Source organism: Janthinobacterium sp. Ant5-2-1, from assembly GCF_001445815.1.
Taxonomy (GTDB): Bacteria; Pseudomonadota; Gammaproteobacteria; order Burkholderiales; family Burkholderiaceae_D; genus Janthinobacterium; species Janthinobacterium lividum_E.
This window is the reverse complement of sequence record NZ_LNCE01000013.1, coordinates 1-96614: the sequence shown is the minus strand read 5'-3', so window position 1 is coordinate 96614 and position 96614 is coordinate 1. Positions and strand designations below refer to the sequence as shown.

Below are 96614 nucleotides of genomic sequence, written 5' to 3'. Positions count from 1 at the left end.
ACAATCAGGCAAGCCAGGCCGCCCAGCACGGACAGCAGGACGGCCAGCAACAGGATGCGGCGGTCGGGAAAGCGGTGGATGACGCTGGAAATCACCAGTCCCGCCAGCACTTCCACGAGGGTCAGGCCACCGAGCAGCAAGCCGCTGTCGGCCGCGCTCCAGCCCAGCTCCGTGTAAAACGGCGGCAGCCAGGCCAGCACCAGCGTATAGGCGCCCGTGCCGATGCCGAAAAACACCATCAGCAGCCAGGCGCGGCCACTGCCCACGGGCAGGCTGGCGCCCGCGCCGCCGGCCACGTCCACGCGCGCGGCCGATGCGCGCCGCCACAGCAGCGCGGCGGCCACGGCCGGCAACGCCCACAGGGCCAGCAGCGCCTGCCAGCCCAGCGATTGGGCCAAGGGTGAGGCGGACGCGGCGGCAATGGCGGCGCCGCCCATGATGCCCGTCGTGTAAAAGCCCATCAACTGGCCTGCCCGCTCGGGGAAATGGCGCTTGATGAAGGCGGGCAGCAGCGTCTGCACCAGCGCGATGCCCAGGCCGCCCAGAGCCGCCGTGGCGATCAGGCCGCCGCTGCCATGCAAAGGCCAGCGCAGCGCGCAGGCGGCAGCGATGATGGCGATGCCCAGCGAGATGCCGCGCGCCACGCCCAGGCGGCGCTGCAGCTGCGCACCCGCCAGTGCGCACACGCCCATGGCGAACACGGGCACGGTGGTCAGCAAGCCCGCATCGGCATTGCTGAGGCCCGTGCCGGCCTGAATGCTGTCAAGCAAGGGGCCGATGGCGGCCAGGATAGGCCGCAGGTTCAGCCCCAGCAGAATGATGGCGGCCACCAGCAGGGCCGAAGACGTTGAAGAAGGGGATACGGCAGGTCGGGCGGAAGGCATGGGATAGTCCTTGCCTCGCTGGGAGGCACATGGTTTAATGCGTCATCAAATATGACTCGATGAAAAGTATCTTAACATAAAGATAGAAATCTATCTTGAGGTCAAGATAAATGGATAGCCCATGACAACTACCCCGCAAGAACACACGCGCGCGCAATTTGCCGCCGCACAATGGCAACGCGAGCTGCCGCAGATGGATACGCGCGCCATGCAGCTGGTGGGCCAGCTGGGCACGGTGGCGCAACTGATGGCGCGCGACTGGCTCAATCCGCTGTTCGCCGAACACGGCTTGCAGCCGGGCGAATTCGACGTGCTGGCGACATTGCGCCGCTCGGGCGCGCCCTACAGCCTGACGCCGACGGCCCTGTACGAAGCGGCCATGCTGTCCTCGGGCGGCATGACCAACCGCATCGACCGGCTGGAAGCGGCCGGCCTGATCGAACGCCAGAAGCACCCGACGGACCGGCGCGGCGTGCTGGTGGCGCTGACACAAAAGGGATTGGAACTGATAGAAAAACTGGTGCTGCTGCACGTGGAGAACGAGCGCGCCATGCTGTCGGCGCTCGGCGCCGACGAGCAGCGCCAGCTCGACCAGTTGCTGGCCAAGCTGCTGCACGGCATGGCGCAGGCAAAGAAAGCCTAGGCGAGCAGACTCGCCAGTTCGCGCAGCGCCGCATTGCCGCGCCGGGCCAGGCGCTGCAGTTCGGCAGGGTCGCGGCTGTCGTAGATGGCCTGGACATGGCCCACGCTGGCCGCGCGCAAGTCGATATCGCTGTCGCGGTCCGGAAGCTGGGCGTCGGCCACGTGGCCCTCGACCAGGGTCAGATAGTAATGACGGGGCTTGCCGCGCAAGTTGGCGGCGAACTGCAGCACCAGGCCATTGTCGAACAGCAAGGCGCCGCTGCGGCCACCCTGCTCGAGCAGTACGCGACACGCCGGCAAGGGCTGCCGCGCCGCGCGCAGGAAACCGGCCAGGTGCACCTGATAGCCGAGTTCCAGGCCATTCGCGCCCAGCTGGCCGCGCTGCAGATACACCTTGAACGACGCGGGCACGGGACGGCCGGCGCGGCGGAACAGGCGCGCATCTTCATACAGGCACAGCTGGTTGCCGTCGCTGATGGCGTCGAAGCCGCGCGCCGCCAGCTCCTGCGCCTCGAAGGTGCTCAAGCCGACGGCTTGCGGGTCGCGCAGCCAGCCGTGATCGAGCCAGGATTGCAACAGAACGTGAATATCGGGGATGGGCATGGCAAGCGGATCGGCAGTGGCAAAGGCGCCTATTGTATGCCAGCCTATAATAGCCGGGCCACACCCTCACTCAACGAACTGACCACGCCATGGCCCCACACGACGCGCTTTCCGAATTCGACCTGATCAAACAATATTTCGTGCGCCAGCGCCCCGGCCGCGCCACCCTGGGCATCGGCGACGATTGTGCGCTGATTACGCCCGGCGCCGGCAAGCAGATCGCCATCTCGTCGGACATGCTGGTCGAGGACCGGCATTTCTTTGCCGGCGCCGACGCCCGCATGCTCGGTCACAAAAGCCTGGCCGTGAATTTGTCCGACCTGGCCGCCATGGGTGCGCGTCCCTTGGCCTTTACGTTGGCCCTGGCCCTGCCGCAAGCGGAGCGCGCCTGGCTGGCCGGCTTTGCCGACGGCCTGTTTGCGCTGGCCGATGCCTTCGGCTGCGAATTGATCGGCGGCGACACCACCAAGGGCCCTTTGAATATCTGCATCACCGTGTTCGGCGAACTGGCGCCGGGCCAGGCCCTGCGCCGCGGCGCGGCCGTGGCGGGCGATGATATCTGGGTCAGCGGCACCTTGGGCGACGCTCGCCTGGCGCTGGCCGGCTATCGGATGGAGCAGGAATTGTCGCCAGAAGACCTGCTGACGGCCGCCGCGCGCATGCACACGCCGACGCCGCGCGTGGCGCTCGGCTGCGCGCTGGCCGAAGCGGGCCTGGCGCATGCTGCCATCGACATCTCGGACGGCCTGGTGGGAGATTTGGGCCACATCTTGAAAGCGTCGCAGGTGGGGGCCACCCTCGACGTCGACGCCTTGCCGGCCGGCCCCGTGCTGGCGCAGCAGGAAACAGGCCTGCGCCGCCGCTACACGGCCGCCGGCGGCGACGATTATGAATTGTGCTTCACGGCGCCGGCATCGTCGCGCGATGCCATCGCCGCCCTGGCGGCAAGCTGCGGCACACAAGTCACGCGCGTGGGCAGCATCGAGGCCAAAGCAGGCTTGCGGCTGGTGGATGCAAAAGGATTGCCGCTCGATCTGCAGCTGTCTTCCTTCGACCATTTCAGCGCATAAGGACGGCTAGCGCACCGCCGCCACCCGCGCCAGCCCCGGCTGGTTCACCATCCAGTAGTGTTGAAAAGCCAGGCGGATGTTGTCGCGCAGCTGGGTGTCGTCCCACGGTTTCGTATAGAAACGGTAGATGGCGCCCCGGTTGATCGAGTCGAGCACGGCTTCCAGGCCCGTGTAGCCGGACAGGATGATGCGGATGGTTTCCGGGTACAGTTCTTTGACTTTACTGAGGAATTCCGTGCCGCTCATGCTCGGCATGCGCTGGTCGCAGACGATCACGTGCACTCTGTGCAGCGCCAGCATTTCAAAGCCTTCGGCCGGCGTGCTGGCCGTAAGAATTTGATAGCCCTCGGGACGGAACAGGCGGTGCAATGACGACAGCACGTTGACGTCGTCGTCGACGATGAGCAGCGTCTGCGCCGGCTGGGCGGCCGGGTCGTGGCCGGGCGGCAGGCCGGCGCCGGCGACGATCATCTGCCCCAGTTCCAGCGCCGGCAGGGCGCGGCTGAAATAAAAGCCCTGGATTTCATCGCAGCGGTTGCGCCGCAGGTATTCGAGCTGCGGGCGCGACTCCACGCCCTCGGCAACGACGCTCAGTTTCAGGCTGTGCGCCATGCTGACGATGGCCAGCGCGATGGCCGCGTCGTTCGGGTTGCTGGTGATGTTGCGCACGAAGGCGATGTCGATTTTCAGCTTGTCGATGGGGAAGCGCTGCAGATACGCGAGGCTCGAATAGCCGGTGCCGAAATCGTCGATGGCCACCTTCACGCCGATTTTCTTCAATTTTCCCAGCACGACGATGGTGCGCTCGGCGTTCGACATCAGCGCCGTTTCCGTCAGCTCCAGTTCCAGCAATTCCGGCGCCACGCCATGCAGCGCCAGCGCGCGCGTCACTTCGCCTTCCAGGTCGCCTTCGGCAAACTGGCGGCTCGATACATTGACGGCCACGTGCACGGGTCCCACTTCGCTGTCGCGCCACTCGGCGATCTGGCGGCAGGCGGCCTGGATCACCCAGGCGCCCACGCGCACGATCAGGCCCGTGTCTTCCAGCACGGGCACGAATTCGGCCGGCGCCACCAGGCCGTAGCCGGGACGGCGCCAGCGCAGCAGCGCTTCCACGCCGCTGATGCGGCCCGTGCGCAAATCCACCTTGGGCTGGTAGTACAGGATGAATTGATCGTGTTCGAGCGCATGGCGCAGCGCCAGTTCCAGGTCCAGGCGCGCCAGCACCTGCACGTTCATGCCGGCCGTGAAAAAGCGGTAGCCGTCGCGGCCCGCCTGCTTGGCCCCGCCCATGGCCGTATTCGCGTATTTGATCAAGGTTTCCGGGTCGGTGGCGTCGTCCGGATACATGGCGATGCCGATGCTGGCCGTCAGAGTGGCCGCGTGGCCGCGCAAGTCGAATGGCGCGCGCAGCGCTTCGCGCACCTGGTTGGCCACGGCCACGGCTTCCTGCTGGTTGCGGCTCATGGTCAGTATCAGCGCGAATTCGTCGTTGCCCAGGCGCCCCACCGTGTCGCGCAGGCGCACGCATTCGACCAGGCGGTTGCTGAACTGGCGCAGCAATTCGTCGCCCAGCGCCGCGCCCAGGGTGTCGTTGATGCTTTTAAAACGGTCGAGCGCGATGAACAGCACCACGATGCGCCAGCTTTTCTCTTGCGCCAGTTCGACGGCCTGGGCCAGCGTCTGGTAGAACAGGCTGCGGTTCGGCAGCCCCGTCAAGCCATCGTAATGGGCCAGGTGCTTCAGGCGCTCCTGCGCCTGGCGCCGCTCGCTGATGTCGCGCGCCACGGCGATCAGCAGCAGGCCGCCCGCGCCAGGGGTACCAGGATAGCCGCCCGCCACGGGCGCCTGCGCATACCAGTGCCAACCCAGCTCCACGGGGATCAGGCTCAGGTCACGCCGCACCAGTTCGCACTCCGTCACTTCCGTGGCCAGGTGGGCCGGGCCGCCCGGCAGCGCGGCCAGCGGCGGGGCCGGCGGCGATGGCAGCAAGGTGCCGGGCGCCAGGGCCAGCAGTTCGGTGCGCGCATAGCCAAGCAAACGGCAAGCGCCGTCGTTGACGTCGACCAGGGTCATGCCCAGCACGTCGACGAGGAAGATGGCGTCCGTGGTGGCGTCCATGGCGCCGCGAAAGCGCTGCAGTTCGGCCGTGCGCTGGCCCACCGTGCGTTCGAGCAGGGTGTTGTAATGGCGCGCGGCGCGGTGCAGCAGCCGCACTTCGAGCATGTTGCGGATGCGCGTGAGCACCTCGAGCGCGTCGAAGGGCTTGCTGATGAAGTCGCGCGCGCCCGCTTCCAGCGCCGCCAGCTTGGCGTCCGGGTCGGCCGCGATCACCAGCACGGGCAGATAGCCTTCCAGCTCCAGCGGACGCAGGGCATCCATCACCTCGTAGCCGCTCATGCCGGGCATCACCAGGTCGAGGATGATCAGGTCGAACTGGTGGTGCTGGTGCAGGCCGGCCACGGCGCGCGCATCAAGGGTGCTGGTGATGGCCGTGTAGCCGCCGCTTTGCAGCAAATGCTCGAGCAGGCGCAGATTGACTTCCTGGTCGTCGACGATGAGAATTTTCGCCGCATAGATATCGGCCTGGCTGATCATGGCGCGCCTGTTCCCTTCTGCCGGCGCTGCTGCGCCACATAGGCCAGGGTGCTGTTGATCGCCTCGGTAAATTCATCGAGGTTGATCGGCTTGGTCAGATAGCGGTAAAAGCCCAGCGCCAGGCTGCGCTCGACATCGCCCGGCATGGCGTTGGCCGTCAGGGCGATGACGGGGATGTGCGCCGTGCGCGGATCGGCGCGCAGCAGTTTCAGCGCATCCGTGCCATTCACGTTCGGCAGATTGATGTCCATCAGGATCAGTTGCGGCAGGTGTGTGCGCGCCATTTCCACGCCAAGGCGGCCATCCGTGGCCGTCAGCAGCTGCAATTGGGGGCAGTAGCGCACGATTTCCTCGACCAGGGTCAGGTTGGCGGGATTGTCTTCCACGTACAGCAAGGTCACGGGGGCGCTGTGATCGAGCAGCGCCCCGGCCAGGTCAGGCCGCGGCAAGGCGGGTGCCGCTGGAATGGGCAAGGCATCGACCACGCGCAGCTCGATCCAGAAGGTGCTGCCCTCGCCGGGCGCGCTGGTCACGCCGATGCTGCCATCCATCAGTTCCACCAGGCGCTTGGTGACCACCAGGCCGATGCCGCTGCCTTCCTCCGTGCCGCCCTCCTGCCCCAGCCGGTTGAAAGGTTGGAACAGCAGCGCCACCTGTTCGCCGTCGAGACCCACGCCCGTGTCGCGCACGCTGATGCGTACCCGCCCTCCCGCCTGCGGCGCGCAATCGATGGCCACCTGCCCCCGCTCGCGGTTGTACTTGAGCGCATTCGACAGCAGGTTCAACAGAATTTGCTTGAGGCGCGTGCGGTCGGCCAGCACGTTCAGCGGGCAGGCGTCGGGAAAGGTCATGCCGATGCCGCGCTGGCTGGCCAGCGGCGCGATCATGTCGCGGCATTCCTGCAAGATGGCGTCCAGGCCCACGGGTTCGAGCGACAGGCTGACCGTGCCCGATTCCACCTTCGCCAGGTCGAGGATTTCATTGATGAGTGTCAGCAGGTGGCGCCCCGATTTCAGGATATGCCCGGCGAATTCCTTCTTTTGCTCCAGGGTCGACGGCAGTCGGTCGGAACTGAGGATTTGCGCGAAGCCCAGGATGGCGTTCAACGGCGTGCGCAATTCATGGCTCATCGACGACAAAAACGCCGACTTGGCGTAGTTGGCGCTGCGCGCCTCTTCCATCGCCATGGCCAGTTCGCCATTCGTCATTTCCAGCTGCATCGTGCGTTCGTGCACGCGCACTTCCAGTTCCTGGTTCAGGCGCATGACTTCCTGCTGCGCCTCGGTGCGCTGCTCGCCCTCGCGCGCCAGCTCGCCGTTCGAGCGCTCCAGCGCCTGCGTGCGCAGCTCGATCTCGGCCAGCATCTTGTTGAAGGAATCGACCAGCTGCGCCACTTCGTCGACGCTGAGCTTGCGCGCGCGGCGCGAGTAATCGCCCGTCTCGATCACTTCGCGGGCCACGTCGGCGATATCGAGGATGGGCTGGGTGATGACGAAATCGAGGCGGCGCAGCAGCAGCAAGGCCACCAGCAGCGCCAGCACCGTCACGCCCAGCGCGATGGCCAGGTAATCGGCCGTGCGGCCTGCCAGCTCGTAATCGGCGCGCAGATACACGGTGCCCAGCAATTCGCCATTGTCGACGATGGGCTTGAACAATTCGACGGATTTGCCCGCGATGCTGACGCCTTCTTTGCCCGCCTTCGCCGGCAGCTCGCCCACGTGCTGATGCGCGCGGTAGCTGGCAAACAGGCTGCCGTCGGCCTTGTACAGGGCGCCGGCCGTCACGCGCGGACGAATGCGCATCAAATTGAGGTTTTCCAGCGCCAGGCGCTCGTCGTCGAAGGCCAGCGCGGCCGAACTCATGTGCCCAAGCAGCTCGGCCTGGGTACTGATGTCGGCCACCAGGTTGCGGTGGTAGGCGCGCAAGTCGTAGACGACGATGGTGCCCAGGGAAATGACGAGCGCCACCAGGGTGGTCAGCAAGACCACCGACATCAGCTTGTGGCGGATGGAACGCAGTCGTATCATCTAGGCGCCCCCCGTCTGCACGCGGTAGGCGGCCAGCAGCATGCGCGCGCTGATGCGGATATGCGCCTGCGCCACGGGTTTCAAGGCCACGTCGAAGCGGACCTTGTCTTCGGCCATCACAAAATTGATCATGCTGCCCATCGCGTAGACCTCATCCGAATCGGATACCGTCAGCAACGCCAGGCCACGGCTGGCGGCCAGCATTTCCTGCAGCGCCGTTTTCTCCAGCGCCCCCAGGTACAGCACGTGCAGCCCGGCCAGCGCTTCGCCGCGGCGCACTTTTTTCACTTGCACGACGCGGCCGTTGACGCTATGCCCGGCCACGCTCTGCTCGAGCTGCTCGGCCAGCGCATCGGCGCCCGCCACGCCGATCACCAGCGGCGATTCGGGCCGGGCAAAGCTGCCGTCGGGCCATTCGACATAGCCGGCAAACTTGTACAGATACCCGGCCTTGACCTGGCGTTCCAGTTCCCCCGGCACCTGCGATCGCGCATCGGCGCACAGCACGCCAAAAAGCAGCAATAGCCAGCCCCAGCGCAGGGAGCGGCAAGCGGCGCCGCGCGCGGGGCGGCGCAAGGGGCCAGGATGACGCCACCAGGTCCAGTTCAGAATTGCCATGACAACCGAGTAAAGATAATGCATACGAAGGCGCGGCACCATGCCGCTTGCCTGTTCGAGCGATGCGCACCCGGGTAGCGCAGCGACAGAGCGCCTGCCAGCCCGAAGTGGTAGCAAATGTATAAAAGAGTGTACGCATTTTCGCTGGTACCGGGGAAAGTTTCTTTTACCGTGGCCCATGCTACAGTCTCGCCACCATTTTCAACGCATGCAGGAGTCATCATGAGCAAGGAACTCGTCCCTCTCTCCACCGCCGTCGGCCTGGCCTTGCAGGCGAAAGGCCTGCTGCTGGCCACGGCCGAATCGTGCACGGGCGGCGGCGTGGCGCAGGCCGTCACCGATATCCCGGGCTCGAGCGCCTGGTTCGAGCGGGGCTTCGTCACCTATTCCAACGGGGCCAAGAGCAGCATGCTGGGCGTGCCCGCCGAACTGATCGCCGCACACGGCGCCGTCAGCGAGGAAGTGGCCGCCGCCATGGCGCAAGGCACCCTGGCCCACAGCGACGCCCAGGTGGCGATCTCGACCACGGGCATCGCCGGCCCCACGGGCGGCGTACCGGGCAAGCCCGTCGGCACCGTCTGCTTCGGCTGGGCCATGGACGGACGCGTGCAGACACAGCGGCTGGTATTTTCGGGCGACCGCCAGGCCGTGCGCGAGCAGGCCGTGGCGCACGCGCTGCGCGAACTGCTGCGCTTTATTCAGTAGCGTCGGCGATGCAGGCGCGGTCGCGGCCCGCCTGCTTGGCCGCGTACAGCGCGCTGTCGGCGCGCATCAGCAATTCGTGGCGGCCGGCGCCGTGGCGCGGATATTCGGCGATGCCGGCCGAAAAGGTGCAGCCCGTCAAGCTGTGCGGCGCCTGCTGGATCAGCAGCTGGCGGTAGCGCGCGGCGATATCGTCGATCTTGTGCGCGGCGATGAGGCTGTCGGCTTCGCGCAACAGCAGACAGAATTCCTCGCCGCCATAACGGCACACCATATCGGTGCCGCGCAGCTGGCCTTCCACCAGGCGCGCGAACTGGATCAGCACTTCATCGCCAAAGTTATGCCCGTAGGTATCGTTGACGCGCTTGAAAAAATCCAGGTCGATGATGGCGATGGCCACGGGCGCATCCGCATCGGCCTCGTGCAGGATGGCGTTGAGGCAGGTTTCAAAGTGGCGGCGGTTGTACAGGCCCGTCAGGTGGTCGCGCATGGCCTGCTCCTTCAGGCTATCCTGCAGGGAATTGACGTGCAGGATCTGGTGCGCCAGTTCGCGGTTCAGGTGCTCGAGCTTGACGTTTTCCGATTCGCGCGCGGCCTGCAGTTCCAGCGCCTTGTCGCGCTCGGCTTTCAGGCTGTGCATTTCCTTTTCCAGGTTGCGCATCAGGCTGCGCGAGGCACGCGCCGACTTGCTGCTGGCCTCGTACGCGGCCTGGTATTGCTGCAAATAGCCATACGCGGCCTGCCATTCGCCCAGCTGGGCATTGATGTCGGCCAGCCCCCGCAGGATCTGCTGCTGGTGAAATGGATTGCGCGTCCAGCTCAGCAGGCTGTGCGCCTGCGTCAGAGACGCCAGCGCCTGCGCCGTCTGGCCCGCGTGCAAGTCCAGCTTGCCGCGCACCAGCCACGCATGCATCTGCTCTTCCAGGTCCTGGCCCCGGCGCGCGTACTCTTCCGCCCGCAACAGCAATTGCAAGGCACTGTCGGGCTGGCGCAGCAGGATGGCCGCATGGGCGGCGATGCAGAACAGAAAGGCGCGCACGGCCAGGTCTTCTTCCGGCCACTCGTAAAACGGTTCCACCAGCGCCAGCGCCTCGGCCGGCTTGCCCGTGGCCAGCAGGCACATGGCCAGGTTGGCCGAGACGATGGTTTGCTGGTATTTGAGCTTTTGCGTGCCGATGATCTCGAGCGCCTCGACCAGCAGGGGGATGGCGTCTTCATCGTTGCCCAGGTCGTGCTGCGACGACGCCAGGTTCGACAGGCTGTTGACGCGGTGCGCGGGACTGCCAAAACGCTCGGCGATGTCGAGCGCCAGCAGGAAATTGCGCGGACCGTCCTGCGTATCGCCACGGTTCAAGGCGTCGACGCCCAGGCGCGCGTACAGCATGAACTTGTGCAGGGAATCAGGTATCTGCGCGGCCTGGCTGCGCGCTTTCAGGAAATGCTGCTCGGCATCGGCAAAATCGCCGCGCCGGCTCGCATACGCGCCCTGCAGGGCCGCCACTTCCATGCCCCCTTCCAGGTCGCCGCTGTGCTGGAAATACGCGCCCAGCCGCTCGCATGACGGTTCGGCCTCGCCCGCGTAATACGCAAGCCAGCAATGATTGAGTTCCGCATACGCGCCGCCGCGTGCATACTGTTGTCGTTGCGCCGCCACCAGCGCCATCTGCGCCAGCCGGCGCGCCTGGCGGCGGTTGCCGACCAGGCAAGACAGGGCTTGCTGATTCAGACGGTCAATGTCGGCTTTATCGAGACTGGAGATCGGCACTGCGTCCTCGTTCACACTCTGGGGGTGCATTTTTCACACAAAACTTGCTCTGCATCAATGGTATCCTGATTAACATCATAACCAGATTCGCTGTTCCGCATGGCATATTTGCAAAGGATTGTGGTAAAAATGCCAGTCGCCGCTGTCACGGATCCTGGATTGTCACTGACGCAACAACTTGGAGTAGTCGCAATGCAAAACACGGTACATTTCATCCTGCAGGGCAAGGGCGGCATCGGCAAGACCCTCGTCTCGACCCTGCTGGCACAGTGGATAGGCGGCAAGGACGACACGCCTTTGCGCTGCTATGACACCGACCAGGAAAACGCGACTTTTTCGCGCTACAAGGCGATGAACGTCAAGCACGTGCCCGTGATGACGGATGCGCGCAACATCGACCCGAAACGCTTCGACGCGCTGATGATCGACATCCTCGACACGGACGGCAACTGCGTGGTCGACAATGGCGCCAACACCTTTTCGCCGCTGATGGGCTACCTGCTGGAAAACGACTGTTTTTCGCTGCTGGAAGAATCGGGCCGCAAGGTGTACATCCACACCATCGTCGGCGGCGGCGATACCTTGCATGACACGGCCACGGGTTTTGTTGCCACGGCCCAATCGACGAAAGTGCCGCTGGTGCTGTGGCAAAACGAACACTTCGGCCTGCTGCAATCGGCGTCCGGCAAGCAATTCGTCGAATCGCAGTCGTACAGCGACAACCGCGCCCGCGTCAAAGGCAGCATCACCTTGAGCCAGCGCAATCCCGACACCTTTGGCGCGGACGTCAAGAAAATGAACACGGCCCGCCTGACGATGCAGGAAGTGCTGCAGAACGACAAGTTCAACATCATGGAAAAGCAGCGCATCAAGGTCGTCTACCGCGACATCTTCGAACAGCTCGACAAGGTGCAATGGTAGATGGACCGGCACAAACTGCGCAGCCACGTGTTCGACAAGACGGGCATCAAGGTCGACGTCGACGACCCGATATTCGCCCTCGTGGCGCTGAACGAAGCCGTGCTGGCGGAAACCGTCGAGCGCCAGCTGGCCCTGCTCGATTCTGCCACGCAGGCGCTGGCGGCCCAGGCGCGCGCGGCGGGCGGCTTGCCTGCGGCCGTGCCCCAGCCTGCGCCGGAAGCGCCCTTGTCCGCCGCTTGGTTTTCTCCGCGCGAATGGCGCTTGCTGGGCGCGGCGGCCATCGTCTCCATCGCCTGCGCGCTGCTGGTACTGGGTGGCGCGGCCCTGCTGTATAAACTGTAGCACCGACCGTAGTACCGACCTTAGTAACGTCCCGTTGCGCCAGCCACGAGCGAGCCGCAGCGTTTTTCCACCCATCCCTGGAAGCATGCATGAAACCGATCAAACTGCTGGCCATTCCCGCCCTGTTGCTGTCGCTGTACGGCGCCCCGCTCACCCTCGCCCACGCCGCCGATGCGGCCGTCACGACGGGCGCCACGGCCGTGCCAAACATTGCCTACGAAAAATACACCTTGCCGAACGGCCTTGACGTCATTCTCGTGGAAGACCATAAATTGCCCGTCACGGCCGTCAACATCTGGTACCACGTGGGGCCGGCCAATGAAGCGCCGGGACTGACGGGCTTTGCGCATTTGTTCGAGCACATGATGTTTGCCGCCACCAAGCATGTGCCGCGCGGCATGGCCGACCAGTTGCTCGAAGGCGCGGGCGCCACCGATTCCAACGGCAGCACGGATTTCGATCGCACCAATTATTTCGACACGGTACCGTCGAACCAGCTGGAACTGGCCTTGTGGACGCATTCCGACCGCATGGGCTATCTGCTGGACGTGCTCGACCAGACGGCGCTGACGAACCAGCAGGACGTCGTGCGCAACGAGCGCCGCCAGAGCGTGGAAAATGCGCCCTACGGCATCGTGCAGGAAGCGCTGTACCACCAGTTGTTTCCCAAGACCCACCCGTATTACGCCAGCGTCATCGGTTCGCACGCGGATATCCAGAACTCGAAACTGGCCGACATCAAGGAATTCTTCAGCAAATACTATGGCCCCAACAACGCCAGCCTCGTGATCGCCGGCGACATCGACAAGGCGAAGACCAAGGAACTGGTCAACAAATACTTCGGCAGCTTCAAGAGCGGCCCGGCCGTGCCGAAACCCGATGTCGTGACGCCGCCCATCACGCAGGAACGCCGCATCGTGGTGCAGGACCGGGTGGAATTGCCACGCGTCTTCATGGCCTGGCTGACGCCATCCGCCTACACCAAGGATGACGCGGAACTGTCGATGGCCGCGCACATCCTGGCCGGCGGCAAGTCCAGCCGTTTATACAAGTCCCTCGTGTACGACAAGCAGATCGCCCAGGACGTGGGCGCCAGCCAGGGCTCGAACGCCCTCACCTCCATCTTCACCATCGACGCGACGGCGCGCCCGGGCCGCAAGCCCGAGGAAATCGAGCAAGCCTTGCAGGCGGAACTGGAGCAATTGCGCGCCCAGGGCCCAACCGAGAAAGAACTGGAGCGCGCGCGCAACAGCATCGAGACGAGCATGCTGAGCCAGGTGGAAAAAATGGGCGGCCACGGCGTGGCCAACTTGCTCAACGAATACAACCAGTACGTGGGCGATCCCGGTTACCTGGCCAAGGATATCGAGCGCTACCGCCAGGTGACGGCGGCCGGCGTGCAGCGCGCCGTCGACCAGTACCTGAAAGACCAGTCGCGCGTGGTCGTCTACGGCGTGCCCGGCACGCCGGACCTGGGCGCGGAAGTGCCGACGCCGGCGCCTGGCAAGGTCAAGCCTGCGCCTGGCACGGCCATCAATGCGGACGAGCCATGGCGCAATGCCGTGCCGAAGGCCGGCCCCGCGCCGAAGATTGTTTTACCGCAAGGAAAATCGTTCACCCTGGCGAACGGTTTGACCGTGATCCACCACTACAACGGGGCCGTGCCGCTCGTGTCCAGCCAGCTTGTGGTGAAAAGCGGCTCGGGCGCCAATCCGCTGGCGCAGCCGGGCTTGTCGAGCTTTACAGCGCAATTACTGCAGGAAGGCACGGTCACGCGCAGCGCGCCGCAGATTGCCGACGACGTGGCGCAGCTGGGCGCCCTGCTCAATACCGGCTCCGGCGTGGACGCGTCGTTCGCCCAGCTGACGTCGCTCAAAGCCACCTTCCCGCAAGCGCTCGACGTGCTGGCCGACGTGGTGCTGCACCCGCAATTCCCGCAGGAAGAAGTCGAGCGCCAGCGCGCCAGCCGCATCGGACAGCTGGCGCAGCAGCGCGAAAACGCGGGCGCGGTGGCGGCCCGCGTGGAAGCGGCGGCCCTGTATGGCCCGCAGCATCCGTATGGCTATATCCAGCTGGGCACGGAAGCGGCGCTGAAAGCGGCCAGCCGCGCCGACCTGCAAGGTTTCTGGCAGCAGCATTACCTGCCCAACAATGCGGCCCTGATCGTTTCGGGCGATATCGGCGAAGCGGAATTGAAGGCGCTGGCCGAAGCGAAGTTCGGCAGCTGGAAGCCAGGCTCGGTGGCACCGGCCGTGGCCGCCGCACCGCAGACGACAAAGGCCAAGCTGATTTTGGTCGACAAGCCGGGCGCGCCGCAAACGGCCGTGCGCCTGTCAACCATCGCCGTGCCGCGCGCCACGCCCGATTACGCGCCGCTGCAAGTGATGAACGCGGCGCTGGGCGGCTTGTTTACCAGCCGCCTGAACACCAACTTGCGTGAAGAAAAGGGCTACACGTATGGCGTGCGCTCGCAATTCCAGTACCGCAACCAGCCCGGGCCATTCTCGATTGCCGCCAGCGTGCGCACCGATGTAACGGGCCCGGCCGTATCGGAAACCGTCAGGGAAATCCGCGCCATGATCGCCAAGCCCTTGAGCAACAAGGAATTGGCGAATGCGCGCAACTCGCAAGTGCTGTCCTTGCCGGGCCAGTTCGACACGAATGCCAGTATCAGCGCCAGCATGGCCAACACGTACATCTACGGCCTGGGCCTCGACTACTACACGACCTTGCCGCAGCGCTTTGCCAGCGTGACGGACAAGCAGGTGCAGCAGGTGGCGAAAAAATACCTGCAGCCGGAAAAGCTGATCGTCATCGGCGTGGGCGACAAGGCGAAGATCGCCCCGCAATTGTCGAAGTTGAAATTGGCGCCCGTGGAATTGCGCGACGCCGAAGGTAACGTCAAGTAATCAGGATTAGCGGCGCTTGAACAGCGCCGCTTTATCCACCAGCGCCGCGATCGCCACGCCCGCCGTGTAGACGATCAAGTCGACCCAGCCGAAGGCGGAGCCCATCACCAGGTGCCCCAGCGGATGCGCGCGCAACTCGACGATCCACGGCGCCTGGTACAGCTGGCCGAATTCCACGGCAAAGCAGATCAGCAAGGCCGTCAGCGCCAGCTGCCACGTGCGCATGCGCGTGGCAACGATGCCTAGCGCAAAGACGATCATCATGGCCCACAGGGCGTCGCCCGGATACTTGCCGAGCGCGGCAGGGACGAATTGGGGAAAGGCGCGCGAGGCCAGGCCCAGCGCGATGACAGCCACGGTTGCGCCCACCTGCAGCAGGCGGCGGCGTTCAGGTTTTACCAGGAACATATTTCCATTCAAAGGCACAATACGGGCCGAACCATTGCGGCCCGTCCGATATTGTACTGCGCGGCCGTGTCCGGATGCAGGCTATCGCATCACCCCAGCTCGACGTGCTGCGCCAGGAAGTCGAGAAAGACGCGCACGCGCAGCGGCACATGCCCGCCTTGCCCCACGAACACGGCATGCACTTCCTCGCTGTCGCCCGGGTTGCACTCTTCCAGCACAGCCTGCAGCCGGCCGGCCGCGAGATCGGCGCGCACCTGAAAGGCGGCCAGACGCGCCAGTCCCAGTCCCGCCAGCGCCAGTTGCCGCAAGGCTTCGCCATCGCTTGCTTGCGCATTGCCCGCGACGGGCACGACGATGTCGCCCTCGGGCAGGCGCAGCGGCCAACCCGAGCGGGCGCGCGCGTAATTGGCGTCGAGCAGATTGTGCGATGCCAGGTCGGCGGGCGTCAACGGCGTGCCGCGCCGCGCCAGGTAGGCTGGCGATGCCACGATAACCATGCGCGTCTGGCCCAGCTTGCGCGCCAGCAGGTTGGAACTTTTCAATGGCCCCGCCCGCACGGCCACGTCCGTGCGCTGCTCGAGGATATCGACCACGGCATCCGTGAGCACGATGTCGAGTGTCACCTCGGGATAGCGTTCGAGAAACAACGGCGCCAGCGGCAACAAGAAATGCTGGCCGAAGGGCACGTTCGCATTGACCTTGATTCTGCCGCGCGGCACATCCTGCACGCCGGCGCAGCGCTCGGCCTCATCCAGCGCCGCCAGCACCTGCTGTCCCCGTTCATACAGGCCGCAGCCTTCGGCAGTCAGCTGCAGTTGGCGCGTGGAGCGATTCAGCAGGCGCGCGCCCAGGCGCTCTTCCAGCCGCGAGACAAGCTTGCTGACGGCCGACGGCGTCATGCCGCAAGCGCGCGCGGCGGCGGAAAAGCCACCGAGCTCGACCACGCGCACAAACACTTCCAGCTCGCCGGAGCGGTTCACTTCCAGTCTGGCCATTGTGAATTCAACTCATAAATGTTCTTCGATGAGATAGTCTAGTACATAAATGGCTTTGCTTTCATCATGCGCACATTCCCCTTGATGAAGCGAGCCGCCATGCAACCATTGTCCCTTCTCCCCGCCGTCCTGTTGAGCCTGGCACTGAGCACCAGCCCTGTCCAGGCAGCCGGCGCCGATACCACCTGGCTGGCCAGCTGGACGGCCAGCCCGCAAGCCGTGTGGAACAGCGATTTCCTGTTCCCCAGCAATGTGCCCGCCGTGCTGCACGGGCAAACCGTGCGCCAGGTGGCGCGCCTCAGCGTGGGCGGCCCGCGCGTGCGCATCGTGTTGTCGAATGCGTACGGCAAGGTGCCGCTGCGCATCGGTGCGGCCACCGTGGCCCTGGCCGCTTCCGCTTCCGCCATCAAACCGGGCAGCCTGCGCACGCTCACGTTTGCCGGCCAGCCGGCGGCCAGCGTGGCGCCGGGCGCGCCGCTCGTCAGCGACCCCGTCGCGCTGTCCGTGCCGGACCTGGCCCGGCTGACGGTGAGCCTCCACCTGCCGCAAGCCAGTCCCGTGTCGACGTTTCACTGGGATGGGCGCGAGACGGCGTGGATCGCCCCGCAGGACCAGACACGGGCAACACGTATCGACGACGCGCACACGACCACCGCGCGCGTCTTGCTCAGTGCGATTCAGGTGGAGGCGCCGCCGGGGGCGCAAGCCGTGGCCATCCTCGGCGATTCAATTACCGATGGCGCCACTGCCAGCCTGGGGATGGATGCGCGCTGGCCCGATTTCCTGGCCCGGCGTCTGGCGCCGCATGGCGTGGCCGTGATCAATGCGGGCATTTCCGGTGCACGATTGTTGTCCGATGGCATGGGAGACAATGCCCTGGCCCGCTTCGAGCGCGACGTGCTGGCGCAACCTGGCGTGCGCACGGTGATCGTCTTGCTGGGAATTAATGACATCAGCTGGCCCGGTACGGCGTTTGCGCCACGGCAAAAACGGCCAACCCTGGAGGAATTAACAAGCGGCTACGCCCAACTGGTCGCCCAGGCCCGCAGCCGCGGCGTGCGCGTGCTCGCTGCCACCTTGACGCCGTTCGAAGGCGCCCTGCCCGGCACGCCCTTGAGCAACTATTATCAGCCGGAAAAAGATACGTTGCGCCAGCAATTGAATGCGTGGATACGCGCCAGCGGCCTTTTTGATGCCGTACTCGACTTCGATGCAGTGGCCCGAGACCCGGCGCACCCGCTGCGCCTGCTGCCCGCCTACGACTCGGGCGACCACCTGCACCCGGGCGACGCGGGCAACCGGGCGCTGGCGGAAGGGATAGACCTGTCCCTACTGTTTACAAATCAATCGCCCAAGCCCGCGTACAAGGCCGTACTCAAATAGCGCTCGCCGAACGACGGAATGATGGTGACGATGGTCTTGCCCGCGTTTTCCGGGCGGCGCGCCACTTGCAGGGCGGCCCACAGGGCCGCGCCCGACGAGATGCCGACCAGCAAGCCTTCATCGCTGGCGGCCAGGCGCGCTGTGGCGAAGGCGTCGTCGTTCTTGACGCAAATGATTTCGTCATAGATGGTCGTGTTGAGGATCTGCGGCACGAAACCGGCGCCGATACCCTGGATCGGGTGCGGCCCTTTCGTGCCTTTCGACAGCATCGGCGACGCTTCCGGTTCCACGGCAATCACCTGCAAGCCGGGCTTGCGTTCCTTCAGCACTTCGCCGATGCCGGTAATCGTGCCGCCCGTGCCCACGCCAGCGATGACGATGTCCACTTGCCCATCCGTGTCGCGCCAGATTTCCTCGGCCGTCGTGGCGCGGTGGATGGCGGGATTGGCGGGATTGTTGAATTGCTGCAGCATCAGGTAGCGCGGGTCGGCCGCCACCAGTTCCTCGGCCTTGCGGATGGCGCCCAGCATGCCTTCACTGCCGGGCGTGAGCACCAGCTCGGCGCCGTAGGCGCGCAGCAGGATGCGGCGCTCGCGGCTCATGGTATCGGGCATGACGAGGGTGCAACGGTAGCCGCGCGCGGCGCACACCATGGCCAGCGCGATGCCCGTGTTGCCGCTCGTGGGCTCGACGATGACGGTATCGGGATGGATCTTGCCAGCGGCTTCGGCGGCAACGATCATGGCCAGGCCGATGCGGTCCTTGACACTGTGCGCGGGATTGTAGAATTCGAGTTTGGCCAGGATGGTGGCCACACTGCCGGCGGCGATGCGGTTGATGCGCACCAGGGGGGTGTTGCCGATCAGTTCAGTGACGTCGTTGGCGATGTTCATGGGAGTCTCCACAGCAATTTCAGGAGAACCCAGTCTACCGCGTTTCAGAGCGTAAATGGCGGCGGCGCGGGCATGCGCCGCCGCCAAACTGAACAATTACTTAACGTCCAGCAGTTCCACGTCGAAGATCAGTGCCGAGTTCGGTGGAATGTCGCCATTGCCGGCGCCGCGCGGGCCATAAGCCAGTTCGCCTGGAATGATCAGGGTGCGCTTGCCGCCCACTTTCATGCCGGCCACGCCCTGGTCCCAGCCCTTGATGACCATGCCCTTGCCGAGCGGGAAGTCAAACGGGCCACGACCGACAGAGCTGTCGAACTTCTTGCCGCGCGAATCTTTTGCCAGCGGACGGTACAGCCAGCCCGTGTAGTGCACGGTGACGTTATTGCCGGCGGACGCTTCCTTGCCCGTGCCGACCTTGTTGTCGATGATGATCAATTTATCGGCGACAGGGCCGGGGCTCAGCGAGACGGCGGAGGCGGGAACAGGCGCTGGCGCCTGTGCCTGCGCCAGCGACGCGGCGACGGAGCAGATCAGGGCAAACAAAACGGAGCTACGCGTCATGATGTATTCTTTCAGTGAGTTTCGGTAAGATCCCTGCCAGTACAAGTGGGCAGGGAACGCCAATAATAGCAAACCGCCGCAACGATAGGAAAAACTTGTCGCCCGATACACAATGCCCTCGCCTGTTTTACGCGCTGTGGCCCGATGCGGCCACGCGCGCGGCCCTGGCCGCCTGGCAGGCGCGCTTGCAAGGCAAACCCGTGCGCCCGGACAAGCTGCACCTGACCCTGGCCTTCCTGGGCCAGCGCCCGGCCAGCGAGCTGCCAGCCCTGCTCGACATCCTGGCGCAATTGCCGGCGCATCCCATGCCCTTGCTGTTCGATCACGCCAGCCACTTTGCGAAGCTGATGCTGGCCTGGGCCGCCCTGGCGCAACCGTCGCCAGCCCTGCTGGATTTGCGCGCGGCCTGCATGCATAAGCTGGCGGAACAGGGACTGGCGCCCCGCTTCGAGCACGACCGTTTTACGCCGCATATCACCCTGGCGCGCCAGGCGCCGCCGCCGGCCATCGGGGACTTCGCGCCCATCGCCTGGCAGGCGGACGAGCTGGTGCTGGTGGAGTCGCTCAAGAGCAGCGGCGACTACCGCATCCTGGCCAGCAGGAAATTAAGCTAGGCGGCGTCCGGCATCGACACGGCTACCTCGGCCAATTTGTCCTGGCGCAAGCTTTTCAGCGCATGGGCTGCCGCCACCATGCCGAAGCTGGCCGTCACCACCACGCTGGAACCAAAACCGGCGCAGTTCAGGCCCGTGACGCCGGCGGGCGCGCTGCCATCGATGGCGCACGCTTCCGCGCTCTCGGGCGTGCTCAACGGCTCCATGGAAAACACGGCGTCGACATTGAATTTGTTTTTCACGCCACGGGGGAAACCATATTCGGTACGCAACAGTTTTCGCACCCGCTTGAGCAGCGGTTCCTGTTCCGTCTTCGACAGGTCGCGCACGGCGATCAAGGTCGGATCCGTCTGCCCGCCCGCGCTACCGATGGTCAGCATGGGAATATTTCGCGCACGGCAATACGCGATCACGGCCGCTTTCGCCTTGGCATTGTCGATGGCGTCGACGAGGTAGTCGAAATCGCGCCCGCCCAGCAACTGCTCCAGATTCTCCGGGGTAATAAAATCCTCGATCTGCGTGACCTGGCAAAACGGATTGATCAGCTCGATGCGTTCGGCCAGGGCCGTGATCTTGGCTTGGCCGATGGTGTCGCTCATGGCCTGGATCTGGCGGTTGATGTTCGATTCGGCAACGTTATCGAGGTCGATCAGGGTCAGGCGACCGATGGCGCTACGCGCCAGCGCTTCGACGATCCAGGAACCGACGCCGCCCACGCCGATCACACACACATGGGCGGCACGGAAGCGGGCCAAAGCCGGCGCACCGTACAGGCGGGCAATGCCGCCGAAACGCCGCTCAAAATCGATCTCGGTCAAGTCCATGGAAATTAGTTCATTGGTGGAGGTATGCATGACGCCATTTTAACGGACACTGCGCTGACGGATATTCTAAAATAGCTGAATTGACACAGCGACAAGCAGCGTTTGTCGCCATGCCCCCACACCGCCCATCACGAGAACTCGCCATGACCGCTCCCCTGTTCGACTCCGTTCCCGGCTTTGACCAGCCCATCGCCGTGCTCAAGCATTGCCACGACAAGATCCGCAAGCAGCTGACGACCCTGCAAAACCTGCTGGGCCACCTGGCGCAGCACGGCAACACGGCGGACGCGCAGCAAGCGGCCAAGGCGGTATTGCAATATTTCAATAAAGCCGCCCATCTGCACCATGACGATGAAGAGCAGGACTTGATGCCGATGCTGCAAGCGACGGCCACGGGCGACGATGCGGCATTGCTGGCGACGCTGGTGCCGGAAATCCTGGCCGACCACCAGCGCATGGACCAGGCCTGGCTGGCCCTGCGCCCGGAACTGGACGCCATCGCGGCCGGCACGGGCACGCAGCTGTCCACCGATGGCGTGCACGACTATGTCGCCGCCTACCAGGCCCACATGAGCAAAGAAGAGGGCCAGCTGGCGCCCATGGCCAAGCGCCTGTTCAGCGCACAGCAGATGGAGCAGCTGGGTACGGCCATGCAGCGCCGCCGCGGCATCGCGCCAGAGGCTCCCCAGGTGCCTGACCCGGCCGCCGTGCTGGCCGCCATGCGCACCGATTACGTGCAATCGAGCCTGAGCGAGACGGACGTGCTGACCGATCCCATCGCCCAGTTCCAGAAGTGGTTTGCCGAAGCCGTCAAAGCCCAGGTGATGGAGCCGAACGCCATGAGCCTGGCAACCGTCAGTCCCGACGGCAAACCCAGCTCGCGCATCGTGCTGATCAAGCAGTTCGACGAGCGGGGCTTTACCTGGTACACGAATTACCACAGCGACAAGGGCCAGCAGCTGGAACACAATCCCCACGCCGCCCTGCTGTTCTTCTGGGGCGAGCTGGAGCGGCAAGTGCGCATCGAGGGCACGGTGGTAAAAACCACGGCTGCCGAAAGCGACGAGTATTTCAATGTACGCCCCGTGCAAAGCCGCTTGTCGGCGATTGCCTCGCAGCAAAGCGCCCCCATCGCCGACCGTACCGCGCTGGAAAGCAATTACGCGGCCGTGGCCGCCGCCGTCGGCGACGCGCAGCCGCCCCGTCCGGCCCACTGGGGCGGCTACCGCTTGCAGCCGGAGCGCATCGAATTCTGGCAGGGACGCCGTTCGCGCTTTCACGACCGCATCGTGTTTACGCGCGGTGCTGACGGGCAATGGAGCATGCAACGCTTGCAACCGTAGGCAGGATAGCCAAGGCGGCGCAAAGCAAGCTGGTCAATATCGGTGTAGGCTATGAGGGTAGAAGTTACTAAATAACATTGTTTCTCAATTTGCGGCCCCGGCTGGGGCTGCTTCATTGGAGGCCATTTTGTTTGTACAAAACCAACTCAAGTCCTGGATCGCCAGCATCCGCAGCAAGACCGCCTTGCCGCTACGCATAGAATTGTGGAACGGCCAGCACGTCGACCTGTCCAGCGAAACGCCCAGAGTCACCATCCGCCTGCCGACCGTCGCCTCGGCCCGCTATCTGCTGAACCCCTCACTGGCCAATTTGGGCTCGGCTTATGTGGAAGGCAATATCGAGGTCAAGGGCACGGCGATGGACATGATTTCCATCTGCAATGCCCTGGCGCGCAATACCTTGAAGCCGGAAGGCAAGCTGGCCCGCATCGTGCGCAGCTTTACGCACGACAAGAGCAAGGATGCCGAAGCCATCCGCTACCACTACGACGTGTCGAACGCGTTCTATGAACAGTTTCTCGACCCCGCGCTCGTGTATTCCTGCGCTTATTTCGAACAGGGCGACGAAACCCTGGCGCAGGCGCAAGTCAAGAAGATCGACCATATCCTGAAGAAAATCCAGCTCCAGCCGGGCCAGACCCTGCTCGACATCGGCTGCGGCTGGGGTGCGCTCGTCATGCGTGCCGCCCAGCAATATGGCGCCCGCTGCGTGGGCGTGACCCTGTCGGAAAACCAGTACGCGCTGGCGCGCGAGCGCGTGGCGGCGGCCGGCCTGGCGCACCTGATCGACATCCGCCTGCAAGACTACCGCGACGTGACGGGCCAGTTCGACCGCATCACCAGCGTGGGCATGTTCGAGCACGTGGGCCTGAAACACTTGCCCGACTACTTTTCCATCATCAACAAGCTGCTGGCGCCGGACGGCATGGCGATGAACCACGGCATCACCTCGACCGACCCGGACAATGGCGAGACGCCATACGGCGGCGGCGAATTCATCGAAAAATATGTGTTTCCGCACGGCGAGCTGGCGCACATCGGCAATGTCCTGAAAACCATGCAGCAGGGGGGACTGGAAGTGTTGGACGTGGAAAACCTGCGGCGCCACTATGCGCGCACCTGCGCCCTGTGGACGGAAAATTTCGAAGCCCATGCCGAGCAGATCCGTCCGCTGGCGGGCGAACGGCGCTTCCGTATCTGGCACGTCTACCTGGCTGGCTGCGCCTATGCCTTCGAGCAAGATTTGATCAGCCTGTACCAGATCGTCTGCGTGAAGGCGGGCCGGCGTTCTTCCGCCCTGCCCTGGTCGCGCAACTATATGTATACGCAGGATGCCAGGCCGGCGCCCGTGCTGGCGAGCTGAAAGCCGCGCGCGGGGCGCTTACTTCAGGCGCCCCGCGTACATGGCGCGGAATTTCTCCACCTTGGGCGCGACGACCAGCGCGCAATACCCCTGCAAGGGATGCTGCTCGACATAATTCTGGTGGTAATCCTCGGCCGGATAAAAGGCCGATGCCGGCGCCAGCTGCGTGACGATGGGCGCATCCCACACGCCGGCCATCTCGGCGAGCACCTTGCGCGCCACCTTTTCCTGCCCGGCCGACTGGTAATGGATGACGGAGCGAAATTGCGTGCCGACATCGTTGCCCTGCCGGTTCACGGTGGTGGGATCGTGCAGGGTAAAAAAGATTTCCAGCAAGTCGTGGTAAGCGATGACGGCCGGATCGAATTCCAGGCGCACCACTTCCGCGTGGCCCGTCTCGCCCGTGCATACCTGTTCATACGTGGGGTTGGGCACGCTGCCGCCCGTGTAGCCGGCCTCGACACGCGTCACGCCGCGCACTTCCCCGTATACGGCGACCAGGCACCAGAAACAGCCACCGCCGAATACCGCCACTTCCGTCTGTTGATGCATGATGTCCTCCTGCAACGCCTCTGCGACGTATCATTTCATTACTGTAACGCAAAGCGCCATGGCCTGCAGTGCCGCTTGAAACGGCGCGTGGTGCACCGCACATAAGGGGTATGCCGGCCACGATTGCGCTGGCGCGGCCGATTTTTGGCATAATGTCAGCAAATAGACAGGTCACCCATGAACACACGCTCTCCCCGCGCGCCAGCGCAAGAATTCGATACGGCACATTTCCGTCAGGCACTGTCACAGTTTGCCACCGGCGTGACGGTCATTACGACGCGCCTGGCCGACGGCAGTTTCCGCGGCTTGACGGCCAGTTCCTTCAATTCCGTCTCGCTGTCGCCGCCCCTGGTGCTGTGGAGCCTCGGTTCCGTGGCGAACAGCATGCCCATCTTCAGCGGCAATTCGCATTACGTCATCAACGTGCTGGGCGCCGAGCAGGCGGAACTGGCTACGCGCTTTTCACGCCGCACGCCGAACCCGTTCGACGACGTCGAATACGAACTGTCGCGCACGGGCCAGCCCATCCTGAAAGGCGCGTCGGCCTGGTTCGAATGCCACAACCGCAGCCGCTATCCAGAAGGCGACCACGTCATTTTCGTGGGCGAAGTGGAACAATGCGCGTTTGCCGCGCAGCCGCCCTTGATCTTCCACAATGGAAAGTTCAATACACCGCCAGCCTGAGCGGGACAAAAAAAATCCGCCGAGGCGGATTTTTTGTTTTACAGCGTAAATTTGTATCCAATGCTGACACTCACGGCAATCGGGTCGAGCTTGATGTCCTGCGTCTGCCCCGTCGAGAATTTCGCCTTGGTTTTCAGGAAGGTCTTGACCACGGCCACGTCGGCAAACCAGCGCTCGTTGAACGCCAGGCTGCTGCCGACCACCAGGCTGCCCGCCAGCTTGTTGTCCAGGCGGTAAGTGACAGGCGATCCACCCGGATCCAGCAAGGCCGTCATCTGGCCCGAGCCTTTTTCCTTCTGGAAATAGGCATACGTCAAGCCCGCGCCAACATAAGGGCGGATCATCGCATTGGGCTGGAAGAAACGGTACTGGATGAAGGCCGTCGGCGGCAAGGCTTCCGCCGTCCCCAGCTTGCCCGTGCCCTTGATGGCACCAGCGCCGATCAAGTCATGCTTGTACGGCACGCCGAGGATCATTTCAGCGGAAATATTGTCCGTGATCATGTAGGCAAAGGTCAGGATGGGCTTGGTATCGGCCTTGACGTCCGCTTTCGTACCCGGCAGTGCTGGCGCGGAAATGTCGCCACTGTCGACGTGCGGCGTGATCTTGTTGAGGCCAGCCTTGGCCATCCAGGTGCCTGCGCTTTGCGCCGAAGCGCCCGTCGCCATGGCCATCGCGGCGGCGGCGGCCAGCACGCGTACAGCGGTATTCAAACGATTTTTCATCTTGTCTCCTGATCATTATGTGCGGATAGCCAGGCTATCCAGTCGTGTCGCTGCCAGCGCCAGCCACGCCCCGGGGACGCAGCTGGCGCGGCGATTCCTTACAGCCAGCCCCGCACGACCATGTCCTTGGCCACATAACGGGCCAGCAAAAGGTTGTTGAACGGCGTAGGATGCACATCGTCGGCATACGAGTAGTGGCTGACGTCGCCCGCTTTCAGATTCGAGCCATTGCAGACCAGCGAGCTGCCCAGAATATTGCCTGGCGCGCTCAAGTCGCACGCCGTCTCGCTGACGTTGGTCAAGCCATACGGGCCAGGGTTGGTACCCTGGTCATGGCTGACGGCAAACACGTCGACCAGCAAGACTTTCGCGTTGGCGCTCAGGCCGCCGCTCAGTTCGCCATTGAAGGCGCTGACCATGGCGTTGATGAGCGCCTTGGTATTGGCATCCTTGCTCAGGCCCGATGGAGTACCGGCCACGTCAGGCAGATTGTTGACGATGACATAGTTGGCGCCCTTGGCAATGATCTGGTCCTTGACCAGCGCCACCAGTTCGGTACCCGCCTGTTTCATGGCGGCAACCAGCGTCGGACCCTGGGCTGCAGCGTAGTCGGCACCGGCCTTGGCACCGGCAGCGTTGCCCGTCACCGTCGCATCGGCTTGCGCCTTGGCGGCCAAAGCAGGGGCCAGGGTTGGGGCATTGGTATTGCCGGCAATCACGGCAGCTTGCACGGCGGCACCGACAATGGCCGCCGACGTGGCGCCCGGCACCGCGCTGGCCGTCTTGATGGCAGCGCCGATGGCTGCCGCTGCCGTGGCAGGGTTGGTGGCGCCGGCGGCCAGAGCCATGGCCAGGTTGGTGGCGAAAGCCTGGGCGCCAGCGGCCGCGCCAGCAGCCTGGCCAGCGGCAGTCGCGCCCGCTTGCAAGGCGCCCAGCTGATACAGCACGTCATTGCCGCCAGCCATCACGAAAACGGCTTCCGTGCCGCTGAACTTGCCGCCGGAAACAGCCAGGTGGTTCGCAATCTGCGTCACCACGGGCACGGTCAGGGCGCCCAGCGCACTGCCCGTCGCCTTGTTGTTCGGGCCAACCGGATTGGTCACGCGCGAGCCGCCCATGGCGTAGCCGTAGCAGCCGGCATGCTTGACGCGCGGCACGAAAAGGCCTTGCGCCGCATTTCCCTCCAGGCCAGTCTCGGCGGCGCATGGCGCGGCCAGGCCGAATTGTGCGGCCAGGTGCTCGGTCCAGTTCTTGCCCGTCAGTTCAGGATTGATCTTGGTATTGTCGCCATTGATGGTGAACTTGCCGCCACCTTTCGCCTTCACCGTGCCGACGGCATACGAACCGACATCGGACAGGCTGTCGCCGAACGACACCTGCGCCGTGTATTTGACTTTCAAGGTTTGATCACCGCCACTGGCGCCGCCGCAGCCTGCCAGGACAGCCGCAGCCAGCACGGCCAGCGCGAATTTTGTTTGATGCATTTTGTCTCCTCGGTCTTTTTTCTGGTTTCTAAACGAACGGGCGTGCTATTCGCTACCCAACTAATATGCCATCGTTCCTCAGGCTTGTATAGAAAATATGTTTTAAAAATCAACGAAATAACAACACCGCCGGCGCCCTGTCATGGCCGGCCGATCTGCTGAATTATGGAGGATTTACTATGTTTCGTGGCAAGCATCGCTATTGCGCTGCATCAAGAAAAAGCCCCTTGCGGGGCTTTTTTCAGACGGACAGGAATTGCTGCAAGATACCACTTGAGCCGAACGCGGCACGCCGCAAACGGTCGTTGACGCCCAGCCACGCGGGGCCAGTCGGTGGGGCTTCGACGAGTATCAGCTCGGCGCCGACCTGGTCCATCGTGCGCAGCGAGGCATACAGCGCATGTGCGTAATTTTCCGGGTTCGCTGCCAGGCGCACGCTGGCGCTGGCCGGCGGCAGATCCGAGTAGTGGATCAGGGCCACGCGGCGCCCGTCATTAAGCAAACGGTTCAGGGTGGCGCTCACGTCGTCGCTGTGCTGCATCGCAACAGGCGTATGTGGCGCGTAATGCGATTCCAGGGTGCCCGAGGCACGCGGCGCGGCTGCATCGGCAACCGCCGGTGCGCGGCCAATGACGGCGGCGATCTGCTCGCTGCTGATATGACCAGGACGCAACAACACAGGACCGTGTGTGGCCAGGCGCGACAGGTCGACGATGGTCGACTCGATGCCCACGTCGCTCTGCCCGCCATCGAGCACCAGGCCCAGCAGGCCGCTGTCGAGTTCGGCCGCGAATTCATCGCACACGTGCTGCGCCGTGGTGGGGCTGACATTGCCGAATTTGTTTGCCGACGGCGCCGCCAGGCCGCCCTTGCCGCCCTTGAACGTGCGTAGCAAGGCGATAGCCACCGGGTGCGACGGGCAGCGCAGGCCCACCGTATCCTGGCCGCCGGAAACGGCGTCGGGGATATGTGCGGCGCGCTTGACGATCAGGGTCAGCGGACCGGGCCAGAAGGCGGCCACCAGTTGTTCGGCCTCGACAGGAATATCGTCGGACCAATGCGCCAAGTCGGCGCCGGGCGCCACGTGCACGATCACGGGGTGGTCCGAGGGACGGCCCTTGGCCTCGTAGATGCGCGCCACGGCGGCCGGGTTTTCCGCATCGGCGCCCAGGCCGTACACGGTTTCCGTCGGGAAAGCGACGAGGCCGCCCGCTTCCAGCACGGCGGCGGCCGCCGCCAGGTCGTGTGCGGACACGCTCACGGCGCGATTCCCAGGATCAGGCAAGCGTCGCGCAGGCGCTGCTGCGCCTGCGGCAACGTGGCGGCGATGAAGGTCAGGTGGCCCATCTTGCGGCCACGGCGCGGGTCGTCCTTGCCGTATAGATGCAGGCAAGCGCCCGGCAGCGCCAGCACCTGGTCCCATGCCGGTTCAGTGACTACATCGCTGTCGTCGGCAAACCAGGCGTCGCCGAGGATATTGAGCATCACGGCCGGCGAATGCTGGCGCACGTCGCCAAGCGGCAAGCGCGCCATGGCCCGCACCTGCTGCGCGAACTGGCTGGTGACGCAAGCATCCATCGTGTAGTGGCCGCTGTTGTGCGGGCGCGGCGCCATTTCATTGACCACCAGGCTGCCATCTTCCAGCACGAAAAATTCGATGCACAGCACGCCGACATAGCCGAGTTCGGCGACCATGGCTTGCGCCGCCCGCTGCGCCCTGGCGGCGCAATCGTCGGACACGTTCGGGCCCGGCACGGTGGTGGTAAACAAGACGCCGTCGCGGTGCACGTTCTCGGCGATCGGATACACGACCGATTCGCCGTCCACGCCGCGCGCCGTCAGCACCGACACTTCATACGCCAGCGGCAGCATCTTTTCCAGCAGACAAGTTACTTCGCCCATTTCCGCAAACGCGGCGCGCACATCGTCGCGCGTGCGCACGCGGAACTGGCCCTTGCCGTCATAGCCCATGCGCACGGTTTTCAAGATACCCGGCAGCAAGTCGTCGCCGATGGTGTCGATATCGTCTTGCGTGGCGATCACCATGTGCGGCGCCGGCAGCACACCCGACTTGGCCGCACAGTCGACAAAGAAACGCTTTTCCGCGATGCGGTCCTGCGCCACCGACACGCCATGGGCGTTCGGCGCCACGAACACGCACTCGGCCAGGCGCGACAGGCTGTCGGCCGGCACGTTTTCAAATTCCGTGGTGACGGCCAGGCATTGCGCGGCCAGGGCGTCGAGACCGGCTGCATCGCTGTAGCCGGCATTGATGAGGCGCTGCGCCACCTGTCCCGCAGGGCAAGCATCGGACGGTTCCAGTACGGCCACCTGATAGCCCATGCTCTGGGCCGCCTGGGCAAACATGCGGCCGAGCTGGCCGCCGCCCATCACGCCCAGCCACGCCGGTGGATTGGCGGCAGGCAGCAATGGGGAAGTCGATTTACTATTCATTATTTTTCAAACACATTATTCAGGCAAGACCATGGCCTTGGCGGCGGCCGTTTGCGTGGCGCGGAACGCTTCCAGGCGCTCGGCCAGGGCGTCGTCGTTGGCGGCCAGCATCGCCACCGCTGTCAGCGCAGCATTCGCCGCGCCCGCTTCGCCGATAGCGAAAGTGGCTACCGGCACGCCCTTGGGCATTTGCAGGATGGACAGCATGGAATCTTCGCCGCGCAAGTATTTCGATGGCACGGGCACGCCCAGCACGGGCACGATGGTCATCGCCGCCACCATGCCAGGCAGGTGGGCCGCGCCGCCGGCGCCGGCGATGATGGCGCGCAAGCCGCGCGCGCGCGCGCTTTTCGCGTACGCATACATCTCGTCGGGCATGCGGTGCGCGGAAATGACTTGCGCCTCGTACGGCACGCCAAACTGTTTCAGCATGGCGACCGCGTTCTGCATCACGTCCCAGTCCGAGGACGAACCCATGATGACGCCGACCAGCGGCTTGTTTTGCTCAGTCATCTCAGGCCTTCAGCTTCTCGCCCGTCAGGCGTTCGATGGCTTCGAAGTATTTAGCCTGGGTTTTTTCAATGACGTCGGCCGGCAACGCTGGCGCCGGTGCGGTCTTACCCCAGGTCAGTGTTTCCAGGTAGTCGCGCACGAATTGCTTGTCGAACGACGGTGGCGAAATGCCAGGCTGGTAGGAATCGGCGGGCCAGAAGCGCGACGAATCGGCCGTCAGCACTTCATCCATCAGGTGCATGATGCCATTGTCGTCCAGGCCGAATTCGAACTTGGTGTCGGCAATGATGATGCCGCGCGTGGCCGCATATTCGGCGGCTGTCTTGTAGAGTTGAATGGCGACGTCGCGCATCTTGGCGGCCAGTTCCGCGCCGATGCGCTCTTCCATTTCGGCAAAACTGATGTTTTCGTCGTGTTCGCCCAGTTCGGCCTTGGCCGCCGGGGTGAAGATCGGTTCCGGCAGTTTTTCCGCCTGTTGCAGGCCGGCCGGCAGCGCGATGCCGCAGATGCTGCCCGTATCCTGGTAATCTTTCCAGCCCGAACCGATGATGTAGCCGCGCACGACTGCCTCGACCATGATCGGTTTCAAGCGCTTGGCCACGACGGCGCGGCCTTGCACCTGCTCCACTTCATCAGCTGCCACCACGGATTCCGGCGCCACGCCGGTCAGGTGGTTCGGCACGATATGGCCCAGTTTCTCGAACCAGAAGTCGCTCATCTGGTTGAGGACCTTGCCCTTGCCGGGGATAGGCTCGTTCATGACGACATCGAAGGCCGACAGGCGGTCCGTGGTGACGATCAGGATCTTGTCGTCGCCAACGGCGTAATTGTCGCGGACCTTGCCGTGGCCCAGCAATGGCAGGGAGTGGATGGAAGTCTGATAGAGGCTGTTCATAGCGGGGGAATAGTTGGATGAAACGAAACCGGCAGGCAGGGGGGGCCTGCCGGTCGAGAAAATCGGGCACGGAGGATTGCCTCCGGCCCGTTCCAGACAGAATTTTACTTCACAATTTGCGACAGCTCGCCGGCCTTGTAGCGCTCGGCCATTTTTTCCAGTGGCATGGCCTTGATTTTCGACGCCTGGCCTTCGCAGCCGAATGCCTGCATGCGGGCGCGCACGATTTGCTCCGCAGCAAGGCGGGCTGGCTTCAGGTAGTCGCGCGGGTCGAATTTCGACGGGTTTTCAAACAGGTATTTGCGGATCGCGGCCGTCATCGCCAGGCGGATGTCGGTGTCGATGTTGATCTTGCGCACGCCGTGACGGATGCCTTCCTGGATTTCCTCGACTGGCACGCCGTAGGTTTCCTTCATGTCGCCGCCGAATTCGCGGATGATGGCCAGCAATTCCTGCGGCACCGACGAGGAACCGTGCATCACCAGGTGGGTGTTCGGGATGCGCGCATGGATTTCCTTGATGCGGTCGATGGCCAGGATATCGCCCGTCGGCTTGCGCGTGAATTTGTAGGCGCCGTGCGAGGTGCCGATGGCGATCGCCAGGGCATCGCACTGGGTGCGCTGCACGAAGTCGGCCGCTTGCGCCACGTCCGTCAGCAGTTGCTCGCGGGTCATGGTGCCGTCGGCGCCGTGGCCGTCTTCCTTGTCGCCCTTCATGGTTTCCAGCGAACCGAGCACGCCCAGTTCCGCTTCCACCGTCACGCCGATGGCGTGCGAGAATTTCACCACTTCACGCGACACTTCCACGTTGTATTCGTAGGAGGCAACCGACTTGCCGTCCGCTTCCAGCGAACCGTCCATCATCACGGAAGTGAACCCCGAGCGGATGGCGGCCATGCAGACAGCCGGCGACTGGCCGTGATCCTGGTGCATGACGACAGGGATGTGCGGATACGCTTCGACGGCGGCGTCGATCAGGTGGCGCAGGAACGCTTCACCGGCGTACTTGCGCGCGCCAGCGGACGCTTGCATGATCACCGGCGAGTTCAGCGCATCGGCGGCAGCCATGATGGCTTGCACTTGCTCCAGGTTGTTGACGTTGAAAGCAGGAATGCCATAACCGTTTTCGGCGGCATGGTCCAGCAGTTGACGCATGGATACGAGAGACATGGTAATACTCCAGATAACAATAGAAACCGTTGCGGCGCTTCGCGGTCAATGACCGCGGCGGCGCCTGAATTCTTGGACCTTAGTCGAATTCGCCGACCTTCACAATCTTTAAGGCATTCGTGCCGCCCACCTGGCCCATCGGCTCGCCCCAGGTGACAACGATCATGTCGCCCTTGCGGACGATGCCCTGCGCCACCAGCAGCTCTTCCGCCTGCTTCAGCACTTGCGCGCTGGGGGCGTTCTGCATCAGATGATACGCCCGAACATTGCGGTACAGCGCGGCTTTGCGCAAAGTCGTGACACTGGGCGTCAGTGCATAGATCGGCGTGTCGATGCTGTGGCGGCTCATCCACAAGGCGGTGGAACCAGATTCCGTCAGCGCCACGATGGCTTTGACGCGCAAATGGTGGGCCGTAAACAGGGCGCCATACGCGATCGACTGGTCGATGCGGGTAAAGGTGACGTTAAGGAAATCGGCGTCGAGCTTGTTGTATTCGGACTGTTCCGCTTCCACGCAGATGGCCGCCATCATTTCCACCGTCTCGATCGGGTACTTGCCCGAGGCCGTCTCGGCCGACGTCATGACGGCGTCCGTGCCGTCGAGCACTGCATTGGCCACGTCGGACACTTCCGCGCGGGTCGGCACGGCGTTGACGATCATCGATTCCATCATCTGCGTGGCAGTAATGGCTAATTTGTTCGACGCGCGCGCCATCTTGATCATGCGCTTTTGCAAGGCCGGCACGGCCGCGTTACCCACTTCCACAGCCAGGTCGCCACGGGCCACCATGATGCCGTCGGAAGCATCGAGGATTTCTTGCAGCGCAGGGATCGCTTCCGCGCGCTCGATCTTGGCGATCATCATCGGCTTGTGATGGTAGGGCTCGCCGGCGATATTGGCCAGCTGGCGCGCCATTTCCATGTCGGTCGCGCATTTTGGGAAGGAAATGGCCAGATAGTCGGCCTGGAAACTCATGGCCGTCTTGATATCTTCCATATCCTTGGCCGTCAGCGCGGGCGCGGACAGGCCGCCACCTTGGCGGTTGATGCCCTTGTTGTTCGACAACTCGCCGCCGATCTTGACGGTGGTGTGGATTTCGCTGCCGTGTATGCGCTCGACGATCAGCACGATCAGGCCGTCATTGAGCAGCAGTACGTCGCCTTTGTGCAAGTCGCGCGGCAAGGCTTTATAGTCGAGGCCGACTCTTTCCTGGTTGCCCAGTTCGCCGTTTTCGCCCCACTTGGCGTCGAGGATGAAGCGCTCGCCCGCTTCAAGTTGGATGCGCGTGTTTTCAAACTTGCCGACACGAATCTTCGGCCCTTGCATATCGGCCATGATGGCCACTTCGCGGCCGCACTCGGCCGCCGCCAGGCGCACCAGCGCCGCACGGTCGATATGGTCTTGCGCCTTGCCGTGGGAAAAATTCAAGCGCACCACGTCGACGCCCGCACGTATCATTTTGACCAGGATATCGAAGTCAGTGGAAGCGGGACCGATTGTTGCTACGATTTTTGTACCGCGTGGCATAGGAGTCCTTGTGCGCGAGCGAAGGTGAGCAAGACCTGGCGGCTGAGCCGCCCGGCAAGGTAAAAGCGCAGCGGTCAGGCTGCGCTTGGTACTGAACTGCTAACGGCAGCGCCTCAAGCGGCGCGTTGCATCAGGATCTCAACTGCTGGGAGCGTCTTGCCTTCCAGGAATTCCAGGAAAGCGCCGCCACCGGTCGAGATATAGCTGATTTTATCGGTAATGTCGTATTTGGCAATCGCCGCCAGGGTGTCACCACCGCCGGCAATAGAGAATGCTTTCGAATCGGCAATGGCCAGGGCCAGGGTCTTGGTGCCGTTGCCGAACTGGTCGAATTCGAACACGCCCACGGGGCCGTTCCACACGATGGTGCCGGCGGCAGCGATCTGCTGCGCCAGCAGGGCAGCCGTTTTCGGGCCGATATCGAGGATCATGTCGTCGTCAGCCACGTCGGCCACATCCTTGACGGTAGCCACGGCCGTAGGCGAAAACTCCTTGGCGCACACGACGTCGACGGGAATCGGCACTTGCGCGCCCCGCTTGGCCATGATCTCGATGATGGCTTTCGCCTCTTCAACGAGTTCCGCTTCCACCAGCGACTTGCCGACATTCAAGCCGACGGCTTTCATGAAGGTGTTGGCGATGCCGCCGCCAACGATCAGGTTATCGACCTTGTCGGAAAGGGCTTTCAAAATGGTCAGCTTGCTCGACACTTTCGAACCGGCAACGATAGCCAGCAATGGGCGGGCTGGGGCGTGCAGCGCTTTCCCCAGCGCATCGAGTTCGGCGGCCAGCAGCGGGCCGGCGCAGGCGACGGGGGCGAACTTGGCGATGCCGTGCGTGGACGCTTCGGCGCGGTGGGCCGTGCCGAACGCGTCATTGACGTAGATGTCGCACAATTTGGCCATTTTTTGCGCCAGCTCATCGCTGTTTTTCTTTTCGCCCTTGTTGACGCGCACGTTTTCCAGCAAGACCACTTGGCCGGCGGCCAGGTTTTCCAGGCCGGCGCCATCGATCCAGTTTTGTTTCAATGCAACTTCCTGGCCCAGCAGTTCGGACAGGCGGGCGGCCACGGGCGTCAGGCTGTCGGCTGGCTTGAACTCGCCTTCCGTCGGACGGCCCAGGTGCGACGTCACCATGACGGCAGCGCCAGCGTCGAGGGCGGCGCGGATGGCCGGCACCGAGGCGCGGATGCGCGTATCTTCGGTGATCTTGCCACTGTCATCTTGCGGAACGTTCAGGTCGGCGCGGATAAACACGCGCTTGCCTTGCAGTGCATTTTGGGCGATCAAATCTTGCAGACGGATGAAGTTGAGAACAGCTGACATGGCGATCCAGATGACGAGTGGAAGGAAGTGCGCTATTTTACCGCAATGACCAGACCAAATCCCCGATTTGTCCTGCTTTACTGAAAAACATGCAACAGTCGCAAGCCCGTGAAAACCAGCATGCCGAAGACGATGGTTTGCAGCATATTGCGGCGGATCACGAAAAAGAGCGTGGCGGCAATACCCGACAAGAGTTTCAAATTGGATAAGTCAAAGTGCACTTGCGGCCCCTCCATCAGCATGTCGGGCGCGATGATGGCGGCCAGCGCGCAGGCCGGCGCATAGCGCAGCATCTCGCCCACGCGGCGCGGAATGGTGATGTGATGGCCGATCAGCCAGAAGGTGCTGCGCGTGGCAGCCGTTGCCACCACCAGCACGGCGATGGCGATCCACACGTCTGCCCTGCCCAAGTCGATGCCGTCAAACATGGCGTTTTGTCCATTTTTCTGTCAATTCTTCCACGGCCATGGCGCTGACCATGCCCACCACGACGGCCACCAGCAAGCCCAGCTTGTACGGCAGGCTGAAGGCCAGCACGGCCACCGCGCCCGCCACCAGCACGCCGCACAGGGCGGCGCGGCTGAGGATCAGCGGCACCGTCACGCACAGGATCGCCAGGGTCCCGGCAAAACCCAGCCCCCACTCGGCCGGCACGACGGCGCCCAGCACGATGCCGATGAAGGAACCGATTTGCCAGGCCAGCCAGTTGGGGTAAATCAAGCCTTTCAGGAAAGGCAACTTGGCCGGGTCCGGCGTTTCATGGGGGTAGCGTTGCAGGAACAGGCCCACCGTGATGTCGCCGGCAACATAGCCGAGCGCAAAGCGCTGGCGCCATGGCAGATGGGCGAAATGGGGAGCCAGCAGCACAGAAAAGATAACAAAACGCAAATTGACGACGAGGGCCGTGGCAAAGATCACCCACACGGGCGCCTGCGCCGCCAGCAGGGGCAAGGACGCGAGCTGGGCCGAGCCGGCAAAGACAAACAGGGTCATGGCCCCCGCCTGCGCGACCGTCAGGCCGCTTTTCACCATGGCCACGCCCACCACCATGCCCCAGGCGGCGATGCCCAGCAAGGTGGGTGCACCCAGGTTCAGGCCGGCGCGCCAGGCATCTTTCAGCAGGGCGTCGTCCTTGGCGGCCGGGACGGCGTTCACGCGGCGCTCCGGCTCAGGGAGTGTGGTAACTGCACAACAATGGTGCGCGGAGAAAAGCTCCGCAACGGTGATACCGGCAAGGCAAATCCAGTCAGGGTGGCGCTGCAGCTGCCATATTTCCGCAAAAATCCGCGCCGCAGCCGAAGATGATCGAGCCGCCATTTTAGCCATGATTTTTGCTGTCTGCCTGAATCCGTTAAAATCGTGCTTTTGGCAGCAGCCGACTTCCTTCCATACAGCCTCACGGAGCATGACAAGATGACAAAAACCACCCAGCCAGCGGTCGAACTCGACAGTAAAGACTTGCCAGCCCACTGCCCTAACCCGGCCATGCCGCTGTGGTCGTCGCATCCGCGTGTGTTCCTGGAATTCAACAAGGATGGTATCGCCAAGTGCCCTTACTGCGGCACGGCCTACACCCTGAAGGAAGGCGCCAGCGCCGGCCATCATTAAACTGCCCAGCGGCGCGCCCCCAGCGCGCCGTTTTTATTTGCATCAAGTTATACCGATCAGCCCGGAGTCGTCATGAAACGTCTGAAAGAACTCAATGGCAGCGCCGCCGAAGTCGAAGCGGCGTTCTACGATGCCTTGCACCGCGCCGATCTCGAAGCGCTGATGGCGCTATGGGCCGACGATGAAGAGATCGTCTGCATCCACCCGGGCGGCGCGCGCCTGATCGGCCATGCCGCCATCCGCGCCTCGTGGGAAACCATCCTGGCGGGCGGCGGCCTGCACATCGTGCCGGCGCAGCTGCATGAAACGCATAATCTGATGAGTTCAGTGCACACGGTGATCGAAGGCGTGACCCAGGAAGAAGGCGGTCCGGCGCACCTGCTGGCAACAAACGTATATGTGAAAACCCCGCGCGGCTGGCGCATCGTGCTGCACCACGCTTCCATCGCCCCCGGTGGCGCACCGGCCGACGCCGCGGGGACGCAGATCCTGCACTGATGGCTTTGTCTCTTTCCTACACCGCACCGCTGTGGCTGCCTGGCGGCCACGCGCAGACGATTTATCCGGCCGTATGCCTCGCCAAGCCGGCCGTGGCTTTCCGCCGCGAACGCTGGCAAGCGCCCGATGGCGATTTCGTCGACGTCGACCTGGTCGACGGCCAGCCGGGCCAGCCCTTCGTGGTCCTGTTCCACGGCCTGGAAGGCTCGTCAAACAGCCATTACGCGCGCGCCCTGATGGCCGAGGTGGCCGCGCGCGGCTGGTCGGGCGCCGTGCCGCATTTTCGCGGCTGCTCGGGCGAAGCAAACCTGGCGCCCCGCTTTTACCATTCGGGCGATGCGCAGGAAGTGGACTGGATCGTGCAGCGCCTGCGCCCGCGCGCCACGGGAAAATTCTACGCGGCCGGCGTTTCGCTGGGCGGCAACGCCCTGCTGTGCTGGCTGGGCCAGTCGCAGCACCAGGCCGATTTCATCGATGCGGCAGCGGCCGTGTCCGCCCCGCTGGACCTGGCGCAGGGAGGCAAGGCCCTGTCTTCGGGCGCCAACCGGCTCTACACGCGCATGTTCCTGAACACCTTGAAACCGAAATGCCTGGCCAAGCTGGAACAGTTTCCCGGCCTGTTTGCGCGCGACGCCATGCTGGCCGCGCGCGATTTGCACGCCTTCGACAACGTCGTCACGGCGCCCCTGCACGGCTACCGCGACGCCGACGATTACTGGCACCGCGCCAGCGCCAAGCACGTCTTGCATGACATCACCGTGCCGACCCTGGTATTGAATGCGCAAAACGATCCTTTCCTGCCCGGGCGTTTTTTGCCGCGCAGCGCCGCGCCGAACGTCACGCTCGAGTATCCGCGCCACGGCGGCCACGTCGGCTTTGCGGCCGGCAAGCTGCCGGGAAGCACACGCTGGCTGCCGCAACGGCTGCTCTCCTTTTTTGAAAACGGCAACATGGCGCCGTCCGCACCGCAAAGCTGGCACGCTGGCGGTGCACGCACTCACATGGAAAACGCTACACATGGATGAACTCGTCAAACAGGCCCTGGCCAAATGGCCGAACGTGCCCCACTGCTACGGCTGGCTGGGCCTGGACGCGCGCGGCCACTGGCGCATGCGCGACCAGCAGGCGCAACAGCAACAACTGCCCGGCGACAAGATCGTCCATGCGGCCCTGTTGAATTTCATCAACCGCAATTACGCCCAGGACGAACGCGGCTGCTGGTTTTTCCAGAACGGCCCGCAGCGCGTGTATGTGAACCTGGAAGCGACGCCGTATATCGCCCGCAGCGATCCGCAGCACGGTTTTGTCTTGCAGACGGGTGCGCCGCTGGAACAGATCGAGCAAGTGTATTGGTGCGATGACGGCATGCTGATCTTGCGCCACGGCGATATCGTGGCACAGGTTGATGACCGCGACATTTCGCAAGTGCTGGACACGCTGCACTTCGATGGACAGGTGGCCAGCGACGACGACTTGCTGACCTGGCTGCAAGAACGCCGGGGCAAGCTGACTTTATTGCATGAAGGCAAGGAAATTGCCGTGCAGCCGCTGCGCTACGATGACGTGCCGCAAACCTTCGGCTTCCAGCAGGTGCCGCAAGCCGATCAGGACTAGCTCTTCTGGTCCTTGATCTGTTCGCGGCGCTTTTCCTGCAGTTCACGTTCGCGCGCATCGATCACGGCCTGGTCATAAAAGGTCGCGTCCGTCGATTTGCGGGCGATCGTCAGCTGGTCCAGCGCGGCCATGGTGGCACCCTGCAGCACGTAAGATTCGGCCAGCGCCATGTGCTGCAAGGTCATCTTGCCCTGGTCCGCATAGGCTTTCGCCAGTAAATCGTACAGTTCCGGCTCTTCCTTGTAGAGCTGCACCTGCTCGCGCAAATACACAGTTGATTGCTCCAGCTTGCCGGCCGCCATCAGCGCTTCCGCATACTGGTGGGCAATGCCGCGCGAGAGGGGAAATTGCTGGCGCGCAGCATCGGCCGCTTTCAGAGCCTGTTGCGCCACTTCCTTCTTTTGCGCCGGCATCAGCAGCACTTCCAGCCCCATCGCCGTCAGCAAGGAATTGGGCGCCTGCGTGCCGCCCGAGGTAAACACATTCGGCCCGGCCGGCTGGTGCAGGGCCGCATTGGCCGCATCGAGTTCCTTTTGCGCCTCCACCGGCTTGCCCTGCTTGACGGCGACGAAGGACAAGCCGTAATGGGCGGCTGTCACCTGGAAGCGGCTTTGCTGTTCCAGCTGCGTCTTGAAGACGGCCTTGGCGTTCAACAGGCCTTGCACGCTTTCATCTTGCAGCACGCGCGCGCGCGCCCGGGCCAGGTGGAAACTCAGACTGTCCGCCCGCTGCTTGTACGGCTGCTCGCGGATGCGTGCCTGGATGTCGGCGATGCGTTCCGTCGTCAGCGGGTGGGTCTGCAGATAGGCGGGCATCAAGTCGCTGTACGAACGGCTGGCCGCCTGCATGCGGCCGAAGAAGGCCACCATGCCGGTGGTGTCGAAACCGGCCTCGCCCATGATCTGGAAACCGATGCGGTCCGCCTCGCGTTCGGCGTCGCGGCCGAAATTGAGCTGGCGCTGGATGGCCAGACCCTGACCGGCGGCAAACACGCCCATGGCCACGTCGCCGCCCGCGCGCGACGCGAGCGCCGCCAGCAGCATGGCCGCCAGCGGCATCAGGGCGTCCTGGCGCTGCTGGCCCAGCATGCGCGCGATATGGCGCTGCGCCACATGGCCGATCTCGTGCGACAGCACGGACGCCAGTTCCGCCTCCGTTTGCGCCGCCAGCACCAGGGCCGAGTGCACGCCGATGAAGCCGCCGGGCAAGGCAAACGCGTTCAACTGGGGATCGCGCACGGCAAAGAAAAAATAGTCGTAATTCGTTTCGCCGCGCACGCTGGGGCGCGCCGCCACGAGCGCGTTGCCGAAGGTATTCAGGTACTCGAGCAGGGGCGCGTCGTCGAGGTAGTCGCGGTCGCCGCGGATGCCGCGCATGATTTCCTCGCCGATCTTGCGCTCCATCGCCGGCGACAGGTCTTCGCGCGACGTGTCGCCCAGGTTCGGCAGGTTCGGCGCCGGCGGCACGGGTAGCTGCGTCCAGCTGCCGGCCGGCTTGGCCGGCGCACTGGCAGCCGGCGCCGCTGGCGCGGACGTATAGGTTTGCGCCAGCGCACAGGACGCCGTCAGCCACAAGGCAGCCAGCACCGACGCGCGACGCGCGCCGTGCAACCATGCCGCGCCGGCGTTTTCAGGGAGGGTCGGAAGGGATGTTTTTGAATTCACGGGTGCTATCATACCTTGTTCGCGGCACCCATTCCCACGCGCCATGCCAGTGGCATGACGTCGTGGCCAGGCGTACCGCGCCCCCTTTTTCTCACCTATTTTGACGCCATGACAACAGCAGACAAGCAAGCCCCCGCCGGAGAACTGACCCATTTCGACGCCACGGGCCAGGCCCATATGGTCGACGTGGGCAGCAAGGAAGACACGCGCCGCAGCGCCGTGGCCGCCGGCACCATCCGCATGCAACCGGCCACCCTGGCATTGATCATTTCCGGCAATGCAAAAAAGGGCGACGTGCTGGGCATTGCCCGCATCGCCGCCATCATGGGCGCCAAGCGCACGAGCGACCTGATTCCCCTGTGCCACCCGCTGGCCCTCACGCGCGTCACCGTCGATTTTGAAGTGGATGAAGCGGCCAACAGCGTGCACTGCCGCGCCCAGGTCGACACGACGGGCAAGACGGGCGTGGAAATGGAAGCGCTCACGTCCGTGCAGATCGGCTTGTTGACGATCTACGACATGTGCAAGGCCGTCGACCGGGGCATGGTCATGACGAATGTGCGCGTGCTGGAAAAGCATGGCGGCAAGTCGGGCGACTGGCACGCGGAAGTGTAACTATGCCGCCTGGCGCGCCAGTTGGCCCCGGTCGCGGCGCAAGTCGCGCAGCAGCCACACGCCACTGGCCAGGCACAGCGCGATGATGGCCATGGACAGGGGCAAGTGGAATTGCTCCAGCCCTGCCAGCGCAAATCCGGCATGGATCAGGCAAGTGCCCACGCCCAGCGCGGCGCAGATGCCCGCATACAGGGGCGCCCGCGGAGTGGCCAGCAGCACGTGCCGGTAACCGGCCAGCACCAGGGCAATGGCCGCCAGGTTAAACACGAGAAAACCCTGTACGCCGCCCGGCACATGAAACATTTCCCACTCTTTCCAGTAGGCAGCGTCGATTTGATGCAAGATCAGGAACAACATGGTCCAGAAGTAGCTGCGCGGCATAAGATTTACATTCGTCAATATTGATCCTATTGTAAAGCCTGCACCGAGCACCCGCATGTGCCCATGGCACTTTCGATGCAAAAATGAATTTCATTGATATAAATGCTTTTTCATCAAGAAATCATGCATACTGCGAGTCGTCCATATCCACATGAGCATCGCATGACAAGCAACAAGCCCGCCGCGGAAACCAAGCTCCAGGACTTCGACTTCGAGGCCATGAATCTGCAGGTGGGGGGACGCATCCAGTTCATCACGCACCGCACCATCAAACCCATCCAGCATTTCTCGACCGTCATCGGCTATGTGAAAGACGAGTACCTGATCGTCAAGATTCCCATGGAAAACGGCGCGTCCATCGTGCTCAACGAAGGCGACAAGCTGACCATCCGCGTGTTTTCCGGCGTCACCGTCTGTTCCTTTTCCTGCAGCGTGCTGCGCATCTTCGGCCGCCCGCTCAACTATGTCCACCTGAGCTTTCCCGACGCCATCCAGGGCACCAGCCTGCGCACGGCCATGCGCGTGAAAGTGGAAATTCCGGCACAGCTGAGCTACCGCGACGTGGCGGCCGTGCCCGTGTTCATCGTCAATCTCAGCGTCACGGGCGCGCTGATCGAGGCGCCCAGCATGCTCACGCCCGATGACGAAGGCGTGGCACTGAGCTTTACCCTGCTGGTGCAGCCGAACAAGCACCAGATGCGCGTCAACACGCGCGCCCGCATCCAGAACGTCAGCGTGGGCAAGCCGTCGAACGGCCACGCCGCCGGGGTGGCCGAAATCTATACGTACGGCGTGCAATTCATCGACCTGGAACCGACCCACTACACCTTGCTGCAAAACCTCACCTACGAAGCGCTGATCGCGGACCGGCAAAAAATCGTCTAGACCCAGCTGGCAAGCACCACTTACAGCGTCGATGTCACGACGGGAATATTGTTTTTGGTAATCGCTTCCTTCGCTGCCGGATTCGTCACGGTGGTGCTATTGAACCAGGTCAGGCTGCTGGTACCCGGCTTCATGGTCATCGTCACTGTTTGTCCACCGATACCCGTGCCCAGGTCGGCCGCCAGGGTCAGCACGATATCGCCCTTGCTCACTGTGGCGCTGGCCACTTCGCGCGTGGCACTGAACACGGGGATGGCGCTGGGCACACTCTCGGTGGGCGTGCTGCAGGCGGCCGCCTCGCCGCCATTTTCCTGCACACACAGGGCCACGGCCGTTTTCAAGGGTGCGGCCGCCGCCAGCACATTGCTGACCTTGGCCCGCATCGTATAGTCGCCATACTGGGGAATGGCCACGGCCGCCAGGATGCCGGCGATGGCCACCACGATCATCAGTTCTATCAAGGTAAATCCGCTTTGCGCGCGCATCGTATTCTCCCATTGTGCATTGCTCGTGCCGTGCATGGTGCAAGCGCCATGCCAGCGGCGCGCGCGGGCGGCGGCGGTACGCATGGCAAGAAAAACGACACATTTGGGCGGGTTCGGACCAGCGCCGTCCGCCCAGGGCGGGAATCGGCCTGTCTTGCGGACAAAAAAAAGGAGCCGAAGCTCCTTTTTTGTACTGCGGTGACCAGGCTGGAATTACAGCATGGCTTTCAGCAGACGCGCCATTTCCGACGGGTTTTTGGTCACGGTGATGCCGCAAGCTTCCATGATTTCCAGCTTGGCTTGTGCCGTATCGGCACCGCCCGAGATCAGCGCGCCGGCGTGGCCCATGCGCTTGCCTGGAGGAGCCGTCACGCCAGCGATGAAGCCAACGACCGGTTTTTTCATGTTGTCTTTGATCCAATAAGCCGCGTTGGCTTCGTCCGGACCACCGATTTCGCCGATCATGATGACCGCGTCGGTATCTGGATCATCATTGAACATCTTCATGATGTCGATGTGCTTCAGACCGTTGATCGGGTCGCCGCCGATGCCGACTGCCGACGATTGGCCCAGGCCCAGTGCGGTCAATTGACCCACAGCTTCATAGGTCAGGGTGCCCGAACGGGACACCACGCCGATACGGCCCTTCTTGTGGATGTGACCTGGCATGATGCCGATCTTGATTTCGTCTGGCGTGATCAGGCCTGGGCAGTTAGGGCCCAGCAGCAAGGTTTTGCTGTTGGCTTTGGCCATGCGGTCTTTCAGGGCCATCATGTCACGGACAGGAATGCCTTCGGTGATGCAAATGGCCAGATCCATTTCAGCTTCGACAGCTTCCCAGATCGCCGCTGCCGCGCCTGCTGGCGGCACGTAGATCACGGAAACGTTGGCGCCGGTTTCTTTTTTCGCTTCGGTAACGTTAGCGAAAATAGGAATGCCTTCGAAATCTTCGCCGGCTTTCTTCGGGTTCACGCCTGCCACGAAGGCAGCTTTGCCGTTCGCGTAGTCGCGGCAACCGCGGGTGTGGAACTGGCCGGTCTTGCCGGTGATCCCTTGGGTAACGACTTTGGTATCTTTATTGATCAGAATGGACATGTTGATTCCTTAATTAAGCTTGACCGGCAGCAGCGGCAACGACGCTCTTGGCTGCATCTTCCATGGTGTCGGCTGCGATGATAGGCAGACCGGAATCGGCCAGCATCTTTTTGCCCAGGTCTTCGTTGGTGCCCTTCATGCGCACGACCAGTGGCACGTTCAGCGAGACGGCTTTCACTGCGGCGATGACGCCTTCAGCGATCACGTCGCAACGCATGATGCCGCCGAAAATGTTCACCAGGATAGCTTTCAGGCCTGGGTTTTTCAGCATGATCTTGAACGCTTCGGTGACTTTTTCTGCCGTGGCGCCGCCGCCGACGTCCAGGAAGTTGGCTGGCTCGCCGCCGAACAGCTTGATGGTGTCCATGGTGGCCATGGCCAGGCCGGCGCCGTTCACCAGGCAACCGATGTTGCCGTCGAGCGAGATGTAGGCCAGGTCGAATTTCGACGCTTCGATTTCAGCTGGATCTTCTTCGTCCAGATCGCGCAGGGCGACGATTTCCGGGTGACGGAACAGGGCGTTCGGGTCAAAGTTGAACTTGGCGTCCAGGGCGATGACTTTGCCGCTGCCGGTAACGATCAGCGGGTTGATCTCGGCCAGCGAGCAGTCGGTTTCCCAGTACGCTTTGTACAAGCCTTGCAGGTTGACGCGTGCGTCGGCGATGGAACCGGCAGGCACGCCGATTTTGGCGGCGATGTCGTCTGCCTGGGCATCGGTCAGGCCTACGCCCGGATCGATGGTCACGTGGTGGATCTTCTCCGGGTGGCTCTCGGCCACTTCTTCGATGTCCATGCCGCCTTCGGACGACGCCATCAGGACGATTTTCTGGGTAACGCGGTCGGTGACCAGCGAAACGTACAGTTCTTGTTTGATGTCGGCGCCTTCTTCCACCAGCAGGCGGTTGACTTTCTGGCCTTCGGCGCTGGTCTGATGCGTGATCAGCTGCATGCCCATGATCTGGTCAGCGTATTCCTTGACCTGTTCCATCGATTTTGCCACTTTCACGCCGCCGCCCTTGCCGCGGCCACCTGCGTGGATCTGCGCCTTGACAACCCACACCGGGCCGCCCAGGGTTTCCGCAGCCTTGACGGCTTCTTCGACGGACATGCACGGAATACCGCGTGGTACCGTCACTCCGAATTGCCGGAGGATTTCTTTGGCTTGATACTCATGGATTTTCATGCTGGCTTCCCTTCTGATACTGATGTGTAAAAATACGGTTAGTGGTGCAAAAAAAACAGGTAAGCGCCGGGGTCACGCTTTGGCTACCCAGCGCGGGTAATACTGTGCAACCGCCCCGCCATCGGTGCGCAGGGCGTGGCATTTGTCGAGTTGAAACGGCTTTTCATGCGGCAAATCAGCATTCTCACCGTCGCGGGTCGACCAGACATCGCCGGCAAATGCCTGAACCGTCGCAGTCGGCAAGACTTGCGCCAGTTCGGTCAAATGGGTACAGCCGGCGATTCCCGCCAGGCGCTGTTTCAAGTCGCGGCGGAAATTCTTCAATAAATTCAGACCGATCAAGGCCCGGTAAGCGGGGCCGATGGTATCGCAAAAACCGGGATAGGGCACGGCATCGGAGGCAGCTTCGGCCTCGACAATGGTCAGTTCGCGATCGACGGTAATGCGCAAGTGGAGGTCATGCAGAGGGGCGCCGGCGGGACGGAGGCCGGAGGCCAGGGTCGCGTCATAGCTTTTGATGTCGGTGATATGGGCGTCAATATCCCACAGGCCGTCGTCGCGCACATACGCTTGGACGTCGATAACGCGGGAGTGCCGTAGGGCGCGCCGGGATACGGGAATTGACAGGGGCATAAGACCGATGCCGCTTGCGCGGCCATAATTAGTAAGCAGCCATGTGCATAAAGCACGCCGTTCGCAGCTTCTACGAACAGCAACCGCACCTGCGGCGCCGCAAAAACCCTAAAAGTGTAGCACACAGGGCGCTAGTTGCGCCGCAACATAATTTTTTATTGGTCTGGCCGCCCGCCGCAAATTATTAATGAAAATCGCAAAATGAATGACAAACATTCACAAAATGAATAACCCGGGTACGGGTATGCGGGCACCGGCAAGCTGGCCGGCGCCGCGTCTCAGTCTGTCACTCCCAGTACGCGCAAAATGGGCAAGCTACGCGCAGAGAAATACTGCGCGTGCGCCAGCAGTTCGGCCAGGTTTTCCTCTTCCGTCAACAAGGGCTGCCCGTCCTTCGTCAGCAGCTGCTTCAGGCGCAGCAACACCGGCCATGTCGCGGCCACCCATTCTTGCGGCGTTGAACAACCTTGCAGTTTTGCCCACAGGAACAGCTGTTGTAAATGCGGTACAGCCACGCCGCTGCCCGTCAGGGGAATGGCGAGGATGTTCAAATCGGTTCTTGCCAGTGCCTGTTCCAGCAGGTGCGCATTCAGGCGCGCCGTCTGCGGCCGCGCCACGGCAATGTCGGCCTCGTTCTGCACAGCCAGCACGCTGCCCTTGCTGACCAGCACCAGCATGATCTGCAGCAAGGCAGCCAGGCTGGCTTCGCTGCCCGCCAGTTGCTGCTCCAGCTCGCCTATCGTGTACACGCGATGGTCGGCCATGGCATCGAGCACGGGCGCATACACGCGCTCATCCATATCGGCGTCGCCCAGCACGCCATGCACGCTCAACACCACTTCGTCGCGCGGCACGGCCAGCATCACGCGCACGGCCCGCAAGGCGCTGGCCTGGGCGAACGGCGTCAGCCTGCGCGCGCCCTTGACCCAGTAGTCTTTGCGGAACTGCTCGTTGACGAGGAAGGCGCGCGTCGTCTCGCGGAAGACGGGATCGGGTATCTCGGCCAGGAATTGCTGGTGCTCGGCCGTCAGGTTCAGCATGTCGACCAGAGCGGTATAGGTGGCGGACGCGGCAAACTCGAGCTTGGCTTCGCCCAGCATGGCCGCGACGCTGGAAAAGGCCATCGGCTGCCAGTCGGCATTGAAATACTCATGGGCAAGATAATGTCCATCCATCGCCTTGAGCTTGTCGATGCGGTCGGCCAGGAGCGGGTTGGCCTCCAGGAAGCGCGGTTGCGCGGCGATCATCCTGTCGACGAAATCGATGGCGCCAGCGACTCTGGCCAGCACGCCCTGGCCCGCGGCGCTCATGACACGGCTATGTTCGGCCATCAGGTCGCGCATCGGCATCATGGCGGCCCAGCCTGGCTGCGTGTTGTAACTGATGAAGACAACACCGCCCACTTTCAGCTTGCGCCGCAGGAAGTCGACGATGAGCGCGCGATTGTCCGCCGAGACCCAGCTCCAGATCCCGTGCAGGCAGATAAAGTCGAAATCGGGCAAGTCGTCGCGACAGCAAAACTGCGCGAACGATTCGTCCGTGAACTGCGCGCCGGCGCCGGCCGCGCTGGCCAGCTCCTGCGCAAAGGCGGCCTGGGATGGATTGAAATCATTGCCATGCCAGCGTGTGGAGGACGCCGCCGCATGGATGTTGGCGCTGATGCCCTGGCCAAAGCCCAGCTCGCAAGCCGTGCCGCTGTCCGGCAAGGCAAGCCCGGCAGCCAGCAGGGGCAGCCGCAGGCGCAGAGGATTCAGTTCTTCGTAATAACCATAGGTATAGGCGATTTCGGCCACATAGCCGGCATTCCAGTTGCTCATCTTGCATCCTGTCACGGTCAGTGTTGCTGCGCATCGCACAGCGTTCGAGCGCCAGCATACCCGATCGCGCGGCATCGCCATACGGGAAACAGACGGCGTTTGAAAGCGCAGTTCATGGCGGCACGGCCGTGGCGGCCGGCGTGCCCTGGCCAGCCTTATTCCTCGTCGGGATCCAGCCCCTTCAAGGCCGCTTGCACGGCGCGCTGGGAAAAACCGCGCTGCATCAAGAAACGCATCTGCTTGTTGCGCTGCTCCGCATCCTGCGCTACTTCACCAAATTTGCGGCGCCACACTTCGCAGGCGCGTGCAACTTCGCCTTCGGCCAGGCCCGCCTTGAGTTCCTGCAGCGCCTCGCCACCAATGCCATGACTTTGCAACTCCGCCATGATGCGGCTATTGCCGAAGCGGGCCGAGCGGCGGTGGATCAGCGACTCGGAAAAGCGCTCCTGCGACAGCCAGTTGGCTTGCTCCAGGCTGTCGAGCAAGGCTTCCACGTCATCGCCCTCTTGCGCATGGCGCTGCAGCTTGCGCCGCAATTCCATGCGGCTGTGTTCACGCATCGACAAAAAGCGTAGCGCCCTGCCCTTCAAGCTTAGTTGTACTGCGGCCATACACCCACCTTGTCTTTCATTCCACGATCACGTCACCCAAACACAATCGCCGCCCGGCGCAACAGCGCGGGACGGCGATTATGGTCCTACCTTGCGGCAAGCCATGCGTAGGTCGGATTAGGCCCCTTGGGCCGTAATCCGACAACATTATTGGCGTCTGTGGTGTTGTCGGATTACGCGCGGCTTTGCCGCGCTAATCCGACCTACTCTGGCTTGGCTTCCGCAGCCTTGGCAGCCTTGTCGGCGGCTTTGTCCGCTTTTTCCGGTTTTTCAGCAGCCAGCGGCGGCAGTTCGCGTACGCCCAGCGAAGCGCGGACCTTGTTTTCGATTTCGCGGGCCAGCGCCGGACGCTCTTGCAGGAAGGCGCGGGCGTTGTCCTTGCCCTGGCCGATGCGTTCGCCGTTGTAGCTGTACCACGAACCGGATTTTTCCACGATCTTGGCATCCGAGCCCAGGTCCAGGATTTCGCCTTCGCGCGAAGTGCCTGCGCCGTACAGGATGTCGAAGTGCGCTTCCTTGAACGGTGGCGCGATCTTGTTCTTGACGACCTTGACCTTGGTTTCGTTGCCGATCACTTCATCACCGGACTTGATCGAGCCGGTGCGGCGGATGTCCAGGCGCACGGAAGCGTAGAATTTCAGCGCATTGCCGCCGGTGGTCGTTTCCGGGCTGCCGAACATCACGCCGATCTTCATGCGGATCTGGTTGATGAAGATGACCAGAGTATTGGTGCGGTTGATGGAACCGGTCAGCTTGCGCAGGGCTTGCGACATCAGGCGCGCTTGCAAGCCTGGCAGGGAATCGCCCATGTCGCCTTCGATCTCGGCGCGTGGCGTCAGCGCGGCCACGGAGTCGATGACGACGAGGTCGACGCTGCCCGAACGCACGAGGGCGTCGCAGATTTCCAGCGCCTGCTCGCCCGTATCCGGTTGCGAGATCAGCAATTCATGCAGGTTCACGCCCAGCTTTTGCGCGTAACCGACATCCAGCGCGTGCTCGGCGTCGATAAAGGCGCACGTGCCGCCCAGTTTTTGCATTTCGGCGATGGTTTGCAGGGTCAGCGTGGTTTTACCCGACGATTCCGGACCGTAGATTTCCACCACGCGGCCGCGCGGCAAGCCGCCCACGCCCAGCGCGATATCGAGGCCGAGCGAACCGGTCGACACGACTTGCACTTCTTCGATCGGTGCGCTGGCATCCATGCGCATGACCGAACCTTTGCCAAACTGCTTCTCGATCTGCGCCAGTGCGGCGGCGAGCGCCTTGGCTTTTTCCGATGCGGGTACTACAGCTTTTTTATCGTCCATATGTTCTTTCAGCCGTTCTACAGTTGCGGATTCACGTGACGCATCTACGTGAACCGTGCAGCCTGCGATAGCGCCAGTGGGTTAAATTCTTTACACAGACAGTACTGTATAAAAAAACAGTGATCAATGCAAGCGGAACGTGGATTTGTTTTGAAACAGATCAATACAAGCCTGGATTTTCACAAAAATTCGCCACCTTGCGGAAAATGAAACACAATACAAGCTTCTACCGCCGCAAAGCATAGGAAGTGCACCATGCGTATTTTACTTGCCGAAGATGACAGCGTGCTGGCCGATGGCCTGACCCGCTCGCTGCGCCAGTCCGGTTATGCGATCGACTACGTCAAGACGGGCCAGGAAGCCGATACGGCCCTGTCCACCCAGGAATTCGACTTGCTGATCCTCGACCTGGGCCTGCCGAAAATGTCCGGCCTGGAAGTGCTGCGCCGCCTGCGCGCGCGCGCCTCGCTGCTGCCGGTACTGATCCTGACGGCCGCCGATTCCATCGAACAACGCGTCAATGGCCTCGACCTCGGTGCCGATGATTATATGGCCAAGCCGTTCGCCTTGTCGGAACTGGAGGCAAGAGTGCGCGCCCTGACGCGCCGCGGCGCCGGCGGCGGCGCCACCATCATCAAGCACGGCCCCCTCAGCTATGATCAGGTGGGACGCAGCGCCTACATCAACGACCAGATGCTCGACCTGTCGGCGCGCGAACTGGGCTTGCTGGAAATCCTGCTGGGCCGCACCGGCCGCCTCGTCTCGAAAGAGCAGCTGGTCGACCACCTGTGCGAATGGGGTGAGGAAGTGTCGAACAACGCCATCGAAGTGTATGTCCACCGCCTGCGCAAGAAGATCGAGGTGGGCGGCGTGCGCATCGCCACCGTGCGCGGCCTCGGCTATTGCCTGGAAAAATATTCGGAAGCGGCGCGCCTGAACGCCGAAGCGGGCGAGTCGGCAAGCCCGGCCAGCGGACCCGCGAGCAAGTGAAGGCACGCGAGGCGCCAGCGGACGAACCGGACGACGACGACTGGTTCGAGCCGCCCACCACCGAGCAGGATGACACCATCGAGCATTCGCTGTTCGGCGAAATCCTCGACTGGATGCTGGCGCCCCTGCTGCTGCTGTGGCCGATGAGCATCGCCATCACCTATCTGGTGGCCAAGGGCATCGCCAATCAGCCGTTCGACCATGCGCTGGAAGACAGCGTGACGGTGCTCACGCAGCAGGTCAAGCAGGCCGACGGGGCCATGCTGCGCCGCGCGCCGGACAGGAACCAAAAGAGCAGCAATAATAATGGCCGCGACTTGCTGCGCGGCGACGATGTCGACACCCTGTATTACCTGGTAGTGGGACCGCGCGGCGAATACTTGGCCGGCGACCGCGATTTGCCGCCACCGCAAGACCCCGACAAATACCGCAGCGGCATGGTGCTGTTTCGCAACGACACCATCCACGGCACGCCCGTGCGCGTGGCGTTCAGCTATCTCGATATTGCTTCCGGCAACGACGAGGAACAAAGCCGGGCGCTGGTGCAAGTGGCGGAAACCTTGGAAAAACGCGCCCAACTGGCCAATGAAATCATCAAGGGCGTGATTTTGCCGCAGTTCATCATCCTGCCTGTGATCCTGGCCCTGGTCTGGTTTGCCCTGGCGCGCGGCCTGTCGCCGCTGGCGCAATTGCAGGAACGCATACGCGCCCGGCCGCCCGACGATTTATCGCCCATCGAATCGGGCCAGGTACCCGAGGAAATCACGCCGCTGGTCGGTTCGCTCAACGAGATGCTGGCGCGGCTGTCGCTGTCGATCGACATGCAGAAACGCTTCATCGCCGATGCCGCGCACCAGATGAAGACGCCGCTGGCCGGCATGCGCATGCAATCGGAGCTGGCCTTGCGCCAGACCGACCACGACGAGATCCACCGCTCGCTGCTGCAGCTGGCGAAAAGTTCGGAAGCGGCCACGCGCCTGGTCAACCAGCTGCTGGCCCTGGCGCGCGCGGAAAACCAGCCGCAGGCGGGCACGGCGTTCGAGCCGATCGAGCTGAGCGAACTGGCGCGCGGCGTGGTGCAGGACTGGGTGCAAGCGTCGTTTGCCCAGCATATCGACCTGGGCTTCGAGCAGCCCGCGTATTCGATCATGATTTCCGGCAATGCCATGATGCTGCGCGAGCTGCTGAGCAACCTGATCGACAACGCCCTGCGCTACACGCCGTCGGGCGGCAGCGTCACGGTGCGCGTGCGCAGCACCCTGGAGCTGGCCATCCTGGAAGTGGAAGATACGGGCCCCGGCATTGCGCCGGCCGAGCGGGCGCACGTGTTCGAACGCTTTTACCGCATTCTCGGCAGCAATGTCGACGGTAGCGGCCTGGGCCTGGCCATCGTGCGCGAAATTGCCCAGCAGCATGGCGCCGAAGTCGATATTTTCAACAATCCGCGCGCGCAGTCGCCAAAGCTGCCGGGCACCCTGCTGCGCCTGAGCATCGCCCTGCTGTTGCCGGACGCGCCAGAAGAGGATGACATCACGTATGGATAAGCCGAGCCCACCCCTTGCCCCGGCGCGGCCGTCGCACGCGCCCAGCCCCGAATTGCAGGCGCGCCGCGACATCCACTGGCGCAAGACGCGGCGCCTGACGGCCATCTTGCTGCTGGTCTGGCTGCTGACGGGCTTCCTGACCGTGTTCTATGCGCGCGAGCTGTTGCACCTGAATCTGTTCGGCTGGCCCCTGCCCTTCTATATGGCGGCCCAGGGCGCCTCGCTCGTGTACCTGGCCATCATCGCCTTCTATGCCTGGCGCATGCGCCGCCTGGACCGGGCTTTTCATGCCGAGGAACAAGCATGAGCGGCCACCCTACCTTCTTTGCCCGGCTGAGCCGCTACTACCTGCTGTTTACGGCCGGTTTCGCCGCCTTCCTGCTGGCCTTGTCCGTGCTGGAACAGGAAGGCATGCCGCGCGCGTGGATCGGCTACCTGTTCATGCTCGTCACCATTACCCTGTACGCCACCATCGGCGTCATCAGCCGCACGTCGAACGTCACCGAATACTATGTGGCGGGGCGCAGGGTGCCGGCCATGTTCAACGGCATGGCCACGGCCGCCGACTGGATTTCGGCAGCCAGCTTCATCAGCCTGGCCGGCGGCCTGTACCTGAACGGTTTCGACGGCCTGGCCTTCATCATGGGCTGGACGGGCGGCTATTGCCTGGTGGCGCTATTGATCGCCCCCTACCTGCGCAAGTTCAGCCAGTACACGATTCCCGATTTCCTCGCCGCCCGCTACGGCAGCGGCACCGACAAACGGGGCGCCAGCGTGCGCGTGGTGGCCGTGGCCGCCACCATCATCGTGTCGTTTACCTATGTGGTGGCGCAGATCTACGCCGTCGGCCTGATCGCCTCGCGCTTCACGGGCGTGGATTTTTCCGTCGGCATCTTCCTGGGCCTGGCCAGCATCCTCGTCTGCTCCTTCCTGGGCGGCATGCGCGCCATCACCTGGACGCAGGTGGCGCAATACATCATCATCCTCGTCGCCTTTTTGATTCCCGCCATGTGGCTGTCGGTCAAGCATGCGGACAATCCCGTGCCGCAGATCGCCTACGGCAAGGTACTGACGCAGCTGAGCGCGCGCGAACACGTGCTGGAAACGGACCCGAAAGAAAACGAAGTGCGCACCATCTTCCGCCAGCGCGCGCAAAGCTACCAGGCGCGCATCGACGGCTTGCCCGGCTCCTGGGAGCAAGGCCGCCTGGCGGCCCAGCGCCAGCTCGACAGTTTGCGCCAACGCAATACCTCGCTGTTCGACATCCGCAACGCGGAGCGCTACCTGATCGCGTATCCGAAAAGTCCGGACGAAGCACGCGTGCTGTGGCAAGCGGCGCAGGCGCAGAACCAGAAACGCGCCGAGCCGATCATTCCGCACGCGCAGCCGTTTCCCGCCGCCGACCGCGAGCAATCCGACATCAAGCGCAACAATTTCCTGGCCCTCGTGTTTTGCATGATGCTGGGCACGGCCGCGCTGCCGCACATCCTCATGCGATCGTACACCACGCCTTCCGTGCACGACACGCGCGTGTCCGTCTTCTGGACCCTGTTCTTCATCCTGTTGATCTATCTCACGATTCCCGCGCTGGCCGTGCTGGTCAAGTACGATATCTACTCGGCGCTCGTGGGCACCCAATACGCGAATCTGCCCACCTGGGTGTCGTACTGGGCCAATGTGGACAAGCTCAGTCCCCTGATCAGCATCGTCGACGTCAACCGCGACGGCATCGTGCAACTGGCGGAAATTTCCATCGACGCCGACGTGCTCGTTCTGGCCACGCCCGAGATCGCCGGCCTGCCCTACGTGATTTCCGGCCTGGTGGCGGCCGGCGGCCTGGCCGCCGCCCTGTCGACAGCCGATGGCTTGCTGCTGGCCATCTCGAACGCCCTGTCGCACGACATCTATTACAAGGTGGTCGATCCCAGCGCCTCGACGCAAAAGCGCGTGACGATTTCAAAATTGCTGCTGCTGGCCGTGGCTTTCATCGCCGCCTATGCGGCCTCGCAAAAGCCGGCCGATATTTTGTCGCTGGTGGGCGTGGCCTTTTCCCTGGCCGCCTCGACCCTGTTCCCGCCGCTGGTGCTGGGCGTGTTCTGGCAACGCGCCAACTACCAGGGCGCGCTGGCCGGCATGCTGACGGGCTTTGGCGTGTGCCTGTACTACATGCTGCATACAAGCACCATGCTGGGTGGCAATGCCAGCGGCCAATGGTTTCATATTGCACCGATTTCCGCCGGCATCTTCGGCGTGCCGGCCGGCCTGGCCGCCGCTATTCTGGTCAGCTGGCTGACGCCGGCGCCGGGACGCCGCAGCATGGGGCTCGTCGAACATATCCGGGCGCCGGAGTGAGCGTCCATCTCAATTTTCTTCCAGGTTACAACACACCATGCCCAAGGCTTTCTTGCGTCTGCTACCTATCCTGGCCGCCTGCGCCAGCCTGTTTGCCATCCCCATACAGGCGCACACCGCCGTCGCGCCGCCACCGCTGTCGGCCTTCTTCGCCAATCCCGAATTCAGCGGCCCCCAGCTGTCGCCCGATGCGCGTCACCTGGCCGTGAAAGTGAGCGGCGCGAACAATCGCGAACGGCTGGCCATCGTCAACCTGCTCGATAACAGCATCAAGGTCGTGGCGCAATTCAGCGATGTCGACGTGGGCGACGTCGAATGGGTCAACAACGAACGCCTGATCCTGAACACGCGCGACCGCCAGACGGCGCCCGGCGACATGCGTTTCGGGCCGGGCCTGTTTGCCGTCGACCGCGACGGCGGCAATTTTCGCCAGCTGGCCGCCCGCAGCGCCATGCCCGATGCCTCCACCTCGATCTATAAACTGCTGCCCTGGCATACCTACCTGACGGGCCAGCGCGGTGCGCAGGATTCCCAAGCTGTGTATGTGCGCAGCACCGTGTACGCCTCGACGGGCGAAGTCGACTACGAGGGCTTGCGGCAGCTCGATACGCTCACGGGCCGCAGCACGACCGTCAAGCCGCCGGGCAAGGTGCGCCGCTGGCTGCTCGACCAGCATGGCGAACCGCGCCTGGCCGTGACGCGGGAACGCAATATCGAAAGCATCATGTACCGGGAGCCGGACGGCGGCGCCTGGCGTACGCTGGCGCAATTCGACGCCTACCTCGGCGGCCCCGACGCCTTCACCCCGCTCTCCTTCGGTCCGGACGGCACCCTGTACGTGAGCGCCCGCATGGGCAGCGATACGCTGTCCGTGCATGCCTACGACCTGGCCAGCAGTCGCATCACAGCCACGCCCCTCATCTCGCTCGACGGCTATGACTTCAGCGGCAATCTGATCGCCGGGCAAGGCAAACTGCTGGGCGTGCGCCACCTGAGCGATGCGCGCGCCACGCGCTGGTTCGATCCCGCCATGACGGCGACCCAGGCGCGCATCGACGCCCTGTTGCCAGCGACCATCAACCTGGTCTCGCTGGCGGCCCGCCCTACCACACCCTTCATGCTGGTGACTTCGTATTCCGACCGGCAGCCGGGCAAGTTCTCGCTGTTCAACAGCGACACGGGCAAGCTGAGCATCATCGGCGAGGCGCAGCCGCTCATCCAGCCGGCGCAGATGAGCGAGCAGCAGCTGGTGCGCTACAAGGCGCGCGATGGCCTGTCCATTCCCGCCTGGCTCACCGTGCCCGCCACGAGTTCCGGCAAGCAGCTGCCGCTGGTCGTGCTCGTGCATGGCGGCCCGTATGTGCGCGGCAGCTCCTGGCAATGGAATGCCGAAGTGCAATTTCTTGCCTCGCGTGGCTATGCCGTATTGCAGCCGGAATTTCGCGGCAGCACAGGCTTTGGCGCCAAGCATTTTCGCGCCGGCTGGAAGCAATGGGGCTTGAAGATGCAGGACGATCTTGCCGATGGCGCGCGCTGGGCCATCGGCGAAGGCATCGCCGATCCGCGCCGCATCTGCATCGCCGGCGCCAGCTATGGCGGCTATGCAGCCCTGATGGGCCTGGTCAACGATCCCGACCTGTTCCGCTGCGCCGTCGACTGGGTGGGCGTGACCGACATCAATCTGATGTATAGCGGCCACTGGAGCTTCAAGTCCGACCTCGGCGACGACTGGAAACAGTACGGCATGCCCGAACTGATTGGCGATCGGACGGCCGACGCGGCCCAGTTCCAGGCCACCTCGCCCATCGCCCAGGCGGCGCGCATCACCCAGCCCCTGCTGCTGGCGTACGGCGCCGCCGACCAGCGGGTGCCGCTGTACCACGGCAAGCAGTTTTACGCGGCCGTCAAGCAACACAACCGCGATGTCGAATGGGTGGTCTACGACGAGGAAGGCCATGGCTGGACATTGCCGAAGAACCGCATCGACTTCTGGGGCCGCGTGGAAAAATTCCTCGACAGAACTATCGGAAAAGGCAGCGCCCCGGCAAAAAAGGAGTAGGCTGGAGGGCCGTTCCACTTACGAGGAAATCCCATGCCGTCTGGAAAAATTCTTGTTGCCCAGGGAGGCGGCCCCACCGCCGTCATCAACCAGTCGCTGGTGGGCGTGGTGCTCGAATCGCGGCGCTTTCAACATGTCACGCGCGTGTATGGCGCGCTGCATGGCGTGCGCGGCATCGTCAATGAAGAATTCGTTGATCTGACGCAGGAAACCAGCCATAACCTGGAACTGGTGGCCGCCACGCCATCGTCGGCCCTCGGCTCCACGCGCGACAAGCCCGACATCGCCTACTGCCAGCAAATCTTCGAAGTGCTGCGCGCGCACGAGATCGAACATTTCTTTTACATCGGCGGCAACGACTCGTCCGACACGGTGCGCATCGTCAGCGAGGAAGCGCACAAGGCCGGCTATCCGCTGCGCTGCATCCATATCCCGAAAACCATCGACAACGACCTGGTCGGCAGCGACCACACGCCCGGCTTTCCGTCGGCCGCGCGCTTCGTCGCGCAAGCGTTCGCCGGCGCCAACCTCGACAACGCCGCCTTACCCGGCGTCTATGTGGGCGTCGTGATGGGCCGCCACGCGGGTTTCTTGACGGCCGCCTCGGCGCTGGGCAAGAAGTTCCCCGACGATGGCCCGCACCTGATCTACCTGCCCGAGCGCGTCTTCGTGCTGGAGAAATTCCTTGCCGACGTGAAAGCGACCTATGAAAAATACGGCCGCTGCGTGATCGCCGTCTCGGAAGGCATCCACGATGCCTCGGGCGAGCCGATCGCCAGCCTGCTGGCGAAAGAAGTCGAACGCGATGCGCACGGCAACGTGCAATTGTCGGGCACGGGCGCGCTGGCCGACCTGCTGTGCGACGAAATCAAGGCCAAGCTCGGCATCAAGCGCGTGCGCGGCGACACCTTCGGCTATCTGCAGCGCTCCTTCATCGGCTGCGTCTCCGACGTGGACCAGCGCGAAGCCCGCGAAGTGGGCGAAAAAGCCGTGCAATTCGCCATGTGGGGCGACCGCGACGGCTCAGTCGCCATCAAGCGCACGGGCTTTTATTCCGTCGATTATGAATTGCTGCCGCTCACCGAGGTCGCGGGCAAGACGCGCACCATGGAAGACGAGTTCATCAGCACCAGCGGCACGGACGTCACCGATGCTTTCAGGCTGTATCTGCGCCCGCTGCTGGGTTCAAGCATGCCGGACGCCTTCCGCCTGCGCGCCGCGAAAGTGGCGAAGGTCTTGAAACCTTAACTGTTTTCCGCCAGCAATAGCGGCCGCAATTTGACGGCCGCCTCCTTGAGCTGCGGCACGTGCTGCATCAGCTGCTCCACGGATTTGCGCGCCACGGGCGCGTGGCAGGCGACGGCCGCCACGATGCGCCCGTCGGCCGCGCAGATGGGCACGGCCACGGCCACCATGCCGTGCACGAATTCCTCGTCGTCGATGCCGATGCCCAGGCGGGCGATACGCACGATCTCGCGCTCCAGCAGCACGGGATCCGTGATGCTTTTCGGTGTGCGCGCCTGCAGGGTCAGCATGGCCAGCAGCTCGCGCCGCTCCAGCAAACTCATGTGCGCAAGAAACAGTTTTCCGCTGGCCGTGCAATGCATGGGCGCGCGGGTACCCAGCACCAGGTGCAGGCGCAGCGGTTCCTGCGTTTCCACCCTGTCCACGTAGACGATGGCATTGCCCTCAGGAATGGCTAGATTGCACGTCTCGCCCGTGACGGCCACCAGGCTGCCCAGGATGCTGCGGCTCACGCGAATCAGGGCATTGTTGCGCAGGGTCGCCAGCGCCAGGTTGGTCGAGGCGGCACCGGGCACATAGCCGCGCCCCACGGGCGTGCGCAGCACATAGCCATGCTGCTCCAGGGTATCGAGCAAGCGCATCATGCTGGCCTTGGGCACCTGCATGCGCGCGGCCAGCTGCGACAGGGTCAGGGGCTGGCTGGCGCTGGCCAGGTGCTCGATCAAACGCAGCACGCGCAAGCCCCGCGCCTCGTCGCCATGGCTTGCGGTCGTGCCGGTCTCCACTTGACCACCTTCTTCGGCCTCGCCCGGCCGTTTTTGAAACGCATCATGCATGTTCTGTTTCACCTCTCGCGTATGCGGCTGTTTCCGCTTGTCCCGGTGCTGCACGTCTTTTATAAATGGAACCAGACGTTCCAAAAATAACCAATAAAGACCAGTGTATCGCAAAAAACGCCCGCCGAGGCGGCGCGATACCGCAACGCAGGAGACAAGAGCAATGTTGCAAACACACTACGATTACATCGTTGTCGGCGCCGGTTCCGCCGGCTGCGTGCTGGCCAACCGCCTGTCGCACGACAGCGCCAACCAGGTGCTGCTGCTGGAAGCGGGCGGCAAGGACAACAATCCCTGGATACACGTGCCGGTCGGCTATTTCAAGACCATGCACGACCCCAAGCTGGACTGGTGCTACCGCACGGAAGCGGACGCCGGCATTGCCGGGCGCCAGTTGCAATGGCCGCGTGGCAAGGTGCTGGGCGGCTCCAGCTCGCTCAACGGCTTGCTGTACGTGCGGGGCCAGAAGGAAGACTACGACCGCTGGGCCGAGCTGGGCAATGCCGGCTGGAGCTACGCCGAAGTACTGCCCTACTTCAAGAAATCGGAAGACCAGGAACGCGGCGCCAGCGATTACCACGGCGTGGGCGGCCCCTTGAAAGTGTCGGACCTGCGGCTGCGCCGTCCCATCGCCGAACATTTCATTGCGGGCGCCACGGAAAGCGGCATTCCCTTCAACGCCGATTACAACGGCGCCACGCAGGAAGGCGTCGGCTACTTCCAGCAGACGGCCAGCAAGGGCTTGCGCTGGAGTACGGCGAAAGCCTTCCTTCGGCCGGCCCGCAAGCGCGCCAACCTGCGCGTGGAAGTGCGCGCGCAAATCACGCGCGTACTGTTCGAGGGCAAGCGTGCCGTCGGCATCGAATTCCGGCAAGATGGCCAGCTGCGCCAGGCGCGCGCCAGCGGCGAAGTGATACTCTGCGCGGGCGCCATCGGTTCGCCGCAAATCCTGCAATGTTCGGGCGTCGGACCGCGCGCCCTGCTCGATGAAGTGGGCGTGCCGCTGGTGCACGACTTGCCCGGCGTGGGACAGAACCTGCAAGACCATCTGCAAATCCGCCTGGTCTTCAAGACGCGGCTGAAAACCCTCAACGATGAAGTCAACAGCCTGTGGGGCAAGCTGTGGGTGGGCATGCAATATGTGTTTTCCCGCTCGGGACCCTTGACCCTGGCGGCCAGCCAGGTGACGGTGTTTACCCGCTCCTCGCCCGACGTGGAACGGCCCGACATCCAGTTCCACATGCAGCCGCTGAGCGCCGACAAGCCTGGCGAAGGCGCGCATCCGTTTTCCGCCTTCACGTCGTCCGTGTGCCAGCTGCGCCCGCACAGCCGCGGCCACGTGTCGATCAAGTCCGCCGATCCATTTACGTATCCGGGCATCTACCCGAACTACCTGTCCGACCCGCGCGACCAGCAAACGGCGATCGCCGCCCTGCGCGTGGCGCGCAGGATCGCCGCCGCGCCGTCGCTGGCGCCGCACATCATTTCCGAGTTCGTGCCCGGCCCGCAGTTCCAGAGCGATGAGGAACTGCTGGACGCGGCGCGGCGCTTCAGCCAGTCGATCTACCACCCGAGCGGCACCTGCAAGATGGGGCATGACGCCATGGCCGTCGTCGACGAGCGCCTGCGCGTGCACGGCATGCGGAACCTGCGCGTGGTCGACGCATCGATCATGCCGGAAATCGTCTCGGGCAATACGAACGCGCCCACCATCATGATCGCCGAAAAAGCGGCCGACATGATTTTGGCGGACGCCGTGCGCCTGCCCAAGGCAGCCTGACTCGCCCCCATTTCGTTCCCAAAGGAGGATGCCAGCGGCGGGCAGACGGCCCCGCCTCCAATGACTCGGCGACAAGCCAAGCATCAGAAAAAAACACATAATCGATATCGATTGGAGACTAGATATTATGGATAACAATACGAACAATCCGAAAAAGGCCAAAGAGCTGCGGAAAGTCGTGATGGCCAGCGTGATCGGCGCCACCATCGAATGGTATGACTTCTTTTTATACGGCGTCGTTGCCGGCATCGTATTCAGCAAGCTGTATTTCCCGGGCGGCGATCCGCTCGTCTCGACCATGCTGGCCTATGGCACCTTCGCCGTGGGCTTTCTGTCGCGCCCCATCGGCGGCGTGATCTTCGGCCACTTCGGCGACAAGATCGGCCGCAAGAGCATGCTGGTGATGACCCTGATGATCATGGGCGTCTCCACCTTCCTGATCGGCGTGCTGCCGACGTATGACCATATCGGCTACTGGGCACCGGGCCTGCTGCTGTTCCTGCGCGTGCTGCAAGGTATCGGCCTCGGTGGCGAATGGGGCGGCGCCGTGTTGATGGCGTATGAGTATGCACCGCCAAAGGAGCGCGGCTTCTACGCCAGCCTGCCGCAGATCGGCCTGGCCATCGGCCTGTGCCTCGCTTCCGGCGTGGTGGCCATCCTGTCGTACACGCTGACGGACGCGCAATTTCTGTCCTGGGGCTGGCGCGTCGCGTTCATCCTGTCGGCCGCCCTCGTCTTCATCGGCATGTGGATACGTTTGAACGTGATGGAAACGCCGGAGTTCCAGGCCGTCAAGGAGAAGAACGCGGAGACGCAGATCCCGTTCTTCGACCTGCTGAAACGTTATCCGGGCAACGTCTTGAAGGGCATGGGCGCGCGCTATATCGACGGCGTGTTCTTCAATATCTTCGGCGTGTTTTCCATCACCTATCTGACCAACACCATCAAGATCGACCGCACGGAAGCGCTGATGGGCGTGATGGCGTCGGCCGTCGTGATGTGCTTCTGCATCCCGTTCTTCGGCCGCCTGTCGGACCGCATCGGCCGCAGCAAGGTGTTTTTCTGGGGTTCGCTGATCACGGGCGTGTCGGCCATTCCCGCCTTCTGGATCATGCTCAACCACGCCGGCAATCCCTTGCTGCTGTGGTGTTCCGTGATCATCCCGCTGGGCGTGCTGTATTCGGCCGTGTACGGCCCGGAAGCGGCCCTGTTCTGCGACCTGTTCGACGCCAAGGTGCGCTACACGGGCATCTCCTTCGTGTACCAGTTCTCCGGCATCTTCGCCAGCGGCCTGACGCCCATCATCGCCACCTACCTGCTCAAGACGGGCAATGGCGAGCCGTGGCACATCGTCGGCTACATCCTGTTCGCCTCCCTCGTCTCGGCCGTCAGCGTGGCCATGATCGGAAAAGGCGGCTCGCAGCCGGATGGGCGCATGAAGACGGCGCACGTGCGGTAGACATCCAGGCGTAAAAAAAGGCAGGCCTCTCGCGAGTGCCTGCCTTTTCCATTCAAGCTACAGCTTAGATGACGATAGTCTGGTGCTCGTCGCCGTTACGCGCGCGGATCGTGCCGATGCGCGAGACGGTTTCGCCGGCCGCTTGCAGCTGGGCGATGGCGGCGTCCGCGTTTTCCTGCGAGACGATAACGGTCATGCCGATGCCGCAGTTGAAGACGCGGTGCATTTCGGCGTCAGCCACGCCGCCGTGCTGTTGCAGCCACGTGAACAGCGGCGGCATGGTCCATGCCTTCGAGTCCAGTTCGGCCACCAGGCCAGGCTGCAGCACGCGCGGGATGTTTTCCACCAGGCCGCCACCGGTGATGTGCACCATGCCCTTGACTTCCATGGCATCCATCAGCGCCAGCAGCGGCTTGACGTAGATGCGCGTCGGCTGCATCAGCACGTCGGCCAGCTTGCGGCCGTGGAAGTCGCCTTCCAGGTCCGGTTTCGCCACTTCGATGATCTTGCGCACCAGCGAGTAACCGTTCGAGTGCACGCCCGACGAGGCCAGGCCCAGCACCACGTCGCCCGGGGCGATCTTGGTGCCGTCGATGATTTTCGATTTTTCCACGGCGCCGACGGCAAAACCCGCCAGGTCGTATTCGCCGGCCGGGTACATGCTCGGCATTTCCGCCGTTTCGCCGCCGATCAGCGCGCAACCGGCTTGTTCGCAACCTTGGGCGATGCCCTTGATGACGTCGGTGGCAATCGCCACGTCCAGCTTGCCGCAAGCGAAGTAGTCGAGGAAGAACAGCGGCTCGGCGCCTTGCACCAGGATGTCGTTGACGCTCATGGCGACCAGGTCGATGCCGACCGTGTCATGGCGGTTCAGTTCGAACGCCAGGCGCAATTTGGTGCCGACGCCGTCGGTGCCGGAGACCAGCACCGGTTCCTTGTACTTCTTGCTGATTTCAAACATGGCGCCAAAACCGCCCAGGCCGCCCATCACGCCTTCGCGCAGGGTGCGCTTGGCAAACGGCTTGATTGCTTCGACTAAAGCGTCGCCTGCGTCGATATCGACGCCAGCGTCACGGTAGGAAAGGGAAACATTAGAAGTCTGGTTCATGGTGTGGTGGCAGCGGAGGCGGTAAAATAGAAGGCGGATACCCGCCGGCACGCGCGCGCAAGCATGTTTTTCAACATCGTGCGGCAGGGCGCCAGCGGGTGAATTCGGTCGATCAAGACGCTATTTTATCAAACTGCCCCGCCATTTCGTAATTAACTGCCTTTTTTTAACGCAACAGTACAAACTACATGCCATTCGCCATCACCGCCGAACAGAAGCAAACAGCATTTTGGATCGCGGTCTGGCTGGCATTTTTGCTGCTGCTCGTCAGCCTGGGGCCCATCCTGACGCCCTTCCTGGCCGCCGCCATCCTCGCCTATGTGCTCAATCCCGGCGTGGACCGCTTGCAACGCGTGCACTACAAGCGCTTTTACGTGCCCCGTCCGCTGGCCGTGCTCGTCGTCGTAGTGTTGTTTTTCCTCGCTATTACGGCACTGGTGCTGATCGTCGTGCCCGTATTGCAAAAGGAAATCCCGCTGCTGCAGGCGCAAATCCCGCAATTCCTCAGCAAGGCGAACGAGTTCCTGGCGCCGAAACTGCGCGACCTGGGCATCCGCGTGCGCCTGGACGGCACGGGCATCAAGCGCATGCTGAGCCAGCAGATGGCCACCAGCGGCGATGAAATCTGGAGCACGGTACTGGCCTCGGCCCGCATCGGCGGCACTGCCGTGCTGGGCTGGCTGGCCACCGTCGTGCTCATTCCCGTGGTGCTGTTCTACCTGTTGCTGGACTGGCATCCGATGCTGGCGCGCATCGCCGGCGCCGTGCCGCGCCGCTGGGTCGGCCGCACGGTGGGCATGGCGCAGGAAGTCGACACCCTGCTGGCGCAATACCTGCGCGGCCAGTTGCTCGTCATGCTGGTGCTGGCCACGTATTACTCGGTGGCGCTGGCCATCGCCGGTTTTGAAGTGGCATTGCCTGTGGGCATCATCACGGGCTTGCTGGTGTTCATCCCCTACCTGGGCTTCGGCCTGGGCCTGATGCTGGCGCTGATCGCCGCCCTGCTGCAGTTTGCCGACTGGAGCGGCGTCATCGCCGTGGCCGTCATCTACGGCTGCGGCCAGGTCATCGAAGGCTTTTTCCTCACGCCGCGCCTGGTGGGCGAGCGCATCGGTTTAAATCCACTGGCCGTGATTTTCGCCTTATTGTCTTTCGGACAACTGTTCGGTTTCGTCGGCGTTTTGCTTGCTTTACCCGCTTCTGCCGTGCTGATGGTCGCTTTTAAGCATCTAAGACGCCACTACCTCTCCAGCAGCTTCTATAATACCTAGTAAAAGCGGATATCATATCAACCTAGCAATACCACGATGCACATGCAGTAATGAAAAACAGGACAAGGCGTACGCCATGAAACAACTGGTGCTCGATTTAGGCACAGACCAGGCGCACAGCCTCGATACCTTCGAGGTGGGACAGAATGCCGAAGTGGCGCAGCTGATGCGCCAGTTCGCCGCGCGCACGTCGCGCGAACATTTTGCCTACCTGTGGGGCGAACTGGCCGCCGGCAAGAGCCACCTGCTCAAGGCCCTGGCCAGCACCGAGCGCGCGCGCTACATTTCGCCCTTCTCGATCGAGTCCGAATTCGTGTATTCGCCTGACGTCGACCTGTACCTGCTCGACGACTGCGAAAAGCTGTCGCCGCTGGCGCAGATCGACGCCTTTGCCCTGTTCAATGAAATCCGCGCCAACAAGGCGTTCATGGTGTGCAGCGGCGCCGTGCCGCCCGCCGTGCTGCCCGTGCGCGAAGACTTGCGCACGCGCATGGGCTGGGGCCTGATCTACCAGATCCACGGCTTGACCGACGATGAAAAAATCGCCGCCCTGACCCAGGCGGCCACCACCCGCGGCTTGACCTTGTCGCCCGGCGTGTTACCCTATCTGCTGTCCCATTTCCGGCGCGACATGCGTTCGCTGTCGACGATGCTGGACTCTCTCGACCTCTACTCCCTTGAAACCCAACGCCCGATCACCTTGCCATTGTTGCGCGAGTTGCTGCAGGCGGAAGCGAAAGAATGATGAATCTGGCCCTGTTTGACCTCGACCACACCCTGCTGCCCATCGACTCGGATCACGAGTGGGGCGAATTCCTGGTACGCATCGGTGCCGTGGACGCCGCCGAATTCACCCGCCGCAACGACGAATTTTTCGCGCAATACCAGGCCGGCACGCTCGATCCGGTGGAATACCTGGAATTCTCGCTCGGCACGCTGGCGCAATTCCCGCGCGAACGCCTGGAGGCGCTGCACCGGCAATTCATGGCCGAAGTGGTCATGCCGGTCATCCGCCCGGAAGTCGTGGCCCTGCTGAAACAGCACCAGGACGCGGGCGACCTGCTGGCCATCGTCACGGCCACCAACCATTTCATCACCAAACCCATCGCCGACGCGCTTGGCGTCGAGCACCTGCTGGCGGCCATGCCCGAATATGACGACGCAGGCAACGTCACGGGCAAGCTGGTCGGCACGCCGACCCTGGGCGCGGGCAAGCTGACCCACACCCACGCCTGGCTGGAAAAGATGGGCAAGGAACTGGGGCAGTTCGAGCGCAGCTATTTTTACAGCGATTCGCACAACGACATTCCCCTGCTGTCGGTCGTGACCCACCCGGTCGCGACCAACCCCAACACCGCTTTGAGCGCACACGCATCCCTCCACGGCTGGCCATCACTTCACTTATTCAATGATTAAAAAATTCATCCGCAAGATCCTCGGCGTTAAAAAAGAGGCAGCGCGCGACACCACGGCACCCATCGTGCTCGGTCCTGCGCAACACGGAATCGACCCGAAACTGGTGTCGTCGAATGCCATCCGCGTTACCAGCAGCCTGCAGGAAGCGGGCTTCGAGGCCTTTGTCGTCGGCGGCGCCGTGCGCGACCTGCTGCTGGGCGTGAAACCGAAAGACTTCGACATCGCCACCAACGCCACGCCGGAACAGGTCAAGCGTTTGTTCCGCCGCGCCTTCATCATCGGCAAGCGCTTCCAGATCGTGCACGTGATGTTCGGCCAGGATTTGCTGGAAGTGACGACCTTCCGCGGCGCCGGCGCCGACTCTGCGCCCAAGGATGAACATGGCCGCGTCCTGCGCGACAACACCTTCGGCTTGCAGCACGAAGACGCGCTGCGCCGCGACTTCACCATCAACGCCATGTACTACAACCCGGCCACGCAGGAAGTGCTCGATTACCACGGCGGCGTGGAAGACATCCGCGCCAAGACCTTGCGCATGATCGGCAAACCGGAAGAACGCTACCGCGAAGATCCCGTGCGCATGCTGCGCGTGGTGCGCTTCGCCGCCAAGCTGAAATTCACCATCGAGCCGCACACGGCCGCGCCGATTCCCGTCATGGCGCCGCTGATCAACAACGTGCCCGCGCCGCGCGTGTTCGACGAAATGCTGAAACTTCTGATGAGCGGTCACGCGCTGGCCTGCCTGCAGCAGCTGCGCAAGGAAGGCTTGCATCACGGCCTGCTGCCGCTGCTCGACGTGGTGCTGGAGCAGCCGCTGGGCGCGAAATTCGTCACTCTGGCGCTGGACGCCACGGACCAGCGCATCGCCGCCGGCAAGACCGTCTCGCCAGGCTTTTTGTTCGCCTCGCTCCTGTGGCACCAGGTGCTGGAAAAATGGACGGCCTACCGCGCCGCCGGCGAGTCGACGATTCCCGCGCTGCACCTGGCGGCCGACGACGTGCTCGACTCGCAAACGGAAAAACTGGCCTTGCAGCGCAAGATCGGTTCCGACATGCGCGACATCTGGTCGATGCAGCCGCGCTTCGAGCGCCGGGTCGGCAAGGCGCCGTACAAACTGCTCGAGCACCTGCGCTTCCGCGCCGGCTACGACTTCCTGCTGCTGCGCTGCGCCTCGGGCGAGATCGACATGGACATCGGCGAATGGTGGACGGCCTTTTATGAAGGCGACGAGGAAACGCGCGAAGCGCTGCTCGTCAGCGCCAATGCCGCACCGGGTGCCGTCAAGAAGAAGCGCCCGCCACGTCGCAGCACGCGCAGCAAGACCGGCACGGGCGGCGGCTCGACCACCGGCAGCACCAGCGGCGAATAATGCTGATAACCGCTTACATCGGCATCGGAGCGAATCTGGGCGACGTGCGCGCGAACGTGCACGATGCGATCGCGCGCCTGGCGCGCCTGCCCGGCGCATCACTGGTCGACGCCTCGGCCAGCTACCGCACGGCGCCCATCGATTCGAGCGGCGACGACTACATCAACGCCGTGGCGCGCATCACGACCACCCTGCCGGCAGAGGAACTGCTGCTGGCGCTGCACGCCATCGAGGCGGCGCACGGGCGCGAGCGGCCTTACCGCAACGCGCCGCGCACCCTGGACCTGGACTTGCTGCTGTACGGCGACGAGCAGATCGCCAGCGCCACCCTGACGGTGCCGCATCCACGCCTCACCGAGCGCGCCTTCGTGCTGGTGCCGCTGCTGGCCCTGGCGCCCGCCATCGTCGTGCCCGGGCTCGGGCCGGCGCAAGCCTTCCTGGCAAGCGTCGCCGACCAGGCCATCAGCAAGCTCTGAGCCACGGCACCGGACATACACTACAATGCCGCCCCTGCAGCACGCCGCATAAAGTACTACACTAGCGGCGTCGCAATCGCATCACCCCCTTTCACTCTAGAGAATACCTATGTCCGCTTATTTGCAAGGAACAGATCTGGCCGCAAAAGACAAGGCCGCCACACCGGCGCCGGCGCCATCCAAGCCTGTCGCCAACAAGGCCGTGACCATCCATACCCTGGCCACGCTGCGCGCCGCCGGCGAAAAGATCACCATGCTGACCTGCTATGACGCCAGCTTCGCGTCCCTGATGGACCGCTGCGGCGTGGAGATCCTGCTGATCGGCGATTCGCTCGGCATGGTCTGCAACGGCCACAACTCCACCCTGCCCGTCACCGTGGCCGAACTGGCTTACCACACGGCGTCCGTCGCGCGCGGCAGCAAGTCGGCCATGATCATGTCCGACCTTCCGTTCGGCGCGTACGGCACGCCTGAAACGGCGTACGCCAACGCCGTCATCCTGATGCAGGCTGGCGCGCACATGGTCAAGATCGAAGGCGGCGCCTGGCTGGCCGAAACGGTCCGTTTCCTCACCGAGCGCGGCATCCCCATCTGCGCCCACATCGGCCTGACGCCGCAATCCGTGCACCAGCTGGGCGGCTATAAAGTACAGGGCAAGAGCACGGAAAGCGCGGCGGAACTGAAGAACGACGCACTGGCGCTGCAAAACGCGGGCGCCGCCATCGTGCTGATGGAAGCGATGCCGACGCAGCTGGGCAAGGAAGTGACCGACATGCTGACGATACCGACGATCGGCATCGGCGCAGGTCCCGACTGCTCGGGCCAGGTCCTCGTCATGCACGACATGCTGGGCGTGTTCCCAGGCCGCAAGGCACGCTTCGTGCGCAACTTCATGGAAGGCGCAGCCAGCATCGACGACGCCGTCACCGGCTACGTCAAAGCCGTCAAGGATGGCAGCTTCCCGGCGCTGGAACACTGCTTCTGATCCAAGTAACCCCCATAAATTATTGTGATTTCTGACTTCCATAACCGGCACTCTGCGGCGTTGCCCACCGCTCGCAGTGCTCGCACTGCGAGCGGCGGACGCCTTGCATAGCATCCGGCTATGTTCGTCATAATTTCACAATAATTTCCTGAGGATTACTTAGCCTATTGAGGCGATATCGCCCCGGTACTTGCCGGGGCGATTTTTTTTTCGCGCAGCGTTTCTGTCCGTACAAACGCCACCTCCAGTCCAAAGAACTGTCCGATGCGGTTCAGCGTCTGGATGGTTGGATTGCCCTTGCCGCTCTCGATTTCCTTGATGACCTTCGTGCTCACGCCCCGGTGCGTCGCAAACTCTGCCTGCGTCATCCGCGAGATGGCGCGCATTTCCTTAACGGCATACTGTAGCGTGACGGCGCCTGCTTCAATGGCTTCGTAAAGCACCGCCCTGCGCTGCCGCAGCTCCTCCTTGTCAACGGTCTTTTTGGTACGCGCCATGTCAGTGCTCTCCCAAGGCCTTGAGCTGTTCGATCTGCCCGGCTATATGTGGCCGAAGGAAAGCAATGATGTCATCATCCACGCCTGCCTCCTGCATATGCTGTTCCAGCGCAGTCAGTTGCTGGGCAAATCCGTATAGCGCGAGGCGAACCTGCTGGCGCTCAACGTCCGTCATGCCGATCGTAGCCAGTATCGTCGTCCAGTCATGCAGCTCATTTTGAGTATCCGGGTGATACCAGCGCGCCGCGCGTGGTATGCCATCCGGGTCCAGATACATCGGTGCAAAATCGAACAGCGGCGTGAGGCGCACATCGGCACCCACTTGCTGTACCGCCGTATTGCGTGCGTGATTATCGGTATTGCGCATGGCTAGGTTCAAGATATCGCGTTTGAGAAATTCAATGGTTTCCGCAGTCTTGTCGCTGACGACGGCGCGCAGCGCCTGCAATAATACAAACTGGCTGGGCGTGGCTTCAAAGCCAACGATACCTGCCAGCGAAGCGGCGCTTTCCTGATGCAGTCGCAGCACTTTTCCATCGCGGATGCGGCGGTCAAAACGGGGAATAAACAAGGTATCGTCCTGGTAGCGCAGTTGGCCTTCGGTGCGCAAGCCCACCGCGCGTGCCACAGTCATGTATGCGGCTTCATTTCTCAATACCTTGGCGTCGCTGGCGGTCTTTCCGCGCGGACGCTTGACGATGAAATGTGCAGCCGCATACTTGTCCGCCAGAGCGCCATCGGCATGCCAGAGACCAGCATGGTCGGTGGTCAGCAGATATTTCGGTGCCGCTCCTTGTACCCCCAGACTGCCAGCGGCCAACATGCTATGCATCAGCATGCGCTCATTGAAGGCATCGCCGCGACCTATAATCTCCTCCAGTGAAAAGCCGGTCTGCGGCTTGCCCTTGTCGTGGCGATTCATATGGTGTGCGTAGTACTGCACGGCCTCGGCGATGCGCACGCGCCCGACTGGATTGAATGCACCGGCACACGCAAGCGGAAAATCGGCAGCCGGACCATCGGCCAGTTGAAGCTGCCCAAGCAGATATGTCCGGCCGCTTCCCTGGGGAATCAGGTCAAAGATAAAAGCTGGCCATTGCGCCAGCTTCTGCATTTCTGCCGTGACGGGGAACCGCAGCGAGACAGGTCCACTCTCAAGCTTGAAGAAGGCATAATCGAGGTCATACTCGAACAGGGTACCGGTGCGTGGATTGCCGCCTGCAGGATCAAGCAAAGTCAGCGATGCGCAATCGTGCCACGCATCATCATGAAAAATTTGAAAATGGCAGTGCATGACGGCTCCAATTGGATCTTATAGTAGCTAATTGTGTTCAGTTTATCCTTAAATTAGCACTTATACGATCCAAATTTTTAAAAGATACATCGCCATGAAAACTTTAATGGCTCCTAAAAGGACTATTTTAAGCCATTAATACCATAAATTAGTTCTTTTAAGTTCTATTTTTAAAATTATCCCACCTGTATCCAAGTCGTCTTCAATTCCGTGTACTTGTCCAGCGCGTGCAATGACTTGTCGCGCCCGTTGCCCGACTGCTTGTAGCCGCCGAACGGCACGGTGATGTCGTCGCCGTCATACTGGTTGACGTGCACGGTGCCCGCACGCAGGGCGCGCGCCGTCTGGATGGCCTTGGTGATATCCGACGTCCACACGGCCGCCTGCAAGCCGTACGGCGTGGCGTTGGCCTGTTTGATGGCTTCGGCGATATCCGTAAAGCCCAGCACGGACAGGACGGGACCGAAGATCTCTTCACGCGCGATCGTCATGCTCGTATCCACGCCAAAGATGGTCGGCTGCACGTAATAACCACCCGTATCAAGGCGCACGGCTTCGCCGCCGCCCAGCAGCTGTGCACCCTCCTGCTTGCCGGAAGCGATGTAACCCATCACGGTCTTCATCTGCGTGGCGTCGACGATGGCGCCCATGACGGTGGCTTCGTCGAGCGGGTCGCCCGGCTGAAAGCGGGGCAGCATGGCCTGCGCCTTGGCGATAAATTCTTCCCTGATCGATTCTTCCACGAACAGGCGCGAGGGCGCGTTGCAGCTTTCGCCCTGGTTGAAGAAGATGGAACCGACGGCGGCCGCCACGGCCTTGTCCAGGTCCGGGCAATCGGCGCACACGATGTTGGCGGACTTGCCGCCCAGTTCCGTCCACGCCCGTTTCAAATTCGACTGGCCCGCCATCTGCACGATCAATTTCCCCGTGCGCGTGGAACCCGTAAAGCCGATGCAATCGACGTCCATGTGCAGCGCCAGCGCGGCGCCGGCCTCGTTGCCATAACCTGGCAGCACGTTGAAGACGCCCGCCGGCACGCCCGCTTCCAGCGCGATGTCGGCCAGGCGCAGCGCCGTCAGCGGCGATTTTTCGGACGGTTTCAATATCACGCTGTTGCCGGCCGCGAGGGCGGGCGCGATCTTCCAGGCGGCCATGATCATCGGATAGTTCCACGGCACGATGGCGGCGACGACGCCTACCGGTTCGCGCGTGATCAGGGCCAGGCTGTTGGCGGGAGTCGGGGCTATTTCATCGTAAACCTTGTCGATCGCCTCGCCATACCAGCGCAGGCAATTGGCCGTGGCGCCCACGTCCACGCTCTGGCTGTACTTGATCGGTTTGCCCATATCCAAGGTTTCCAGCAGGGCCAGCTCGGGACCGTATTTCTGCACCAGGTCGGCGAACTTGATCAGCACGCGCTTGCGCTGCGCCGGCGACTTGCCTGCCCAGCGGCGATCGTCAAAGGCGGCGCGGGCGGCCTGCACGGCCGCATCCACGTCCGCGCCATCGCAGCGGGCCACCTGCCCCAGCAAGCGCCCATCGATGGGCGACAGATTGTCGAAAGTCTGGCCGGATGTGGCCCAAACGCGCTCGCCGTTGATGAAGGCGCGTCCATCGATCGCGAGCGCTGCGGCCCGCGCATGCCAGCTGGTGTTTTCCGTCATGGTCGTCTCCTGCAAGGTGAAAACGCCAGCTTACTCTAGTCTTCCAAATACGCCGCAGACAGTTGCTTGCGCCGTCTGCGGTCGGCGCGCGCCAGCATCACGGCGTACGCGATCACAGCCGTCGTCACGACGAGGATGGTCAACGCGGCGATCGCATTGACGCGCGGGTCGAGCCCCAGGCGCGCGCGCGAGAAGATCACCAGCGGCATCGTCGTCGAACCGGGGCCGGACAAAAAGGCCGAGAGCACCACGTCGTCGAGCGACAAAGTAAACGTCAGCAGCCAGGCGGACGCCAGCGCTTGCGTGATGTTCGGCAGGGTCACGAGGAAGAACACCTGGTGCGCGCGGCAGCCCAGGTCCATGGCCGCTTCGGCCAGCGATTTGCTCATCTCCTGGAGGCGCGATTGCACCACCACGGCCGCATAGGCCATGCCCAGCAAGGTGTGGCCAAGCCAGATGGTCAGCACGCCCCGTTCGGGAAAACCGAAGACCTTTTGCATGGACACGAGCATCAGCAGCAGGGACAGGCCGATGATCACTTCCGGCATCACCAGCGGTGCGCTGACCATGGACGAGAACAAGGTACGGCCACGGAAGCGCTGGTAGCTGGTCAAGGCAAAGGCGGCAAACGTGCCGAGGATGACGGACGACGTGGCCGACATGAAAGCGATCTTCAGCGACAAGCCGAAGCCCGAGATGATCTCCGTATCGCTCATCAACTCGCTGTACCAGCGCAGCGAGAAGCCGCTCCACACCATGTCCTGGCGCGAGCTGTTGAACGAAAAGACGATCAGCACGATGATGGGCAGGTAAAGGAACAGATAGCCGAGCGAGAGCCAGCCGCGGCCGAACCAGCGCTGCAGGAAAGTACGTCCGTTCATGTGCGCTCCTCCGCGTCCTGCTCCGTCTTGTATTTGTTAAAAATCGCCATCGGCACGAGGATCAGCAAGACCACCAGCACCGTCACCGACGAAGCCATGGCCCAGTCGTTATTCGTGAAATATTCATCCCACAGCACGCGGCCGATCATCAGGGTTTCCGGGCCGCCCAGCAGCTCGGGAATCACGTATTCGCCCACGGACGGAATGAAGACCAGCATGGCGCCGGCGATGATGCCCGACTTCGACAGGGGCACGGTGATGCGCCAGAACGCCTGCAAAGGCGTGGCGCCCAGGTCGGCCGCCGCTTCCAGGTAGCGCATGTCCATTTTCACCAGATTCGCGTACAGGGGTAAAATCATGAACGGCAGATACGCGTACACCATGCCGACCACCAGCGAAAACGAGGTATTCATCATGTGCAGCGGTTCTTGAATGACACCGAGCGCGATCAGCAGATCGTTGAGCAAGCCGTGGTTGGCCAGGATGCCCTTCCACGCATACACGCGCAGCAGGAACGAGGTCCAGAACGGCAGCATCACCAGCATCATCAGCACGGGGCGAATCGACGGTTTGGCGCGCGCCATGAAGTAGGCGAACGGGTAGCCGATGAACAGGCAGATGGCCGTGGTGATGGCCGCGTACTTGATGGAACTGAGATAGGTGAGCAGATACAGTTCATCGGCGGCGATGAACAGGTAGTTGGCGATTTTCACTTTCAGCACGACGATGCCGTCGACGTAAGACAGCAAGCCGCCGAACGGACTGCCCGCCGTGTCCATGTCGGACAGGCTGATGCGCAGCACGATCAGGAAGGGCACGAGGAAGGCAGCCGCCAGGAACAGCGAGGGCACGGCGATGACGGCGTTGCGCCCAGTCACCCAACGCAGGGTGACGAGCTTGCGCAGCGATTGCAGGAAGGACGTCATGGTGGCCTCAGCTGGTCAGCACGACGATGTCGGCGCCATCCCACCACACCCACACGCGCTGTTCGCGCTCGAGGCGCGCGGCGTCGTGGCGGGCCGCGTTGGTGCGCGACACTTTCACCACCGTGCCGCTGTCGAGGCGCACGTGGTAGCTGGTTTCATTGCCAAAATACGCCATGGCGACGATCACGCCCTGGGCGCAGTTGTAGCCGTGTTCCTTTGGTGACGCGCGCTCTTCCAAAGCGGGTGGCGCGATCTGGATGCCGATTTTCTCGGGGCGCACGGCCACCGAGACATCCATGCCCAGGTTGCCCGTGATGCCGTGCGAAACATAGTGCTCGCCATCTGGCGTGGCGATGACCACGTGATCGGGTTCGTCCTGCGTGATGCTGCCATCGAACAGGTTGACGCTGCCAATGAAGTCGGCGACGAAACGGCAGTTCGGCGTTTCATAGATTTCACCGGGCGCGCCCACTTGCAGGATGCGCCCTTCGCTCATGACGGCGATGCGCGTGGCCATGCTCATGGCCTCGTCCTGGTCGTGCGTGACCATCACGCAGGTGACGCCCACTTGCTCGATGATGTTCACCAGTTCCATCTGCGTGCGCTCGCGCAGTTTCTTGTCGAGCGCGCCGAGCGGCTCGTCGAGCAGCAGCAATTGCGGCCGCTTGGCCAGGCTGCGCGCCAGCGCCACGCGCTGCTGCTGCCCGCCCGACAACTGGTGCGGCTTGCGCTTCGCGTATTGGCCCAGCTGCACCAGCGCCAGCATCTGCTCGACGCGCGCCGCCACTTCCGCTTTCGGCAAGCCGTCGCGGCGCAGGCCGAAGGCGATGTTGTCCCACACGGATAAATGGGGGAACAGCGCGTACGACTGGAACATCATGTTGATGGGACGCTGGTGCGGCGGCACATCGACGATGCTCTTGCCCGCCAGGGCGATGCGCCCCGACGTCGGCGTCTCGAAACCGGCCAGCATGCGCAGCAGGGTCGACTTGCCGCAACCTGAACTGCCCAGCAAGGCGAAGATCTCGCCCTTGTTGATCGTCACGGAAATATCATTGACGGCGCGCACGCCATCGAATTCCTTGACCAGTTGATCAATCAGCAAGAAAGGCGCTGGGGCGTCGCTGGCCGACGCGGCTGGTGTTGCTATCGTCATGTGTGGGTAGCTTCTGGGTAAGAGGGTGTCAAAATGAAAAACTGGCCGCTACAAAGAGCGGCCAGGGTGGAAGTTTAGCGGAACTGCCGCCATTGCGGTCCAAAAAATGCATAGATGCTGCTTATTTGGGTGAAAACCCAACGGCAAAGGCTGGGGTCAGACCCGGCGGGTCTGACCCCCGTATTTAAGCCAGCTCAGAGCTACACCCAGCCCTTCGCTTTCACGTCCGCATACGTCTTGTCCAGACACAGCCGTATCAGGCCCACCATTTCATCGATCTGCGCGCGCGTCATGACCAATGGCGGGGCGACGATCATGCGTTCGCCCACGGCGCGCATGATGACGCCGTTGTCGAACATGTGGCCGCGGCAGATCATGCCCACGCCCTGACCCTCGTCGAACAGCTCGTTCTCGTGCACGGTGGCGCCCTTCTTGCGCACCAGGTTCAGGCCCGCGACCAGGCCGCAGCTGTCCGCATAGCCGACCAGCGGATGTTCGCCCAGGCTGGCGAAACACTGCTGCAGGTATGGTCCCGTATCCTCGGCTACCTTGGCCACCAGCTGCTCTTCCTCGATGATGCGGATGTTTTCCAGCGCCGCCGCGCAAGCCACGGGGTGGCCCGAATACGTGAAGCCGTGCGTGAACTCGCCGCCTTGTTCAATCAAGACTTTAGCGACGCGGTCCCCCACCAGCACGCCGCCCAGCGGCACATAGCCCGAGGTGACGCCCTTGGCGAACGTGATCAGGTCGGGCTTGATGCCGAACAGTTCGGAGCCGAACCAGCGCCCCAGGCGGCCGAAGCCGCAGATGACTTCATCGGCGATCAGCAAGATGCCGTACTTGTCGCAGATGCGCTGGATTTCGGGCCAGTACGTCGCTGGCGGGATGATGACGCCGCCCGCGCCCTGCACCGGTTCGCCGATGAAGGCGGCCACCTTGTCGGCGCCGATTTCCAGGATTTTGTCTTCCAGCCAGCCGGCCGCCTTCAGGCCGAAGGCTTCCGGTGTCAAGCCGTGGCCCGACTCCAGGTAATTGGGCTGGCCGATATGCGCGATGCCCGGGATCGGCATGCCACCCTGCGCATGCATGCCGTCCATGCCGCCCAGGGACGCTCCCGCCACCGTGCTGCCATGATACGCGTTGTGGCGGCTGATGATGGTGTGGCGCTCCTTGTAGCCGAGGATGTCCCAGTAGCGGCGCACCATGCGCAAATTCGTGTCGTTGCCTTCGGAACCGGAACTGGTGAAGAAGACGTGCTGGAACTGCGGCGGCGATATCTGCGCCAGCTTGGCGGCCAGCTGCGCGGCCGGCACGTTCGTCGTGCCAAAGAAGCTGTTATAGAACGGCAGCGTCTCCATCTGCCGGTACACGGCTTGCGAGATCGACGTGCGGCCATAGCCCACGTTGACGCACCACAGGCCCGACATGCCGTCGACGATTTTCTTGCCCAGACTATCCCACAGGTAGACGCCGTCGCCGCGCACCATCACCCTGGCACCCTTGCGTGCCAGGTCCTGGAAATCGGTGAATGGATGCAGGTAGTGGGCCGAGTCCATCTGCTGGATGGCGTTTGTATCGTACACCTGCGGCGCCGCATTTTTCTGCGCCACGGAGGCGACCAAAGCGGCGCCTGGGGCCAGCGGATTATTGGATGTGCTCATTGAGATCCTTTCTTAAACGTGGAGCAGAAGATGTTCGCGCTCCCACGGGCTGATGACGGTCATGAACTCCTGGTGCTCCAGGTCCTTGATGGCCGCATACACGTCGATGAAGCGCTCGCCCAACACCGTGCGCAGCTTGTCTTCCGCGCGCAGCAGTTGCAGGGCCTCGGGCAAGCCTTGCGGCAGTTCGAACTTCATGTCATAGGCGCTGCCCACCATCATCGGCGTCGCTTCCAGCTGCTCCGTCATGCCGAGATATCCGCAGGCCAGGGTCACGGCCAGGGCCAGGTAGGGATTCGCGTCGGCGCCGATGATGCGGTTTTCCACGCGGCGGTCCTGCACGCCCGACTCGGGCACGCGAAAACCCACCGTGCGGTTGTCCAGGCCCCACTGGATGTTGATTGGCGCGGCCGTGTGGCGCACGATGCGGCGGTAGGAATTCACGTAGGGCGCAACGATGGCCATGGCCGACGGCATGTAGCGCTGCAAGCCCGCGATGTAATGCTTGAAGATGGGCGCGGCCGAACCGTCCTCGTTGCTGAAGATATTCAGGCCCGTCTTCGCGTCAACGACGCTCTGGTGCACGTGCATGGCGGAACCCGGCTCGCCCGCCATGGGCTTGGCCATGAAGGTGGCGTACATATCGTGTTTCAGGGCCGCTTCGCGCAGGGTGCGCTTGAAGAAGAAGACCTTGTCGGCCAGGCCCAACGGATCGCCATGCAGGAAGTTGATTTCCATCTGACCCGCGCCGATCTCGTGGATCAGCGTGTCGACGTCAAGGTTCATCAATTCGCAGTAATCGTAGATATCTTCGAACAGGGGGTCGAATTCGTTGACGGCGTCGATGCTGTACACCTGGCGGCTCGTCTCGGCCCGGCCGCTGCGCCCGATGGGCGGCTTCAAGGGCAAGTCAGGGTCCGTGTTTTTCGCCGTCAGGTAGAACTCCAGCTCGGGCGCCACCACGGGTTTCCAGCCCTTGTCCGCATACAGTTTCAGCACGCGCCGCAGCACGGAGCGTGGGGCAAAGTCGACCAGCGCGCCGTCGGCAAAATAACAGTCGTGGATGACTTGCGCGGTGGGATCGGTTGCCCACGGCACCATGGTGATGGTGGTGGGATCGGCTTTCAAAATCATGTCGCGGTCGGTGCTGGAAATGGCGCGGTCATAGCCGCCATCGTCGACCGGGTAATTGCCCGTCACCGTCATGCCCAGGACCGCTTCCGGGATGCGCATGCCGCGCTCCTGGGTGAATTTCCCGCGCGGCAGGATCTTCCCGCGCGCCACGCCCGTCAAGTCGGGGACCAGGCATTCGATTTCCGTGACGCGCTTTTCATTGAGCCACAAATCCATGTCCGTATAGGTGAAATTTTCGCGTATTGCCATGTTTCCCTCTCGCTGGTCTTGATCAAACGCCGCGTGCTACGCGTGCGGCGCGCCTGTCATTCTTTCTTTCGGTGCTGCTGTTCCTGGTAATCGCGGCACGCCTGGCCGAAGGCGCCGAACAGGCGCATGGACTGCGGATTGTCTTCCACCTGCCATTCCGGATGCCATTGCACGGCCAGGGCAAAGCCGGCGGCGCTGGCCACGCTATACGCTTCCACCAGGCCGTCGTCGGCCAGCGCTTCCACCAGCAAGCCATCGGCCAGCCGGGCGACACCCTGGCCATGCAGGGAATTGACCATCATTTCGCTCTCGCCGCCCAAGAGCCGTGACAGCAGGCCGTCGGGCATCAGCTTGATGCGGTGCGCGGGTCCGTACTGGCGCTCCAGGGAATCAAGAACGTTTTCACGGTGATCCATCATGCCAGTCACGGCATGCACGGCCTGGTGCAGGCTGCCGCCCAGGGCCACATTGACCTCCTGGAAGCCGCGGCAAATGGCGAGCAAGGGCAGCTGGCGCGCCAGCGCGGCGCGGATCAGGGGCAAGGTGGTGGCGTCGCGCGCGGAGTCTTGCGGCAGGTCGGGATGCAGGATGTCTTCGCCATACAGGCGCGCGTCGACGTTCGAAGCGGAACCTGTCAGCATGACGCCATCGGCGATCTGCAGCGCCGCTTCCAGGTCCGCATCCGCGCCCAGGGCGGGCAGCAGCAGCGGCATGCAGCCGGCGCCGCGCACCACAGCGTGCAGGTATTTGTCCTGCGCCATGTGCCAGGCGTGGCTGCCAAGCTGGCGCTGGCAGGCGGGAACGAGAACGATGGGACGGCGCATAAAGCTTCCTCGCTGGCGTGACGATCCAATGACAGCGCCATGACAGCGCTGCCGCTCGCTTCACTGTACAGCAGAGCCGCAGGCAGCGGCCACACCGATGGGCATGGCTAGCGATGGCACACATCGCCTACACTACGGCTTTGCAATATTGCTCTTGATAAAATCATCATATGCCCGTCCAGCGCCAAACACCAGCGCCGCAGGCAAAGTCCCTTACTTTCCCATGCATCCACACCGTTTTTCAGCCACCCAGAACACCTTTTCCACCCCGAGGGGGCAGCCATGAAGACCATGCCGTGGCGCGACTTCTTCACCCTCGTCGTCAGCATCGGCGTGGTTGGCCTGGGCCTGGGCGCCACCATGCCGCTTACCGCCTTGACCTTGCACCAGCGCGGCGTGGGCACGGACATCATCGGCATGATCACGGCCGTCAGCGCCCTCGGCATCCTGGCCGCCTCGCCATTCGTCTCGCGCTGGGTGGGGCGTTTCGGCGCGCGCGCCACCATGTTGGGCGCCGTGTGGGTAGCCTCGCTGGCGACGATCGCCATGCAGTGTACCGACCACCTGCTGGCGTGGAGCGTGCTGCGCTTCCTGTTCGGCGGCGCCATGGGCGTGCTGTTTACCATCGGCGAAGCGTGGGTAAACCGCCTGGCGCCCGATAATTCGCGAGGGCGCGTGGTGGCCATGTACACCACCAGTTTTACGTTCTTCCAGCTGATCGGTCCTGCCCTCGTGGCGCTGTTCAACGACAAGATCAGCTGGAGCTTCGCCGCCTGCGGCCTGCTGTTCTTGCTGGCAGTGCCGGGATTGATGCTGATCTCGAACAGCGGCCCGGAAAGGGAGCCGGAAGAACATGGCGTGAAGTGGACATTGATCCTGCCGCGCATGCCGATGATCGTGCTGGGCGCCGCCTTCTTCGCCCTGTTCGATACCCTGGCATTGAGCTTGCTGCCGCTGTACGCGATGGAACACGGCATCGGCACGGACCTAGCGCTGCTGTCGGCCACCGTGGTGCTGGTGGGCGACACGGGCCTGCAATTCGCGCTGGGATGGATGGCCGACCGCTACGGCCGCGCCAAAGTCCACGCGGGTTGCGGCGTGGCCGTCTGCCTGCTGCTGCCGCTGCTGCCGTTTGCCGTCGGCACGCCATGGCTGTGGTGGACCTTGCTGCTGTTGCTGGGCGCGGCGGCGGGCGGCATCTACATGCTGGCGCTGGTGGCCTGCGGCGAACGGTTTACAGGACTGTCGCTGACCAGTGCCAGCGCCATCGTCAACGCCACCTGGGGCGTGACCAGCGGCGGCGGCCCCCTGCTGACGGGCGTCCTGATGCAATCGGTGGGCGTGAACGCCCTGCCGGCCGTGATGTGGGTATGCGCGGCCATTTTCGTCGGCAGCGCCGTGTGGGAGCGCAGGAAGGGAATCGTCTGACGCGCTACTTTTTTTCCAGCCGCTGCCGCAGCTCCTCGGCCACCGGATAATCGGGATAGGCCTGCCGGAACGCCGTCCACTCCTCGTGGGCCAGCGCGCCTTCGCCCGCCTTCAAGAGGGCGTCGATCTTTACCAGCCACACGGAAGCGTCGAGCTTTGCGGGCGGCGGCATCGGCGCGGAGCGGGCTGCGACGGGCGCGGGCATGGCCAGTGCGCGCTGCACGGGCGCCTGGTGCCGCATGCTGGACTCGGCCTGCATGGCCGCTTGCTGTTCCATCGCCTCGCTCATTGCCGGGGCAGGCGCTGGTGGGGCCGGCGGTGCTGGCGGCGCCGGTGGGGCCACTGCTACCGTCTGCGGCGTGGGAAACGGGGCTGGCGCCGGCGGCGCTGGCTTGGCTGCCATTTTGGCCATGGCGCGCGGCGCTGGCGCAGCTGCGGTCGATTCGGCAGCCTGCGGCACTGGCGCCGCTGCCGGCACCACCTCCTGCGTGACCGGCTCCCCCACCACGGGAAATTGCGCCGGCTTCGAACCGAACCAGTCCACGCCGATCAGGTTCACCGTCAGCAGCACGGCCGCGGCCAGTCCCAGCGGAACGCGCCAGCGCTGCAGGTAGTCCGGTGATTTCTTGGCCGGCAAGGTGCGCAGCACGCCGTCGGCGCTGTCGTTCGCGGCTGCCGGTTTTTGCAAAGCTTTTTCCGCGTCCGCCAGGATGGCCGCATCGAGCGCGCTGGAAGGCGCGGGCTGCGGCAAGCCGGCCAGCAGCGCGTTCAATTCCTCGTCATTCGGTTCGTCGTTATTTTGATCGTGCGTATTCATGCCTGTCCTCCCGCGCCAGCGGCGCTGCCCAAGCCCGCGCGCAATTTCTGCATGGCGTAGCGTAGCCGGCTCTTGACGGTTTCCGCTTCCGCCCCCGTCACCACGGCGATCTCGAGGATGCTCATGCCGCTGAACTGCTGCAGTACCAGCGCTTCCTTCTGCTCCACCGGCAGCGCGGCGATGGCCGCATGCAGCAGCGCGTGCTGCTGTTTCTGCTCCAGCGATTGCGGCGGCGATGCGCCCTCGTCCGCCAGTTCGCCCGCAGCGTCGATTTCCTGTCCTTCCCGCTGGCGCAGCAGGTCGATCAGGCGGTTGCGCGCGATCTGGTACAGATAGGTGCGGAACGCCGCCTGCGGCTGATAGCCGGCACACGCCGCATGCAGGCTGGCCCACGCATCCTGCACGATCTCGTCCACCCACGCGCGGCGCGGTGAACGCCAGGCCACGAAGCGGTACAGGCCCTGGCTGTGGCGCCGGTACAGTTCGCGAAACGACGGCAGGTCGCCGGCGCCGTAGCGCAGCATCAGGTCTTCATCCGTCGCGGTCATCAGGGTGTCGGGCATGCGGAGCAGTGTAGCCGAACTACGCGGCAGCGGCAATTTCACTATGCCGTCAGCGTACGGTGGGCACAATGGGTGCATAGCTGATGCGGCGCACTTCGCGTATCTGTCCATCCCTGAGCGCCCCTTCCACCAATTCATAGCCGAGCAAGGCGAAGACCCGGCCCTGCAGGAACAGGGGCCGCGCATTGCCATACCAGTCCACGCAGGACGCGCGGCAGCCGTCATCCGGCACTTGACCCGGCCGTGCCGCCAGCGCGCCCAGCTCCGTCAACTGCAAGCCGCTGTTGCGCAGGTACAGGACGGAGGCGGCTGGCTTGTTGAGGCCAGGGCGCTCGTCCGCACCCAGGATGGGCAAGCCGATCACGCCCTCGCTGGCCGTTTGCGGCTTGTAGAAAAAGCCGTGGCTGCGCGACTCGCCCTGCGCCGCATCGGCGCGGATGTAGCGCGTGGCGATCGCCGCCTGCGCCCCCAGGCGGAGGCTGCTGAAGTGCAGATCCCTGCCCTGCGCGCCGATCACCACGGCGTCATCGCCAAGCGCCTCGATGCGCTCCACGCCATGCGGCAGGGACAAGGCTTGCACGCTGCCCGCATCGGCCCAGCGCACGGCGTACAGGGGCTGGCGCGGCCAGGCCTGGTCCGCCTTGCGGCGTCCCGGATTGCCCGGATTGCCGTACAACAGATACGCACCCACGTAGCGGTTCTGCAAGCCGTAGCCGCCGCCACCGGGCAGCGCCTTGTAGCTGCTGGCGGGCGCGCTGTCGCGGCCATCGGAAAACGACGCCAAAGGCACGCGCAACAGGGCCATGTCGCCGCGCCCCCGCGCGCCATCCCACATGGCGTCGCCCTGGCCTTCGGCGCGCAGCAGCACGTTCAGGTGGCCATCGCTACTTTCCAGGAACGAGAACTGGTCGACGGGCGCGCCGGCCACCTTCAGTGTGCTGGGCGCGCTGCCATCGAGGGGAATGCGGAACACGCCCGAGTCGCTGCCGCGCCGCGTCGTCCACACGAAAACGGATTCGCCCGACACATAAAACACGCGGCCCTGCGGTCCCATCACGGCCGTCGCTTCGCAGCGCATGTCGCGCTGCGCCAGGTCGCACACGGTGACCGTGTGCAGGGTCAGGCCGAAGCCCGTTTCGGGTTCTTCATCGGTACGGTAGATGCGCGTGGCCGGGGCGATGCGCTTGAAGTCGGATGGCACGGCGTCAGGACGCCAGCGCCGCAACGCGGGGAAGCCGCCGAACGGGTCGCCACGGCGCAGGTTCAGCGACAGGGGCGAATAGAACACCAGTTTGCCGCCGACCAGCCGGCTTGCGTAATTGCGCGACGAGTAATAATCGTTGGAACGCAAGTGATACGTGGAACGGTAGGCCAGCTTGCCGTCCCCGTTGACATCGAACAGGCCGATCTCCGTGCCGCCACGGTTGTAGCTGTAGCCGATCACCACCACCGTGTCGCCATCGATCAGCATTTCGTCATACCAGCTGCCGGACGGGTCGCTGCCGGGCGCGAACGCGTCGAGCGACGACACGGGCTGCAAGGCATTGCCCCCCACCTGCACGGTGAACAGCTTGCCGCGCCGGAGCATCACCAGGTGCTTGCCATGCAGCTTGACGATGCCACCTTCGTCCACGCCCGCCGTCTGCACATTGGTGACGGATTCCGCAGCTTCAGCCGATGGCGCGGGGGCAGTCTTGGCCGCCATCGGTGCCGGAGGAGCGGGAGGGGCCGCCATGGACTGTGCCGAATACTGCGCCGTGGCGCGCTGCAGTTTCTGCTGCTTCTGCAGCAACGCCTCCTGGCGCGCCTGCAGCTGCTGCAGGTAGCTGCTCAAGGCTTGCTCGCTGGCGAATGGCGCCAGGGTCCTGCGCGGCGCCGTGCCGGCGGCGTGGCTGCCTGCCGACAGCAGCAGGGACAGTGTCAATGTGATCTTGAGGGCGCTGGACATCGCTTCTTCTCCGGTTGGCTGGGGTGTCCAACATGAAACGCGGCAGCGCAGAAAAAGGGGTTAAATGCGCGTGAAAATATTCACGCAGCGTTCACCTTATTCAAAACCCCGTATGCGGTCGCCATTGAAATTCGGCAGCCGCCATTCGAAGTGCAGGGCCAGGAAGCGGAACAGGAAACCGGCGCCGATGGACGCCAGCTGCGCCACGGAGCTGTCGACCTTGAAGTACAGCAGGCCGACATACAGGCTGCCCGTGAACAGGGCCACGGTGGCATACACTTCGCGCTGCAGCACGAGGGGAATCTGGTTGCACAGGATATCGCGCAGCAAGCCGCCGAAGACGCCCGTGATCATCCCCGCCAGCACGACGATGGCAGGATGCATCTTGGCCGACATGGCGATGTCGCAGCCGATCACGCAAAACGCCACCAGGCCCAGTCCATCGACCAGCAAAAAAATGGCGCGCAGATGGTGCAGATAGCGGGCGACAAAGGCCGTCACAATGGCCGCGCCGATGGTAAACAGCAGGTATTCGGGATGCGCGATCCAGCCCAGCGGATAATGCCCCAGCAGCACGTCGCGCACGGTGCCGCCGCCGAGCGCCGTGACGGTGCCGATCATGCAGATGCCGAACAAATCCATGCCGCGCCGCATGCCCATGATGGCGCCGGACATCGCTTCGGCGACGATCGCCACCAGGTAAATCGTATATAGCAGCATGCTCTTATTCTTCCGAAAATGATTTGAGAATTTGTTCGCGTTCGCGCGCTTCGCTCAGGGTGCGCGCTTCGTTCGTGCCCGTGCTCGAGCCGCCGTTGCCAGCTTCACCGCGCGCCATGCGCGTATCCGCCCCCAGGCTGCCGCTGCCGCAACCGACGCTGCTGTGGATAAAGGCAAAGTTATCCTTCAGGCAGTCACCGGCCAGGTATTCGGCATACACGTAATCGCCGTCGAGCAGGGCCAGGCCAGGCGGTTCGGCCAATACCTGTTCGCGGCGGCCCTGCACGGCCACCTGCATGTAGTCGCGCCAGACGGGCAGCGCCAGGGTGCCGCCCGTGGCGTTGCCCAGGCTTTTCGGCTGGTCGTAGCCGAGCCAGACGACGGAGACGAGGCCCGAGGAATAGCCGGCGAACCAGGCGTCATACGCGTTATTCGACGTGCCCGTCTTGCCGGCCGCGTCGCCGCGTCCGAGCGCCAGCGCGCCGCGGCCCGTACCGCTCTTGACGACGTCGCGCAGCATGCTGTCCATGACGTAGGCATTGCGCGTGGAAATCACTTGCGTGCCCGGCGCCGGCGCATCCTTGGCGCGTGGCGCCGCATCGCTGAACAGCACTTCGCCGCTGCGGCTGCGCACTTCCTTGATCAGTTTCGGCGGCATCTGCATGCCGCCGTTGGCGAACACGGCATACGATTGCGCCAGCTGCAGCGGTGTAACGGCGCCCGCGCCCAGCGCCAGCGGTAGGGACACGGGATTGCGCGCGCCCTCGAAGCCGAAGCGCGTGGCGTAGTGCTGCACGTAGCCGGGGCCGGCCGCCTGCATCAGGCTGACGGCCACGAGATTTTTCGAACGCACGAGGCCACGCCGCACGCTGATGAAGCCTTCATAGTTGTTGCCGTAATTGCGTGGACGCCAGGGCCGCGCGCCCGTTTCCTGCGGCAGCAGCAAGCGCTGCGTGTCATCGACGGCCGTGCCGGGAAAATATCCCTTTTCCAGCGCCGCCGAATACACGAAGGGCTTGAAGCTGGAGCCGGGCTGGCGATAGGCCTGCATGGCGTGGTTGTAGTGGTTGCGGTAAAAATCAAAGCCGCCCGCCATGGCGACGATCTCGCCGCTGTGCGCCTCGACGGAAATGAGCGCGCCTTCCATCTCGGGAAGCTGGCTCACCAGCCAACCCTTCTTGGCCGCGTCGTGCATCACGCGAATCACGCTGCCCGCGACGATGGCGCGCTTGCCATCCCACTGCAGCTTGCCGCCCAGGCGCGCTTCCGATGCCGTCAGCACGATCTCGTCGCCATTGCGCAGCTGCGCCGTCACCTGGCGCTTGCCGGCAGTGTCGACCTTGCGCACGAGGGCGGCGTGCAATTCTCCGCTGTCCGGGTAGGGGGCCAGCTGGCGCCTCACGCTGTCTTCGGAGGCGGCCAGGCGCGCTTCCGGGCCACGGTAGCCGCGCCTCGCCTGCGCGTTCAACAGCCCATCGCGCAGCGACTTGTCGGCTGCCCGTTGCGGCGCCATGCGGATGGTCGTCGTCACGTCCAGTCCCATGCTGTAGGCGCCTTCGGGATAGCTTTGCAGGATCAGCTGGCGTGCTTCCTCGACCGCATACGCGGCCGCATGCACGGAGCTGTTGCGGTCCTTGTTCAGGGCCAGCTTTTCCGCCACGGCCGCGTCGTACTCGACCGGCGTGATGTAACCCAGTTCGCGCATGCGCTGCAGGATGTAGTGCTGGCGCACGGTGGCGCGCTGGGGATTGGCGACGGGGTTGTAGGCTGATGGCGCCTTCGGCAAACCGGCCAGCATGGCCGCTTCGGCGATGCTGACGTCGGCCAGCGGCTTGTCGAAATAAATGTTCGAGGCGGCGGAAAAGCCGTAGGAGCGCTCGCCCAGGTAGATCTGATTCATATACAGTTCCAGCAGCTTGTCCTTGCCGTAATGCTGTTCCAGCTTGTAGGCGAGCAGCATCTCCGTCAGCTTGCGCTGCACGGTCTTTTCGCGCGAGAGGAAAAAGTCGCGCGCCACCTGCATGGTAATGGTGCTGGCGCCTTGCGCATGGTGGCCCGTGACGACGTTAGCCAAGGTGGCGCGCGTCAAGCCATAGAAATCGACGGCGCCATGCTCGTAGAAACGCGCATCCTCGATGGCCAGCAAGGCCTGGCGCATGCGCAGCGGAATATCCTTCAGCGGCAAAAATTCGCGGCGCTCTTCGCCGTATTCGGCCAGCAGCTCGCCTTCGCTCGAGAAAATACGCAGCGGCAGCGCGGGCTTGTACTGGGCCAGGTGTTCGACGGCAGGTAAATCCTGCCACGCCTGGCGCAGCCACCAGCCGCCCGCCAGCGCGGCGGCCATGCCCAGGCCCAGGGTCAATCCCAGGCCGAATTTCAGATTGCGCGCCAGCTTCGACTGGGGCTTGCGGGTGCTGCTGTCGTTCGCTTGTGCTTCCATGGTGGTATTCCTTGCTGCCAGGAGGCCGCGCGCTGGCGCGTGGCACTCCATCAAAGAGGCATTGTGCACTGCAACACATCCATCCTTATGAAAAGTAAGTATTATTTAGTATTGATAAATTTTTCTTATGTGAGGCAGCGACCATGGATCTCAATCCCAAGCACACGGAAGCGTTCCGCGCCGTCGTCGAAACGGGCAGCTTCGAACAGGCGGCGCTGCGGCTGCACCTGACGTCACCCGCCATTTCCCAGCGGGTGCGGGCGCTGGAAAGCCAACTGGGCAATGCCCTGATCGTGCGCAGCCGCCCCGCGCGCGCCACGCGCATGGGCCAGCGGCTGATGCAGTATCTGAAACGGGCCAAGCTGCTGGAAGCGGACTTGCAGGCGGAACTGGCGGTGCAGCAGGATGCCCCGCTGACCCTGGTGCTGGCGCTGAATGCGGATTCGATGGGCACGTGGTTCTTCCCCGCCCTGTCCGAGGTGCTGATACGCGAGCGCGTGCTGCTGGACCTGACCGTGGAAGACCAGGACCACACCTACACCTTGCTGGAAACGGGCATGGCGATCGGCTGCATCAGCACGGAGCCAAAACCCATGCGCGGCTGCACGGCCGAGCCGCTGGGCGTGATGCGCTACTGGCTGGTGGCCACGCCCGCGTTCCGCCAGCAGTGGTTTGCGCACGGCCTGACGCGCAAGGCGGCGCGCACGGCGCCCGTCGTCGCCTACACGCGCAAGGACACCTTGCAATCGTCGTTCCTGCAAGAAGCGCTGGGGCTGCCCGAAGGGGCCTACCCCTGCCATTATGTGCCGGGGGCCACCTCGCACTTCAACGCCATCCGCTATGGCCTCGGCTATGGCATGGTGCCCGAGCTGTTATTGAAAGCAAACACGGACGGCGAGCTGGTGGAAATGCTCACGCCCAAGACCCCGGCCGACGTGGCCCTGTACTGGCATACGTGGAAGGTGCAGTCGCCGCGCATGGAGCAGTTGTCGCGGCAAATCATCGCGGCGGCGCGCAGCATGCTGAAATAGCTATCGTTGCATGCCCCAGCGCTTCAGAGTCACGCGTTCCAGAGTGCGGAAACCGATATTTTCCACCAGCAAACCAATCACGATGACGGCCGCCAGGCCGGCAAACACCTTGTCCGTGTAGAGCTCGTTGCGGTTCTGGAAGATGTACCAGCCCAAGCCGCCCTGTCCCGACGTCGTGCCGAACACCAGCTCGGCCGCGATCAGGGTGCGCCAGGCAAACGCCCAGCCGATCTTAAGACCCGAAACGATGGACGGCAGAGCGCCCGGCACGAGGATGTGCAGCACCAGGCGCAAGCCGTTCAGCCCGTAATTGCGGCCTGCCATGCGCAGGGTCTCGGGCACGCCCTGGAAGCCCGCATAGGTGTTCAAGGCCAGCGGCCACATGACGGAGTGGACGATGACGAAGATCAGGCTGGCGCGTCCCAGGCCGAACCACAGCAGGGCCAGCGGCAGCAGGGCAATCGCCGGCAAAGGATTCAACATGGCCGTCAGGGTTTCCAGCAAGTCACGCCCGATGCGGCTGGACACGGCCAGCAAGGTCAGCACGAAGGCGGCCAGCACGCCCACCGCATAGCCTTGCAGCAAGACGACGAGGGAGGCAGCCGTGCGCGTGAGCAATTCACCGCTGGCGATGCCGCCGATAAACGCCTGCGCCGTCTGCAGAAAACTGGGCAAGAGTAAATCGTTCTGCGTCCAGCGCGCCGCGCCTTCCCACAGCAGGGCCAGGCTGAGCAAAATGAAAGCCTTGCGCCACAGTGCATGCTGGCTCACACGCTGCCAGCGCGACAGCGGCTGCTCGACCGTGACGCCGGCCGGCGGCGGCGCCGCGTAGACGAATTCCTGGCGGATAGGCGGCTCCAGCAGCGCGCTCATACGGCCTCCCGCTGCGCGGTCACTGCTTGCGGGACGGGAGCGACTTCCTCATCGAATAGCAAGCCATGGATACGGCTGCTGGCGGCCTGGAATTCCGCACTGCCCGCGCTATGCAAGCCGAACTGATGGCTGTTCAATTCAGCGCGCACCCGGCCCGGATGGGGCGACAGCAACAGGATGCGGTTGCCCACGACCAAAGCCTCCTCGATCGAATGCGTGACGAACACGAGGGTAAAGCGCAGCTCTTCCCACAGGCGGCTCAGCTCTTCCTGCATCTTGCGCCGCGTCAAGGCATCGAGGGCGGCGAACGGCTCGTCCATCAACAGCACTTCCGGCTGCATGGCCAAGGCGCGGGCGATGGCCACCCGCTGCTTCATGCCGCCCGACAAGGTATGCGGATGGGCATCCTCAAAGCCGGCCAGGCCCACCTTGGCGATCCAGTGATGGGCGCGCTCGCGGGCCGCCTGCTTGTCCAGGCGCTTGCTGGCCAGCAGGGGGAACATGACGTTTTCCAGCACGGTCTTCCACGGCGGCAACTGGTCGAATTCCTGGAACACGACGACACGGTCCGGTCCCGGTTTATGAATGGGCTGGCCCTGCATGGCGATGCTGCCCGCGCGCGGCGCGATGAAACCGGCCACGGCTTTCAGCAATGACGACTTGCCGCAGCCCGATGGCCCCAGCAGCACAAAACGGTCGCCCCGGAACACATCGAAACTGACGTCATGCGTGGCGCGCACGGTGCGCTGCTCCGTGCGGTATTCCAGGCTGACATGTTTGACGCTGAGCAAGGGCTGCAAAGCAACCGGAGGACGGACCAGGTGGAAAGCGGGTGCGTTCATGTCAGCCTCCTTGCGCGATGACAGGGTCGTCAAAGAAATAATCGCGCCAGCTGTCGGGCAGGTTGCGGATGGCGCTCACGCGGTGCAGGAATTGCGCCAGGCCATAGGTATTTTGCGGGGCAATCTTGAATTGCACTTGCGGGTTGGCAAAGATTTTCAGCAGCAGATTGCGGTCCACTTTGCTCTTGTTGACCTTGATGTAGATGTCGGCCGCACCTTGCGGGTTGCTGCTCGCATACTGCGCCGCTTCCGCCAAGGCGGCGATGAAGGCGCGATAGGTTTTTGGATTATCCTTGCGGTACTTTTCCGTCGCATACAGCAAGGTCGATGAACTGGGCCCGCCCTGTACGTCATACGAGTTCAGGATGATGTGGGCGTTCGGGTTTTGCGCCAGTTCCTGTTCCTGGAACGGCGAATTGCCAAAGTGGCCGCTGAGCTCCGTGCCGCCGGCGATGATGGCGGCGGCCGCATCCGGGTGCGGCAAGGTTTGCGTGATCTTGTCGAGGCGGGCGAATTCCTTGTCGCCCCACTGTTTCGCCACGGCCATTTGCAAGATGCGCGCCTGCACGGAAACGGAGACGGCCGGCAAGGCGATGCGGTCCTTGTCCGTCAAGTCCGCCAGGGTTTTCACCTTGGGATTATTGCTGACCAGGTAATAGGGGAAGTTACCGAGCGAAGCCACGCCGCGCACGTTCTGCCGGCCTTTCGTGCGGTCCCAGATAGTCAGCAGCGGTCCCAGCCCGGCCCCCGCGATATCGATATTGCCCGACAACAAAGCATCGTTGATGGCCGGGCCGCCAGACAGGGTGATCCACTCGACCTTCACGTCGACGCCCTGCTGCTTGCCATGCTTTTCGATCAGCTTTTGTTCCTGTGCGATATTGAGCAAAAGAAAAGTGATGCCGTGCTGGCCCGCGATGCGGATCTGTCCTTCGGCCCTGGCCATGGGCATGGCCATGCACAGCACGGCAATGGCGGCGAGCAGGCGGCGGGAAAAGGTCAAGATCGGCAACATGGACACTCCTTGGGTCAGGCTTACAGGAAAAAATCAGTACGGCGCATCGCCTTCGATGGTGGTGCGGTAGAGCTTGCGGCGCTGGTCGGGCGGGCAACCGGTGGCCAGATGCATCAGGGAACGGTTGTCCCAAAACACCAGGTCATGCGGTTGCCAGCGGTGCATATACAGGTGCTCGGGACGTACGCTGTGGGCAAACAGTTCATCGAGCAGGGCGCGGCTTTCATCGTCGGGCAAGCCGACGATGCGCGTGGTGAAATGTTCGCTGACGAACAGGGCGCGGCGTCCCGTTTCCGGATGCACACGTACGACGGGATGGGTGACGGGTTTGACTTCATCGATCTGCGCCTGCGTCAGGGCGGGCCGCCATGGGTTGCGGCGGCGCAATTCCTCATACTGGCTCAGATAGCTGTGCTCGGCACGGGCGCCGCGCACGGCGTGGCGCAGCGCGGCCGGCAAGCTTTCCCAGGCCAGGTGCATGTTCGCGAACACGGTATCGCCGCCCTCGTCCGGCAACTCTTGCGCATGCAGCATGGAGCCGAGGCTGGGCACTTCCTTGTAGGACAGGTCGGAATGCCAGAAATGGCCCGCGTCACCGAGGCCGATGGGCTGACCGTTTTCAACGATGTTCGAGATGATCAGCACTTCCGGCTGTGTGGGCAGCTGGAACTGGCGCAGCACGTGGATTTGCAGCGGACCGAAGCGGCGGCTGAAATCGACTTGCTGCTGCGGCGTGATGCGCTGGTCGCGGAACACCAGCACGTGATGGTCGAGGTGGGCATGGTGCAGGCGCTGGAAATCGCCCTGCGACAGCGCTTGCGCCAGGTCCAGCCCCAGCACTTGCGCGCCCAGCGGCGCATCGAAAGTTTCGATCTGGAACGGGCTGGTGGACTGCACGGGTTTCAGGACGGCCGACATGGGAGTTCGCCAAAAGTCTGGGGAAGTCCACTGTATGCCGGCCAGCCTTGCTTGCAAACGAAGCATTTACTATATGGATATGCGCGGCGCGTTGCGCCACACTGCAACAGGCACTGTCACGCAATGACACAGCAGCGCCGGCTTTGCCTGGAAATGGAGCTAGCACACAACTTGCTTATCTACCAAGCTTCAATCGTTGATCAGGAAAGCCATGCCCACCTACGCCCTGCTGCTCGCCTTGCTGTTCCCTGCTTTCGTCCACGCGCAGGATAGCGAGGGTGAAAGTGATCTCAGCTACAAAGCCTATGTGCACAGCGACAAGCGCATCAAGTGTTTGTACGGCTATGCGGCCGACAAGACGGGCGACCATGCGGCCGCCGTCGCCATCTTTGAAGATTGCATCCGGCGCTGGAACGACGTGTATTCGATGATTTGGCTGGCCCAGTTGTATGAAACGGGCATCGGCGTGCCCAAGGACTTGCAACAGGCGACGGCGCTGATGCGGCGCGGCGCGCATACGAACGATGACGCGGCCTATGCGCGGCTGGCGCGCTACCACTATGGCGTGGCGCTGGCCGAAGGCCGGGGCACGCCGCAGGACATTCCCCAGGCCAAAACCTGGCTGCGCCAGGCGGCGCAGGAGGGCGTACGGGAGGCGGCCGATTACCTGGGTCGCCTGGACAATGCGGCGCCGTAGGCACGGCGCCAGCATCGATTACGCGATTGCTTCGTAGCGCGCTAGGCGCGTCGCCATGCGCGGCGCCAGTTCGTGGCCAGCCGTGACGGTCACTTCCAGGTCGTTCAGTAAGCCATCTTTCAAGCCATAGACCCAGCCATGGACGCTGAGTTCCTGGCCCCGTTCCCACGCATCTTGCACGACGGTGGTCTGGCACACGTTCAAGACTTGCTCGACGACGTTCAGTTCGCACAGGCGGTCGCCGCGCTGGCGGCTCGTCAGCACGTCGCCCAGGTAGCGCTCGTGCTTCTGGCCCACGTCCTGCACGTGGCGCAGCCAGTTGTCGACCAGGCCGATGCGCGTGCCCGTCATGGCCGCATGCACGCCCTTGCAGCCGTAATGGCCGACGATGATGATATGTTTGACTTTCAGCACGTCCACGGCAAATTGCAGGACGGACAGGCAATTGAGGTCGGAATGCACGACCACGTTGGCAATATTACGGTGCACAAACACGTCGCCAGGCGCCATGCCCAGCAATTCGTTGGCGGGCACGCGGCTGTCGGAGCAGCCGATCCACAGGTATTCAGGCGACGTTTGCGCTTCCAGGTTCTTGAAGAAGTTCGGGTCTTTCGCCACCATCGAGTCGGCCCAGCGGCGGTTACGCTGCAGCAGTTCCGCCAGGGCCGGGCCATTTTTCTGTTCGGTCATATCGCTCCCATTGTGTACGTACGACTGAATTGGCGGCAAATCGCGCCCATAGGCCGGCGATGCGCGCACATTGCTCAGTCGTGATGAAAAAAACGCCGGGATGTTGAAGCATCCCGGCGCATGGTATTACGTGTGCTTATTCAAAAAAATCCTTGACCTTGTCTTTCCAGGTCTTGCTTTGCGGACTGTGCTTGGCACCGCCCTCGGTCGTCGACTTTTCAAAGTCGCGCAGCAGGTCTTTCTGTTTTTCCGTCAGTTTCACCGGCGTTTCAATGGCCACGTGGCAAAACAGATCGCCTGCATAACCGGAGCGCACGCCCTTGATGCCCTTGCCTTTGAGGCGGAAGGTCTTGCCCGACTGGGTGCCTTCCGGGATCGTGAACGACACTTTGCCGTTCAGGGTAGGCACTTCGATTTCGCCGCCCAAGGCCGCCTTGGTGAACGAGATCGGCATTTCGCAATGCAGGTCGTCGCCTTCGCGCTGGAACACGGCATGCGGCTTGATGTGGATTTCCACATACAGGTCGCCCGACGGGCCGCCATTCGTGCCCGGTTCGCCGTTGCCGGACGAACGGATACGCATGCCGTTGTCGATACCGACTGGAATTTTCACTTCCAGGGTCTTGTTGCGCTTGATGCGACCGGCGCCGCCGCACGGCGTGCACGGGTCGGTGATGACCTTGCCGCTGCCATGGCATTTCGGGCAGGTTTGCTGGATGCTGAAGAAACCTTGCTGCATGCGCACCTGGCCGTGGCCACCGCAGGTACCGCAGGTGGTCGGCGACGTGCCCGGCTTGGCGCCGCTGCCGTGGCAGGTATCGCACTTGTCCCAGCTCGGCACGCGGATGGTCGTGTCGAAGCCGTGAGCAGCTTGCTCCAGTGTAATTTCCAGGTTGTAGCGCAAGTCGGCGCCACGGTACACCTGTGGCCCCGCATTGCGGCTGCGTCCACCGCCACCACCAAAGATGTCGCCGAAGATATCGCCGAAGCTGTCGGCAAAGCCGCCAGCACCGCCGCCGAAGCCGCCACCGCCGCCCATGTTCGGGTCCACGCCAGCGTGACCATAACGGTCATACGCATCGCGCTTTTCCGGATTGGTCAGCATCTCGTAGGCTTCTTTGACTTCCTTAAACTTTTCTTCCGATTCCTTGCTATCCGGATTGCGGTCCGGATGGTATTTCATCGCCAGTTTACGGTAAGACTTTTTGATCTCTTCTTCCGAAGCATTTTTTGCGACACCGAGTGTCTCGTAAAAATCACGCTTTGCCATGTTGTCGGCACCTTGCAGTCTATCTACTGATGTAAAAATTACACGAAAAAGCCGAGTCGAGTGCTGCACTGGGCAACGACTCGGCTCGGCCGGTCTTCGCGGCTAATCCCGCGATGTAGCGTTCAGCCCGGCTGCCCCCAGTTCATGGGAGCGCAAGACAATTACTTGCTGTCTTTGACTTCTTTGAAGTCAGCGTCAACAACGTCGTCTTGCTTGGCGCCTGCGTCCGATGCGCCAGCAGCTTGCTGTGCACCTTCCGCGCCGCCGGCAGCTTGCTGCGCTTGCATGTCGGCATACATTTTTTCGCCCAGTTTCTGCGATGCGCTCGACAGTGCTTCCACCTTGGCGTCGATCTCAGCCTTGTCGCCCGCCTTGATGCTTGCTTCCAGGTCGGTGATGGCCGCTTCGATCTTCTCTTTCTCGCCCGCATCCAGCTTGTCGCCGTATTCGGTCAAGGATTTCCGGGTCGAGTGTACCAGAGCATCGGCCTGGTTGCGCGACTCGGCCAATTCTTTGACCTTCTTGTCTTCTTCCGCGTTCAGCTCGGCATCCTTGACCATCTTCTGGATTTCAGCCTCGGTCAAGCCGGAATTGGCCTTGATCGTGATCTTGTTTTCCTTGCCGGTGGCCTTGTCTTTCGCGCCGACATGCAAGATGCCGTTGGCGTCGATGTCGAAGGTCACTTCGATCTGTGGCGTGCCGCGCGATGCTGGCGGGATGCCTTCCAGATTGAATTCGCCCAGACCCTTGTTGCCGGCGGCGATTTCGCGCTCACCCTGGAAGACCTTGATGGTCACCGCAGGCTGGTTGTCGTCGGCCGTCGAGAACACTTGGCTGAACTTGGTCGGAATCGTCGTGTTTTTGTGAATCATCTTGGTCATCACGCCGCCCAGGGTTTCAATACCCAGGGACAGAGGAGTAACGTCCAGCAACAGCAAGTCCTTGCGTTCGCCCGACAGGACCGAACCTTGGATCGCTGCGCCCACGGCGACGGCTTCGTCCGGGTTCACGTCCTTGCGTGGATCCTTGCCGAAGAATTCCTTCACTTTTTCCTGCACCTTCGGCATACGCGTCATACCGCCGACCAGGATGATGTCATCGATGTCCGACACTTTCACGCCTGCATCTTTGATAGCGATGCGGCATGGCTCCATCGTGGCCGTGATCAGCTCTTCCACCAGCGATTCCAGCTTGGCGCGGGTCATCTTCAGGTTCAAGTGGACCGGCGCGCCGTTCGCCATGGCGATGTACGGCTCGTTGATCTCGGTTTGCTGCGACGACGACAATTCGATCTTCGCGCGCTCGGCCGAAGCCTTGATGCGCTGCAGGGCGATCGGATCTTTTTTCAGGTCGATGCCGTTGATCTTCTTGAACTCGTCGATGATGTAATCGATGACGCGCTGGTCGAAGTCTTCGCCGCCCAGGAAGGTGTCGCCGTTGGTCGACAGCACTTCAAATTGTTTCTCGCCATCAACATCCGCGATTTCGATGATCGACACGTCGAACGTACCGCCACCCAAGTCGTACACGGCGATTTTACGATCGCCTTTTTCGGTCTTGTCCAGGCCGAACGCCAGCGCTGCCGCGGTTGGCTCGTTGATGATGCGCTTGACGTCCAGGCCAGCGATACGGCCGGCATCCTTGGTGGCTTGACGCTGCGAGTCGTTGAAGTACGCAGGCACGGTGATGACGGCTTCGGTGACTTCTTCACCGAGGTAGTCTTCTGCCGTTTTCTTCATCTTGCGCAGCACTTCAGCCGAAATTTGCGGCGGAGCCAGTTTTTTGTCGCGTACGCCGATCCATGCATCGCCGTTGTCGGCTTTCATGATCTGGTACGGCATCAGCGCGATGTCTTTTTGGACTTCTTTTTCGTCGAACTTGCGACCGATCAGACGCTTGACTGCGTACAGCGTGTTTTTCGGATTGGTCACGGCCTGGCGTTTCGCTGGCGCGCCGACGAGAATTTCGCCATCTTCTTGATAAGCAATAATCGACGGCGTCGTGCGTGCGCCTTCAGCGTTTTCGATTACCTTTGGTTGACCGTTTTCCATGATGGAAACGCAGGAATTCGTGGTTCCCAGATCGATACCGATAATTCTACCCATGATTTATTTCCTTTTATTTGCTAGATTTCAGATGGTTCTTATATGTGGCAAAGCGGCATGGTTTCAAGGCTTGCTTGATGCCGCCCTCTGATTATTTTGCTTGCGCGGTCGTTACAATGGCTGGACGCAGCAGGCGGTCCGCAATCATATAGCCCTTTTGCAGGACTGACACGATGGTATTGGCTTCCTGGTCCGCTGGCACCACGGCAACAGCCTGGTGTTTCATCGGATCGAGCTTTTCACCCTGCACTGGCAACACTTCCACCAGGCGGTTGCGCTCGAACGCGGCGTTCAGTTGCTTCAAGGTCATTTCGACGCCTTCTTTCAGCGATTCGATGGTCGGTGCTTCCACCGTCAGCGCCGTTTCCAGGCTGTCTTTGACGGGCACCATGGCTTCGGCAAAGCTCTCGACTGCGAATTTGTGCGCTTTAGCAACATCTTCCTGCGCGCGGCGGCGGATATTTTCACCATCGGCCTTGGCGCGCATGAAGGCATCGTGCATCTCTGCAAGACGCGCTTCGGTACTCGCCAGCTGCTCTTCCAAAGTAGGCTCTGCGGGAGTCGATGGGGCAGTCGCCGCGGCGTCCGCTTGCGGATTAGGTACAGCTTGGTTTTCCTGATCTTGCATCTGAAAAGCTCCTACAATCAATGACTTAAATGAGTTAGTCTAACTATCTTTACAACACTAACGGGCAGATGGGGCTATATCCTATTGTTTCAAGGGGTATGCGTGGCAAAACCAGAATTACATCGGTCCATGTTACAGCCTATTACAAAGCGCTTCCCATTTCGGGCATTCATCCGTGCGCGCCCACCCTTGATTTTCCAGGCTTCCCACGGCAAAGCGGGCATTCTACCAGCCCCGCCACGGCCATCGCCACTGGCGGTGGT

The 96614-nt window shown here is 63.0% G+C and carries 90 protein-coding genes; 34 read left to right on the top strand and 56 right to left on the bottom strand.

Going from position 1 to position 96614, the window contains the following annotated elements; translation table 11 throughout:
* On the bottom strand, window positions 1-884 hold an 884-nt coding region (locus ASN89_RS04855; RefSeq protein ID WP_082654400.1), incomplete at its 3' end, for an MFS transporter.
* A gap of 121 nt (window positions 885-1005) precedes the next feature.
* On the opposite strand from ASN89_RS04855, the gene ASN89_RS04850 reads away from it, so the two are divergent.
* On the top strand, window positions 1006-1527 hold the full coding sequence (locus ASN89_RS04850; protein WP_058048453.1) for a MarR family winged helix-turn-helix transcriptional regulator: 522 nt from the start codon (window positions 1006-1008) through the stop codon (window positions 1525-1527).
* Here the strand turns inward: ASN89_RS04850 and ASN89_RS04845 are convergent.
* Window positions 1524-2129 (bottom strand): hypothetical protein, encoded by a 606-nt coding sequence (locus tag ASN89_RS04845; RefSeq protein WP_058048452.1) that lies wholly within the window; start codon window positions 2127-2129, stop codon window positions 1524-1526. The two genes, ASN89_RS04850 and ASN89_RS04845, sit on opposite strands and share 4 nt — an antisense overlap.
* Window positions 2130-2218: 89 nt before the next feature.
* On the opposite strand from ASN89_RS04845, the gene thiL reads away from it, so the two are divergent.
* Window positions 2219-3199, top strand: a complete 981-nt coding sequence (gene thiL / locus ASN89_RS04840) for a thiamine-phosphate kinase (protein WP_058048451.1) — start codon at window positions 2219-2221, stop codon at window positions 3197-3199.
* 6 nt (window positions 3200-3205) lie between these two features.
* On the opposite strand, the gene ASN89_RS04835 is transcribed toward thiL, so the two are convergent.
* Genes ASN89_RS04835 through ASN89_RS04825 form a run of 3 tightly spaced genes read right to left on the bottom strand, consistent with a single transcriptional unit; the run spans window position 3206 to window position 8442 of the window.
* Window positions 3206-5797, bottom strand: coding sequence for an EAL domain-containing protein (locus ASN89_RS04835; protein WP_058048450.1), 2592 nt, complete (start codon window positions 5795-5797; stop codon window positions 3206-3208).
* Window positions 5794-7824 carry an ATP-binding protein gene (locus ASN89_RS04830; RefSeq protein WP_046684367.1) on the bottom strand — a complete coding sequence of 677 codons (2031 nt, stop codon included), beginning with the start codon at window positions 7822-7824 and terminating at the stop codon, window positions 5794-5796. Before ASN89_RS04830 ends, ASN89_RS04835 begins: the two co-directional genes overlap by 4 nt.
* Window positions 7825-8442, bottom strand: a complete 618-nt coding sequence (locus tag ASN89_RS04825; RefSeq protein ID WP_160309299.1) for a YfiR family protein — start codon at window positions 8440-8442, stop codon at window positions 7825-7827.
* Window positions 8443-8664: 222 nt separating this feature from the next.
* On the opposite strand from ASN89_RS04825, the gene ASN89_RS04820 reads away from it, so the two are divergent.
* Window positions 8665-9147: a CinA family protein gene (locus tag ASN89_RS04820; RefSeq protein WP_058048448.1), complete on the top strand. Its 483-nt coding sequence runs from the start codon at window positions 8665-8667 to the stop codon at window positions 9145-9147.
* On the opposite strand, the gene ASN89_RS04815 is transcribed toward ASN89_RS04820, so the two are convergent.
* Window positions 9137-10909, bottom strand: a complete 1773-nt coding sequence (locus ASN89_RS04815; RefSeq protein ID WP_235501851.1) for a sensor domain-containing diguanylate cyclase — start codon at window positions 10907-10909, stop codon at window positions 9137-9139. The two genes, ASN89_RS04820 and ASN89_RS04815, sit on opposite strands and share 11 nt — an antisense overlap.
* Window positions 10910-11101: 192 nt before the next feature.
* Here ASN89_RS04815 and ASN89_RS04810 point away from each other — a divergent pair, with 192 nt between their 5' ends.
* The 3 genes from ASN89_RS04810 to ASN89_RS04800 all read left to right on the top strand — a co-directional run bounded on the left by ASN89_RS04810 (window position 11102) and on the right by ASN89_RS04800 (window position 15081).
* Window positions 11102-11830, top strand: a complete 729-nt coding sequence (locus tag ASN89_RS04810) for a hypothetical protein (RefSeq protein ID WP_046684371.1) — start codon at window positions 11102-11104, stop codon at window positions 11828-11830.
* Window positions 11831-12172: a hypothetical protein gene (locus ASN89_RS04805; RefSeq protein ID WP_058048446.1), complete on the top strand. Its 342-nt coding sequence runs from the start codon at window positions 11831-11833 to the stop codon at window positions 12170-12172.
* An 89-nt stretch (window positions 12173-12261) separates the two neighbouring features.
* Window positions 12262-15081 (top strand): M16 family metallopeptidase, encoded by a 2820-nt coding sequence (locus ASN89_RS04800; RefSeq protein ID WP_058048445.1) that lies wholly within the window; start codon window positions 12262-12264, stop codon window positions 15079-15081.
* Window positions 15082-15087: 6 nt separating this feature from the next.
* Here ASN89_RS04800 and ASN89_RS04795 read toward each other — a convergent pair whose 3' ends face one another.
* Both ASN89_RS04795 and ASN89_RS04790 read right to left on the bottom strand, forming a co-directional pair.
* Window positions 15088-15489 carry a DUF2809 domain-containing protein gene (locus ASN89_RS04795; RefSeq protein ID WP_058048444.1) on the bottom strand — a complete coding sequence of 134 codons (402 nt, stop codon included), beginning with the start codon at window positions 15487-15489 and terminating at the stop codon, window positions 15088-15090.
* A gap of 89 nt (window positions 15490-15578) precedes the next feature.
* Entirely contained in the window at window positions 15579-16484 is a 906-nt protein-coding gene (locus ASN89_RS04790) for a LysR family transcriptional regulator (protein ID WP_058048443.1), read from the bottom strand.
* A gap of 99 nt (window positions 16485-16583) precedes the next feature.
* Between ASN89_RS04790 and ASN89_RS04785 the strand changes: the two genes are divergently transcribed.
* Window positions 16584-17867, top strand: a complete 1284-nt coding sequence (locus ASN89_RS04785) for an SGNH/GDSL hydrolase family protein (RefSeq protein ID WP_235501850.1) — start codon at window positions 16584-16586, stop codon at window positions 17865-17867.
* Here the strand turns inward: ASN89_RS04785 and cysK are convergent.
* Both cysK and ASN89_RS04775 read right to left on the bottom strand, forming a co-directional pair.
* Window positions 17828-18760 carry a cysteine synthase A gene (gene cysK, locus ASN89_RS04780; RefSeq protein WP_046684376.1) on the bottom strand — a complete coding sequence of 311 codons (933 nt, stop codon included), beginning with the start codon at window positions 18758-18760 and terminating at the stop codon, window positions 17828-17830. The two genes, ASN89_RS04785 and cysK, sit on opposite strands and share 40 nt — an antisense overlap.
* A gap of 96 nt (window positions 18761-18856) precedes the next feature.
* Complete coding sequence (locus ASN89_RS04775) at window positions 18857-19321, bottom strand: FKBP-type peptidyl-prolyl cis-trans isomerase (RefSeq protein WP_046684377.1); 465 nt, start codon at window positions 19319-19321, stop codon at window positions 18857-18859.
* Between the two features lie 95 nt (window positions 19322-19416).
* Here ASN89_RS04775 and thpR point away from each other — a divergent pair, with 95 nt between their 5' ends.
* On the top strand, window positions 19417-19935 hold the full coding sequence (gene thpR / locus ASN89_RS04770) for an RNA 2',3'-cyclic phosphodiesterase (protein WP_058048442.1): 519 nt from the start codon (window positions 19417-19419) through the stop codon (window positions 19933-19935).
* On the opposite strand, the gene tcdA is transcribed toward thpR, so the two are convergent.
* A complete protein-coding gene (gene tcdA / locus ASN89_RS04765) occupies window positions 19932-20789 on the bottom strand; it encodes a tRNA cyclic N6-threonylcarbamoyladenosine(37) synthase TcdA (protein WP_058048441.1) in 858 nt (285 codons plus the stop codon). The two genes, thpR and tcdA, sit on opposite strands and share 4 nt — an antisense overlap.
* 113 nt (window positions 20790-20902) lie before the next feature.
* On the opposite strand from tcdA, the gene pdxH reads away from it, so the two are divergent.
* Together pdxH and ASN89_RS04755 are read left to right on the top strand one after the other, a co-directional pair.
* Window positions 20903-22102, top strand: a complete 1200-nt coding sequence (gene pdxH, locus ASN89_RS28015) for a pyridoxamine 5'-phosphate oxidase (protein WP_082654396.1) — start codon at window positions 20903-20905, stop codon at window positions 22100-22102.
* A 127-nt stretch (window positions 22103-22229) separates the two neighbouring features.
* On the top strand, window positions 22230-23465 hold the full coding sequence (locus tag ASN89_RS04755; RefSeq protein ID WP_046684654.1) for an SAM-dependent methyltransferase: 1236 nt from the start codon (window positions 22230-22232) through the stop codon (window positions 23463-23465).
* Between the two features lie 18 nt (window positions 23466-23483).
* Here the strand turns inward: ASN89_RS04755 and msrA are convergent, their stop codons facing one another.
* Window positions 23484-24017 (bottom strand): peptide-methionine (S)-S-oxide reductase MsrA, encoded by a 534-nt coding sequence (gene msrA, locus ASN89_RS04750; RefSeq protein ID WP_058048460.1) that lies wholly within the window; start codon window positions 24015-24017, stop codon window positions 23484-23486.
* A 177-nt stretch (window positions 24018-24194) separates the two neighbouring features.
* Between msrA and ASN89_RS04745 the strand changes: the two genes are divergently transcribed.
* Window positions 24195-24701: a flavin reductase family protein gene (locus tag ASN89_RS04745; RefSeq protein WP_034746143.1), complete on the top strand. Its 507-nt coding sequence runs from the start codon at window positions 24195-24197 to the stop codon at window positions 24699-24701.
* 38 nt (window positions 24702-24739) lie between these two features.
* Here ASN89_RS04745 and ASN89_RS04740 read toward each other — a convergent pair whose 3' ends face one another.
* The 11 genes from ASN89_RS04740 to ASN89_RS04690 all read right to left on the bottom strand — a co-directional run bounded on the left by ASN89_RS04740 (window position 24740) and on the right by ASN89_RS04690 (window position 35949).
* On the bottom strand, window positions 24740-25426 hold the full coding sequence (locus ASN89_RS04740) for an OmpW/AlkL family protein (protein ID WP_046684380.1): 687 nt from the start codon (window positions 25424-25426) through the stop codon (window positions 24740-24742).
* A gap of 98 nt (window positions 25427-25524) precedes the next feature.
* On the bottom strand, window positions 25525-26910 hold the full coding sequence (locus ASN89_RS04735) for an SGNH/GDSL hydrolase family protein (protein ID WP_058048440.1): 1386 nt from the start codon (window positions 26908-26910) through the stop codon (window positions 25525-25527).
* Between the two features lie 241 nt (window positions 26911-27151).
* On the bottom strand, window positions 27152-28171 hold the full coding sequence (locus ASN89_RS04730; RefSeq protein ID WP_058048439.1) for an L-threonylcarbamoyladenylate synthase: 1020 nt from the start codon (window positions 28169-28171) through the stop codon (window positions 27152-27154).
* A complete protein-coding gene (locus tag ASN89_RS04725) occupies window positions 28168-29364 on the bottom strand; it encodes a 5-(carboxyamino)imidazole ribonucleotide synthase (RefSeq protein ID WP_058048438.1) in 1197 nt (398 codons plus the stop codon). Before ASN89_RS04725 ends, ASN89_RS04730 begins: the two co-directional genes overlap by 4 nt.
* A 15-nt stretch (window positions 29365-29379) precedes the next feature.
* A complete protein-coding gene (purE, locus tag ASN89_RS04720) occupies window positions 29380-29877 on the bottom strand; it encodes a 5-(carboxyamino)imidazole ribonucleotide mutase (RefSeq protein ID WP_046684384.1) in 498 nt (165 codons plus the stop codon).
* Window position 29878: 1 nt separating this feature from the next.
* On the bottom strand, window positions 29879-30772 hold the full coding sequence (locus ASN89_RS04715) for a phosphoribosylaminoimidazolesuccinocarboxamide synthase (protein ID WP_058048437.1): 894 nt from the start codon (window positions 30770-30772) through the stop codon (window positions 29879-29881).
* 104 nt (window positions 30773-30876) lie between these two features.
* Window positions 30877-31941, bottom strand: coding sequence for a class II fructose-bisphosphate aldolase (gene fba, locus ASN89_RS04710; RefSeq protein ID WP_034746119.1), 1065 nt, complete (start codon window positions 31939-31941; stop codon window positions 30877-30879).
* 79 nt (window positions 31942-32020) lie between these two features.
* Window positions 32021-33469, bottom strand: a complete 1449-nt coding sequence (pyk, locus tag ASN89_RS04705; protein ID WP_046684386.1) for a pyruvate kinase — start codon at window positions 33467-33469, stop codon at window positions 32021-32023.
* 113 nt (window positions 33470-33582) lie between these two features.
* Window positions 33583-34794: a phosphoglycerate kinase gene (locus tag ASN89_RS04700; protein WP_058048436.1), complete on the bottom strand. Its 1212-nt coding sequence runs from the start codon at window positions 34792-34794 to the stop codon at window positions 33583-33585.
* A 77-nt stretch (window positions 34795-34871) separates the two neighbouring features.
* The gene (locus ASN89_RS04695) at window positions 34872-35222 is read right to left on the bottom strand and encodes an AzlD domain-containing protein (RefSeq protein ID WP_058048435.1); all 351 of its coding nucleotides are present in this window, start codon (window positions 35220-35222) and stop codon (window positions 34872-34874) included.
* Window positions 35215-35949 carry an AzlC family ABC transporter permease gene (locus ASN89_RS04690; RefSeq protein ID WP_046684389.1) on the bottom strand — a complete coding sequence of 245 codons (735 nt, stop codon included), beginning with the start codon at window positions 35947-35949 and terminating at the stop codon, window positions 35215-35217. The genes ASN89_RS04695 and ASN89_RS04690 overlap by 8 nt, the downstream gene beginning before the upstream one ends.
* Window positions 35950-36207: 258 nt before the next feature.
* Here ASN89_RS04690 and ASN89_RS04685 point away from each other — a divergent pair, with 258 nt between their 5' ends.
* From ASN89_RS04685 to ASN89_RS04670, 4 genes are all read left to right on the top strand, one after another.
* The gene (locus ASN89_RS04685) at window positions 36208-36402 is read left to right on the top strand and encodes a zinc-finger domain-containing protein (RefSeq protein WP_034780619.1); all 195 of its coding nucleotides are present in this window, start codon (window positions 36208-36210) and stop codon (window positions 36400-36402) included.
* 72 nt (window positions 36403-36474) lie between these two features.
* Window positions 36475-36900: a YybH family protein gene (locus ASN89_RS04680; protein ID WP_034746103.1), complete on the top strand. Its 426-nt coding sequence runs from the start codon at window positions 36475-36477 to the stop codon at window positions 36898-36900.
* Window positions 36900-37925, top strand: coding sequence for a YheT family hydrolase (locus ASN89_RS04675; RefSeq protein WP_058048434.1), 1026 nt, complete (start codon window positions 36900-36902; stop codon window positions 37923-37925). The genes ASN89_RS04680 and ASN89_RS04675 overlap by 1 nt, the downstream gene beginning before the upstream one ends.
* Window positions 37918-38514, top strand: a complete 597-nt coding sequence (locus ASN89_RS04670; RefSeq protein ID WP_046684391.1) for a DUF2946 family protein — start codon at window positions 37918-37920, stop codon at window positions 38512-38514. Before ASN89_RS04675 ends, ASN89_RS04670 begins: the two co-directional genes overlap by 8 nt.
* On the opposite strand, the gene ASN89_RS04665 is transcribed toward ASN89_RS04670, so the two are convergent.
* Window positions 38511-40100, bottom strand: coding sequence for a M48 family metalloprotease (locus ASN89_RS04665; protein ID WP_058048459.1), 1590 nt, complete (start codon window positions 40098-40100; stop codon window positions 38511-38513). The genes ASN89_RS04670 and ASN89_RS04665 overlap by 4 nt on opposite strands.
* Window positions 40101-40286: 186 nt before the next feature.
* Between ASN89_RS04665 and moaC the strand changes: the two genes are divergently transcribed.
* Window positions 40287-40793 (top strand): cyclic pyranopterin monophosphate synthase MoaC, encoded by a 507-nt coding sequence (gene moaC / locus ASN89_RS04660; RefSeq protein ID WP_034746095.1) that lies wholly within the window; start codon window positions 40287-40289, stop codon window positions 40791-40793.
* Here the strand turns inward: moaC and ASN89_RS04655 are convergent, their stop codons facing one another.
* Window positions 40794-41174, bottom strand: a complete 381-nt coding sequence (locus ASN89_RS04655; RefSeq protein WP_058048433.1) for a DUF6713 family protein — start codon at window positions 41172-41174, stop codon at window positions 40794-40796.
* Between the two features lie 162 nt (window positions 41175-41336).
* Here ASN89_RS04655 and ASN89_RS04650 point away from each other — a divergent pair, with 162 nt between their 5' ends.
* Window positions 41337-42059, top strand: coding sequence for a flagellar brake protein (locus tag ASN89_RS04650; RefSeq protein WP_058048432.1), 723 nt, complete (start codon window positions 41337-41339; stop codon window positions 42057-42059).
* Between the two features lie 20 nt (window positions 42060-42079).
* Here ASN89_RS04650 and ASN89_RS04645 read toward each other — a convergent pair whose 3' ends face one another.
* From ASN89_RS04645 to recA, 7 genes are all read right to left on the bottom strand, one after another.
* Window positions 42080-42628 carry a pilin gene (locus tag ASN89_RS04645; protein ID WP_414842502.1) on the bottom strand — a complete coding sequence of 183 codons (549 nt, stop codon included), beginning with the start codon at window positions 42626-42628 and terminating at the stop codon, window positions 42080-42082.
* A 129-nt stretch (window positions 42629-42757) separates the two neighbouring features.
* Complete coding sequence (sucD, locus tag ASN89_RS04640; RefSeq protein WP_034746085.1) at window positions 42758-43639, bottom strand: succinate--CoA ligase subunit alpha; 882 nt, start codon at window positions 43637-43639, stop codon at window positions 42758-42760.
* Between the two features lie 13 nt (window positions 43640-43652).
* Window positions 43653-44822: an ADP-forming succinate--CoA ligase subunit beta gene (gene sucC / locus ASN89_RS04635; protein WP_046684394.1), complete on the bottom strand. Its 1170-nt coding sequence runs from the start codon at window positions 44820-44822 to the stop codon at window positions 43653-43655.
* A 72-nt stretch (window positions 44823-44894) separates the two neighbouring features.
* The gene (locus ASN89_RS04630; RefSeq protein ID WP_046684395.1) at window positions 44895-45455 is read right to left on the bottom strand and encodes a DUF2889 domain-containing protein; all 561 of its coding nucleotides are present in this window, start codon (window positions 45453-45455) and stop codon (window positions 44895-44897) included.
* Window positions 45456-45733: 278 nt separating this feature from the next.
* Window positions 45734-47272: a class I SAM-dependent methyltransferase gene (locus ASN89_RS04625; protein ID WP_058048430.1), complete on the bottom strand. Its 1539-nt coding sequence runs from the start codon at window positions 47270-47272 to the stop codon at window positions 45734-45736.
* Window positions 47273-47427: 155 nt separating this feature from the next.
* Window positions 47428-47883: a recombination regulator RecX gene (recX, locus tag ASN89_RS04620; RefSeq protein ID WP_034746072.1), complete on the bottom strand. Its 456-nt coding sequence runs from the start codon at window positions 47881-47883 to the stop codon at window positions 47428-47430.
* A 203-nt stretch (window positions 47884-48086) separates the two neighbouring features.
* Window positions 48087-49190 carry a recombinase RecA gene (gene recA / locus ASN89_RS04615; RefSeq protein ID WP_034746069.1) on the bottom strand — a complete coding sequence of 368 codons (1104 nt, stop codon included), beginning with the start codon at window positions 49188-49190 and terminating at the stop codon, window positions 48087-48089.
* 255 nt (window positions 49191-49445) lie between these two features.
* On the opposite strand from recA, the gene ASN89_RS04610 reads away from it, so the two are divergent.
* From ASN89_RS04610 to ASN89_RS04585, 6 genes are read left to right on the top strand one after another with little or no spacing between them, the layout of a single operon-like run.
* Window positions 49446-50180: a response regulator transcription factor gene (locus ASN89_RS04610; RefSeq protein WP_034746066.1), complete on the top strand. Its 735-nt coding sequence runs from the start codon at window positions 49446-49448 to the stop codon at window positions 50178-50180.
* On the top strand, window positions 50177-51724 hold the full coding sequence (locus tag ASN89_RS04605; RefSeq protein ID WP_058048429.1) for a sensor histidine kinase: 1548 nt from the start codon (window positions 50177-50179) through the stop codon (window positions 51722-51724). Before ASN89_RS04610 ends, ASN89_RS04605 begins: the two co-directional genes overlap by 4 nt.
* Complete coding sequence (locus ASN89_RS04600; protein ID WP_058048428.1) at window positions 51717-52031, top strand: DUF4212 domain-containing protein; 315 nt, start codon at window positions 51717-51719, stop codon at window positions 52029-52031. Before ASN89_RS04605 ends, ASN89_RS04600 begins: the two co-directional genes overlap by 8 nt.
* Window positions 52028-54076 carry a sodium:solute symporter family protein gene (locus tag ASN89_RS04595; protein WP_058048427.1) on the top strand — a complete coding sequence of 683 codons (2049 nt, stop codon included), beginning with the start codon at window positions 52028-52030 and terminating at the stop codon, window positions 54074-54076. The genes ASN89_RS04600 and ASN89_RS04595 overlap by 4 nt, the downstream gene beginning before the upstream one ends.
* 37 nt (window positions 54077-54113) lie before the next feature.
* The gene (locus tag ASN89_RS04590) at window positions 54114-56135 is read left to right on the top strand and encodes an alpha/beta hydrolase family protein (protein ID WP_058048426.1); all 2022 of its coding nucleotides are present in this window, start codon (window positions 54114-54116) and stop codon (window positions 56133-56135) included.
* A gap of 33 nt (window positions 56136-56168) precedes the next feature.
* Window positions 56169-57383 (top strand): 6-phosphofructokinase, encoded by a 1215-nt coding sequence (locus tag ASN89_RS04585; protein ID WP_058048425.1) that lies wholly within the window; start codon window positions 56169-56171, stop codon window positions 57381-57383.
* Here ASN89_RS04585 and ASN89_RS04580 read toward each other — a convergent pair.
* A complete protein-coding gene (locus tag ASN89_RS04580) occupies window positions 57380-58216 on the bottom strand; it encodes an IclR family transcriptional regulator (RefSeq protein WP_082654395.1) in 837 nt (278 codons plus the stop codon). The two genes, ASN89_RS04585 and ASN89_RS04580, sit on opposite strands and share 4 nt — an antisense overlap.
* Window positions 58217-58379: 163 nt before the next feature.
* Between ASN89_RS04580 and ASN89_RS04575 the strand changes: the two genes are divergently transcribed.
* On the top strand, window positions 58380-59996 hold the full coding sequence (locus tag ASN89_RS04575) for a GMC family oxidoreductase (protein WP_058048424.1): 1617 nt from the start codon (window positions 58380-58382) through the stop codon (window positions 59994-59996).
* A gap of 127 nt (window positions 59997-60123) precedes the next feature.
* A complete protein-coding gene (locus ASN89_RS04570) occupies window positions 60124-61455 on the top strand; it encodes an MFS transporter (protein ID WP_058048423.1) in 1332 nt (443 codons plus the stop codon).
* A gap of 64 nt (window positions 61456-61519) precedes the next feature.
* On the opposite strand, the gene purM is transcribed toward ASN89_RS04570, so the two are convergent.
* Complete coding sequence (purM, locus tag ASN89_RS04565; RefSeq protein WP_034746051.1) at window positions 61520-62563, bottom strand: phosphoribosylformylglycinamidine cyclo-ligase; 1044 nt, start codon at window positions 62561-62563, stop codon at window positions 61520-61522.
* 188 nt (window positions 62564-62751) lie between these two features.
* Between purM and ASN89_RS04560 the strand changes: the two genes are divergently transcribed.
* From ASN89_RS04560 to panB, 6 genes are all read left to right on the top strand, one after another.
* Window positions 62752-63834 carry an AI-2E family transporter gene (locus ASN89_RS04560; RefSeq protein ID WP_058048422.1) on the top strand — a complete coding sequence of 361 codons (1083 nt, stop codon included), beginning with the start codon at window positions 62752-62754 and terminating at the stop codon, window positions 63832-63834.
* A gap of 76 nt (window positions 63835-63910) precedes the next feature.
* Window positions 63911-64579, top strand: coding sequence for a DnaA regulatory inactivator Hda (gene hda / locus ASN89_RS04555; protein WP_058048421.1), 669 nt, complete (start codon window positions 63911-63913; stop codon window positions 64577-64579).
* A complete protein-coding gene (locus ASN89_RS04550) occupies window positions 64579-65250 on the top strand; it encodes an HAD family hydrolase (RefSeq protein ID WP_034747702.1) in 672 nt (223 codons plus the stop codon). Before hda ends, ASN89_RS04550 begins: the two co-directional genes overlap by 1 nt.
* Entirely contained in the window at window positions 65243-66619 is a 1377-nt protein-coding gene (gene pcnB / locus ASN89_RS04545; RefSeq protein WP_058048420.1) for a polynucleotide adenylyltransferase PcnB, read from the top strand. Before ASN89_RS04550 ends, pcnB begins: the two co-directional genes overlap by 8 nt.
* Window positions 66619-67095: a 2-amino-4-hydroxy-6-hydroxymethyldihydropteridine diphosphokinase gene (gene folK, locus ASN89_RS04540; protein ID WP_058048419.1), complete on the top strand. Its 477-nt coding sequence runs from the start codon at window positions 66619-66621 to the stop codon at window positions 67093-67095. The genes pcnB and folK overlap by 1 nt, the downstream gene beginning before the upstream one ends.
* 109 nt (window positions 67096-67204) lie before the next feature.
* Window positions 67205-68080 (top strand): 3-methyl-2-oxobutanoate hydroxymethyltransferase, encoded by an 876-nt coding sequence (panB, locus tag ASN89_RS04535; RefSeq protein ID WP_200968972.1) that lies wholly within the window; start codon window positions 67205-67207, stop codon window positions 68078-68080.
* 164 nt (window positions 68081-68244) lie between these two features.
* Here panB and ASN89_RS04530 read toward each other — a convergent pair whose 3' ends face one another.
* The 9 genes from ASN89_RS04530 to ASN89_RS04490 form a co-directional block, all read right to left on the bottom strand.
* Window positions 68245-68577 carry a helix-turn-helix transcriptional regulator gene (locus ASN89_RS04530; protein ID WP_046684407.1) on the bottom strand — a complete coding sequence of 111 codons (333 nt, stop codon included), beginning with the start codon at window positions 68575-68577 and terminating at the stop codon, window positions 68245-68247.
* A 1-nt stretch (window position 68578) separates the two neighbouring features.
* Window positions 68579-69871 (bottom strand): type II toxin-antitoxin system HipA family toxin, encoded by a 1293-nt coding sequence (locus ASN89_RS04525; RefSeq protein ID WP_235501849.1) that lies wholly within the window; start codon window positions 69869-69871, stop codon window positions 68579-68581.
* A gap of 176 nt (window positions 69872-70047) precedes the next feature.
* Window positions 70048-71535, bottom strand: coding sequence for an aldehyde dehydrogenase (locus ASN89_RS04520; RefSeq protein ID WP_058048417.1), 1488 nt, complete (start codon window positions 71533-71535; stop codon window positions 70048-70050).
* Window positions 71536-71570: 35 nt separating this feature from the next.
* Window positions 71571-72416 carry an ABC transporter permease gene (locus ASN89_RS04515; protein WP_058048416.1) on the bottom strand — a complete coding sequence of 282 codons (846 nt, stop codon included), beginning with the start codon at window positions 72414-72416 and terminating at the stop codon, window positions 71571-71573.
* Entirely contained in the window at window positions 72413-73342 is a 930-nt protein-coding gene (locus tag ASN89_RS04510) for an ABC transporter permease subunit (protein WP_058048415.1), read from the bottom strand. The genes ASN89_RS04515 and ASN89_RS04510 overlap by 4 nt, the downstream gene beginning before the upstream one ends.
* A 7-nt stretch (window positions 73343-73349) precedes the next feature.
* Window positions 73350-74498 (bottom strand): ABC transporter ATP-binding protein, encoded by a 1149-nt coding sequence (locus ASN89_RS04505; protein ID WP_058048414.1) that lies wholly within the window; start codon window positions 74496-74498, stop codon window positions 73350-73352.
* Window positions 74499-74698: 200 nt separating this feature from the next.
* On the bottom strand, window positions 74699-76159 hold the full coding sequence (locus tag ASN89_RS04500) for an aspartate aminotransferase family protein (protein ID WP_058048413.1): 1461 nt from the start codon (window positions 76157-76159) through the stop codon (window positions 74699-74701).
* Window positions 76160-76171: 12 nt separating this feature from the next.
* The gene (locus ASN89_RS04495) at window positions 76172-77542 is read right to left on the bottom strand and encodes a glutamine synthetase family protein (protein ID WP_035822563.1); all 1371 of its coding nucleotides are present in this window, start codon (window positions 77540-77542) and stop codon (window positions 76172-76174) included.
* Window positions 77543-77598: 56 nt separating this feature from the next.
* Window positions 77599-78366: a gamma-glutamyl-gamma-aminobutyrate hydrolase family protein gene (locus ASN89_RS04490; RefSeq protein WP_058048412.1), complete on the bottom strand. Its 768-nt coding sequence runs from the start codon at window positions 78364-78366 to the stop codon at window positions 77599-77601.
* 282 nt (window positions 78367-78648) lie between these two features.
* Here ASN89_RS04490 and ASN89_RS04485 point away from each other — a divergent pair, with 282 nt between their 5' ends.
* The gene (locus tag ASN89_RS04485; RefSeq protein WP_058048411.1) at window positions 78649-79794 is read left to right on the top strand and encodes an MFS transporter; all 1146 of its coding nucleotides are present in this window, start codon (window positions 78649-78651) and stop codon (window positions 79792-79794) included.
* Between the two features lie 4 nt (window positions 79795-79798).
* On the opposite strand, the gene ASN89_RS04480 is transcribed toward ASN89_RS04485, so the two are convergent.
* The 5 genes from ASN89_RS04480 to ASN89_RS04460 form a co-directional block, all read right to left on the bottom strand.
* Window positions 79799-80611, bottom strand: coding sequence for a hypothetical protein (locus ASN89_RS04480; RefSeq protein WP_058048410.1), 813 nt, complete (start codon window positions 80609-80611; stop codon window positions 79799-79801).
* Window positions 80608-81159: a sigma-70 family RNA polymerase sigma factor gene (locus ASN89_RS04475; RefSeq protein WP_235501848.1), complete on the bottom strand. Its 552-nt coding sequence runs from the start codon at window positions 81157-81159 to the stop codon at window positions 80608-80610. Before ASN89_RS04475 ends, ASN89_RS04480 begins: the two co-directional genes overlap by 4 nt.
* 64 nt (window positions 81160-81223) lie before the next feature.
* Complete coding sequence (locus ASN89_RS04470; protein WP_058048409.1) at window positions 81224-83122, bottom strand: beta-propeller domain-containing protein; 1899 nt, start codon at window positions 83120-83122, stop codon at window positions 81224-81226.
* A 96-nt stretch (window positions 83123-83218) separates the two neighbouring features.
* Window positions 83219-83842: a trimeric intracellular cation channel family protein gene (locus tag ASN89_RS04465; RefSeq protein WP_034746006.1), complete on the bottom strand. Its 624-nt coding sequence runs from the start codon at window positions 83840-83842 to the stop codon at window positions 83219-83221.
* A 4-nt stretch (window positions 83843-83846) separates the two neighbouring features.
* The gene (locus tag ASN89_RS04460; protein ID WP_082654394.1) at window positions 83847-86282 is read right to left on the bottom strand and encodes a penicillin-binding protein 1A; all 2436 of its coding nucleotides are present in this window, start codon (window positions 86280-86282) and stop codon (window positions 83847-83849) included.
* A 143-nt stretch (window positions 86283-86425) separates the two neighbouring features.
* Between ASN89_RS04460 and ASN89_RS04455 the strand changes: the two genes are divergently transcribed.
* Window positions 86426-87313 (top strand): HTH-type transcriptional regulator ArgP, encoded by an 888-nt coding sequence (locus tag ASN89_RS04455; RefSeq protein WP_058048408.1) that lies wholly within the window; start codon window positions 86426-86428, stop codon window positions 87311-87313.
* Here ASN89_RS04455 and ASN89_RS04450 read toward each other — a convergent pair whose 3' ends face one another.
* The 4 genes from ASN89_RS04450 to ASN89_RS04435 are packed head-to-tail and all read right to left on the bottom strand — an operon-like array spanning window position 87314 to window position 90961.
* Window positions 87314-88186 (bottom strand): ABC transporter permease, encoded by an 873-nt coding sequence (locus ASN89_RS04450; protein ID WP_058048407.1) that lies wholly within the window; start codon window positions 88184-88186, stop codon window positions 87314-87316.
* Complete coding sequence (locus ASN89_RS04445; RefSeq protein ID WP_058048406.1) at window positions 88183-89028, bottom strand: ABC transporter ATP-binding protein; 846 nt, start codon at window positions 89026-89028, stop codon at window positions 88183-88185. The genes ASN89_RS04450 and ASN89_RS04445 overlap by 4 nt, the downstream gene beginning before the upstream one ends.
* A 1-nt stretch (window position 89029) precedes the next feature.
* Window positions 89030-90043 (bottom strand): ABC transporter substrate-binding protein, encoded by a 1014-nt coding sequence (locus ASN89_RS04440; protein ID WP_058048405.1) that lies wholly within the window; start codon window positions 90041-90043, stop codon window positions 89030-89032.
* A 33-nt stretch (window positions 90044-90076) separates the two neighbouring features.
* Window positions 90077-90961 (bottom strand): TauD/TfdA dioxygenase family protein, encoded by an 885-nt coding sequence (locus ASN89_RS04435; protein WP_046684425.1) that lies wholly within the window; start codon window positions 90959-90961, stop codon window positions 90077-90079.
* Between the two features lie 211 nt (window positions 90962-91172).
* Between ASN89_RS04435 and ASN89_RS04430 the strand changes: the two genes are divergently transcribed.
* Complete coding sequence (locus ASN89_RS04430; RefSeq protein ID WP_082654393.1) at window positions 91173-91658, top strand: tetratricopeptide repeat protein; 486 nt, start codon at window positions 91173-91175, stop codon at window positions 91656-91658.
* Window positions 91659-91676: 18 nt separating this feature from the next.
* On the opposite strand, the gene can is transcribed toward ASN89_RS04430, so the two are convergent.
* The 4 genes from can to grpE all read right to left on the bottom strand — a co-directional run bounded on the left by can (window position 91677) and on the right by grpE (window position 96351).
* A complete protein-coding gene (gene can, locus ASN89_RS04425; RefSeq protein ID WP_034788731.1) occupies window positions 91677-92348 on the bottom strand; it encodes a carbonate dehydratase in 672 nt (223 codons plus the stop codon).
* Between the two features lie 136 nt (window positions 92349-92484).
* Window positions 92485-93618: a molecular chaperone DnaJ gene (dnaJ, locus tag ASN89_RS04420; protein ID WP_034745985.1), complete on the bottom strand. Its 1134-nt coding sequence runs from the start codon at window positions 93616-93618 to the stop codon at window positions 92485-92487.
* A 161-nt stretch (window positions 93619-93779) separates the two neighbouring features.
* Window positions 93780-95723 (bottom strand): molecular chaperone DnaK, encoded by a 1944-nt coding sequence (gene dnaK, locus ASN89_RS04415; RefSeq protein ID WP_034745982.1) that lies wholly within the window; start codon window positions 95721-95723, stop codon window positions 93780-93782.
* Between the two features lie 91 nt (window positions 95724-95814).
* Entirely contained in the window at window positions 95815-96351 is a 537-nt protein-coding gene (gene grpE / locus ASN89_RS04410; RefSeq protein ID WP_034745977.1) for a nucleotide exchange factor GrpE, read from the bottom strand.
* Window positions 96352-96614 lie beyond the last annotated feature (263 nt).

Bases quoted from the DNA above. Each gene is read 5' to 3' on its own strand.
- ASN89_RS04670 (WP_046684391.1), top strand. From the start codon at position 37,918: ATGGATGAACTCGTCAAACAGGCCCTGGCCAAATGGCCGAACGTGCCC.
- ASN89_RS04490 (WP_058048412.1), bottom strand. From the start codon at position 78,366: ATGCGCCGTCCCATCGTTCTCGTTCCCGCCTGCCAGCGCCAGCTTGGC.
- ASN89_RS04470 (WP_058048409.1), bottom strand. From the start codon at position 83,122: ATGTCCAGCGCCCTCAAGATCACATTGACACTGTCCCTGCTGCTGTCG.
- ASN89_RS04520 (WP_058048417.1), bottom strand. From the start codon at position 71,535: ATGACGGAAAACACCAGCTGGCATGCGCGGGCCGCAGCGCTCGCGATC.
- ASN89_RS04495 (WP_035822563.1), bottom strand. From the start codon at position 77,542: ATGGCAATACGCGAAAATTTCACCTATACGGACATGGATTTGTGGCTC.
- msrA (WP_058048460.1), bottom strand. From the start codon at position 24,017: ATGCATCAACAGACGGAAGTGGCGGTATTCGGCGGTGGCTGTTTCTGG.
- ASN89_RS04800 (WP_058048445.1), top strand. From the start codon at position 12,262: ATGAAACCGATCAAACTGCTGGCCATTCCCGCCCTGTTGCTGTCGCTG.
- ASN89_RS04650 (WP_058048432.1), top strand. From the start codon at position 41,337: ATGACAAGCAACAAGCCCGCCGCGGAAACCAAGCTCCAGGACTTCGAC.
- ASN89_RS04460 (WP_082654394.1), bottom strand. From the start codon at position 86,282: ATGGAAGCACAAGCGAACGACAGCAGCACCCGCAAGCCCCAGTCGAAG.
- ASN89_RS04480 (WP_058048410.1), bottom strand. From the start codon at position 80,611: ATGAATACGCACGATCAAAATAACGACGAACCGAATGACGAGGAATTG.
- ASN89_RS04785 (WP_235501850.1), top strand. From the start codon at position 16,584: ATGCAACCATTGTCCCTTCTCCCCGCCGTCCTGTTGAGCCTGGCACTG.
- ASN89_RS04790 (WP_058048443.1), bottom strand. From the start codon at position 16,484: ATGGCCAGACTGGAAGTGAACCGCTCCGGCGAGCTGGAAGTGTTTGTG.
- moaC (WP_034746095.1), top strand. From the start codon at position 40,287: ATGACAACAGCAGACAAGCAAGCCCCCGCCGGAGAACTGACCCATTTC.
- ASN89_RS04575 (WP_058048424.1), top strand. From the start codon at position 58,380: ATGTTGCAAACACACTACGATTACATCGTTGTCGGCGCCGGTTCCGCC.
- recX (WP_034746072.1), bottom strand. From the start codon at position 47,883: ATGGCCGCAGTACAACTAAGCTTGAAGGGCAGGGCGCTACGCTTTTTG.
- ASN89_RS04775 (WP_046684377.1), bottom strand. From the start codon at position 19,321: ATGACGCGTAGCTCCGTTTTGTTTGCCCTGATCTGCTCCGTCGCCGCG.
- ASN89_RS04630 (WP_046684395.1), bottom strand. From the start codon at position 45,455: ATGCCCCTGTCAATTCCCGTATCCCGGCGCGCCCTACGGCACTCCCGC.
- ASN89_RS04795 (WP_058048444.1), bottom strand. From the start codon at position 15,489: ATGTTCCTGGTAAAACCTGAACGCCGCCGCCTGCTGCAGGTGGGCGCA.
- ASN89_RS04585 (WP_058048425.1), top strand. From the start codon at position 56,169: ATGCCGTCTGGAAAAATTCTTGTTGCCCAGGGAGGCGGCCCCACCGCC.
- ASN89_RS04740 (WP_046684380.1), bottom strand. From the start codon at position 25,426: ATGAAAAATCGTTTGAATACCGCTGTACGCGTGCTGGCCGCCGCCGCC.
- ASN89_RS04465 (WP_034746006.1), bottom strand. From the start codon at position 83,842: ATGCTGCTATATACGATTTACCTGGTGGCGATCGTCGCCGAAGCGATG.
- ASN89_RS04570 (WP_058048423.1), top strand. From the start codon at position 60,124: ATGGATAACAATACGAACAATCCGAAAAAGGCCAAAGAGCTGCGGAAA.
- ASN89_RS04430 (WP_082654393.1), top strand. From the start codon at position 91,173: ATGCCCACCTACGCCCTGCTGCTCGCCTTGCTGTTCCCTGCTTTCGTC.
- ASN89_RS04550 (WP_034747702.1), top strand. From the start codon at position 64,579: ATGAATCTGGCCCTGTTTGACCTCGACCACACCCTGCTGCCCATCGAC.
- folK (WP_058048419.1), top strand. From the start codon at position 66,619: ATGCTGATAACCGCTTACATCGGCATCGGAGCGAATCTGGGCGACGTG.
- pdxH (WP_082654396.1), top strand. From the start codon at position 20,903: ATGACCGCTCCCCTGTTCGACTCCGTTCCCGGCTTTGACCAGCCCATC.
- ASN89_RS04695 (WP_058048435.1), bottom strand. From the start codon at position 35,222: ATGTTTGACGGCATCGACTTGGGCAGGGCAGACGTGTGGATCGCCATC.
- ASN89_RS04830 (WP_046684367.1), bottom strand. From the start codon at position 7,824: ATGATACGACTGCGTTCCATCCGCCACAAGCTGATGTCGGTGGTCTTG.
- ASN89_RS04485 (WP_058048411.1), top strand. From the start codon at position 78,649: ATGAAGACCATGCCGTGGCGCGACTTCTTCACCCTCGTCGTCAGCATC.
- ASN89_RS04560 (WP_058048422.1), top strand. From the start codon at position 62,752: ATGCCATTCGCCATCACCGCCGAACAGAAGCAAACAGCATTTTGGATC.
- pyk (WP_046684386.1), bottom strand. From the start codon at position 33,469: ATGCCACGCGGTACAAAAATCGTAGCAACAATCGGTCCCGCTTCCACT.
- ASN89_RS04435 (WP_046684425.1), bottom strand. From the start codon at position 90,961: ATGTCGGCCGTCCTGAAACCCGTGCAGTCCACCAGCCCGTTCCAGATC.
- ASN89_RS04675 (WP_058048434.1), top strand. From the start codon at position 36,900: ATGGCTTTGTCTCTTTCCTACACCGCACCGCTGTGGCTGCCTGGCGGC.
- ASN89_RS04600 (WP_058048428.1), top strand. From the start codon at position 51,717: ATGGATAAGCCGAGCCCACCCCTTGCCCCGGCGCGGCCGTCGCACGCG.
- ASN89_RS04735 (WP_058048440.1), bottom strand. From the start codon at position 26,910: ATGCATCAAACAAAATTCGCGCTGGCCGTGCTGGCTGCGGCTGTCCTG.
- ASN89_RS04625 (WP_058048430.1), bottom strand. From the start codon at position 47,272: ATGAGCAACTGGAATGCCGGCTATGTGGCCGAAATCGCCTATACCTAT.
- recA (WP_034746069.1), bottom strand. From the start codon at position 49,190: ATGGACGATAAAAAAGCTGTAGTACCCGCATCGGAAAAAGCCAAGGCG.
- ASN89_RS04505 (WP_058048414.1), bottom strand. From the start codon at position 74,498: ATGACGATAGCAACACCAGCCGCGTCGGCCAGCGACGCCCCAGCGCCT.
- hda (WP_058048421.1), top strand. From the start codon at position 63,911: ATGAAACAACTGGTGCTCGATTTAGGCACAGACCAGGCGCACAGCCTC.
- ASN89_RS04700 (WP_058048436.1), bottom strand. From the start codon at position 34,794: ATGTCAGCTGTTCTCAACTTCATCCGTCTGCAAGATTTGATCGCCCAA.
- purE (WP_046684384.1), bottom strand. From the start codon at position 29,877: ATGACTGAGCAAAACAAGCCGCTGGTCGGCGTCATCATGGGTTCGTCC.
- dnaJ (WP_034745985.1), bottom strand. From the start codon at position 93,618: ATGGCAAAGCGTGATTTTTACGAGACACTCGGTGTCGCAAAAAATGCT.
- ASN89_RS04530 (WP_046684407.1), bottom strand. From the start codon at position 68,577: ATGGCGCGTACCAAAAAGACCGTTGACAAGGAGGAGCTGCGGCAGCGC.
- ASN89_RS04725 (WP_058048438.1), bottom strand. From the start codon at position 29,364: ATGAATAGTAAATCGACTTCCCCATTGCTGCCTGCCGCCAATCCACCG.
- sucD (WP_034746085.1), bottom strand. From the start codon at position 43,639: ATGTCCATTCTGATCAATAAAGATACCAAAGTCGTTACCCAAGGGATC.
- ASN89_RS04825 (WP_160309299.1), bottom strand. From the start codon at position 8,442: ATGGCAATTCTGAACTGGACCTGGTGGCGTCATCCTGGCCCCTTGCGC.
- ASN89_RS04745 (WP_034746143.1), top strand. From the start codon at position 24,195: ATGAACACACGCTCTCCCCGCGCGCCAGCGCAAGAATTCGATACGGCA.
- panB (WP_200968972.1), top strand. From the start codon at position 67,205: ATGTCCGCTTATTTGCAAGGAACAGATCTGGCCGCAAAAGACAAGGCC.
- ASN89_RS04440 (WP_058048405.1), bottom strand. From the start codon at position 90,043: ATGTTGCCGATCTTGACCTTTTCCCGCCGCCTGCTCGCCGCCATTGCC.
- ASN89_RS04455 (WP_058048408.1), top strand. From the start codon at position 86,426: ATGGATCTCAATCCCAAGCACACGGAAGCGTTCCGCGCCGTCGTCGAA.
- fba (WP_034746119.1), bottom strand. From the start codon at position 31,941: ATGTCTCTCGTATCCATGCGTCAACTGCTGGACCATGCCGCCGAAAAC.
- ASN89_RS04810 (WP_046684371.1), top strand. From the start codon at position 11,102: ATGCAAAACACGGTACATTTCATCCTGCAGGGCAAGGGCGGCATCGGC.
- ASN89_RS04610 (WP_034746066.1), top strand. From the start codon at position 49,446: ATGCGTATTTTACTTGCCGAAGATGACAGCGTGCTGGCCGATGGCCTG.
- ASN89_RS04475 (WP_235501848.1), bottom strand. From the start codon at position 81,159: ATGACCGCGACGGATGAAGACCTGATGCTGCGCTACGGCGCCGGCGAC.
- dnaK (WP_034745982.1), bottom strand. From the start codon at position 95,723: ATGGGTAGAATTATCGGTATCGATCTGGGAACCACGAATTCCTGCGTT.
- ASN89_RS04685 (WP_034780619.1), top strand. From the start codon at position 36,208: ATGACAAAAACCACCCAGCCAGCGGTCGAACTCGACAGTAAAGACTTG.
- ASN89_RS04445 (WP_058048406.1), bottom strand. From the start codon at position 89,028: ATGAACGCACCCGCTTTCCACCTGGTCCGTCCTCCGGTTGCTTTGCAG.
- grpE (WP_034745977.1), bottom strand. From the start codon at position 96,351: ATGCAAGATCAGGAAAACCAAGCTGTACCTAATCCGCAAGCGGACGCC.
- ASN89_RS04845 (WP_058048452.1), bottom strand. From the start codon at position 2,129: ATGCCCATCCCCGATATTCACGTTCTGTTGCAATCCTGGCTCGATCAC.
- ASN89_RS04850 (WP_058048453.1), top strand. From the start codon at position 1,006: ATGACAACTACCCCGCAAGAACACACGCGCGCGCAATTTGCCGCCGCA.
- ASN89_RS04595 (WP_058048427.1), top strand. From the start codon at position 52,028: ATGAGCGGCCACCCTACCTTCTTTGCCCGGCTGAGCCGCTACTACCTG.
- ASN89_RS04835 (WP_058048450.1), bottom strand. From the start codon at position 5,797: ATGATCAGCCAGGCCGATATCTATGCGGCGAAAATTCTCATCGTCGAC.
- can (WP_034788731.1), bottom strand. From the start codon at position 92,348: ATGACCGAACAGAAAAATGGCCCGGCCCTGGCGGAACTGCTGCAGCGT.
- tcdA (WP_058048441.1), bottom strand. From the start codon at position 20,789: ATGCATACCTCCACCAATGAACTAATTTCCATGGACTTGACCGAGATC.
- ASN89_RS04820 (WP_058048448.1), top strand. From the start codon at position 8,665: ATGAGCAAGGAACTCGTCCCTCTCTCCACCGCCGTCGGCCTGGCCTTG.
- ASN89_RS04590 (WP_058048426.1), top strand. From the start codon at position 54,114: ATGCCCAAGGCTTTCTTGCGTCTGCTACCTATCCTGGCCGCCTGCGCC.
- ASN89_RS04500 (WP_058048413.1), bottom strand. From the start codon at position 76,159: ATGAGCACATCCAATAATCCGCTGGCCCCAGGCGCCGCTTTGGTCGCC.
- ASN89_RS04715 (WP_058048437.1), bottom strand. From the start codon at position 30,772: ATGAACAGCCTCTATCAGACTTCCATCCACTCCCTGCCATTGCTGGGC.
- ASN89_RS04805 (WP_058048446.1), top strand. From the start codon at position 11,831: ATGGACCGGCACAAACTGCGCAGCCACGTGTTCGACAAGACGGGCATC.
- ASN89_RS04450 (WP_058048407.1), bottom strand. From the start codon at position 88,186: ATGAGCGCGCTGCTGGAGCCGCCTATCCGCCAGGAATTCGTCTACGCG.
- cysK (WP_046684376.1), bottom strand. From the start codon at position 18,760: ATGAACATCGCCAACGACGTCACTGAACTGATCGGCAACACCCCCCTG.
- thiL (WP_058048451.1), top strand. From the start codon at position 2,219: ATGGCCCCACACGACGCGCTTTCCGAATTCGACCTGATCAAACAATAT.
- ASN89_RS04580 (WP_082654395.1), bottom strand. From the start codon at position 58,216: ATGCATGATGCGTTTCAAAAACGGCCGGGCGAGGCCGAAGAAGGTGGT.
- sucC (WP_046684394.1), bottom strand. From the start codon at position 44,822: ATGAAAATCCATGAGTATCAAGCCAAAGAAATCCTCCGGCAATTCGGA.
- pcnB (WP_058048420.1), top strand. From the start codon at position 65,243: ATGATTAAAAAATTCATCCGCAAGATCCTCGGCGTTAAAAAAGAGGCA.
- purM (WP_034746051.1), bottom strand. From the start codon at position 62,563: ATGAACCAGACTTCTAATGTTTCCCTTTCCTACCGTGACGCTGGCGTC.
- ASN89_RS04655 (WP_058048433.1), bottom strand. From the start codon at position 41,174: ATGCCGCGCAGCTACTTCTGGACCATGTTGTTCCTGATCTTGCATCAA.
- ASN89_RS04645 (WP_414842502.1), bottom strand. From the start codon at position 42,628: ATGCGTACCGCCGCCGCCCGCGCGCGCCGCTGGCATGGCGCTTGCACC.
- ASN89_RS04510 (WP_058048415.1), bottom strand. From the start codon at position 73,342: ATGACGTCCTTCCTGCAATCGCTGCGCAAGCTCGTCACCCTGCGTTGG.
- ASN89_RS04680 (WP_034746103.1), top strand. From the start codon at position 36,475: ATGAAACGTCTGAAAGAACTCAATGGCAGCGCCGCCGAAGTCGAAGCG.
- ASN89_RS04515 (WP_058048416.1), bottom strand. From the start codon at position 72,416: ATGAACGGACGTACTTTCCTGCAGCGCTGGTTCGGCCGCGGCTGGCTC.
- ASN89_RS04525 (WP_235501849.1), bottom strand. From the start codon at position 69,871: ATGCACTGCCATTTTCAAATTTTTCATGATGATGCGTGGCACGATTGC.